This window comes from Streptomyces sp. CB02366 (assembly GCF_001905905.1).
Taxonomy (GTDB): Bacteria; Actinomycetota; Actinomycetes; order Streptomycetales; family Streptomycetaceae; genus Streptomyces.
In genome coordinates, this window is record NZ_LIVT01000002.1 from 343,502 (window position 1) to 458,844 (window position 115,343).

Annotated in this window: 78 protein-coding genes and 2 pseudogenes (2 of these 80 running past the window's edge); 35 read left to right on the plus strand and 45 right to left on the minus strand. The window is 74.2% G+C overall.

The annotated features are described in order from the left end of the window. The 4 genes from AMK24_RS07120 to AMK24_RS07135 form a co-directional block, all read left to right on the plus strand. On the plus strand, nucleotides 1–17,859 hold the 3' portion of the coding sequence (locus AMK24_RS07120) for a glycosyltransferase (RefSeq protein ID WP_073766191.1). The gene continues 1,383 nt to the left of window position 1, outside the view; the window shows 17,859 of its 19,242 coding nt (coding positions 1,384–19,242); the start codon falls outside the window, past its left edge; its stop codon occupies nucleotides 17,857–17,859. Nucleotides 17,860–17,933: 74 nt separating this feature from the next. Next, nucleotides 17,934–19,643: a hypothetical protein gene (locus AMK24_RS07125; protein ID WP_143203693.1), complete on the plus strand. Its 1,710-nt coding sequence runs from the start codon at nucleotides 17,934–17,936 to the stop codon at nucleotides 19,641–19,643. Nucleotides 19,644–20,124: 481 nt separating this feature from the next. Continuing rightward, complete coding sequence (locus tag AMK24_RS07130) at nucleotides 20,125–21,000, plus strand: peptidoglycan-binding protein (RefSeq protein ID WP_073766195.1); 876 nt, start codon at nucleotides 20,125–20,127, stop codon at nucleotides 20,998–21,000. 217 nt (nucleotides 21,001–21,217) lie between these two features. Then, nucleotides 21,218–21,799, plus strand: a complete 582-nt coding sequence (locus AMK24_RS07135; protein ID WP_073766197.1) for a GNAT family N-acetyltransferase — start codon at nucleotides 21,218–21,220, stop codon at nucleotides 21,797–21,799. 24 nt (nucleotides 21,800–21,823) lie between these two features. Here the strand turns inward: AMK24_RS07135 and AMK24_RS07140 are convergent, their stop codons facing one another. From AMK24_RS07140 to AMK24_RS07155, 4 genes are all read right to left on the minus strand, one after another. After that, complete coding sequence (locus tag AMK24_RS07140) at nucleotides 21,824–22,291, minus strand: anthrone oxygenase family protein (protein ID WP_073766701.1); 468 nt, start codon at nucleotides 22,289–22,291, stop codon at nucleotides 21,824–21,826. A gap of 192 nt (nucleotides 22,292–22,483) precedes the next feature. Beyond that, nucleotides 22,484–24,142: a vWA domain-containing protein gene (locus AMK24_RS07145; RefSeq protein WP_073766199.1), complete on the minus strand. Its 1,659-nt coding sequence runs from the start codon at nucleotides 24,140–24,142 to the stop codon at nucleotides 22,484–22,486. Nucleotides 24,143–24,311: 169 nt separating this feature from the next. Continuing rightward, nucleotides 24,312–25,217: an ABC transporter permease gene (locus AMK24_RS07150; RefSeq protein WP_073766201.1), complete on the minus strand. Its 906-nt coding sequence runs from the start codon at nucleotides 25,215–25,217 to the stop codon at nucleotides 24,312–24,314. Continuing rightward, the gene (locus tag AMK24_RS07155) at nucleotides 25,214–27,868 is read right to left on the minus strand and encodes an alpha/beta fold hydrolase (protein ID WP_079190451.1); all 2,655 of its coding nucleotides are present in this window, start codon (nucleotides 27,866–27,868) and stop codon (nucleotides 25,214–25,216) included. Before AMK24_RS07155 ends, AMK24_RS07150 begins: the two co-directional genes overlap by 4 nt. Before the next feature lie 147 nt (nucleotides 27,869–28,015). Here AMK24_RS07155 and AMK24_RS07160 point away from each other — a divergent pair, with 147 nt between their 5' ends. Beyond that, nucleotides 28,016–28,441 carry a GNAT family N-acetyltransferase gene (locus tag AMK24_RS07160; RefSeq protein ID WP_073766205.1) on the plus strand — a complete coding sequence of 142 codons (426 nt, stop codon included), beginning with the start codon at nucleotides 28,016–28,018 and terminating at the stop codon, nucleotides 28,439–28,441. Between the two features lie 249 nt (nucleotides 28,442–28,690). Here AMK24_RS07160 and AMK24_RS34615 read toward each other — a convergent pair whose 3' ends face one another. Then, nucleotides 28,691–28,999 carry a hypothetical protein gene (locus tag AMK24_RS34615; protein WP_242435064.1) on the minus strand — a complete coding sequence of 103 codons (309 nt, stop codon included), beginning with the start codon at nucleotides 28,997–28,999 and terminating at the stop codon, nucleotides 28,691–28,693. Here AMK24_RS34615 and AMK24_RS34620 point away from each other — a divergent pair. Beyond that, nucleotides 28,899–29,120, plus strand: a pseudogene (locus AMK24_RS34620) (phosphatase PAP2 family protein); the annotation flags it as partial. The gene AMK24_RS34615 and the pseudogene AMK24_RS34620 sit on opposite strands and share 101 nt — an antisense overlap. A gap of 93 nt (nucleotides 29,121–29,213) precedes the next feature. Here the strand turns inward: AMK24_RS34620 and AMK24_RS07170 are convergent. The 8 genes from AMK24_RS07170 to iolC all read right to left on the minus strand — a co-directional run bounded on the left by AMK24_RS07170 (nucleotide 29,214) and on the right by iolC (nucleotide 38,796). Further along, complete coding sequence (locus AMK24_RS07170) at nucleotides 29,214–29,864, minus strand: response regulator (RefSeq protein WP_242435060.1); 651 nt, start codon at nucleotides 29,862–29,864, stop codon at nucleotides 29,214–29,216. Between the two features lie 136 nt (nucleotides 29,865–30,000). Beyond that, the gene (locus AMK24_RS07175) at nucleotides 30,001–31,419 is read right to left on the minus strand and encodes a sensor histidine kinase (protein WP_073766207.1); all 1,419 of its coding nucleotides are present in this window, start codon (nucleotides 31,417–31,419) and stop codon (nucleotides 30,001–30,003) included. 133 nt (nucleotides 31,420–31,552) lie between these two features. Continuing rightward, nucleotides 31,553–32,200 carry a DUF4291 domain-containing protein gene (locus AMK24_RS07180; RefSeq protein ID WP_073766209.1) on the minus strand — a complete coding sequence of 216 codons (648 nt, stop codon included), beginning with the start codon at nucleotides 32,198–32,200 and terminating at the stop codon, nucleotides 31,553–31,555. Nucleotides 32,201–32,311: 111 nt separating this feature from the next. Further along, on the minus strand, nucleotides 32,312–33,814 hold the full coding sequence (gene mmsA, locus AMK24_RS07185) for a CoA-acylating methylmalonate-semialdehyde dehydrogenase (protein ID WP_073766211.1): 1,503 nt from the start codon (nucleotides 33,812–33,814) through the stop codon (nucleotides 32,312–32,314). A gap of 40 nt (nucleotides 33,815–33,854) precedes the next feature. Next, nucleotides 33,855–35,819 carry a 3D-(3,5/4)-trihydroxycyclohexane-1,2-dione acylhydrolase (decyclizing) gene (gene iolD, locus AMK24_RS07190; RefSeq protein WP_073766213.1) on the minus strand — a complete coding sequence of 655 codons (1,965 nt, stop codon included), beginning with the start codon at nucleotides 35,817–35,819 and terminating at the stop codon, nucleotides 33,855–33,857. Next, nucleotides 35,816–36,793 carry a 5-deoxy-glucuronate isomerase gene (gene iolB / locus AMK24_RS07195; RefSeq protein WP_242435024.1) on the minus strand — a complete coding sequence of 326 codons (978 nt, stop codon included), beginning with the start codon at nucleotides 36,791–36,793 and terminating at the stop codon, nucleotides 35,816–35,818. Before iolB ends, iolD begins: the two co-directional genes overlap by 4 nt. Nucleotides 36,794–36,802: 9 nt before the next feature. After that, nucleotides 36,803–37,711 carry a Cgl0159 family (beta/alpha)8-fold protein gene (locus AMK24_RS07200; protein ID WP_073766215.1) on the minus strand — a complete coding sequence of 303 codons (909 nt, stop codon included), beginning with the start codon at nucleotides 37,709–37,711 and terminating at the stop codon, nucleotides 36,803–36,805. Further along, complete coding sequence (gene iolC / locus AMK24_RS07205; protein ID WP_073766217.1) at nucleotides 37,708–38,796, minus strand: 5-dehydro-2-deoxygluconokinase; 1,089 nt, start codon at nucleotides 38,794–38,796, stop codon at nucleotides 37,708–37,710. Before iolC ends, AMK24_RS07200 begins: the two co-directional genes overlap by 4 nt. A gap of 133 nt (nucleotides 38,797–38,929) precedes the next feature. Here iolC and AMK24_RS07210 point away from each other — a divergent pair, with 133 nt between their 5' ends. Beyond that, on the plus strand, nucleotides 38,930–39,856 hold the full coding sequence (locus AMK24_RS07210; RefSeq protein ID WP_073766219.1) for a sugar phosphate isomerase/epimerase family protein: 927 nt from the start codon (nucleotides 38,930–38,932) through the stop codon (nucleotides 39,854–39,856). A 106-nt stretch (nucleotides 39,857–39,962) separates the two neighbouring features. On the opposite strand, the gene AMK24_RS07215 is transcribed toward AMK24_RS07210, so the two are convergent. Then, entirely contained in the window at nucleotides 39,963–40,490 is a 528-nt protein-coding gene (locus AMK24_RS07215) for a DinB family protein (RefSeq protein ID WP_199876387.1), read from the minus strand. A gap of 257 nt (nucleotides 40,491–40,747) precedes the next feature. On the opposite strand from AMK24_RS07215, the gene AMK24_RS07220 reads away from it, so the two are divergent. After that, a complete protein-coding gene (locus AMK24_RS07220) occupies nucleotides 40,748–40,939 on the plus strand; it encodes a helix-turn-helix transcriptional regulator (RefSeq protein ID WP_073766223.1) in 192 nt (63 codons plus the stop codon). An 80-nt stretch (nucleotides 40,940–41,019) separates the two neighbouring features. Here the strand turns inward: AMK24_RS07220 and AMK24_RS07225 are convergent, their stop codons facing one another. Together AMK24_RS07225 and AMK24_RS07230 are read right to left on the minus strand one after the other, a co-directional pair. Then, entirely contained in the window at nucleotides 41,020–41,778 is a 759-nt protein-coding gene (locus AMK24_RS07225; protein ID WP_073766225.1) for a class I SAM-dependent methyltransferase, read from the minus strand. 327 nt (nucleotides 41,779–42,105) lie between these two features. Beyond that, entirely contained in the window at nucleotides 42,106–44,403 is a 2,298-nt protein-coding gene (locus AMK24_RS07230) for an MMPL family transporter (RefSeq protein ID WP_073766227.1), read from the minus strand. A 158-nt stretch (nucleotides 44,404–44,561) separates the two neighbouring features. Between AMK24_RS07230 and AMK24_RS07235 the strand changes: the two genes are divergently transcribed. The 3 genes and pseudogenes from AMK24_RS07235 to AMK24_RS07245 all read left to right on the plus strand — a co-directional run bounded on the left by AMK24_RS07235 (nucleotide 44,562) and on the right by AMK24_RS07245 (nucleotide 47,908). Beyond that, nucleotides 44,562–45,317 (plus strand): TetR/AcrR family transcriptional regulator, encoded by a 756-nt coding sequence (locus tag AMK24_RS07235; protein ID WP_073766229.1) that lies wholly within the window; start codon nucleotides 44,562–44,564, stop codon nucleotides 45,315–45,317. 153 nt (nucleotides 45,318–45,470) lie between these two features. Then, the gene (locus AMK24_RS07240; RefSeq protein ID WP_073766231.1) at nucleotides 45,471–45,788 is read left to right on the plus strand and encodes a heavy-metal-associated domain-containing protein; all 318 of its coding nucleotides are present in this window, start codon (nucleotides 45,471–45,473) and stop codon (nucleotides 45,786–45,788) included. Nucleotides 45,789–45,897: 109 nt separating this feature from the next. Then, nucleotides 45,898–47,908 (plus strand): annotated as a pseudogene (locus tag AMK24_RS07245) (heavy metal translocating P-type ATPase). A 571-nt stretch (nucleotides 47,909–48,479) separates the two neighbouring features. Here the strand turns inward: AMK24_RS07245 and AMK24_RS07250 are convergent. The 4 genes from AMK24_RS07250 to AMK24_RS07265 form a co-directional block, all read right to left on the minus strand. Then, nucleotides 48,480–49,778, minus strand: coding sequence for a citrate synthase (locus AMK24_RS07250; protein WP_030121245.1), 1,299 nt, complete (start codon nucleotides 49,776–49,778; stop codon nucleotides 48,480–48,482). Between the two features lie 214 nt (nucleotides 49,779–49,992). Next, nucleotides 49,993–52,218 (minus strand): SF1B family DNA helicase RecD2, encoded by a 2,226-nt coding sequence (gene recD2 / locus AMK24_RS07255; protein ID WP_073766233.1) that lies wholly within the window; start codon nucleotides 52,216–52,218, stop codon nucleotides 49,993–49,995. Nucleotides 52,219–52,688: 470 nt separating this feature from the next. Beyond that, a complete protein-coding gene (locus AMK24_RS07260; RefSeq protein WP_073766235.1) occupies nucleotides 52,689–53,348 on the minus strand; it encodes a peptidoglycan recognition protein family protein in 660 nt (219 codons plus the stop codon). A 175-nt stretch (nucleotides 53,349–53,523) separates the two neighbouring features. After that, nucleotides 53,524–54,399, minus strand: a complete 876-nt coding sequence (locus AMK24_RS07265; protein ID WP_107427357.1) for a lysozyme — start codon at nucleotides 54,397–54,399, stop codon at nucleotides 53,524–53,526. A gap of 243 nt (nucleotides 54,400–54,642) precedes the next feature. Between AMK24_RS07265 and AMK24_RS07270 the strand changes: the two genes are divergently transcribed. Next, a complete protein-coding gene (locus AMK24_RS07270; protein WP_073766237.1) occupies nucleotides 54,643–55,350 on the plus strand; it encodes a bleomycin resistance protein in 708 nt (235 codons plus the stop codon). An 88-nt stretch (nucleotides 55,351–55,438) separates the two neighbouring features. Here the strand turns inward: AMK24_RS07270 and AMK24_RS07275 are convergent, their stop codons facing one another. Next, a complete protein-coding gene (locus AMK24_RS07275) occupies nucleotides 55,439–55,705 on the minus strand; it encodes a hypothetical protein (RefSeq protein WP_073766239.1) in 267 nt (88 codons plus the stop codon). A gap of 595 nt (nucleotides 55,706–56,300) precedes the next feature. Between AMK24_RS07275 and AMK24_RS07280 the strand changes: the two genes are divergently transcribed. Both AMK24_RS07280 and AMK24_RS07285 read left to right on the plus strand, forming a co-directional pair. Then, on the plus strand, nucleotides 56,301–56,660 hold the full coding sequence (locus tag AMK24_RS07280) for an RNHCP domain-containing protein (RefSeq protein WP_073766709.1): 360 nt from the start codon (nucleotides 56,301–56,303) through the stop codon (nucleotides 56,658–56,660). 76 nt (nucleotides 56,661–56,736) lie between these two features. Further along, nucleotides 56,737–57,156 (plus strand): RNHCP domain-containing protein, encoded by a 420-nt coding sequence (locus AMK24_RS07285; RefSeq protein ID WP_073766241.1) that lies wholly within the window; start codon nucleotides 56,737–56,739, stop codon nucleotides 57,154–57,156. Between the two features lie 284 nt (nucleotides 57,157–57,440). Here AMK24_RS07285 and AMK24_RS07290 read toward each other — a convergent pair whose 3' ends face one another. Genes AMK24_RS07290 through AMK24_RS07300 form a run of 3 tightly spaced genes read right to left on the minus strand, consistent with a single transcriptional unit; the run spans nucleotide 57,441 to nucleotide 60,623 of the window. After that, complete coding sequence (locus AMK24_RS07290) at nucleotides 57,441–58,274, minus strand: sugar phosphate isomerase/epimerase family protein (RefSeq protein WP_073766243.1); 834 nt, start codon at nucleotides 58,272–58,274, stop codon at nucleotides 57,441–57,443. Further along, complete coding sequence (locus AMK24_RS07295; protein WP_073766245.1) at nucleotides 58,271–59,428, minus strand: dihydrodipicolinate synthase family protein; 1,158 nt, start codon at nucleotides 59,426–59,428, stop codon at nucleotides 58,271–58,273. The genes AMK24_RS07290 and AMK24_RS07295 overlap by 4 nt, the downstream gene beginning before the upstream one ends. 43 nt (nucleotides 59,429–59,471) lie before the next feature. After that, entirely contained in the window at nucleotides 59,472–60,623 is a 1,152-nt protein-coding gene (locus AMK24_RS07300) for a Gfo/Idh/MocA family protein (RefSeq protein ID WP_073766247.1), read from the minus strand. Nucleotides 60,624–60,733: 110 nt separating this feature from the next. On the opposite strand from AMK24_RS07300, the gene AMK24_RS07305 reads away from it, so the two are divergent. The 6 genes from AMK24_RS07305 (at nucleotide 60,734) to AMK24_RS07330 (ending at nucleotide 72,596) form a co-directional block, all read left to right on the plus strand. Further along, nucleotides 60,734–61,825 (plus strand): LacI family DNA-binding transcriptional regulator, encoded by a 1,092-nt coding sequence (locus tag AMK24_RS07305; protein ID WP_073766249.1) that lies wholly within the window; start codon nucleotides 60,734–60,736, stop codon nucleotides 61,823–61,825. 309 nt (nucleotides 61,826–62,134) lie between these two features. Further along, nucleotides 62,135–63,226 (plus strand): hypothetical protein, encoded by a 1,092-nt coding sequence (locus AMK24_RS07310; RefSeq protein WP_143203694.1) that lies wholly within the window; start codon nucleotides 62,135–62,137, stop codon nucleotides 63,224–63,226. 469 nt (nucleotides 63,227–63,695) lie between these two features. Beyond that, a complete protein-coding gene (locus AMK24_RS07315; RefSeq protein WP_073766253.1) occupies nucleotides 63,696–66,908 on the plus strand; it encodes a type 2 lanthipeptide synthetase LanM family protein in 3,213 nt (1,070 codons plus the stop codon). Between the two features lie 118 nt (nucleotides 66,909–67,026). Then, entirely contained in the window at nucleotides 67,027–67,224 is a 198-nt protein-coding gene (locus AMK24_RS07320; protein WP_073766255.1) for a hypothetical protein, read from the plus strand. Between the two features lie 79 nt (nucleotides 67,225–67,303). Next, nucleotides 67,304–70,225: a helix-turn-helix transcriptional regulator gene (locus AMK24_RS07325; protein ID WP_073766257.1), complete on the plus strand. Its 2,922-nt coding sequence runs from the start codon at nucleotides 67,304–67,306 to the stop codon at nucleotides 70,223–70,225. 388 nt (nucleotides 70,226–70,613) lie between these two features. Then, on the plus strand, nucleotides 70,614–72,596 hold the full coding sequence (locus AMK24_RS07330) for an AfsR/SARP family transcriptional regulator (protein ID WP_073766259.1): 1,983 nt from the start codon (nucleotides 70,614–70,616) through the stop codon (nucleotides 72,594–72,596). Here AMK24_RS07330 and lanKC read toward each other — a convergent pair. The 4 genes from lanKC to AMK24_RS34180 all read right to left on the minus strand — a co-directional run bounded on the left by lanKC (nucleotide 72,583) and on the right by AMK24_RS34180 (nucleotide 77,495). Further along, entirely contained in the window at nucleotides 72,583–75,264 is a 2,682-nt protein-coding gene (gene lanKC, locus AMK24_RS07335) for a class III lanthionine synthetase LanKC (protein ID WP_073766261.1), read from the minus strand. The genes AMK24_RS07330 and lanKC overlap by 14 nt on opposite strands. Before the next feature lie 15 nt (nucleotides 75,265–75,279). Continuing rightward, nucleotides 75,280–76,644, minus strand: coding sequence for an MFS transporter (locus AMK24_RS07340; protein WP_073766263.1), 1,365 nt, complete (start codon nucleotides 76,642–76,644; stop codon nucleotides 75,280–75,282). A 373-nt stretch (nucleotides 76,645–77,017) separates the two neighbouring features. Further along, complete coding sequence (locus AMK24_RS34175) at nucleotides 77,018–77,167, minus strand: hypothetical protein (protein ID WP_199876399.1); 150 nt, start codon at nucleotides 77,165–77,167, stop codon at nucleotides 77,018–77,020. 166 nt (nucleotides 77,168–77,333) lie between these two features. Continuing rightward, nucleotides 77,334–77,495, minus strand: coding sequence for a hypothetical protein (locus AMK24_RS34180; RefSeq protein WP_199876400.1), 162 nt, complete (start codon nucleotides 77,493–77,495; stop codon nucleotides 77,334–77,336). Nucleotides 77,496–77,820: 325 nt separating this feature from the next. On the opposite strand from AMK24_RS34180, the gene AMK24_RS07345 reads away from it, so the two are divergent. From AMK24_RS07345 to AMK24_RS07385, 9 genes are all read left to right on the plus strand, one after another. After that, on the plus strand, nucleotides 77,821–78,957 hold the full coding sequence (locus AMK24_RS07345) for a radical SAM protein (protein ID WP_073766265.1): 1,137 nt from the start codon (nucleotides 77,821–77,823) through the stop codon (nucleotides 78,955–78,957). Beyond that, nucleotides 78,954–79,727 (plus strand): iron-containing redox enzyme family protein, encoded by a 774-nt coding sequence (locus tag AMK24_RS07350; RefSeq protein WP_073766267.1) that lies wholly within the window; start codon nucleotides 78,954–78,956, stop codon nucleotides 79,725–79,727. Before AMK24_RS07345 ends, AMK24_RS07350 begins: the two co-directional genes overlap by 4 nt. Next, nucleotides 79,724–79,942, plus strand: coding sequence for an aroma-sacti cluster domain-containing protein (locus AMK24_RS07355; RefSeq protein WP_073766269.1), 219 nt, complete (start codon nucleotides 79,724–79,726; stop codon nucleotides 79,940–79,942). The genes AMK24_RS07350 and AMK24_RS07355 overlap by 4 nt, the downstream gene beginning before the upstream one ends. A 206-nt stretch (nucleotides 79,943–80,148) precedes the next feature. After that, nucleotides 80,149–83,460, plus strand: coding sequence for an adenylate/guanylate cyclase domain-containing protein (locus tag AMK24_RS07360; RefSeq protein ID WP_073766271.1), 3,312 nt, complete (start codon nucleotides 80,149–80,151; stop codon nucleotides 83,458–83,460). After that, on the plus strand, nucleotides 83,457–84,413 hold the full coding sequence (locus AMK24_RS07365) for a S8 family peptidase (RefSeq protein ID WP_242435026.1): 957 nt from the start codon (nucleotides 83,457–83,459) through the stop codon (nucleotides 84,411–84,413). The genes AMK24_RS07360 and AMK24_RS07365 overlap by 4 nt, the downstream gene beginning before the upstream one ends. Next, nucleotides 84,397–85,020 (plus strand): GAF domain-containing protein, encoded by a 624-nt coding sequence (locus tag AMK24_RS07370; protein ID WP_073766273.1) that lies wholly within the window; start codon nucleotides 84,397–84,399, stop codon nucleotides 85,018–85,020. The genes AMK24_RS07365 and AMK24_RS07370 overlap by 17 nt, the downstream gene beginning before the upstream one ends. A 147-nt stretch (nucleotides 85,021–85,167) precedes the next feature. After that, entirely contained in the window at nucleotides 85,168–85,956 is a 789-nt protein-coding gene (locus AMK24_RS07375; RefSeq protein ID WP_073766275.1) for a sugar phosphate isomerase/epimerase family protein, read from the plus strand. Between the two features lie 249 nt (nucleotides 85,957–86,205). Further along, nucleotides 86,206–88,044: a glycoside hydrolase family 3 protein gene (locus AMK24_RS07380; RefSeq protein ID WP_073766277.1), complete on the plus strand. Its 1,839-nt coding sequence runs from the start codon at nucleotides 86,206–86,208 to the stop codon at nucleotides 88,042–88,044. Between the two features lie 126 nt (nucleotides 88,045–88,170). Next, complete coding sequence (locus AMK24_RS07385; RefSeq protein ID WP_242435027.1) at nucleotides 88,171–88,875, plus strand: hypothetical protein; 705 nt, start codon at nucleotides 88,171–88,173, stop codon at nucleotides 88,873–88,875. A 176-nt stretch (nucleotides 88,876–89,051) separates the two neighbouring features. On the opposite strand, the gene AMK24_RS07390 is transcribed toward AMK24_RS07385, so the two are convergent. The 5 genes from AMK24_RS07390 to speB all read right to left on the minus strand — a co-directional run bounded on the left by AMK24_RS07390 (nucleotide 89,052) and on the right by speB (nucleotide 98,034). Beyond that, nucleotides 89,052–90,536 carry a S28 family serine protease gene (locus AMK24_RS07390; RefSeq protein ID WP_073766279.1) on the minus strand — a complete coding sequence of 495 codons (1,485 nt, stop codon included), beginning with the start codon at nucleotides 90,534–90,536 and terminating at the stop codon, nucleotides 89,052–89,054. A gap of 148 nt (nucleotides 90,537–90,684) precedes the next feature. Continuing rightward, nucleotides 90,685–91,113: a hypothetical protein gene (locus AMK24_RS07395; protein ID WP_384579296.1), complete on the minus strand. Its 429-nt coding sequence runs from the start codon at nucleotides 91,111–91,113 to the stop codon at nucleotides 90,685–90,687. 275 nt (nucleotides 91,114–91,388) lie between these two features. After that, on the minus strand, nucleotides 91,389–95,165 hold the full coding sequence (locus tag AMK24_RS07400; protein ID WP_073766281.1) for an ABC transporter ATP-binding protein: 3,777 nt from the start codon (nucleotides 95,163–95,165) through the stop codon (nucleotides 91,389–91,391). A gap of 191 nt (nucleotides 95,166–95,356) precedes the next feature. Then, entirely contained in the window at nucleotides 95,357–97,039 is a 1,683-nt protein-coding gene (locus AMK24_RS07405; RefSeq protein ID WP_073766283.1) for a thiamine pyrophosphate-binding protein, read from the minus strand. Next, nucleotides 97,036–98,034: an agmatinase gene (gene speB, locus AMK24_RS07410; RefSeq protein ID WP_073766285.1), complete on the minus strand. Its 999-nt coding sequence runs from the start codon at nucleotides 98,032–98,034 to the stop codon at nucleotides 97,036–97,038. Before speB ends, AMK24_RS07405 begins: the two co-directional genes overlap by 4 nt. 191 nt (nucleotides 98,035–98,225) lie before the next feature. On the opposite strand from speB, the gene AMK24_RS07415 reads away from it, so the two are divergent. After that, nucleotides 98,226–99,800, plus strand: coding sequence for a PucR family transcriptional regulator (locus AMK24_RS07415; RefSeq protein ID WP_073766287.1), 1,575 nt, complete (start codon nucleotides 98,226–98,228; stop codon nucleotides 99,798–99,800). Between the two features lie 33 nt (nucleotides 99,801–99,833). Here the strand turns inward: AMK24_RS07415 and AMK24_RS07420 are convergent, their stop codons facing one another. From AMK24_RS07420 to AMK24_RS07455, 7 genes are all read right to left on the minus strand, one after another. Then, nucleotides 99,834–100,523, minus strand: a complete 690-nt coding sequence (locus tag AMK24_RS07420; RefSeq protein ID WP_073766289.1) for a contact-dependent growth inhibition system immunity protein — start codon at nucleotides 100,521–100,523, stop codon at nucleotides 99,834–99,836. A 12-nt stretch (nucleotides 100,524–100,535) separates the two neighbouring features. Beyond that, nucleotides 100,536–100,841 (minus strand): RNase A-like domain-containing protein, encoded by a 306-nt coding sequence (locus AMK24_RS07425; protein ID WP_073766291.1) that lies wholly within the window; start codon nucleotides 100,839–100,841, stop codon nucleotides 100,536–100,538. 30 nt (nucleotides 100,842–100,871) lie between these two features. After that, nucleotides 100,872–101,543: a hypothetical protein gene (locus AMK24_RS07430; RefSeq protein ID WP_073766293.1), complete on the minus strand. Its 672-nt coding sequence runs from the start codon at nucleotides 101,541–101,543 to the stop codon at nucleotides 100,872–100,874. Nucleotides 101,544–101,576: 33 nt separating this feature from the next. Then, the gene (locus AMK24_RS34625) at nucleotides 101,577–103,313 is read right to left on the minus strand and encodes an RNase A-like domain-containing protein (protein WP_242435028.1); all 1,737 of its coding nucleotides are present in this window, start codon (nucleotides 103,311–103,313) and stop codon (nucleotides 101,577–101,579) included. Beyond that, complete coding sequence (locus tag AMK24_RS07445; protein ID WP_073766295.1) at nucleotides 103,313–103,615, minus strand: WXG100 family type VII secretion target; 303 nt, start codon at nucleotides 103,613–103,615, stop codon at nucleotides 103,313–103,315. The genes AMK24_RS34625 and AMK24_RS07445 overlap by 1 nt, the downstream gene beginning before the upstream one ends. A gap of 15 nt (nucleotides 103,616–103,630) precedes the next feature. Next, nucleotides 103,631–104,032, minus strand: a complete 402-nt coding sequence (locus AMK24_RS07450) for a WXG100 family type VII secretion target (protein WP_073766297.1) — start codon at nucleotides 104,030–104,032, stop codon at nucleotides 103,631–103,633. Nucleotides 104,033–104,265: 233 nt separating this feature from the next. Beyond that, nucleotides 104,266–105,690: an FG-GAP and VCBS repeat-containing protein gene (locus AMK24_RS07455; protein WP_073766299.1), complete on the minus strand. Its 1,425-nt coding sequence runs from the start codon at nucleotides 105,688–105,690 to the stop codon at nucleotides 104,266–104,268. A gap of 218 nt (nucleotides 105,691–105,908) precedes the next feature. Between AMK24_RS07455 and AMK24_RS07460 the strand changes: the two genes are divergently transcribed. Next, entirely contained in the window at nucleotides 105,909–106,802 is an 894-nt protein-coding gene (locus tag AMK24_RS07460; protein ID WP_073766301.1) for a class I SAM-dependent methyltransferase, read from the plus strand. 58 nt (nucleotides 106,803–106,860) lie between these two features. Here the strand turns inward: AMK24_RS07460 and AMK24_RS07465 are convergent, their stop codons facing one another. The 4 genes from AMK24_RS07465 to AMK24_RS07480 all read right to left on the minus strand — a co-directional run bounded on the left by AMK24_RS07465 (nucleotide 106,861) and on the right by AMK24_RS07480 (nucleotide 110,944). Continuing rightward, nucleotides 106,861–107,448: a YciI family protein gene (locus AMK24_RS07465; protein WP_073766303.1), complete on the minus strand. Its 588-nt coding sequence runs from the start codon at nucleotides 107,446–107,448 to the stop codon at nucleotides 106,861–106,863. Between the two features lie 42 nt (nucleotides 107,449–107,490). Beyond that, a complete protein-coding gene (locus AMK24_RS07470) occupies nucleotides 107,491–109,878 on the minus strand; it encodes an ATP-binding cassette domain-containing protein (protein WP_073766305.1) in 2,388 nt (795 codons plus the stop codon). Between the two features lie 221 nt (nucleotides 109,879–110,099). Further along, nucleotides 110,100–110,513, minus strand: coding sequence for a VOC family protein (locus tag AMK24_RS07475; RefSeq protein WP_073766307.1), 414 nt, complete (start codon nucleotides 110,511–110,513; stop codon nucleotides 110,100–110,102). Between the two features lie 5 nt (nucleotides 110,514–110,518). Further along, nucleotides 110,519–110,944, minus strand: coding sequence for a helix-turn-helix transcriptional regulator (locus AMK24_RS07480; RefSeq protein ID WP_073766309.1), 426 nt, complete (start codon nucleotides 110,942–110,944; stop codon nucleotides 110,519–110,521). Nucleotides 110,945–111,251: 307 nt separating this feature from the next. Here AMK24_RS07480 and AMK24_RS07485 point away from each other — a divergent pair, with 307 nt between their 5' ends. The 4 genes from AMK24_RS07485 to AMK24_RS35390 are packed head-to-tail and all read left to right on the plus strand — an operon-like array spanning nucleotide 111,252 to nucleotide 114,600. Then, nucleotides 111,252–112,409, plus strand: coding sequence for an acyl-CoA dehydrogenase family protein (locus AMK24_RS07485; protein WP_030277503.1), 1,158 nt, complete (start codon nucleotides 111,252–111,254; stop codon nucleotides 112,407–112,409). 18 nt (nucleotides 112,410–112,427) lie between these two features. After that, on the plus strand, nucleotides 112,428–113,309 hold the full coding sequence (locus AMK24_RS07490; RefSeq protein WP_073766310.1) for an acyl-CoA thioesterase: 882 nt from the start codon (nucleotides 112,428–112,430) through the stop codon (nucleotides 113,307–113,309). A 41-nt stretch (nucleotides 113,310–113,350) separates the two neighbouring features. Continuing rightward, on the plus strand, nucleotides 113,351–114,334 hold the full coding sequence (locus AMK24_RS07495) for a cation diffusion facilitator family transporter (RefSeq protein WP_073766719.1): 984 nt from the start codon (nucleotides 113,351–113,353) through the stop codon (nucleotides 114,332–114,334). Continuing rightward, nucleotides 114,331–114,600 (plus strand): pentapeptide repeat-containing protein, encoded by a 270-nt coding sequence (locus AMK24_RS35390; RefSeq protein WP_384737913.1) that lies wholly within the window; start codon nucleotides 114,331–114,333, stop codon nucleotides 114,598–114,600. The genes AMK24_RS07495 and AMK24_RS35390 overlap by 4 nt, the downstream gene beginning before the upstream one ends. Here AMK24_RS35390 and AMK24_RS07505 read toward each other — a convergent pair. Next, on the minus strand, nucleotides 114,513–115,343 hold the 3' portion of the coding sequence (locus AMK24_RS07505) for a phosphatase (RefSeq protein ID WP_073766312.1). Its footprint extends 6 nt past the window's final position; only the last 831 of its 837 coding nucleotides appear in the window; its start codon lies beyond the right edge, outside the window; its stop codon occupies nucleotides 114,513–114,515. The genes AMK24_RS35390 and AMK24_RS07505 overlap by 88 nt on opposite strands.

A 115,343-nucleotide genomic window follows, 5' to 3' on the forward strand; every position in this document is an offset into this window, starting at 1 on the left:
AACTGGGCCGGCAAGGCCGACTGGCAGGGCCTCACCCACGCGCTGGACGACGCGCTGAAACCGTTCGTGAAAGACCTGGGCGAGAGCGGCGTGCGGGCGCTCTCCCACGACCTGCCCGGCTCGTTCGTCCGGACCGTCGGGGGAAACCTGGGATTCCACGTCGGCAACTTCGTCGGCGAGATAGCCGGTGATTCGGCCCACGCCGTGGTCACCGAGGGCATGTACAACCTGATCTTCGGGCCCGACCACACCTTCACGGTCAGCGGTTGGACGGCGGCGGCGGGCGCCGCCGGCGGCATCATGGGCCGAGGCGTGGCCCACGGCTTCCAGTCGATGCACAACCTGGTCCAGGGCCCCCCGGCCGCTCCGCCGCCGCGCCCTCCGGCCTTCTCGTCCGACGCCCCCGCCCCCTCGGCCCCCGCGCCCCGGCCCAGCACCGAGTCCGGGCCGACGGTGCGCGACGGCTCCACCACGCCGAAGGACGACGCCGACAACCGCACGCTCACGGACTCCGGCTCGGAGACCGAGAGCCTGTACTACCTGGACGTGGACGACCTCTCGGACAGCGGGACGCTGTACGCGAAGGACGACGACGGGAGCGGGGACGCCGCCCCGACCGGCCTGCCCACGGCCTCCGCCCCCTCCTTCGCCACCAGCTCCGACGGCGCGGACTTCACGAGCGGCGGCGACTCCACGTCCGGTCCGAACCGGAGCGACACGTCCCACGGGAACGACGCCCCCCACGGGAACGACAGCCCGAGCGGGAACGACGTCCCTGCCGGGGGCGACGGCCGGTACGGGAACGACGTCCCGGGCGGGAACGAGACCCCGAGCGGGAACGGCCGCCCCAACACCACCGACAACTCCGGGTCCGGCGGCGGCACCGACACCGCCCCCGGCGCCGGCCCGGGCGAGCCGTCCGGCCCCCGGTCCCCCGCGCCCGAGCCCTCCGTACCGCCGGGCACGGTGTCCGAGCTGGACCTCCTGCTGAACAGCCTGCCGGACGTACCCGACGCCCCGCCGACCTCCCAGCCCGACCCGGAGCCGGTCCCGGGCCGGGCACCGGAGGACGTGACGCAGGACCTCACGGACCCGGAGTCGGTACCGGCGGACCTCCCCGACGTACCCGACACCCCGCTGGGCCCGGTGCTGACGCCACAGGAGCAGCGGTTGCTGGCGGATCTTCCCCCCGTACCGCAGAACAGTCCCGCACAGCCGTCCGGCGACGGGCCGGGCGCGTCCTCGTCCGGCGGCCGGACCGGTGGCTCCGAGTCGGGGAACCGGACTCCGAACGACCCCGACCAGCTCCTCCGGGAGCGCCTGGACCGGCTCAAGAACCAGCAGGACACGGACCCGGACCCTTCGGGTGCGGATCTGGCAGCCCGGCTGGCGAAGCTCCGCGAGGGCGGGTCCGACGACCTCGGCAGGCCCGCGCGGGTGGACGAGCTCCGCGAGCAGTACCGCGCGGCCCTGGACGAGGAGGGCACGGACGGACCGGACCACGACGGGACCGCGCTCCCGTACAACGCCACGGGGGGCGCCGCGACCCCGCCGCGCCCCGTCCCGACCGTCTCGGCGACACCCAACTCCGGCAACGGCAGCGCCGGTTCACGCCCCCAGACCCCTACGGGGGCCGACCCGGGCGGGCTCGACGCGCCGTTGCCCGACGTCCCCCAGGGCCCCCCGGGCTCCCGGCCGGCCCCCGCGGACGGGACGGACCTCGTCCTGCCCGACGTACCCCGGCACGAACCCGGCGCACGGCCCGGGACGGGGCGGACCGAGAGCGAGGGGAACGGCACGGACACGGACGACCCGTCGAGCCCGCCCCGTACGGAGTCGGCGGACGAGCTGCCCTTCCCCGGCGGTTTCGACGACGGGGGCGACCTCGACGCCCTGCTGGCACGCCTCGACGGGACCGGCGTCCTCACGGACGACCCGGTGAGCCGACTGGCCGACCTGCCCGACGTACCCGACGCCCTGTCCTCCGCCGAGCAGCGCAGGCTGGCCGCGGACGTGAGGCGGGAGACCGACGCCCTGCTGGCGGACGCGCGGCGGGTGGGCGTCGACCGGGAGACACGGCAGCGGCTCGGCGAGCGCATCCAGGACGACGTCCGGGCGGGCCGGCACGCCGACGCCGCCGAGGGGCTGCGGGAACTGAGCGACCTCGTCGCCCTGCACGGCCTCGGCGAACGGCTCCAGCAGTTCCGCCGCCACACGGACGGCGGATACGAGGGGCGCGCCGCGCAGTTGGGCATGCGCCGTACGGAGTGGCTGCGCCATGCGCTCGGCATCGAGGAGGCGGCGCTCAACGGCGATCCGCGCCGTACGACCCGGCTGCTGGACGATTTCGAGCAGCGGCTCGGCGCCCTGGGGGCCGAGCTGAAGGACCGCGCCGACCACTCTCCCGAGGCGTTGGAGAAGCGGATCGCCGACAGCCGGCGGGCCGACGCCGAGGACGCGGGCATGGACCGCGAGCGCATCCGTGCGTGGGAGGACCGTCTGGAGCAGGCGGCGACGCCCGAGGAGCACCACCGGTTGCAGGTCGAGTACGCCGCGGAGAAGGAGGCGACGCGCCGACTCGCCGAACTGCGGGAGCTGGGGGCGTCCGAGGCGGAACTGGCCTCCTGGAAGAGCCGGTTCGAGGGGCCGGGGCGCGGACCCGACCTCGACGCCCAGTACGAACGCCGCACGGCCGCCCTCAGCCGTGAGGCCGATCTGGCCGCGCTCCAGGGGCGGTTGGACGCCCTGCGCGAGGGCGGGCCCCAGCAGGAGCCCGCGCAGCCGCCGCCCCCGGCGCAGGGCGGGACCGGTGACGCCTCCCCCGCCGGCGGCCGGTCGGACGACTCCGGCCCCGCCCCGGACACCGACGCGGCGAACGACCTGGCGGACCTGGACGCCCGGCTCGATCGTCTGTTCGGTGGCGAGGACCATGCCGGGTTGTCCCGTGAGGAACAGCGCCAGTGGGCGGACCGGCACGCGCGGGCCGAGGACGACGCGGCGCGGCAGGAGGTCGAGCGCGCCCACGCGGACCGCATGGCGCAGGTGGAGCGCGAACGGCGGCTGAGGACCGTCGCGGACGGCGGCCCCGAGGGGGCGCGGCGCGGTCCCGACCGCCAGGAGGCGTGGCAGAGCAGGCTCGACGAGGCGGCGGACGACCCGCAGGCCCTCGACCGGGTGCTCGACGACTACGACGCGGAGACGGAGCAGCTGCGGCGCGAGGGGAAGGAGCGCCTGGAGCAGGAGTTGCGCGCCCCGGACCGTCTGCGGGACCTCGACCGGCGCATCGACCGCTCGCTGGACCGGTTGCCCGAGGAGGTGCGAGCCCGAGCCGCCCGGGACGCCCGCACGCTGGTGGAACGGCTGCGGGACCTGGCCGCCGTCACCGAGGAGGCCCCCGCCCCGAAGGCCGACGACGTCGTACCGGAGAAGGACGCCGACGCCCGGGACACGCAGCTGCCCCGCCCGACGTCCGTGCCGGAACCGACGCCCGTGCCGCACCGGGCGCCCGACCCCGCCCCGGCGTCCGCGCCGTCCCCGGACGCGCTCTCGGACTTCCCCTCGTCCCCGGCGCCCTCTTCGGACTCGTCCCCGGCGCCGACCCGCTCCCCTTCCCCGTCTCCGTCCACGTCCTCTTCCCCGGCCTCTTCCTCGTCCTCGGCTTCGTCCTCGGCTTCGTCCTCCCGTACGAACGCCGGCGAAGGGGGCGGCGGCGGGGGAACCCCGCGCCCCGCCGGTTCCGAACGGAGCCGGCGCGGTTCGGTGTCCTCCGACGACCAGGTGATGGAGACCCCGCGGCAGCGGAACGACGCGAGGGCGTCCGAGGACCGGGACGACCTCAGCACCCACACCCGGGACCACGACGAACTGTCCGAGCGGGAGAACCGCCGCGTCCCCACGGAGACTGAGGACGACGCGCTGCCGCCCTCCACGTCCCAGCGGGACGGCGACGCCCCTCACCTCTCCGACGACGCCGAATCCACCGCCTCCGCGCCCAAGGACCCCGAGAACACCGAGGCCTCCGAGAGCGCCGCGGACTCCGGGCGTCCCGAGCACGCCGGGGGCCCGGAGAACACCGGGAACTCGAAGAACCCGGAGAACCCCGAGAGCCCGGAGAGCCCGGAGAGCACCGGCGGTCCCGCGCAGGGGAAGGGGGCGTCGCAGGACGGCGACGGGTCCCAGGACGCGCCTTCCGGGAACGACCACCGGCCGGGCGGCCCGTCCGAGGAGCGGCAGCCGGGGCTCTCGGCGCGCGACACGGCTCTCAACGCCCTCTCGGCGGACGAGTTCGAGCAGCGCGTCTACCGCGCGCGGCGCGACCGGCCCGACCTGACGAGCGACGAGGCCCTGCGCGACGAGGTGTACCGCCGGATCAACGACCCCGGCGTGAAGGTGGAGAAGGAGGTGTCCCTCGCCGCTCCGCTGCTGACCGAGGGGGTGGAGCCGCCGCCGTCCGGGCGGTCCGGCACGTTCGTGACGTTCGACGACCAGGCGATGCTGCCCGCCTCCCTGCGGGGCCACGGGCACGGGCACCTCACCCTGCGGGGCGTGGACCGGCTGGTCGACGCCCTCACGATGCGCTGGCGTCTGCACCCGGACGGGATCGCGCAGGTGAGGCTGGTGCTCACCCAGAGCCCGCACACGCTGCTCGGCCCCCGGACGTTCGTCCTGCCGACCCTGGACGGCGGCCACCGGGAGGTCAGCCTCTCCCTGGACAGCTACGGGGACTGGCGCCGCTTCGCCGAGCCGACCCCCCTGGCCGTCCCGGATGACGAGGCCCAGCCCGTGCCCGCGACGGGCGAGGACGGTTCCCCCACGGTCACCACCACGCCGAAGCCCTCCCCGGCGCCCGCTCCCGCGTCACCGGCGGAGGGGTCCGGCGCCGCGACCGCCCCGAAGACCGACGCCACCCCCACGCCCAAGACCGACACCACCACCACGCCCCGGACCGACACCTCCGCCACCACACCCAAGACCGTCGAGGTCACATCCGACGCCACCGCCCCCAAGACCGACGCCTCCGACTCCGACGCCGTCAAGGCCGCCGAGGACGAGACCGCCGCCGACGCCCCCGTCAAGGTCGAGACCGAACTCCGCACCCGCCCCGGCACCACCGAGACCAAGACGCTCGGCACTTCCCGCGCCTTCGGGCTGGCCGTCCCGATCAGCGCCACCGGGACGCCCTTCGGCGCGCTCGGGTCCGTCTCCCTCAGCGGACGGCGTATGGAGGCCTCTTACACCTACACGCAGGAGAACCGCGCCCAGACCAGCGTGACCACGGTCGGCAAGGACGGCAGCCACCTCCACGTGAGCGACCTGCACATCGTGGCCGAGTCCGTGCGCGTCTGGGACAAGAAGGGCCGTGAGCTGCCCGCCGACCGGCAGCAGCCCGGCACCGCCGGCCGGCAGCACTACCGCATCCGGGACGGGGTCGCCTGGCGCGTCCCCGACAGCGTCACCGACCCGGCGATCCCGGACCGGCTGCCCACCGCCTTCACCTTCGCCCCCGGCGCCCGGCCGCACCTGCTCGCGCCGCTGAGCGTCACCACCAGAACCCGGTTGCTGGACTGGGCGCTCAGGAACTTCCCCGAGGCGGTCCCCGGCAGCTTCCTCCGCCGCCAACTGGCCGACCTCTTCGGGGAAGAGAGCCTGCGCACCATGATCGCGCAGAGCTCCGGGGAGACCGTGGTCACCGCTCCCCTCTTCGCCGGCCTGGGCGGCCGGTCGCTGGGCTCCGTCGAACTGCGGCTGGTCCCGGTCGACGCCACGCTGCTCCAGGCGTCCGACAAGACCGAGGTCAAGAAGGCCGACGCGCAGCGCTCCACCGGCACCACGGAGAAGAAGAACACCCAGGGCATCGGGATCGGGCTCACCGCCGGCCCCCAGTTCGGGCTGATCCCGGGCTCCAACGCCCTGAACCTCCAGATCGCGGGGGCCGTCGGCCTGACGACCCAGCGGGCCGAGAGCAGTTACAGCGGCAACACCGCCGAGTCCGTGCGCACCCTCAACAGCCGGGGCCACTCAGGGCTCTACGGCGTCCGCTTCCGGCTGGAGGTGCGCCGCCAGGGCGGTACGTGGGAGTCGCCCGCCCCGAACCGGCGGGAAGACCCGGCCCAGGGAGGCGCCCCGGCCGAGGACGACACGTTCCTCACCGCCACCGTGCAGCTCCCCCGGGCCGACGCGCGCAGGCTGGCCGGCTGGGACGACGGCACCGCGCCCGTCCCGGACGCCGAGGCGCCGCCCGCGCCCGCGTACCTGACCCCGTCGAACCCGGCGACGTTCGGCCTGCACGCGGTCGTGGACCTCGCGCCGGTCGGCGACGCGCAGGCGCCCCCGCCCCACACGTCCCTCACGGACGCGCTGGTCGACCGCATCCAGGCCGGCCTGCACCGGGCCTACCCCGACCTCGTGCTGCCGCCCGGGACGAACACCGCGCCCGCCGACGCCCGCCCGGGGGGCGGCGACCGTACGTACAACAACGCGGTGCGCAACACCCATCTGCTGCGCCAGGCACTCGCCCGTACGGTGCTGGAGGGCTCCCTCGACCGTTTGACGAGCACCGGACTGCGCATCCAGCTCGAACAGCTCGGCACCCTCAACAAGCGGTACGTCGTCGTCACCGTGCGGGCGCAGGCCACGGACCGCCGGTTCCTGGGCACCCACCACGATCTGGGGCTGGCCAACAGCGTCCTCTCCACCCGCCGCGCGGACAGCGCGACCACCCGGACGCACGGCTGGTCCATCGGCTTCGACGCGGGACTGACCGGGCTCGACCGCTTCGGCGGCTCCGGGAGCATCGGCTACCGGTACGGCAAGCAGACCGCGTACGGCATGACGTACGGTCCGACGCTGACCCCGGACGGCGGCATCACCAGCGCCGGATCGCAGCACCTGTGGTCGTACCACCTGGACTTCACCGCGGAGGCCACCAGCTTCACCCGCCCGCGCCAGACCGCCCGGACGATGTCCGGCGAGCTGCTCGGCACCCGGTGGTTCGTGAAGCAGGACGCCGGAACCGTCGACCTGCTGCGTACCGGAGAGACCGGACAGACCGGGCAGACGGGCGCCACCGCCCGGCCCCCCGTCGCCGGGCGGGTCACCCTCGCCGTGCCCGCCTCGCTGTCCGTGCCGTCCGCGCTGACCGTCGACCCGCCGCGGACCGCACCGGCCGCCACGCCGATGACCCCGGCCATGGCCGAACTGCTCTCCTCCGGGAAGCCCGTCCCCACCGGCGCCTGGACGTCCCACCCGCTGCTGGAGGGGCTGCACTCCGTGCAGAGCGTCACCTCGCCGCAGCTCGTGCAGCAGCACCTCAGGGAGCTGCTCGCCACCGTCTCCGGCGGCTCCTGGGTCTACGGGAACGACGGGACCCCCGCGTCCGGGGCGCTCGCCGAAGCCTTCGCCGTCGGCCGCAACGAAGCGGACTTCAGCGACGCGGCGCAGACCGGCAAGCACGTCAGCGACCTGTTCGGGCGGACGGCCGTCACCGACATCACCGCCTCGGTCAGCGCCTGGCCGCAGCTGCGCAGGCCGCGCGTGGTCGCGGTCGTCGACTCCAGCGACCTGGCCCTCTCCGCCGTCGGGTCGGGGACCAGCGGGGCGGGGCACTCGGTCGCCGGGGTCGCCAGCCACACCGTCTCCCTCCTGGGGGCGTTCCGGGCCAAGCACACCGACACGTTCCAGACGGCGGGCCTCTACGGGGCGACCTGGACGCCGTACCAGCGCACCAGCACCACGACCGAGGCCGCGACCTTCTCCGCGAACCCGGCCCACACGGTCCAGTACACCGGGCCGATGGCCCTGGTCAGCGCCGACGTGGCGTGGCACCTCGCGGCCCGTTCCCAGCCCTCCGGCCTGCTCCAGGGGCCGATGGAGCTGGCCCGCGGACGGAAGCCGGCGGGACGGATCGTGGAGGTCCCCGACGGTGTGCTCGTCTGGGTGCCGCTGGCGGAGGCCCGGAAGGCCGGGCTGTTCGACGACGGCCTCACCCCGCCGCCGCCCACGCGGCTGTACGCCCCCACCGACGCGGCGGCGCACGGCACGCTCACGGTCGGCCGCATCGACATGGCCGCGGCCATCGAGGCGTTCACGGACCGGCTGCTCACGACCCTGCCCCAGCACAAGAGCTGGCTCGGCCCGAAGAGCCTGCTCGCCGACCAGCTCGGCGGACTGGCACGGCAGATGACCGCCCTGTCGCCGTCCGGTATGCGCGCCCTCCAGACGGGCATGGAGAACGGCGGAACCTCCCTGCGGCTGGCCCGGAACAAGATCGGCCCGTCCAAGGACGCCAGCCTCACGGTGACCCTGCGGCGCACCGGCTTCACCCCCGGCCCGCTGCGCCACGACGTGAAGCCGACGATCGCCCGGCCCACGTCCACGGCGGAGACCGCCACCCAGAAGCTGGCACGCGGGTACGAGGCCGGGTACCGGCTCTCCGAAGTGCCCGGCGTCCAGAACGACCCGGTGGTCCGCAACGGCGGCTTCACCCTCGACGACAAGGCGGGGTCCTCCCGTTCGGCCTCCCTGGCGCACGCGGTCACCGACGCCGTCAGCGCCCAGGTGGCCTTCGAGGGGCCCGTGGTGACCGGCCGCACGACGTTCGAGGCCACCTTCACCCTGGAACTGCCCGACGGGACGGTGGTGACGCACACGCAGAGCGTCGGCGACGCCGAGGTGGTGCTGCCCCTGAGCCTCGCGCGACCGGGGACGACGACCGCGCCCACGGCCACCGGAACCACCGCTGCCGGTGCCGCCCCCGCGACCACCGGCGCGAGCGCGACCACCACGGCCAGCGGAGCGGCCGGCGCCACCGCCACGACCGCCGCCACCCCTGCGACGGCGTCGGCCGGGACGTCCGCGTCGAGCGCCGTGCGGCAGGCCCCCCGCCCGATGCTGCTGCCCCCACGGCAGCCGGGGGCCACGGCGTCGCGCGACCTCGGTTCGGCGGGCAGGAAGCTGTTCGCCGCCGGCCCGGAGAGCGTCGTCGTGACCACGGTCGGCGGCATCACGGTCCTGCGGGACGCCGCCGCGTACGCCCTCGACACCGCGGTCAAGGGACGCGGTACCAAGAGCGGCGGCGCGACGCCCATGCCCACCGACGCCCACGGCCGCTACGTGCGGAAGACGGCGTTGACGCGGCCCGGCACCGCGGCCGGGGAAGCGCTCAAGGGAGGCATCAGCACCGACGTGCTGAGCGCCTACCTCCCGCAGATGATCCACGACCACCTGACCGTCACCCTGCACGACACCACGTCCACGGTCGGCGGGACGGACGCCGTCCTCACGCTCTCCGCCGACATCGACCTCTCGCAGGCCGAACTGCTGGCGGTGGACGCGCAGGCGGGGCTCGGCGGCAGCCGGCGGACCTCGGAGAACGACACCTACACGGGCGACACCACCGACAGTCACACGCCCGCGATGACCGTGGGTCCGGCCTACCAGTCGCAGCCCCTGGTCCAGAGCACGGCCGCCGTGCCGGGCTGGGCGGACTCCGACGCGGCGGGCAGCGCCGCCGACCGCCGGACCTCCGCGCTGACCACGCTGAAGCCGTTCGCCGGCGGCGCGGTGCTCGTCCAGGCCCCCCTGCACGTGGTCCAGACGGCGAAGGCGTCGCACCGGGTCGCGGACCTGCCGATCGTCCCGGCGCCGCTCAGGCCGGGCTCCCGGCCGCCGGTCACCGTCGAGCACACGGTGCCGGGCGGGGTGACGATGTGGGTGTCGTTCGACGTCGCGAAGAAGCACGGGCTGCTGCCTCCCGAGGTCGAGGCGGCGGCGGGCGTCGTCAAGGAGCAGACCGAGAAGTACGTCGAAGCGGCCAAGGAGGCGGGGACGGCCGAACGGCGCCTGCGCGCCCTCGACAGCGAGGTCGCCGCCCTCCGGTCCCGCCTCCGCGACCTGCTCAGGACGCAGCCGCTCCCCGGAACGGAGGTGGCCGCCGCGCGGGAACACCTCGCCGCGGCCCGCACCCGGTACGCCGAGGCCCAGCGGGACCTGGCCAACCACCGGCGCGATCTCGCCACCGCCGAACAGCACCTCGCCGAGGCGTCCGAAGCCGCGTGGCAGGCCGTCGAGCACTACACGCTCACCGGTCCCCGGCCCGCCGGCACGCCGCCGGCCCCCTGGACCGCCCCGGACACGACCGCGAGCACGACGACGGGTTCGGCCGCCACCTCCGGGGAACACCCCGCCACGGTCCCCGGCTACCCGCCTCTCTCCGAGCTCCTCGCCGACTCCACGCCCCACACGGGCCCATCCGGCGGCCCCACCGCCACGAGCGCCACCGCCACCCCGCAGGACGTCCACGCCCGTACGGAGTTCTGGCTCGGCGAGACCGGTCCGCTGCCGGGCGGGGAGGCCGTACGCCGGGAACAGGCCAAGGCGGCCGCCTGGGCGGAGCACCTGCGGGCGGCGGACGCGGCCTACCGGGCGTCGGTGGAGGCCGTGCGGGCCGCCCGGCAGGAGCTGGACGCCGCCCTGCTGCGGGAGGCCCGCAGCGGGAAGACGGCGGCTCGGGACGCCTCCCCGGAACGGTTCGACGCGCTCGGGGCCGACGTGCGCACCGCCCGCACCGCCTATGACAAGGCGGTGGAACGGCTGACCGCCCACTACCGCGAACTCGGCCTCGTCCGCGCCGGTTTCGACGCCGTGGACACGGCCGTGCGCCCCCTCCTCGCACCGCGCCCCGAGAACAGCGCCCCCCTCGTCGTCACCCCCTGGCACCCGGCCCCGGAGCCCGAGGGGTACGTCCGGCCGACCGACACGCCCGCCCCCGACCCGTACACCTCCCAGGGCGAGGACGCCGAGGGCCGCCCGGTCACCCTGACGGACCCGGAGGGCCGCGTCCTCCAGCTCCTGGAACCGCCCTCCACGGGACCGGCGCACCTCGACCGCGGCACGAGCTTCCACCGCTCCCTCCTCGACGCGGTCGAGCGCGCCCACCCGGGGCTCCTCGCCGGGCTGGGGCTCCACGCCGCGGGCCGGGACCTCTCCGCCGCCGACGTCCAGCACCTGAGGCAGCGCTTGGCCGACCGGCTGGCGGCCGACCGCGACGAACTCGGCCCGTTCCTCGCCATCGACCCCCAGGAGCGTTTCACCGCACAGGAGCTGGCCGACGCGGGCATCGTCCTCACCCCGGCGGAAGCCGCCGAGCACACCGCCTCCCGCCACCGCCTGCCGGACACGGTGGCCGCCCGGCTCACCCCCGGCCAGCGGCTGGAGCTGGCCCGCACCACCCTGCTGCGCCCCGGCGACCAGCAGATCGGCGACCGCAACGACGCGGGCTGGAACCACTCCGCCGGGGACCTGGCCGCCCTGCTCGCGGCCCGGGTGCTCGGGGTTCCGGTCACCGTGGTGCACGCGGACCTGAACCACCTGACGTTCATCCCGGCGGGGACGGGCACGGCCGGGTCCGCCCGGTCGGGCGTGGTGCTGCACCTCGCGGACGGCCTGTACCGGCCGGCCGTGCCGGACACGACGGACCCCCTGCTGCTCAACACCGCCCCGGAGATCACCGGGCAGCGGGACCCGGCCGAACCGGAGACCACCGAGCAGCCGGCCGGGGCGGCCCCCGCCGAAAGCGGCTCGACCGCGCCGCCGCGCTCCGAGGGCCCGACCTACTACATGGGCAGCGGATCCGGCCCGCTCTCGCCCGTGCCCAAGCAGATCAACTTCATCTGGCTGGGCGGCGAGTTGACCCCGGCCGCCCGCGCCAACATCGAGAGGTGGGGGGCCAAGGCCCGAGCCGCCCAGTGGAAGCTGACGATCTGGACGGACACCGCCGCCGCCCGGAACAACGAGGCGTTCCTGCAGGAGTCGGCGGAGACCGGAGTCGCCCAGCACGGCAAGGTCAAGTCCTTGTTCGCCAAGGACAAGGTCCCTCTGTGGCAGAAGAATCCGCTCTCCAAGGCGCAGACCCTCTACGAGGCGGCCCTCGACCTCCAGAGCTTCGCGATGGCCTCCGACGTCGCCCGGTACGCGCTCCTCCACAAGCACGGCGGGGTGTACCTCGACGTGGACCTGGGGCCGGGAGCCGTGAACCTGCGCCCCGAGGGCGTGATGATGCCGATGGGCGACGACACCCTGCCGATGTTCGGCCCCCTGCTCCAGGACCTCGGCAGCGTACAGAAGAAGCTCAAGCTCCCCGAGGGTTCCGTGCCCACCCCGGAGCAGATCCAGCAGGCCGCCGAAATGGCTTACGAGGACGGGGACTTCGGGAACCACTTCATCATCGCGCATCCCGGAAGCGCCTTCATGGAGCAGGTTCTGGGGAACCTCCCGGACTACAACGTCAAGGACAAGCTGACCAAGGGCTACCTCGTGGCGGCCATGAAGTCGAAGAACGTGGCCAGCAAGACCGGGCCCCTCTTCCTCGTACGGCAGTTCATGGAGCACGCCACCAAGTTCCCGGCCCCGGAGGCGGCCGCGGTGTCGGGCGACGCACCGGCCGCGGAGAGCGACCGGGCGGCGGGCAAGAAGAAGTTCGCCTCCGCCCCGCACAACCGGTACCGGATCCGGACGGAGGACTGGGCGGACTGGACCCGGTTGGAGTGGCTGACGCCGGAGAGCGAGCACCAGGAGACCCCCACCACCACGTCCGCGCCCGCCCGGCAGGGAACGCTGGCCAAGCGCCTCGGCGGCACCCTCAAGAAGCTCAAGGACGTGTCGACGTGGGGCGGCGGCCGGTCCGGTTCGAACCCGACGCTGCCGAACGACGGCACGGTGCTGACCGGCTTCGACCCCGTGCCGGACCAAATCGACCCGCACAGCGGGACGGCGAAGGACGAACTCGTCGGCAAGGACGGCCGGAAGGTCTCCTTCGAGCGGATGCGGCAGAGCCTCCGGACGATCAAGGACGCCTCGGGCGAGGTCATCGGGTACGCCTCGCACAGCGACAAGGACTGGGCCCCGCGCAAGGACTTCTACGCGAACTACCGCGCCGGACAGGACGCGTACCTGGCCTACCGGCCGAACGGAGACGGCACGTTCACCGCCGTGTCCGGGGATCCGGCGGCCCCCCGTACCGTCCCCTGGCGCACCACCGCCGGGGCCGCCGGCACCGACAGCGCCTCGGGGCAGGGGCAGAAGACCCCCGGCCCGGTCTTCTTCGACGCGCACGGCTCCCGGCACGGCGTCAAGCTCCACATCGACGGCGAGCTGCCGCTGGAGGTGGACGGCGCCCAGTTCGCCCGCTTCATGGAGACGCTGGCCGACCCCGACGGGCCGCCGGCCCCGGTGGTGCTCGTGGCGTGCGACACGGGGACCGTCCGCTCCTCGGACGGCAGCAGCGTCGTCAGGGACGCGGCGCGGGCGGTGCCCGGACGCCGCTGGTACGCCCCCGACGTCGCGGTCGGCCACGTGAGCAAGCCGTCCGGAGCGGTGGGCGAAGCCACCGGCGTACTGGCCCTGCTCCAGGACGGGGCCACCGGACGCCCGGGCCGGTGGGTGACCGCCGGTGAACCCGACGCGCTGGACGCCCTGCTCGGGCAGGAGGGCGGGGGCGGCGACACGGTCGTCGGCGGCGGGAAGAGGTCCGCACCCGGTACCGGCCCGGTGCGGAGTCCGGACGAGCTGCTGGTGAACGTGCCGGACACGGACACGGCCACGCGGCAGGGCGCCGAATCGTCCAGGACAGCGGACGACGGCGTCGCGCCGGAACAGAAAGAGGGCTTCCACCAGCAGAGCGCACAGCTGTGGGACCGGATCGAGGGGATCGAGCCGCTCGCCGAGGACACGGCGTTCCGTCAGGGCGTGGACGCCTGGCTGAAGACCGTCGAATCGGACCTGGAGATGGCGCTGGCCGGGCGCCCGGGCAGGAACGAAGTCAACGAGTCCGCCATCGCCGCGATCATGCGGGGTTTCCGGTCCGACAAGGTGATGGGCCACCAGGTGAGTTACCTGTGGTTCCTTCGGCAGCAGGAGACAGGGGGCTTCGAGGGCGTCCTGCCGACGCGCGCCGCGGCATCGGCCGAACACGGCCAGATCTGGTCGAAGTTGGGCCCGGCCGAAGCGATCAGCACGGCCAACGTCGGAACCGGCGTGGCCTTGGAATCATCGGTCCAGGGCTACATCTTCGACGGTCTCGGATTCGGACTCCCCCACTGGGACGACTCCCCGACCATGGCCGAACTGTGGCGCCAGTTGTCCCGCACCTACGCCCAGGGCCTCACCAGCCGGGTCACCGCCCACGTGCTGGACGGAATCCACGACAGCAGCGTCCTCACCACCACGGAGTGGCCCGAGGCCAAGAAGCGCATCGAGAGCGGCGAAATCGACGGCCTGGACGTCGTCGTCTACACAGCCGTTCCCGGCGAGGAGCGCCACGAGCTGAAATATGTGGAGACCGTCACGGTACGGACCCAGGAAGAATTCGACCGGCTTCCCCGCGTGCCCGACACCGAGGAATGGCGAGAAAGGCAGCGGCAGGTCGACCTGGAACAGAAGGACGTACTGAAGGAGATCTACCAACGCGAGCTCCAGGTCAACCTCTTCAGCTCCTACGCGAAGAAGGCCCTCGGTGCGCAGGGCGGCGAGGACAGAACCCGCCTGCGCCCCCCGCGCGCACGGAACAACAGCATGACCGACGACGGGGCGAACCCCGGGGACGGCCCCGACGTGCTGCGGGGCGCGGATTTGACGCTGAACACGCTGAACACGCTGAACACGCTGAACACCGAGTCCGCGCAGATCGCGTCCGCCGATCCTCCCCGGCTGGCGGTGGGCGGCTACCAGGGCGAAGCGACGTCGATCCCGAAGCGTCTGAACTTCATCTGGCTGGGCGGCGAGATGACGGCCGCCGCCCGTGAGAACCTCCGGAACTGGGCGGAGAAGGCCGAGAACTCCGCCTGGGACATGCGTGTCTGGACGGACGAGAAGGGACGCGCCGCCAACAGCGGCTTTCTGGCGGAACTCGCCGGGCACGGGGTGGCGAGCCCGTCGGTGGCCACCGTGTTCGGCCCGAAGCAATTCTTCCGGTACACGGACCCGGTGCTGTCGCGGGCCGGAAACCTGTACGAGAAGGGCCAGGAGCTCCGGAGCTTCGCGCTGGCCTCGGACGCCGCCCGCTACGCCATCCTCTACCAGCAGGGGGGCGTGTACCTGGACGTGGACGTGGCGCCCGGGAACTTCGTACTGCCGGCCGGCGGCGTGCAGATGCCTTCGGGCGACAACCTCCCCATGTTCGGGCCCCGGCTGCGCGACGCGGCCAGTGTCCTCGGCACGAATCCGCCGCCGGACGCGGCGATCACCCTCGATGCCGTCCGGGCCAAGGCCGTGGAGATGTACGACAGAGGTGAACTGGGCAACCAGTTGATCGCGGCCCACCCGAACAACCCCTTCCTCGGCTACCTGCTGACGGAACTCGTCAAACTGAGTTCCCTGTCGGGTCTTGAGCGGGGCATCAAGCTGGACGAGATCAAGCAGCGGCAGGTTGCGCACATCACGGGGCCGACGTTCATCGACGGTCGGCTCAACGACTACAACCGTGCGTGGATGAGGAGGAACGACACGGCGAGCTACGGAGAGACGAGAGGCGCCGCCCGGTTCAGGCCCACGGAAGCGGCGCGGAACGTCTGGATCGACCTGGCCTGGGTGACCCCGGAGAGCGAGAACCAGGAGACCGCCTCCCTGCATGGGACGGAGCAGCCGGCGGAGGGGACGCTCACGCGTTCGGGCACCATGCGGAAGAAGTTGAAGAAGTTCGGCGACAGCCTCACCGGCACGTTCCGGAGCAGCCACCGGGAGGGCGGCGACGACGCCGGCTCGTCCTCCGGAACCCGGAAGTTCTTCTCCAACAGCCGGACCGACTCATCGGCAGGAGAGGGCCCCCTCCTGCACTCGGCCGCCTCTCTGCTGACCTCTCCGCCCGCCGGGGCGACGCCGGACGCCGTGCTCACGGGCAAGGACGGGCGCCAGGTCTCCTACGGCCAGGTCTACGAGGGCCTCACGGTGATCCGCGGCGCCGACGGCCGGACCCTGGGCTACGCCTCCCACTCCGCGCAGGACTGGGCGCCCCGGCGGGACTTCTACGCCGCGTACCGTCCGGACGAGGCCCTGTTCGCGCACTACCGGACCACCGAGGACGGGGACTTCGTCCTCGACACCGACAGCACGACGGACTCCCCCGCCGGGGAGGTCCCCTGGCGCACCGGCGCGGCGGCGCGGGACGCGCAGGAGCCGGTCACCCCGTTGTTCTTCGACGCCCACGGCACGGAGGACGGCGTCGAGTTCCCTCTGGCGGGCGCACAGCCGCTGGTCGTCGACGGCGCGCAGTTGGCACGCTTCATCGAGACGCTCAGAGACCCGGCGCGGCCCCCGGCCCCCGTCGTCCTGGTCGCGTGCGAGACGGCGAAGATCCGCAGTGGCGACGGCAGCAGCGTGGCGCTGGACGCCGCCCGCGCCCTGCCCGGACGCCTCTGGTACGCGCCCGACACCGAAGTGGGCCACGCCACGCCGTCCAGCGGTTCCGGGGGCGCCTCGGGCGTGCTGGGCCTGCTCGCGGACCCGGTGGCCCGGCGGCGCGGCGCATGGGTCGCGGCGGGCGAGGGGATGGCGGCCGACGCCGTCACTCCCCCCGCCCCCCGGGCGGAGGCGGAGCGCCCTCCCCTCTCGCTCGCGGACATGATCTTCGAGACGCTCAACTCGGCCTCGCCCAGCAGCGCGGAGCAGGCGGACGCCGCCCCCCCGGCCCCGAGCGACGCGGAGACCGGGCAGACGGAGCCCGCGCCACCCGCGCAGGTCCAGGCGGCAGCCGTTCAGCCGGCCCTCGGTCGACCGCTGAACATCACCTTCAAGGAGGGCGAGGGAGACGGCGCGACCCTGCGGGAGCTGGGCGCCGACGACGAGCAGGGGGTGCGCGCCTACGTCATCACCTCGCACGTCAAGGGGGACTACGACGCGATGCGGCTCATGCTGCACCGGTTGGGGGCGTCGGCCCCTCCGCCGCCCTATCTGGAGGAGCTGCGGGCGCTCGCCGACGAGTTGATGACGTCCAGCGAGCCCGCTCCCCCCGTGCCGACGCAGCTGCACTTCATCTGGCTCGGCAAGGACCTTCCCGCGGACGCGCTGAAGAACATCACCGCGTGGACCGCCAGGGCCCGCAGGGCCGACTGGACGGTGAACCTGTGGACGGACTCCCGGACGAGGCTGAGCCCCACGACGCAGATGAGCATCAGGTTCACGAAGGGACTCACCCGGATGCAGCTCGATCCCGTCATCCATGAGGACTTCAAGAAAGTCTTCGCGATCGCCACCGACCCCACGGGCGGGACCCAGGCGTACGCGTTCGCCTCCGACCTGGCGCGGTACAGCGTCCTGAAGCAGTACGGCGGGGTGTACGCCGACGTGGACCTGGGCCCCGGAACGTTCGAGTTCTCGGCCGTGGAGGCCCCCCGGCTCCGGCAGAACGACGTGCCGGTGCTCGGCCCGCTCCTGCGTGACCTGCGCGGGCTGGACGGGATCCTCCAGGAGGTCGCGGCGCGGGAAGGCGTTCCCCATGTGCCGGTGGCCGGGCAGCCGACCAGGGAACAGGTCGGCCGCGCGGTCGGCTTCCTGCTCGACACCGGCGGTTACGGCAACCACTTCATCACCGCGCAGAAGAACGCGCCCTTCATCGACCGGCTCATCCAGAAGATCGCCGGAACACTCTCCATGTTCGAGGACGCCGAGGAGATGAAGCAGGCGGGTGCGGCGGCCACGGGGCCGTTCCTCCTGCTCCAGGTGCTCAATGAGCACCTGGAGCAGGAGTTCGGGGTGAAGGACCCGGCGCGCGGCGAGTTCGGCCACTTCCAGGGCCAGGGGAGGCACTTCCACGAGCACCTGGACTGGCTGACGCCCGAGAGCGAACACCAGGAGTCCGAGCACCCGTGACGGCACGTCATGTCGCTCGGCGCGGAGGGGAACCGAACCCGCCCGGCGGCAATCGAAGAGGGCGAAGAAGACCCATGGCAGGAAACGAGAGGCGACCTGTGAAGCAACAGCGGTCCAGCGAGGAGAGCGAGCCCGGCGACGTCCGGGAGGCGGCCTCGGGGGAAACGGCGCCGGACAGTGCGCAGGGCTCAGGTCCGGGGAGCATAGGGGCCCCGTCCGCACCGCCGTCCCGGACGGCGACGCAGGGCGGGGACGTCCCGGTCGCCGGCGACGGGGACGGCGGTGGCGCGCGGACGCCGACCTCGTCCACACCCGGCCCGGAGGAGGCCGGGGAGCGGGAGGCCGGGGCCCCGGCGGCGGCACACGCGGTCGGCGTCTCCATCGGCAGGACCACGTCCGGGCCCGAGGAGGAGCCGGGCGGCGGGGAGGCCGCGGTCGCCCGGGAGGAGGCGGAGCCGGCGGCCGGCGGGACCGCCGTGGCGGCCACCACCGCGACGACCGCCGCCGAGGGCGCGGCCGAGGAGAAGGCCGAGGCGGAGGCGGCGTCCCCCGAGGCCCCCGCGGCAGCCGTGGTCGCGGCCGGTGCGTCCGAGGCCGCGGCTGCCGCGGAGCCGGGTTCCCCGAAGACCGGGACGGCGTCCCGGGAGGCCGCCGGGACCACCGGCGCCGAGGCGGCCGCATCCGGCGCACCGGCGACCGCGACCGCCACCGCCACGGCCGCCGCCGCGAGCCCGCCCGACGGCCCCGCGGCGGAGGGCGGTGCTCCGGAGCGCCCCGGCCGGGTGTCGCGTCCCATGGTGGTGGCCGCCGCTTTCGCGGGTGCGCTGCTCCTCGGGGCCCCGTTCGTCGTGGCGGCCGCCCAGAAGGACGACGTCGAGCCCACCCGCCGGGCGGCGGCGGCCGCGTGGAAGCAGGCCGGCCAGGAGGGCGGGTACGTGCCGGGCACCGACCCCGCGGGCCCCGACGGCGTACGGGTTCCCGGCGCCCCTCGGGAGGGCGCTCCGCCGGTCCGGGGCGACAAGGGCCCCGCCAACCACGTGGGCGCGGACGCGGGCGACGGACCGCGGCGGGCGAACGGTTCCTCCGGGGCGAAGGCCGAGAAGGACGGCGACGGCAAGGGCGCCACGGGTACCGGGACGGCGAAGGGCTCCACGGACGCGGCCGGTTCGACGGAGAAGAGCGGTTCCGGGGCGAAGGCTCCGGCGGCCGGGGGCTCGGACGGCTCCGCCAAGACGCCCACGACGGACACCACGCCCCAGTCGCAGTCCAAGTCGACGTCCACCGTCGTGTACAGCGGGGTGTCCGGCCCCGAGTGCCCCACCCAGCGCTTCCAGCGGGACGGCTACTACAGCGACGGGAAGGAGGGCTGGGCCACCCACAGCGGCGGTTTCGGCGGTTACGGCTGTGCGGGCAAGTACCTCTCCATGCCCATGTCCGGCAGCTCCTCCAAGGACTCGGGCGGTTCGGCGACCTGGCTGTTCGACCTGCCCGACTCGGCCAGGAAGTGCAGCATCTCCGTCCATGTGCCCGGCAGTTCGGACGTCGTGCGGGTCGGCGGCGACCCGAGCTACTACACGGTGTACGACCGGTTCCTGCCCCGGAGCGGCAACCTGGTGGGCTCCTTCTACCTCAACCAGCAGGACCGCCGGGGCACCTGGTACAACGTGCCGGGCACGTTCCCCATCGAGGCCAAGAAGCTCTCCGTGCGCATCCACGACCGGGGCCGGGACAGCAACTACGAGCACCACGCGATATCGGCGATCAAGGCGACCTGCACGAGCTGAGCAGCAGGCGCGGACGGCGCGGAGCCACCGGTTCCGCGCCGCCCCCGGCCCCGCACGCGGCCCCTCCGGGCCGGGTGCGGGGCCGGGGCGCGTCCGGGGAGCGGGCCAGGGCGTGCACGGAAGCGTGGCGGGGGCGCGCGAGGAGCGCGGGGGACGGCGGCGCGGCGGCGGCCGATGCGCCCCGGCCGGGGGCGTCGCTTCTTTCCGGGGGCCAAACCTCGGGCAGGAGTTCGGACCCGCCCGTCCGGGAGGTCGGGAAAGGCGAAACCTTCCGCCCGACGGGACGTTCGGCAGAGCGTGGAAACGGGCAAATCGATCGGAGAGGCCGATGGCGGATTCCCCACCCGAGAGCGCTCCCGGCCGCCGTTCCGTCCGGCGCGGCGGTCGCGGCTCCCCGGCCGCCGCCCCTCCGCCGGTCCCGCCCGGACGCACGCCGAAGCGCCCGCGTGATCTACGCACCACCAGGGAAAGGAGCGCCGCCATGGCGACGCCGTTGTCCGCCGACAAGCTGCTCAAAGCCCTCCGCGACGAAGGACTCCACGTCGTCGAGCACCGGAGCTGGCGCACCAACAACCGCAACCACAAGGGGCCCTGGGGCCCGACGCACGGGGTGATGATCCACCACACCGTCTCCTCGGGCACCGCGTCCTCCGTCGAGCTCTGCTACAACGGCCACTCCGCCCTGCCCGGCCCGCTCTGCCACGGCGTCATCGCCAAGGACGGGACCGTCCACCTCGTGGGGAACGGGCGGGCCAACCACGCCGGGCTCGGCGACGACGACGTCCTGCGCGCCGTCGTCGCGGAGAAGGCGCTGCCCCCCGACAACGAGGCCAACACCGACGGCAACCGGCACTTCTACGGCTTCGAGTGCATCAACCTCGGTGACGGCAAGGACCCTTGGCCGGCGGCCCAGTTGCTGGCGATCGAGCGGGCCGCGGCCGCCGTCTGCCGGGCGCACGGCTGGTCGGAGCGGTCGGTGATCGGCCATCTGGAGTGGCAGCCGGGCAAGGTCGATCCGCGCGGGTTCACCATGAACGCGATGCGCAGCCGGGTCGCCAAGCGGCTGGGCGGTGCGCCGGACGGCCCCGCCGATCCGCCGCCGAGACCGAAGTGCGAGCCGTTCCCGGGGTCCGCGTTCTTCGCGGTCGGCCGCAGGAGCGCGATCGTCACGGCGATGGGCAAGCGGCTGGTGGCCGAAGGGTGCGGCCGGTACACGGTGGGCCCGGGGCCCGCCTGGTCCGAGGCCGACCGGAAGTCGTACGCCGCCTGGCAGCGCAAGCTGGGTTACACGGGCGGGGACGCGGACGGCATCCCCGGGAAGAGCAGTTGGGACCGGCTCAAGGTGCCCAACGTGTGAGCCCCCCCGGGCGGGGCCTGGCGGACGGCGGGAAGCGCTGTCCGCCAGGCCCCGTGGCGCGGGCGGCTGTCACGGAAAGGGGTGGGCGGTCGCGTGGCCACTCGCATACCGTCGGACGGGCGGTCGGCCCAAGTGTTGTGCCGACCACGGCGGTTCGCGTCGCGGACGGCGGCGCGACGCCGGGCCGGGGTCCGGGCGAAGGCGGAGGGGCGGGGCGATGGCGACAGAGGTGGAGACGGTGGGGTCCGGGGAGCTGCTCCGGTACGCCGAGGGTGTCCGCGACGTGTACGCGCGGGCCTTCGCGGGCCCGCCCTGGCACGAGGACCCGGCGGCGGCCGACGGGTACGTCCGGCGGTTGGAGCAGGACGTGCTGCGGCCCGGGTTCACGGCGGCGGTGTCGGTGTCCGGCGGGGCGGTCGCCGGTTTCGCCACGGCCTGGATCACCCCGGAGGTCTTCCCGGCCGGGCGTAGCTACGGGCAGGTCGCCGAAGCTCTCGGTCCCGAGCGGACGCGGGCGTGGCTGTGCGAGGCGCTGGAGGTGAACGAGCTCGCGGTCGCGCCGGAGGCGCACGGGACGGGGCTCGGTGCGGCCCTGCTGGAGGCGGTGACCGGACGCGCCCCGGGAGGCCGCTGCTGGCTGCTGACCTCCGTACGGGCCGAGGCGGCGCTGCGGTTGTACGGGCGGGCCGGCTGGCGGCGGGTGGACGTGCCCGTACCCGGGAAGGCCGCTCTCGTGGTGCTGCTCGGCCCCGGCCACCCGGGCGGGGCCGGGCTGGAGGCGGGGGCGGGCGGCCGGTAGCCCCGCCGCCCCTCCCCCGGAGCCCTACAGCGCGACGGCCAGCAGGGCGCACGCCACCAGCGAGAACGCGGTGCGCACCTGGTGCAGCGTGTTCCAGCGGGGTTCGAAGGCGGCGCGGGCCGCGCTGTCGTCGCCGCCCTCGGAGGCGGCGAGGGCGTTGTTGAGCGGGATGTTGCCGATCACGGTGATCAGGTGCCCGATGATCACGCAGATCAGGGCCGCCAGGACGGCGGGCCCGGTCACCTCGTCGTGCTCGCCGAGGCCGGTGAGGAAGGCGGCGGCGGGCAGGGCGACGACGCCGAGGAACAGGACCAGGAAGGCCGGCCCGGGGACCTTCTCGTTGAAACGGCGCATGGCGGCGGCGAACTGCTGGTCCGTCAGTTCCGCGAGGCCGGGCATGATCGCGATCAGGAAGGTCAGCATGAAGCCCGCGTAGAGGCCGTTGACGATCGTGGCGAGCACCAGGAAGAGAGAGGTCATGGCGGACATCATGGCCGGGAACTGCCGTTCGCAGGGCATTGTTTCGACCGACTGTGCGAACCGGCCGGGCCGCCCGGCCCCGGCGGACGGGGGCGGGCGGTCCGGCCCCGGCGGACGGGGGCGGGCGGTCCGGCCCCCGGACCCCGGCCCGGCCGGGCGGCCCGCTCCGGGGTCCGAGGGACCGGTGCGGGCGGACGGACCGCGTCAGCCGATCTCGCCCTCGTCCGGTTCCGGCCCGCCGTCCCGGCCGGCGCCGCCCCTGAGGCGGTCCGCCTGGCCGATGGCCGTGGCCAGCTTCCGCACCGAGCTGTCCTCGGTCGCCTCCGCCAGATCGGCCGCCCGGGAGGCGAGTTCGTCCAGGCCGGGCGCGCCCGGCAGGTCGCCGCCCCGCAGGCGGTCGGCGAAGTAGGCGGCCACGGCGGCCACTTGCAGCCGGTCGCCGGCCCCGCCCCACAACGGCTCCTCCAGCGCCCCGGTCCGTACGGTCCCCGTCTCCTCGCGCGCTTCGCGGGTCTCGGGGTCGAGCCACCGCACCGTCGCCTCGGCCACCCTGCCGGACGCGCCCTCGCGCAGCCGTACGGCGTACAGAGCGGTCACCGTGTGGCCGGGGCCGACCTCGCCGCCGTCCACGCCGTCGTCGCGGAAGTCCTCGTCCGCGACCTTGCGGTTCTCGTAGCCGATCAGCCGGAACCGCTTCACCGTCTTCCGGTCGAACGCCACCTGGGCCTTGGCGTCGCGGGCCCGGATCTCCAGGTGGGCGGGGAGCTGGTCGACGAAGACCTTGCGGGCCTGTTCCTCGTCCCCGACGTAGGTGGTGTTGCCGTCGCCCTTGTTGGTGAGCCGCTCCATGAACGCGTCGCCGTAGTCGCTGCCGACGCCGACGCCGAAGAGGGTGATGCCGTACTCGCGGCGGGCCGAGTCGATCTTCTCCAGGATGCTGTCGGCCTCGGTGTCGCCGGTGTTGGCGAGGGCGTCGGAGAGCAGCACCACCCGGTTGGTCGCGCCCTTGCGGTGGCCCTCGACCGACTCCTCGTAGCCGCGGGTGATCCCCGCCCCGGCGTTGGTGGACCGGGCCGGGCTCATCTCCTCCACCACGTCCTTGATCCGGTTCCGGTTGCCCTTGATCCGGGTCATCGGCAGCCGGGTCTCGGCCTCGTCGCTGAAGGTGACCAGGGCGAGGGAGTCGTCGTCGCGCAGTTCGTCCGTGAGGATGCCCAGGGACTTCCGGACCAGGTCGAGACGGCCGGGCTCGGCCATGGAGCCCGAGATGTCCACGACGAACGTGAGGGCGGCGGGCGGCCGTTCAGCGGCCTTCGGAGCGGCCTCGGTGGCCAGGCCGACGCGGAGCAGCGACCAGTCGGAGGCTCCGCCTGCGCCGCCCCCGCCCTTCGCGGAGCCCATGCGCGCCCCGTCGACGTTCACCGTGAAGCCGGAGCCCTTCGGCCGTTCGTAGCCCTGGCGGAAGCTGTTGACGAACTCCTCGGGGCGGATGTCCCCGGGCGCGGGCAGCCGGCCGTCGCCCAGGGTGCGGCGGGCGTAACCGTAGCTGGCGGTGTCCACGTCCAGGGCGAAGGTCGAGAGGTAGTCGGGCGTCTCGGGCTTCGCCTCGGCGGCGCCGTCGGTCCCTTCGCCCCCCGGCGCGGCCGACCGGCCCGTCCCGGGCGGCACGGCGCCCGGCGCGGGCTGTCCGCCGCCGGACGGCCCCTGCCCCTGGCGCTTGCCCGAGCTGACGTCCCGGGTGCCGTCCGAGCTGCTGCCCCCGGCGCTGCACGCGGTGAGCGCCACCGCCCCCGCCAGCAGGAGCGCCACGGCCCCCGCCCGCCTCGCGTCCCGCTTCCCGTGTCGTCGGTCGGTCTGGTGCATGCGTAACCCCCCACGTCGTCACGATGTCCTCGACATCTGTGAATGTGACGTACGGGGCCGCCCGCCGGAGTCGACGAAAGCGTTGCGGAAGCGTCTCGATGCGGCAACAGCGGGCGGCCGGGGGCGGCGCGGGACCGGCCGGCGGACGGCGAACCCCGGAGCATCGGGTTCAGGACACGATGTCCTTACGGCTGAACCCGCGGAAGGCCAGCGCGAACAGCACCAGGGCGTACGCCACCGAGACGGCCGCGCCCTTGATCATGCCGCCCCACTCCAGGTGCGGCTGGAGCGCGTCGGCCCAGGCGAACTGCCAGTGCGCGGGCAGGAATTCGCGCCAGGAGCCGAGCGCGGTCACCGCGTCGAGCACATTGCCGACGATGGTGAGGAAGACCGCCCCGCCGACCGCGCCGAGCGGCGCGTCCGTCCTGGTGGAGAGCCAGAACGCGAGCCCGGCGGTGACCAGTTGGGAGACGAAGATGAACGCCACGACGATCGCCAGGCGCGGCACGGTGTCCCCGGCGGCCAGCTCTCCGCCGGTGGGCAGTTTCAGCGGGCCCCACCCGTAGGCGGCCGTGCCCGCCGCCAGCGCGACGACGGGCAGCAGCACCATCGCGGCCAGGCTGAAGCCCAGCGCGACGACGAGCTTGGACCACAGCAGCCGGACGCGCGGCACCGGTGCGGCCAGGAGGTAGCGCAGCGAGGACCAGCTCGCCTCGGAGGCGACGGTGTCCCCGCAGAACAGGGCCACCGGGATCACCAGCAGGAACCCGGCCGAGACGAACAGCGAGACGGCCGCGAAGTTGGCGGCGGACTCGGTGGCCACGTCCATGAGGTTGATCCGGCCGCCGCCCCGGCCGCCGCCGTCCTCGCCGTCCGGCGTGCCGCCGATCGCGAAGGCGATGATCAGGATGAACGGCAGGGCGGCGAGCACCCCGCCCATGAGCAGGGTGCGCCGCCTGCGCAGTTGCCGCATGGCCTCGACCCGGAGCGGGAGCGTGCGCCCGGCGCGGTAGCCGGGCGCCTCGGGATGCTCGGCCGCCACCCGGGCCTCGGGGGGCTGGACGGGGGCGCTCATGCTGCTCCTTGGGAGATCAGGGTGAGGAAGGCGTCCTCCAGGCGGCGGTGCGGGCCGACGCCGGTGACCGGGACGTCGAGCCGCACCAGGCCGGCGACGAGACGCGCGGTGGTGGCCCCGTCCAGGCGGACGAGGAGCCCGCGCCCGTCCTCGGTGCGGACGGCGGAGCCGATGCCGGGCAGGGCGGCGACCTTCTCCGCCAGCGGCTCGGACACCTCCTCCGCCGTGGTCACCAGGATCATGTCGCCGGAGCCGGTGATCTCCGCGACCGGACCGGCCTGGACGAGCCGGCCCCGGTCCATGACGACCAGGTGCGTGCAGGACTGCTCCACCTCGGACAGGAGGTGGCTGGAGACGATCACGGTCCGGCCGCCGGCCGCGTACCGGATCATCACGTCCCGCATCTCGCGGATCTGCGGCGGGTCGAGCCCGTTGGTCGGCTCGTCGAGGATCAGCAGATCCGGCAGCCCCAGCATGGCCTGGGCGATGGCGAGCCGCTGCCGCATGCCCTGGGAGTACGTCCGCACCGCACGGGCCAGCGCGTCGCCGAGCCCGGCGATCTCCAGGGCCTCGTCGATGTGGGCGTCCTCGGCGGGACGGCCGGTGGCCTGCCAGTACAGGTCGAGGTTGGCGCGTCCGGAGAGGTGCGGCAGGAAGCCGGCGCCCTCCACGAACGCGCCGACCCGGGAGAGCACCGGGGCGCCGGGCCGGACGGCCTGCCCGAAGACGCGGATCTCGCCCTCGTCGGGGCTGATGAGCCCCATCAGCATCCGCAACGTGGTCGTCTTGCCCGCTCCGTTGGGGCCGAGGAGCCCGAGGACCTGGCCCCGCTCGACGCGGAAGGACAGCTCACGCACCGCGTACCGGTCCACGGACTTGGCGTACTTCTTGGAGAGCCCGGTGATCCGGAGCGGTACGTCGGTGAGTTCGGGGTCCGGCGCCGGGGCCGCGGTGCGGCGGCGCGCGGTGAGCAGGAGTGCGGCGGCGATGACGAGGGCGGCGGCCGGGAGGCCCCAGGTCCACCAGGGCAGAGCGGCCGCGGCGGTCGTCACGGCGGGCGCGGTGGGGACGGTCAGGGGCCCGTCGGCGGTGACGGTGTAGGTGGCGGGTTCGGCCGGGGAGGCGTAGCCGAGGTCGGTGGCGGAGAACACCAGCCGCATCCGGTGCCCGGCGTCGAACTCGTGGTCCACGGCGGGCAGCGCCAGCTCGATCGGCCTGCCCTGCCGGTCGGGGGTGATCCGGTGGGGGGCGACGAGCTGGTGGGGCAGCACCTGCTGCCCGCCGTCCGGCGCCACGTCGTACACCTTGCCGAAGAGCACCGCGTCCCGGCCGCCGTCCGCCGTGACGTTCACCTTCACGGTGGGCGTGCCGGTGACGCGTACGGCGGTGTCCAGCGGGGCGGACTCGAAGCGGGCGGACTGGCCGGGGAAGTCGAGCGAGAGCCCGACGCCGAGGGAGGAGAGCCGGCCGAGGCCGCCGCCGACGCCGGGCACGGCGGAGATGGCGGGCGGCGCGGCCCCGGCCGGGTTGCGGAAGGTCTTGGTTCCGCCGTCGACGGCGATGTCCCGGCCGCCCCCGCGCAGCCCCGGATAGGCGTCGCCGGAGGCCCCGCGCAGGAGGGCGGCCCCGTCGGTGGAGTCGACGCCTCCGGTGCGGCTGACGCGGAAGGCGGGTCCGGTGCCGGCGCCGGTGTCCTCCTTGAGATACCGGTCGAACCAGGCGTTGACCCGGCTCTGGATCCGCCCGGTCTCGTCGTCGCCGCCGTCGTGGCCGCCCGCGATCCAGTCGACGGAGACGGGAGCGCCGTTGGCGCTGATGGCCTTCTGCATGGCGTCGGCATGGCCGAGCGGGAAGAGGGAGTCGGACTGGCCCTGGAGGAGCAGCGAGGGGACCGTGATGCGGTCGGCGACGGCGGACGGGGAGCGCTCGGTGAGCAGCTTCACCGCCTCCGCGTCGGGCTTGCCGCTGACGGCGACCCGTTCGTACATCGCGCAGAGCCGCTTCTCGAACCGCTCGCAGCCGCCGCCCGTGGAGATGAAGATCCCGGCCCAGAGCTTCTTGAACACCCCGTCCGGGAAGAGGGCGTCGGCGAGGTTCCAGTAGGTGATGGCGGGCGCGACGGCGTCGACCCGCTCGTCGTGTCCGGCGGCGAGCAGGGAGACCGCCCCGCCGTAGGAGGCGCCGGTGAGGCCGACGCGGGGGTCGCCCTCCTCGTCGAGCTGGACCTCGGGGCGCTCCGCGAGCCAGTCGATGAGCCGGGAGACGTCCTTGACCTCGTGGTCGGGGTCGTTGAGGGAGATCTCCCCGCCGGACCCGCCGAAGCCGCGCGCCGACCAGGTCAGCACCGCGTACCCGTCCGCCGCCAGCTTCTCCGCCTGGGCCCGTACGTCGTTCTTGCTGCCGCCGAAGCCGTGCCCGATGAGCACGGCGGGCCGCTTGCCGGAACCCCCGGCGTGGAAGTACGAGGTGTCGATGGGCACCCCGTCCATGCGCAGCGTCCGGTCCTCGCGCCGCACGGTGGGCGATCCGTCGTCGGCGACGGCGGCCCAGGCGCCGCCGCCCACGAGCACGGCGAGCGCGGCGCCGGCCGCGGCCCACCGGCCAGGTGTACGGGGCGGCAGCCGCCACCGTCGAACAGTAGGGGTCTCCATCCCTCGACCCTAAACGGAGGACGCGAGCCGCCCGGGGGCCGCCGGGGTGAGGTGCGTGGCCTCCCTGAGAGGTACGGTGCGCCCCGCCGTACTGCGGACGCGGTACACCGCGTCCCCGCAGCCCTTGCCGCTCCCACGGAGGCCCCGATGGACATCCGCCGCGCCACCGCCGTCACGGAACTGCTGGCCGCCGGCCACCTCTTCGACGCCCCGCCCCGCGAGGAGTGGGCCGCCCGCTTCCTCGCCGCGGACGGTCACGCCCTGCTGATCGCGTACGTGGAGGACGTCCCGGCGGGCTTCGTCTCGGGCATCGAGATGCTGCACCCGGACAAGGGCACGGAGATGTGCCTGTACGAACTCGCCGTCGACGGCCCGTACCGCCGCCGGGGCATCGGCACGGCCCTGACCCGCGCGCTGGTGGAGCTCGCCCGGGAGCGGGGGTGCTACGACGTGTGGGTCGGCGTCGAACCGGACGACGAGGCGGCGCTCGCGACGTACCGGTCGGCGGGGGCGGGGGACGACGGGCGGTTCGCGATGCTGGTGTGGGAGTTCGGGGACGGCCCCCAGGAGTAGGGGTGCTCTGCGGAGTCAACCCCTACGTTCGTCGGGGGCCGCACCTGCCCTTCGGCTCCCGCGCCCGGCCGCGTCGTCTCCGTACGTTCGCCGCATGGCACAGCACACACATCACCACCACGGGCCGGCCCGGTTGTTCGGGTCGGCCGCACTCCTGGGGGCGGCGGCGGCCGGGATCGGACTGCTGTGGCCCGGCGGTCCGGGGCGGCCCGGTCCGGTCGAGGTCACGGAGGGCGCGTCCGTCTCCGCCTACCGCTCGCTGACGGAGGCCGTCGACGACGCGCCGGGGTGGCTGGGCCACCTCCTGGAGCTGTGTTCGGAGGCCACGCTGATCGTCCTGGGCCTGCTCCTGCTCGGGGTCTGCTGGGGGGCGCTGCGCCGCAGGGACGCGGGCGCGGCGGCGGCGTCCGTCCTCGTCGGCGTCGGGACGGTGGTGGCGTACGCGGTCAGCGAGGCGTTGAAGCTGGTCGCCGACGAGGAACGGCCGTGCCGGGCGGTGGAGGGGGCCGGGGCGATCGCCGCCTGCCCCGAGCCGGGCGACTGGTCGTTCCCCAGCAACCACGCCACCCTGGCCGCCGCCCTGGCGGTGGGGTTGGCGGTGCGGCGGCCCCGGCTGGCCGCCGTGACGCTGCCGGTCGCGGTAGCGGCGGCGCTGCTGCGCGTCCTGGTGGGGGTCCACTACCCGCACGACGTGGTCGCGGGCGCTCTGCTCGGCGGGGCGGTCGTCGCGTCGGTGCTCCTGGCGCTGGGCCGCCCCGCCGAGCTGCTGGTCTCAGCGCTGCTCGGGCGGTGGTGGGGGCAGGATGCCGGCCTCGTGGGCGACGACGGCGGCCGCGGCGCGGTTGTCGACGCCGAGGCGGGCGAGGACGGAGCTGACGTGCGCCTTGACCGTGCCCTCGACCAGGTGCAGCCGCCGGGCGATCTGCCCGTTGGACAGTCCTCCGCCGAGGTGCGACAGCACTTCGCGTTCCCGGGGCGTCAGCCCGGCGATCCGCTCGCGGGCGGCGTTCCGCCGGCCGGCCCGCTCCCCGGCCCCGGTGGAGGCGAGGTGCGCCACCACCCGGGCGGCGACCTTCGGTGAGAGGTAGGCGGCGCCCTCGGCCACGGCCCGTACCCCGGCGAGGAGTTCCCCGGGTTCACCGGACTTGATCAGGAATCCGGCGGCCCCCGCGCCGAGCGCCCGCAGGATGTAGTCGTCCTCGCCGAACGTGGTCAGCATGACGACGCCGGTGGCGGGCAGGGCGCGCCGGATCTCGGCGGCGGCGTCGATGCCGTCGGTCCTCGGCATCCGCACGTCGAGGACGGCCACGTGCGGGCGGTGGGCCCGGACCAGTTCGACGGCCTCGTGCCCGTCGGCCGCCTCGGCGACGACCTCGATGCCGGGGTCGGTGGAAAGGACGGCGCGGACACCGGCCCGGATCATGGGCTCGTCGTCGGCGACCAGCACCCGGATCGGGTGGGGGCGGGCGGGGGCGCCGGCTCCGGCCGGCGCGCGGTCGCCGGGGTTCGACGGCTGGAGCCGGTCGGCATCGGGCAGGTCGGCGCCGCTCATCGGGGGCTCACGGCGTCAGCGCGTCGCGGGAGACCAGTCTGCCGTCGCGGAAGCAGAGCCGGTACGCGTCCCCGGACCGGTCGTCGAAGCGGTCCGCCGTCATCGCGTAGAACTCGCACGTCACCCCTCGTTCCTCCGGCCCGGTCCCGGTCGGCCGTTCCGCGGCCTGCCGGTCCGGCAGCACCTTCCGTACCTCCGACCGATCCTGCCCCACCCGCAGGCGCGCGTAGTCGCGCGGGTCGAGGACGGACCGGGAGGCGGCCACCGTCTCCCACGTCCCCACCACGGCGAGCAGGGCCGCGCCCACGGTCAGCGGCACGGCGAGCGCGGTGAGCAGGGTGCGCCGGACGCGGGTCCGGGCCAGCCGGTACCCGGTGGGCGCGCGCCCTTCCCCGGTGTCGGCGGGAGGCGTCGGGGAGTACGGTCGCGGCCGGGTCGGGGCGTGGTGGGGCAGCCGGGCGGTGAGGGCGAAGCCGCCGTCCCGCGGGCCGTGGTCGAGGGTGCCGCCGACGAGGCGGATGCGTTCGTCCAGCCCGATGAGTCCCCGTCCGCCACGCCCGGGCAGCGGGCCGGAGGTGTAGGCGGAAGGCAGCCCGGTCCGCGCCCCTGCTCCGGCGGGGGCGGAGGCGGTCCCGTTGCGGACCGTCACCCGCGTCCCGGTCGCCGTGTGCGAGAGCTCGACGTTCACCGGCGAGCCCGGCGCGTGCTTGGCGGCGTTGGTCAGGCCCTCCTGGACGACCCGGTACGCGGCGCGCCCGACGGCGGGCGGCAGCGCCTCTCCGGGCTCGCCGTCCACGGACAGTCCGACGGAGAGCCCGGAGGCGGCCGCGTCCCCGACGAGCCGGGCGATGTCGGGGTCCCCCGGCCCCCGCGGCGGTCCCTCGCTCTCCTCACGGAGCACGCCGACCACCTCTCCCAGCCGCTCCACCGCCGCAGCGGCTCTGCCCCGGATGTCCTGGGCGGCCTGCCGGTGCCCTTCGTCCAGGCCGGGGGCCAGTTGCAGCGCGCCGGCCGACAGGGCGATCAGGCTCAGGTCGTGGCCCAGCACGTCGTGCATGTCCTGGGCGATCCGGGCCCGCTCCAGCAGTCTCGCCTGCTCGGCGACCAACCGCCGCTCCCGCTCCATCTGTTCGGCCCGTTCCCAGCCGGCCCGGACCAGCTCCCGGTACTGGCGGGAGAACCGCCCCACGAACCAGGGCACCAGCACGGCGAGGACGACGACCGCGACGAACTGCGTGGCGAGCGCGAGCAGGGACGGCACGACGACCATCGCCGCCGCCCCGGCGACGAACGCCCCGGCCAGGCACAGGACGAGGGTCCGGCCGCGCCCCGGGCCCCGCCCGGCGGCGAACGCGGCGATCGCGGTCGGCAGGCCCCACCACCACCCCACCAGGCTCAGCGCGCCGAACGCCGCCGTGGCGGGCACCAGGAGACCTCCCGGGTCCGCCCAGCGCGGCCCGGTCCCCCGGGGGGAAGCTCCGGAAATCCTGTCGGGAAGGAGAAGGCTGTTCACCGGGGAGAGGCTACGGAGGTCCCGGGCCCCCCGGCACTGCCGAAAGTCACATCTCCGCGGCCGAGGGGGCGGCTGCCGCCGGCCGGGGGGCGGGGAGGTCGAGGGGCGTCTCCACGGGCAGCAGGGCGGCGGCGCGCTCCCGCTCCCCGGCCCGGACCGCCGCGTGCACCTCGCGGGCGAGGGGTGTCACGTCGCGGATGGCCACCGTCCACTCGTCGGCGTACCGCCGGGCCGCCTCGCCGCTCAGCCCGAGCTGGAGCGAGCGGTACGGGAGCGGATTCAGGCCGAGGTCGCGTTCGGGATCCCACTGGACCCGGGCGGGCGCGGTCCGCAGGCCGCGCTTCCACGCCGCCCGGTCGGCGTGCACGCCGGGTACGTAGTGGGAGAGCTCGGCGTGGGCCAGGGCCCATGCCAGGCCGGCGCGGTCGATGTCGACGGCGAGGACGACCTCCTGGCCCTCCTTCGCGCCCCAGCCGCAGCGGTACATCATCCACAGGAAGCTGGGCTTGATCCAGGTCATCCGGTCCCGCTTCCACACCTGCGGAAACCGTCCGTCGCGCGCGGCGGGCAGTCCGATGGCGGGCCGGTACGCCTGGTACACGGTGACGGTCGAGGCGGTCTGCCGGGCGCGGATCTCGTAGCGGGGCGGGCGGTCCGGATGGTCCGGGCGGGTCGGCCGGGTCGGGTCGTTCATGCGTCACAGGATGCGGGAGGCGTTCGCGGCGGGGCACCTGCTTTTCGCCGGGGGCGCGGCCGCCGTCCCCCGCCCGCGGCGTACGCGGACGGGGGACGGGGCGGGGCGGGATCAGTGGTTGCGCGGGAAGCCCAGGTCCACGCCGGCGGGGGCGTCCGCCGGGTCGGGCCAGCGGGTGGTGACGACCTTGCCGCGGGTGTAGAAGTGCACGCCGTCGTTGCCGTAGACGTGGTGGTCGCCGAAGAGGGAGTCCTTCCAGCCGCCGAAGGAGTGGTAGCCCACCGGGACCGGGATCGGGACGTTGACGCCGACCATGCCGGCCTCGACCTCCAGCTGGAAGCGGCGGGCCGCGCCGCCGTCGCGGGTGAAGATCGCGGTGCCGTTGCCGAACGGGGAGGCGTTCATGAGGGCGACGCCCTCCTCGTAGCTGTCCACGCGGAGCACGCACAGCACCGGGCCGAAGATCTCGTCCTTGTACGCGTCGGAGTCGGTGGAGACCTTGTCCAGGAGGGAGAGGCCGATCCAGTGCCCGTCCTCGAAGCCCTCGACGGTGTACCCGGTGCCGTCGAGGACGACCTCCGCGCCCTGGGCGGCGGCGCCCGTGACGTAGGAGGCGACCTTGTCGCGGTGGGCGGCGGTGATCAGCGGGCCCATCTCGGAGGCCGGGTCGTCGCCGGGGCCGATGACGATCTTCTCGGCGCGTTCGCGGATCTTCGCGACCAGTTCGTCGCCGATCGCGCCGACCGCGACGACGGCGGAGATCGCCATGCAGCGCTCACCGGCGGAGCCGTACGCCGCCGAGACCGCCGCGTCGGCCGCCGCGTCCAGGTCGGCGTCCGGGAGGACCAGCATGTGGTTCTTCGCACCGCCGAGCGCCTGCACCCGCTTGCCGTTGGCGGAGGCCGTGGCGTGGATGTACCGGGCGATGGGGGTGGAGCCGACGAAGGAGACGGCGGCCACGTCGGGGTGGGCGAGGAGGGCGTCCACCGCGACCTTGTCGCCGTGGACGACGTTGAGCACGCCGTCCGGGAGGCCGGCCTCCGACGCCAGCTCGGCCAGCAGGTTGGCGGCCGAGGGGTCCTTCTCGCTGGGCTTGAGCACGAACGTGTTGCCGCACGCGATGGCCAGCGGGAACATCCACATCGGCACCATGGCCGGGAAGTTGAACGGGGTGATGCCCGCGACGACGCCGAGCGGTTGGCGGATCGAGGAGACGTCGACCCGGCTGGAGACCTGGGTGGACAGCTCGCCCTTGAGCTGGGTGGTGATCCCGCAGGCCAGCTCGACGATCTCCAGGCCGCGCGCGACCTCGCCGAGCGCGTCCGAGTGCACCTTGCCGTGCTCGGCGGTGATCAGCGCGGCGATGTCGTCGCGGCGGGCGTCCAGCAGCGCGCGGTAGCGGAAGAGGACGGCGGTGCGCTGGGCGAGCGAGGAGGCGCCCCAGCTCGCGTACGCGGCCCTCGCCGCCGCGACCGCGGCGTCGACCTCCTCCGCGGAGGCGAGCGCGACCCGGGTGGTGACCGCGCCGGTGGCCGGGTCCGTGACGGGACCGTACTGGCCCGACGCGCCCTCCGCCGTCTTCCCGCCGATCCAGTGGTTGACGGTCTTCGTCATGACGTGCTCCTTCAGGCTTCGGGCAGGCGCGGGGCGGGTCTCACAGGTGGCGGCGGCGGGCGGCGGCCTGCCGGTCGTACTCCTGCCGGGCGCGGACCGCCGCCGGCCGGCTCGCGGTCTCGGCTACCGGAACATCCCACCACGCCTGTGCCGGAGGGGGGCCCGACACTGTGTCGGGCGTTTCGGTCTCGACGTAGACACAAGTGGGGTCCTGGGCGTCGCGCGCCTCGGAGAGCGCCTTGCGCAGTTCGTCGACGGTCGTGGCGCGCAGGACGCGCATGCCGAGGGAGGCCGCGTTGGCGGCCAGGTCCACGGGGAGCGGCGGGCCGGTGAAGCCGCCGTCCGCGTCGCGGTGGCGGTAGGCGGTGCCGAAGCGTTCGGCGCCGACCGCCTCGGAGAGCCCGCCGATGGAGGCGTACCCGTGGTTCTGGAGGATCAGCAGCTTCAGCGGCAGCCCCTCCTGGACGGCGGTGACGATCTCGGTGGGGTTCATCAGGTACGTGCCGTCGCCGACGAGGGCCCAGACCGGGCGGTGCGGGGCGTGGGCCCTGGTGGCGAGCAGGACGCCGATCGCCGCCGGGATCTCGTAGCCCATGCAGGAGTAGCCGTACTCCACGTGGTACTGGTCGCGGGAGCGGGTCCGCCAGAGTTTGTGGAGGTCGCCGGGGAGGGAGCCGGCGGCGTTGATGAGGATGTCGTCCTCGGTGACGAGGGTGTCCAGGAGGCCGAGGACCTGGGCCTGGGTGGGGCGCGCGGTGGGGGCGGGGGCGGCGAAGGACGCCTCGACCCGCTCCTCCCACGCCTCCTTCGCGCCGGTGTACTCCGTCTCGTACGCCGGATCGACCCGGTAGCCGCGTCCGGCGAGCGCCGCCGTCAGCGCCTCCAGGCCCGTGCGGGCGTCGGCCACCAGGGGGAGGGCGGCCAGCTTGTGGGCGTCGAAGGCGGCGATGTTGAGGTGGAGGAAGCGGACGGCGGGGTGGGCGAAGAGGGTGCCGGAGGCGGTGGTGAAGTCGGAGAAGCGGGTGCCGACGCCGATCACCAGGTCGGCGGTGCGGGCCAGTTCGTCGGCGGTGGCGGTGCCGGTGTGGCCGATGCCGCCGACGTCGGCCGGGTGGTCGTGGCGGAGCGCGCCCTTGCCTGCCTGGGTGGAGGCGACGGGGATGCGGGTCGCGGCGGTGAACGCGGCGAGCGTCTCCTCGGCGGCGCTGTGCCGGATGCCGCCGCCCGCGACGATCAGGGGGCGGCGGGCGGAGCGGACCGCCCGGACGGCCGCCTCCAGTTCGGCGGTGTCGGGGGCGGGCCTGCGGACGTGCCAGTCGCGCTCGGCGAAGAACTCCTCCGGCCAGTCGTACGCCTCCGCCTGTACGTCCTGGGGCAGGGCGAGCGTGACGGCCCCGGTCTCGACGGGGTCGGCGAGGACACGCATGGCCTGCAACGCGGCCGGGATCAGCGCCTCCGGCCGGGTGATCCGGTCGAAGTAGCGCGAGACGGGGCGCAGGCAGTCGTTGACCGACACGTCGCCCGCGCAGGGCACTTCGAGCTGTTGCAGCACGGGCTCGGCGGGCCGGGTCGCGAAGGTGTCGCCGGGCAGGAGGAGGACGGGCAGCCGGTTGACGGTGGCGAGGGCGGCCCCGGTGACGAGGTTGGTGGCCCCCGGGCCGATGGACGTGGTCACGGCGTGCGCGGAGAGCCGGCCCGACTGGCGGGCGTACCCCACGGCCGCGTGCACCATGGCCTGTTCGTTGCGGCCCTGGAGGAACGGCATGCGGTGACCGGGGCCGGGGCCCGCACCGCGCGAAGGCCCCGCCTCCAGGAGCGCCTGGCCGAGGCCGGCGACGTTGCCGTGGCCGAAGATGCCCCACGTGGCGCTGATGAGCCGCTGCCTGCGGCCGTCGCGCTCGGTGTACTGCCGGGCCAGGAAGGCGACCAGGGCCTGAGCGGTGGTCAGCCTGCGGGTCGGTCCGCGGGAGTCGGCGGGGCGGTGCGCGGGACGCGTCGGGCTCAAGGCATTACCTCCGGGCCGGGCGACGGATGCGCCGTGTGGAGGGGGAGTCTGCCGTCGATCGGCTCGCCCGGCCAGGTGTCGCGGATCCAGCGGTGGTCGGGATGGTCGCGGATCAGCCAGGCGCGCTCCTCCCCCGGCCCGGCCATCACGTTCAGGTAGTACAGCGTGCGGCCGGGCGGGGCGATGGAGGGACCGTGCCAGCCGTCGGGGATGAGGACGACGTCCCCGTCGCGCACTTCGGCGAGGACGTCCGTACCGCCCTCGCGCGACGGGGAGACCCGGTGGTAGCCGACCCCGCCGTCCGCCACCTCGAAGTAGTAGATCTCCTCCAGCTCGCACTCCTCGCCCGGCACGTCCTCGTCGTGTTTGTGGGGCGGGTAGGAGGACCAGTTGCCGCCGGGGGTGAGGACTTCCACGGCGATCAGCCGGTCGCAGGCGAAGGTGTCGGCGGCGGCGAAGTTGTTCACCTGGCGCGAGCAGGTTCCGGCGCCGCGCAGCTCGACGGGTACCTCCGGCGCGGGGCCGTAGCGAGCGGGGAGTCGTCGCTCGCACTTCGCTCCTGCCAGGGCGAAGCGGCCTCCCGCGCCGGAGGCGATCTGTGCCCGGGCGTCGCGCGGTACGTAGGCGAAGTCGGTGACCCCGCTGAACACGCTTTCCCTGCCCAGCAGTTCAAAGGCGTCACCTGCCGTACGCACCGTACAGCCACCGGCCAACGGCAGGACGATCCATTCACTACCGCCGGTGTCGAACGTGTGAACACCGCCCGCCTCCAGCTCCACCACGCGCAGAGCCGAACGCTCCCAGCCGGCCCGCCCCGGGTCGATGTCGACGGCGTACGCCCCGCGCGCGGCACTGCCGGAGGGCAGGTGGTGGCGGCCGGCTGAGCGGGAGCCGCCGGTCTCGCGCCCGGCCCGGCGCCCGTGCCCGGTCGGGTGTCCGTGGGGGTGTCCGTGCTCATGGTCGTGGGTGTCCATGTCCCCTGCCTACCCTTCCTCTCCCCGCGCCAGCAGCGACACGGCGGTGTCCACCGCGTGCGCCACGTCCCCGTCGGCCGGGTAGAGCAAGGAGCGCCCGGCCACGAGCCCCCGCACGGTGGGCAGCCGCAGCGCGTCGCGCCACCTCCCGTACGCGGCGTCCTGGTCGTCGCCGACCTCGCCGCCGAGCAGGACGGCGGGCAGCGTGGACGCCTCCATCACCCGGGCCATCGCCTCGGGTTCGTCGGTGACGGGGACCTTCAGCCAGGTGTAGGCGGACGTCCCGGCGAGACCCGAGGCGATGGCGATGGAGGTCACCACGGCAGCGGGGGCCAGGTCGTTGCGGAGGCGGCCGTCGACGCGGCGGCAGAGGAACGGTTCGACGAAGACGGGCAGCCGGTGCGCGGCCATCGCGTCGATGGTCCGGGCGGCGGCGTGCAGGGTGTCCAGCGATCCGGGGTCGTCGTGGTCGATGCGGAGCAGCAGCTTCCCCGCGTCGAACCCGTGGCGGACCAGGTCGTCGGGGCGGTGGCCGGTGAACCGGTCGTCGAGCTCGAACGCGGCGCCGGCCAGCCCGCCCCGGTTCATCGAGCCCATCACGACCTTGTCCTCCAGCGCGCCGAGGAGGAGCAGGTCGTCCAGGACGTCGGCGGAGGCGAGCACGCCGTCGACCCCGGGGCGGGAGAGGGCGAGGCGGAGCCGCTCCAGCAGTTCGAAGCGGTTGGCCATGGCGAAGGACCGGTCCCCCACGGCGAGCGCCCCGCGCGCGGGATGATCGGCCGCGACGATCATCAGCCGGTCTCCCGGACGCCGGACCAGCCGCCGCCGCTTCCGTCGCGCGGCGGCCTCGGCCACGGCTTCGGGCCGTTCGGCGCGCAGCTTGACGAGGGCGGAGAGGGAGGACGCGATCGGCGTCATGAACCCGCTCCGGGGCGGGCCGGGCCGGCGGGAGGAGCCGGCCGGTCGGCGGGGGCCGCCCGGCCGGTCGCGGCGGGTGGGCGGGCCGGGTCGGCGGGGTCCGGGGCGACGGCGCCCGCCGCGAGCGCCTTCTCCACCTCGTTGGGGAACGGCATCGCGGAGGAGCAGGCGAGCCGGGAGGCGACGATGGCGCCGGCCGCGTTCGCGTACCGCACGAGACGGTCGAGGGGCCACCCGGCGAGCAGCCCGTGGCAGAGGGCTCCCCCGAACGCGTCTCCCGCGCCGAGGCCGTTGACCACCTCGACCGGCAGCGGCGGGCAGTCGGCGGCGGTGCCGTCGCGGTGGACGGCGAGCACGCCCCGCGGGCCCTGTTTGACGACGGCGAGCTCCACCCCGGCGGCCAGCAGGGCGCGGGCCGCGGCGTACGGTTCGCGTTCGCCGGTCGCGACGGCGCACTCCTCGACGTTGCCGACGGCGACCGTGGCGTGGGCCAGCGCCTCGCGGTACCGCGCGGGCGCCTCGCCGCCGTCGTCGCCCTCCTCCCAGAACACGGGCCGCCAGTCGAGGTCGAAGACCGTCGCCGTACGCCCCGGGCCCGCCGGGCGGCCGGACCGCGCGGCGAGGGCGGCGAGCGTGGCGGTACGGCTCGGCTCGGCGGAGAGCCCGGTGCCCGTCATCCAGAAGATCCTGGCGTCGCGCACCGCGACCAGGTCCAGGTCCGGGGTGTGGATCTCCAGGTCGGGAGCCTTGGGCCGCCGGTAGAAGTGGAGGGGGAAGTCGTCCGGCGGGAAGATCTCGCAGAAGGTGACCGGCGTCGGGTACTCCGCCACCGCCGTCGCCCACCGGGGGTCCACGCCGAACCGTTCCAGTTCCTGGCGGAGGTAGGCGCCGAAGGCGTCCTCGCCGGTCCGGGTGATGACGGCCGTGCGCCGCCCCAGCCGGGAGGCCGCGACCGCGACGTTCGTCGGGGAACCGCCGAGGAACTTGCCGAACGTCTCGACCCGGGCGAGCGGCACCCCGACCTCCAGCGGGTAGAGGTCCACCCCGATCCGCCCCATGGTGATCACGTCGTACGGCTCAGGCATGCGCATCCCTTCGACCCGCCGACGGCCGGCTGGTCCCAGGTCTAGCCCCCTCCCGGGAGCCCTGTCAATATGTTGTCCGGACATAAGGACGTGCTCTTGACACCCTTCCGCGCGGGCCGTGAGGCTGGGCGTTATGACCCCCTCCGTCCAGCCCTCGGCCCGTATCCGCATCGGCTCGGCCCCCGACTCCTGGGGAGTGTGGTTCCCCGACGACCCGCGGCAGGTGCCCTGGCACCGCTTCCTCGACGAGGTCGCGGAGGCCGGATACGCCTGGATCGAGCTGGGCCCGTACGGCTATCTGCCCACCGACCCGGCCCGGTTGACGGACGAGACCCGCAGCCGGGGGCTCGCGGTCTCCGCCGGGACCGTTTTCACCGGGTTGCACCACGGCCCGGAGGTCTGGGACCGCACATGGGCGCATGTCGCGGACATCGCCCGGCTGACGCAGGCCATGGGCGCCGAGCACCTGGTCGTCATCCCGTCCTTCTGGCGCGACGACAAGACGGGCGAGGTGCTGGAGGACCGCACCCTCACCCCCGCGCAGTGGCGTGACCTGACCACGCAGACGGAACGGCTGGCACGGGAGGTGCGGGAACGGTTCGGGCTGCGCGTCGTCGTCCACCCGCACGCCGACACCCACATCGACACCGAGGAGAACGTCCACCGCTTCCTCGACGCCACCGACCCGGACCTCGTCTCGCTCTGCCTGGACACCGGGCACTACGCCTACTGCGGCGGCGACGCCGTCCGGCTCATCGAGACGTACGGGGAGCGCATCGGCTACCTCCACCTCAAGCAGGTCGACCCAGAGGTCCTGGCGGAGGTGGTGGCGGACGGGGTGCCCTTCGGTCCGGCGGTGGCGCGGGGCGTGATGTGCGAGCCGCCCGGCGGGATCCCCGCACTGGAGCCGGTCCTGGACGCGGCCCGCGCCCTGGACGTCGACCTGTTCGCGATCGTGGAGCAGGACATGTACCCGTGCCCCCCGGACCGGCCGCTTCCCATCGCCCGCCGGACCCGGGCGTTCCTCCGCTCCTGCGGACGCCCCGGCTCACCCCTCTGATCCGGGAGCCGCGGGCGCGGGAGCGGGCCGGGCCCCCCTCGCACCGGCGGCCCCCGGCCCCGTACGGGTCCTCAGCCCCACGTACGGTCCTCAGCCCGTGCGGCCGTCAGACCCCCGTACGGCCGTCGATCCGTTCGCGGATCAGGTCGGCGTGGCCGCAGTGCCGGGCGTACTCGCCGATCATGTGGGTGTAGATCCAGCGCAGCGTGACCCGCGCGCCGCCCATGAACGGGCTGGTGTCGTCGAGCGCCCGCGCCGCGCAGTTCTCCCGGGCCGCGGCCACCTCCGCCTCCCAGCGCGCCAGCGCCTGCTCGTAGGTGGCGTCCTCGGCGACCTCCCAGCCCCCTTCGCGCCCCTGGTCCGCGCCCCCGCCGCCGGCCGGGGGCGGGAAGAACGACGGGACGTCCTCCTGCGCGAGCACCCGGCGGAACCAGTTCCGCTCGACCTCCGCCAGGTGCTGGAGCAACCCGAGGAGGGTGATCGGCGAGGGGGCGGCGGGCGTCTCGCGCAACCCCTCCTCGGACAGGTCCGCGCATTTCTGCGCGAGGGTGGCGCGGTAGAAGTCGAGCCAGCCCGCCAGGGTGGCGCGCTCGTCGGCGTCCAGCGGGGGCATGGGGCGTTCGGCATTGCTCATGCCCTCCATCGTGACGCCCGGGTCTGACACGCCCGTGCCCCGCCCACTCCGCCCAGGACCGCGCCTCGCAACACCGGTCCCCGTTCACCCTTTCTGTCACAGGAGTAACCGTTTGGACACAGATATCTCCGTTACGCGGGCTTTCCGTCACGGCTGATCGACAGCCCCGCCCCACCCGCCGCGCGGGGACCCCGGCCCGGTCGGGGACTGAGTGATCATCAGCCATCAGCACGACGAGGCGCAGAGAGGTGTCACTGATGACGGACAGAACGCTGTGGTCCTACAAGGACATTGCCGCGCACATCCAGGTACAGCCGGACACCGTCCGCTCCTACCGCAAGCACGGGCTCCTGCCTCCGCCCGACGAGGTGCGCAACGGCAGACCGTACTGGTACGGGGACACCGTTCGCGCCTGGGTCGCCTCCCGCCCCCGCAACCGGGGCCGCTGAGGCCCGGGGCCGCGCCGACCGGCCCGTCACCCGCGGGCGGTCCGCACGGCCCCCGGCCGCGGGTGGACCGCACAAGTCCCTTACCCCTGGGCGGCCTTGCGGAAGAGGCCCGCCCAGAGGAACGGCTCGCCGAAGAGCGGGGACTCGGGGTCCTCGTCGTTCATCCGGCGCAGGTCGATCTCGGTCAGGTCCGAGAAGATGCCGCGCAACGCCTCGGCGGAGTAGGCGAGTCCGCCCTGGAGACCGCCCGTCCGGTACAGCTCGGCGTCCGGCAGTTCCGACCCCATGCCGCCCTCCCCGGCGGCGAAGCAGGTGAGGACGAAGTGGCCGCCGGGCGCGAGGCAGCGCTCCACCAGGGCGAGGTAGCTGATGCGCCGGTGGGGCGGCAGGTGGTGGAAGCAGCCGGAGTCGTTGATCAGGTCGTAGGGTCCGTCGAGGGCGGCCCCGGGCGCGGTCAGCACGAACGCGTCGCCGCGGTGAAACCGGACCTCGCCGGCCCCGGCGGGCGCTTTGGCGGCCCGTTCACGGGCCCAGCCGATCGCGGCCGGGGAGAGGTCGACCGCGTCGACGTCGAAGCCGAGCGCCGCCAGGTGCAGTGCGTTGCGGCCGGGCCCGCAACCGAGGTCGAGTGCGCGCCCCGGGGCGATCGGACCCCGCCGGACATACGCGTCGAGGCTCTCGTCGGGCTTCTCCACGAAGAACGGAACAGTCCTGGTCCGGTCGGCGTAGAAGCCGTCCCACCAGGCCGCCCCGCCCTCCGTCCAGCGGTCCGCCTCCGGTGCGAACAGCCCGTCCATCAGCGCCAGCACATTGTCGGTCGTGCGTACGTTCCGGTCCATCCGGCCCCCCTTTTCCGATGGGGCGATTCTACGGAGACGGACCATGAAATCCCAGGTCAGAGCCCTTTCAGCGAAGTCACTGGCACCCCTCTGCCGCCCTGGGGACCGAGGGACGGCCACGCCCCCTCCGACCCACCCGTTCCGTGGCGCACGCCCCTTCCAGCGCCCTCCACGGGCCCTTTCCCGGCCTCCCCCAGCACTGTTTCCGAACGGGTTTCCCCGCCTCTCCACCCGCTCCGCACTGCTCCCGGGCCGGGCTCCCGGGGCCGCCTCCCGGGCCGGTCCCGGCGTCCGTGCCCCCCGTGCCGGGCCCGGCACGACTGCCGGTCAGCGCCCCGCCGGGGCGGCGAACTCCGGGTCCGTGTCGGATTCGGCCGCACGCCGCCCGCCGCCGGAGGCCCCCCGCCCGACCGGGTCCTCTTCGGCCGCCGAGGGCCCCGCGGCGTCCGGGGAGTTCACCGCGGCCGGCGCCGGCTCCCCTTCGCTGAGGCCGAACGCCCGGTGGAAGGTCCGCAGGGGCGCGGGAGCCCACCAGGTGGAGCGGCCCATCAGCTTCATCACCGCGGGGACCAGCAGCCCGCGCACCACCATGGCGTCCATCAGGACGGCGAGGGCGATACCGAGCCCCAGCATCTTGGTGTTGGTGACCCGTGAGGTGCCGATGGCCACCATCACGACCGCGAGGATCACGGCGGCCGCGGTGATCAGCCCGCCCGTGTGCCGGAGCCCGAAGGTGACGGAGTGCTCGTGGTCGCCGGTGCGGTCGTACTCCTCCTTCATCCGGGATATGAGGAAGACGCCGTAGTCCATGGAGAGCCCGAAGGCGACGCAGAACATCAGGACCGGCAGCGTCGTCTCGATGTCGCCCGTACTGGTGAAGGCGAGCAGCCCGGAGAGGTTGCCGTCCTGGAAGACCCAGACCACCGCTCCGAACATCGCGGTCAGGCTGAGGGCGTTGAGCACGACCGCCTGGAGCGGAATGAGCAGACTGCCGGTGAGCAGGAAGACCAGGAGCAGGGTCACGAGGACGACGATCGCCAGCGCCCAGAGCAGCCGGTCGGCTATGGCGTCCTTGGAGTCGACGAGGACCGCCGCCGTGCCCGTCACCGAGGTGTCGAGGGCGGGGGCGGAGGGCAGGGCCCTCAGATCCCGTACGAGCTGCTGGGCCGCCTCGCCGACGGCTTCGCCCTCGGGCTGCACGTGGTAGTAGGCGGTGGCGCCCTCGGCGACCGGGCCCTCCACCCGCAGGACGCCGGGAACCCCTTCGATCCGGTCCTTCAGGTCCGCGTACTCGGCGGGGGTCCCCCTCCCCTCGGCCAGCACCTCCAGGCCGCCGCCGGGGCTGCCGGGGAAGCCGTCCCGGATGTGCTCCTGGACGACCCGGGACTGCGCGTCGGCCGGCAGCTGGCGGTCGTCCGCCGTACCGAAGGTGACGCCCAGGAAAGGCAGTCCGAGCAGCAGCAGCCCGGCGGTGGTGACGATGGCGAACAGCGGCGCGCGGCGCATCACCAACGCGGCCAGTCGCTCCCAGCCCCGGCCGGGCGCGCCCTTCTCGCGGCGGCGGAACAGCCGGCGCAGGTCCAGGGAGTCGACCCGGTGGCCGAGCAGCACGAGGGCGGCGGGCAGCAGGACCAACGCGGCAGCGGCGGCGAGGAGGACCACCGCGATCCCGGCGTAGGCGAAGGAGCGCAGGAAGTACTGGGGGAAGACGAGCATGGCCGACAGGGACACCGCCACGGTCAGCGCCGAGAACAGCACCGTGCGCCCGGCGGTCCGCAGGGTCGTGCCCACGGCGGTCCGGGGGTCCGCCCCGCCGGCCAGTTCCTCGCGGAAGCGGCGGACGATGAACAGGGCGTAGTCGATGGCGAGTCCGAGGCCAAGGGCCGTGGTGAGGTTCATCGCGAAGACCGAGACGTCCGTCAGCTCCGTCAGCCCCCGCAGGACGGCGTTGGTACCGAGGATGGCGACGATGCCGACGGCGAGCGGCAGCATCGCGGCGACGGCGCTGCCGAAGACCATGACCAGCAGGACGAGCGTCACCGGCAGGGCGATCAACTCGGCGCGCAGCAGGTCCTCCTGAATGATGGTCTGCATCTCGTGCTGCACGGCGAGGGGCCCGCCGACCGAGACCGTCACCGGCCCCCGCTCCCCCGCGAGCGCCGGGGCCACCCGGTCGAGGGTCTCCCCGGCGGTCTTCTCGTCGCCCCCGATCCGGGCGGCGATGATCGCCTCGCGCCCGTCCTCGGAGCGCAGGGCGGGCGATCCGGTCGCCCAGTAGGACCCGACGCCCGTGACCCCCGGTTCGGCGTCCAGCCGCTTCGCGAGGCGGGCCGCCTCGGCGGCCACTTCGGGATCGTCGACGGACGCGGGGCCGCTGTCCACCAGCAGCAGCAGGTTGGGGCGGGACTCGGGGAACTCCCGCGCCAGCACGTCGCTCGCGTAGGTCGACTCGGCGTCGGGGGCTTGCCAGCCGCCGCTGCCCATGCGGTCCGCCACCCCACTTCCGGCGAACACGGCGAGCGCGGTGATCACCAGGGCGGCCAGCAGCGCGAGCCGCGGCCGGGCGGTGACGAACCGGGTCCAGCCGCCGACCGGGGGCGGCACGGAGCGGTTGACTTCGGGCATGGTGCGGTGTCCCCTTCACCGAGACCCGGGCAGCACAGGGCAGCATGGGTCGGCCGTTGCCGTTTATCGTGGCAAACACGAGTAGTCGCTCGCGTTCCTCCAGAATGCGAGCGGGCACTCGTGTTTGTCAATCGCGTCATGAGAGCTGGGGATCGACCGTGCCGGAGGCCAGAGCCGACAAGAGCGCCGCGACGGGCGGAGCGGGCGGCGCACCCACCCCGGAAGCCGCCGCGGAGGCCGTCGGGGGAACCGCCGGGGCCGCGGGCGGACCCGCGGGCTCCGCCCGCCCCCGCCGCCGCCAGGCCCGGGGCGAGGCCCGCATCGCCCAACTGCTCCGGGCCGCCGCCAGCGTCTTCTGCGCCAACGGCTACACCGCGTCCAGCACCAACGCCATCGCCCGCGAGGCCGGAGTGTCGCCGGGCACGCTCTACCAGTTCTTCCCCAACAAGGAGGCCATCGCCGTCGAGCTGGGCGACCGGCTCCTCGCCCGCTGGCGGGAGACCTACGGGGCGGCCTTCGACCAGAGCCGGATCGAGCAGCCCCTCGACCGCATGCTGGACGCCGTCCTCGATCCGCTGATCGCCTTCAACTGCGAGAACCCGGCGTTCTCGGTCCTGATGCACGGCTCGGAGATCCCGGGGCGGATCACCGAGGAGCACGACACGCTGCACGCCACGATGCTGACGCGGGTGGAGTCGGTGCTCGCGGCCCACCTCCCGGACACGCCGGCCGCCCAGGTCCACCGCGTCGCCGACATGATCTTCATGATCTTCAAGGCCGGACTGGACCTGATCATGGCCCACGAGGGCGAGGAGCGCGCGGCCTACGTCCGGGAGCTGAAGGCCGCACTGTTCCGCTACCTGGCCCCCCTGGTCGGGGACGACTCACCGAGCCCCGCCCCGCAGGAGCCGTAGCGCCTCCCGCGCCGCCGCACGCACACGGCCCCACCCTGCCGCATTCATACCCCCTAGGGGTATAGTATCGAGCAGACGGGACGCCCCAGGGACCTGTGCGGCCCCCGCGTCCCGCCATGCCGCCGAAACGTGTTCGCGAAGAGGAGAAACGCCATGAACGCCGAGACCGAGACCCCCCAGTCCACCGGTTCCTGCTGCTCGCCCACCGGCTCCTGCCACGACGGCGCGACCGACGCGCAGAGCGGCCGGGCCGACGCCGTCACCACGGTGTACCAGGTCAAGGGGATGACCTGCGGCCACTGCGAGGGCGCCGTGTCGGAGGAGATCTCCGAGATCGCCGGCGTCACCTCGGTCACCGCCGTCGCCTCCACCGGCCTCGTCACCGTCACGTCCAAGGCCCCCCTGGCCGAGGACGCCGTGCGTGCCGCCGTGGACGAGGCCGGGTACGAGCTGATCGGCCCGGCCGCCTGAGACGGTCCGCGGCTCACGACCGCACCGCCCCGCCCGTCGTCGGGCCTTGCCCCACCAGCCGATACCGGTGGGGCAAGGCCCGATCCGCGTTGTTTCAGGAGTTCCGGTCATGGCCAGCACAGCAGAAGCCGACTTCCCGGCCGCCGACCCCTCCGAGGCCGAGCTGATCATCGGCGGGATGACCTGCGCCTCGTGCGCGGCCCGCGTCGAGAAGAAGCTCAACCGGATGGACGGCGTCACCGCCACGGTGAACTACGCGACGGAGAAGGCCCGCGTCACCTTCGGGGCGGGGCCGGCGATCGGGGACCTCGTCGCCACGGTCGAGAAGACCGGTTACACGGCCCGCCCGGCCCCGGACGCGTACACCGACAGCCGCGCCGGCGCCGGCGCCGGCGGTCAGGCGAAAACGGTCCCGGACGCCGTCGGCGAACCCGCGCCCGTCGCGGAGGAGGCGGAAGCCGGACAGGACGCCTCCCTCGCCGCGCTCCGGCAGCGGCTCGTCGTCTCGACCGTGCTGGCCGTCCCCGTCGTCCTGCTCGCCATGGTCCCGGCGTTCCAGTTCGACTTCTGGCAGTGGCTGAGCCTCACTCTCGCCGCGCCCGTCGTCGTCTGGGGCGGGCTGCCCTTCCACCGGGCCGCCTGGACCAACGCGAAGCACGGTGCGGCCACCATGGACACGCTGGTCTCGCTCGGCACGCTCGCCGCGTTCGGCTGGTCGCTGTGGGCCCTGTTCCTGGGCGACGCGGGCATGCCCGGCATGCGCCACGGGTTCGACCCGACCGTCCCGCGCGCCGACGCCGGCTCGACGATCTACCTGGAGGTGGCGGCCGGGGTCGTGACGTTCATCCTGCTCGGCCGCTACCTGGAGGCCCGCGCCAAGCGGAGGTCCGGGGCCGCGCTGCGGGCGCTGATGGGCCTGGGCGCCAAGGACGTCACCGTCCTCAGGGACGGCAGGGAGGTCCGCGTCCCGGCGAGCACGCTCGTCGTCGGCGATCGCTTCGCCGTCCGTCCCGGGGAGAAGATCGCGACGGACGGGACGGTGGTGGAGGGCTCGTCCGCCGTGGACGCCTCGATGCTCACCGGCGAATCCGTCCCCGTCGAGGTCACCACCGGCGACCCCGTCACCGGAGCCACCCTCAACGCCGAAGGACGCCTCGTCGTCGAAGCCACCCGCGTCGGCGCCGACACCCAACTCGCCCGCATGGCCCAACTCGTCGAAGACGCCCAGAACGGCAAAGCCTCCGCACAACGCCTCGCCGACCGCATCTCCGCCGTCTTCGTCCCCGTCGTCATCGCCCTCGCCCTCGCCACCCTCGGCTACTGGCTCGGCAACGGCGCCGGACTCACCGCCGCCTTCACCGCAGCCGTCGCCGTCCTCATCATCGCCTGCCCCTGCGCCCTCGGCCTCGCCACCCCCACCGCCCTCATGGTCGGCACCGGACGCGGCGCCCAACTCGGCATCCTCATCAAAGGCCCCGAAGTCCTCGAAACCACCCGCCGCGCCGAGGCGAAGCAGGCGGCCGAGGCCGCCGGGCGCACCGCGATCACGGTGGCCTGGGACGGAGAGGCGCGCGGTGCTCGAAGTCGCCGACGCGGTCAAGGACACCAGCACCGAAGCCGTGGCCGAACTGCGCGCCCTGGGTCTGCGGCCCGTGCTGCTGACCGGCGACAGCCGGGCGGTGGCGGATGCCGTGGCCCGCGAGGTCGGCATCGACGAGGTACACGCGGAGGTGCTTCCCGAGGGGAAGGTGGAGGTCGTACGGCGCCTTCAGGCCGAGGGCCGGGTCGTCGCGATGGTCGGGGACGGGGTCAACGACGCCGCCGCCCTCGCCACGGCGGATCTGGGGCTGGCGATGGGTACCGGGACGGATGTGGCGATCGAGGCGAGCGACCTCACACTGGTTCGTGGAGATCTCAAGGTGACGGCTGACGCGATTCGGCTGTCCCGGCGTACCCTTGCCACCATCAGGGGCAACCTCTTCTGGGCCTTCGGGTGCAACGTCGCGGCCTTGCCCCTGGCTGCAAGTGGCCTGCTCAACCCTATGATCGCGGGAGCCGCCATGGCGTTTTCGTCCGTGTTCGTCGTCACGAACAGCCTCCGGTTGCGTGCCTTCACGTAACTTCCACAAAGAGACTTAGATCACACTGGTTTCAGGGTAACCATCCAGCGGGTTCGCGAGTCTTAGAGTGCGACTGCCAAGGATGTCTTGGGGGACGTCCGACGGAGTGTCTTGGGGGACGCTCCCGATGGCATGCATGCGTTGGCCGGGGCACGTGCACCGGGGAGCTTTGAGCGGCCCTCCCGTGCGTACGTTCCCCGGCAGATCGCGGCACAACAGAACAACGGGGGCTTCGGCTCCCGGCAGACGCCCGGCCGGATCCCGTGGGGGGAATCCGCTCCGGGATATGGGAAGCGCCCCGTCCGTCGACCCGTGGGGGGATCGACGGCGGGGCGCTTCTCGCTTCTTCCGGCCCGGTGCGAGCCCTTCCCGCCCGGTACGAGCGCGGGGGCGGGGCGGGGCCCCGGCCCCGGGCGGAGCGCCCGCCCGTCCCCCGGAACGCCGAATCGCCCCGGACACCACTCTCTGTGCGAAGAGCGGTACGCGGGGCGAAGGCGGCCGGCCGAAGAGGCCGGGCGCTACGGGCGGCGAGGGATCCGGCGGTGCCGGCTCCCGCGGTACGGGGTCCGGGTCAGCGGCCCTCGACGGGGACGAAGTCGCGCAGGACCTCGCCGGTGTAGATCTGGCGCGGGCGGCCGATGCGGGAACCCGGCTCCTTGATCATCTCGTGCCACTGGGCGATCCAGCCGGGAAGGCGGCCGAGCGCGAAGAGCACGGTGAACATCTCGGTCGGGAAGCCCATGGCCCGGTAGATCAGACCGGTGTAGAAGTCCACGTTGGGGTAGAGGTTGCGCGAGACGAAGTAGTCGTCGGAGAGCGCGTGCTCCTCCAGCTTGAGCGCGATGTCGAGCAGCTCGTCGGACTTGCCGAGCGCGGACAGCACGTCGTGCGCGGCAGCCTTGATGATCTTGGCGCGCGGGTCGAAGGACTTGTACACCCGGTGGCCGAAGCCCATCAGGCGGACGCCGTCCTCCTTGTTCTTCACCTTGCGGATGAAGGAGTCGACGTCGCCGCCGTTGGCCTGGATGCCTTCCAGCATCTCCAGCACCGACTGGTTGGCGCCGCCGTGCAGCGGGCCCCACAGGGCGGAGATGCCGGCGGAGATCGAGGCGAACATGTTCGCCTGCGAGGAGCCGACCAGGCGCACGGTGGAGGTCGAACAGTTCTGCTCGTGGTCCGCGTGCAGGATGAGCAGCTTGTCCAGCGCCGAGACGACGACCGGGTCCAGCTCGTACTCCTGGGCGGGGACCGAGAAGGTCATGCGCAGGAAGTTCTCGACGTACCCGAGGTCGTTGCGCGGGTAGACGAAGGGGTGGCCGATCGACTTCTTGTAGGCGTACGCGGCGATCGTCGGGAGCTTCGCCAGGAGGCGGATCGTCGACAGGTGGCGCTGCTGCTCGTCGAACGGGTTGTGGCTGTCCTGGTAGAACGTGGACAGCGCGCTGACGACCGAGGACAGCATGGCCATCGGGTGGGCGTCGCGCGGGAAGCCGTCGAAGAACCGCTTGACGTCCTCGTGCAGCAGCGTGTGCTGGGTGATCTCGTTCTTGAAGGCGGCCAGCTCGTCGACCTTCGGCAGATCGCCGTTGATCAGGGTGTACGCGACCTCGAGGAACGACGAGCGCTCAGCGAGCTGCTCGATCGGGTAGCCGCGGTAGCGCAGGATGCCCTGCTCACCGTCGAGGTACGTGATGGCGGATTTATAGGCGGCGGTGTTGCCGTATCCGCTGTCCAGCGTCACCAGGCCGGTATTGGCCCGGAGCTTCCCGATGTCGAAGCCCTTGTCGCCGACGGTGCTGTCGATCACCGGGTAGGTGTACTCGTCATCGCCGTACCGCAGTACTACAGCGTTGTTGGTCTGCTCGCTCACGTCATCCCTCACCGACGTAGTGCCTCTTCTTCGAGGTGCCCTGACTGTCTCCACCCTCCCCCATTCGGCTCAGGAGAGTGCACTCGGGGTCGTCCATTGGACCTACTGGCGGCACTGAGTGCCGCCAACTTACTCATCCTGCCCCCTCGCCTGCGGTTCCGGAAGACCTCCGTGATGTTTCCCACCGTTTTGATCGATCATTTTCGCCCAGGGGTCACGCGAAGTCTTCTCCCGAGCCGCCCCGGAGCCGGAAATCCAGCGCCGTACAGCGCCTGCCTGCGGAAACCGTGCGGACCGCCTGGCCGATCGCCTTACGCGACCCGACGAGGACGACGAGCTTCTTGGCGCGCGTCACGGCCGTGTAGAGCAGGTTCCGCTGGAGCATCATCCAGGCGCCGGTGGTGACGGGGACGACGACGGCCGGGTACTCGCTGCCCTGGGACCGGTGGATGGTCATCGCGTACGCGTGGGCCAGTTCGTCCAGCTCGTCGAAGTCGTAGCCGATCTCCTCGTCCTCGTCGGTGTGGACGGTGAGCTTCTGTTCGTCCAGGTCGAGGCCGGTGACGACGCCGACGGTGCCGTTGAAGACGCCGTTCTCGCCCTTGTCGTAGTTGTTGCGGATCTGGGTGACCTTGTCGCCGACCCGGAAGACCCGCCCGCCGAACCGTTTCTCGGGGAGGTCGGGGCGGCCCGGGGTGACGGCCTGCTGGAGCAGTTCGTTCAGTCGGCCCGCCCCGGCCGGGCCCCGGTGCATCGGGGCGAGGACCTGCACGTCACGGCGGGCGTCGAGGCCGAACTTGGCCGGAATGCGGCGGGCCGCCACGTCGACGGCGAGTTTGCCCGCCTCCTCCGTCTCGTCCTCCACGAAGAGGAAGAAGTCGCTCAGCCCGTCGGTGAGCGGCGGCTTCCCCTCGTTGATCCGGTGTGCGTTCGTCACGACGCCGGACTGCTGGGCCTGGCGGAAGATCCGGGTGAGCCGGACGGCGGGGACGGGCCCGCCCTCCGCGAGCAGGTCCCTCAGCACCTCCCCCGCGCCCACCGAGGGCAGTTGGTCGACATCGCCCACGAGCAGCAGGTGGGCACCGGGTGCCACCGCCTTCACCAGCTTGTTGGCGAGGAGCAGGTCGAGCATCGACGCCTCGTCGACGACGACCAGATCGGCGTCGAGCGGGCGGTCCCGGTCGTACGCCGCGTCCCCGCCCGGCTTCAGCTCCAGCAGCCGGTGCACGGTGGACGCCTCGGCCCCGGTCAGCTCGGCGAGCCGCTTGGCGGCCCGCCCGGTGGGCGCGGCGAGCACCACCTTGGCCTTCTTCGCCCGGGCCAGCTCGACGATCGACCGGACGGTGAACGACTTCCCGCAGCCGGGTCCGCCGGTCAGGACGGCCACCTTCCGGCTGAGCGCGAGGCGTACGGCCTCCTCCTGCTCGGGCGCCAGCGAGGCCCCCGTACGCGTCGCGAGCCAGGCCAGCGCCTTGGTCCAGTCCACGTCCTGGAAGGCCGGCATCCGGTCTTCCTCCGTCCGCAGCAGCCGTCGCACCTGCCCGGCAAGGGACAGTTCGGCCCGGTGGAACGGGACGAGATAGACCGCCGTGACCGGCTCGCCGCCCTCGGGGGACGGCACCTTCTCCCGTACGACGCCCTCGGGGTCGGCGGCCAGCTCGGCCAGGCACTCGATGACCAGCCCGGTGTCGACCTGGAGCAGCTTGACGCCGTCCGCGATCAGCCGTTCCTCCGGGAGGTAGCAGTGCCCCTGGTCGGAGGACTGGGACAGGGCGTACTGGAGCCCGGCCCTGACCCGCTCGGGGCTGTCGTGCGGGATGCCGACGGCCTGGGCGATCCTGTCGGCGGTGAGGAAGCCGATGCCCCAGACGTCGGCGGCCAGCCGGTAGGGCTGGTTCCTCACGACGGAGATCGAGGCGTCCGCGTACTTCTTGTAGATGCGGACGGCGATGGAGGTGGAGACGCCGACGCCCTGGAGGAAGACCATGACCTCCTTGATCGCCTTCTGCTCCTCCCAGGCGGCGGCGATCATCTTCGTCCGCTTGGGGCCGAGGCCGGGGACCTCGACGAGCCGCTTCGGCTCGTTCTCGATGATGTCGAGGGTCTCGACGCCGAAGTGGGTGGTGATCCGGTCGGCCATCACCGGCCCGATGCCCTTGATGAGCCCGGAGCCGAGGTAGCGCCGGATGCCCTGGACGGTGGCGGGCAGCACGGTGGTGTAGTTCTCCACGGTGAACTGCTTGCCGTACTGGGAGTGCGAGCTCCACCGGCCCTCCATCCGCAGCGACTCGCCCACCTGGGCGCCGAGCAGCGCGCCGACCACGGTGAGGAGGTCGCCGGCTCCGCGTCCGGTGTCGACGCGCGCGACCGTGTACCCGTTCTCCTCGTTGGCGTAGGTGATCCGCTCCAGGACCCCTTCGAGGACGGCCATGTTGGACATGACCCGACGCTACCGGGTGGCGCCGACAGCGGGGGCCGGGCCGGGACGGCCGGGCTCGCCCCGGCCGTCTCCGGGGAGACGGAGGCGGCGGGACAGGTGCGGGCGGGCGTCGGACGACAGGGAGGGGCGGTCCGCCGTTTCCGTACTCGTTCGCCAACAGCGTGTCCACGGTGGCGCGCAGGGTGCCGAGGAAGTCCTCGAAGGGGTCCCGGAGCGGATCACCTACGCCAACGAGGAGTACGGGCCGAAGAACGCGACGGCCTTCGACCGGTTGCCGGGGCTGTTGCGCAGGGCCACCACCCGGCGGTCGGAGCTCTCGCGGGTACGGACGGTGCGCCCCGCCTGTCCGAGGTACTTCTCGTCCGGCCCGGCTCCCCCGCCCGCCCCGGTCCGGTTCGGTCCGGCAGGAGGGCTTCGGGGCTCGCCCCGCGGCTCTCCGCGACGCGCACGACCCGGCGCGGGGCCTCCGCTCAGCCCATGCTCGCGGCGACCTCGCTGCGCAGTTGCGGCAGCTTGTCGTGCAGCACCCCCGGGCAGAGCGTGTCGCCGAAGTCCTTGTGGCCGTAGATGCGGGCCGGGGCGATGCCGTACTGGTGGCAGGCGTACGCGCACAGCGCCACCAGGACCTCCCACTGGGCCCTCGGCGGCTGTGCGCCGTCGTGGTACGCGCCCTCGTTGGCGATCCCGAGGCCCACGCCGTTCTGGCCCGAGGTGTGCGCGCCCATGACGAAGTCCCGTCCGCCCCGCAGCGTGCCGAGGCTCTGGTGGCGGCCCTCGGTGATCCAGCCGCCCCGGCTGACGAGGAAGTGGTAACCGGTGTCGCTCCACCCGTTCTTGTCCATGTGCAGGTCCTGCACCCAGTGGGCGTGGCGGTGGGCCTGGGCGCGGGAGAGGTCCGAGGTGTTGGCGCTGACCGTGTGGTGCACGACGATCATCGTCGGCCGTTTCCCCACCAGCGCGATCGGGCCCTGCGGCGCACGGGCCCTCCACTGGGCCGTGCCGTCGATGTCCGGTTCGACGACGTCCCGGGAGCGGCCGAGGGCGTGGGCCGTGCCGGGGAGGGCGGCGGCGGCCAGACCGCCGGCCCCGGCGAGGAGGAGGCGGCGACGGGACGGCGGGGAAGGGTTCACGACTGTCTCCTGGCGTGGGGGCGACGGACTCGCCGGGGCGTTCGGGGCGGGACGGTGCTCGACGGGGGCGCGGTGCCGGCCGGGCGAGCCGGAGGGGGCGGCTCACCCGGCCGCCGCGCGAAGGCGCCCCAGGTGCATTGATCACGAGCGTGGCCAACGCCGCGGCTCGATACGGCTAGGCCGTGTTGTTGGCGAGGGCCTGGAGCCGGGTCATGCTGCCGTTGAACTTGTTGCGGTCCACGTCGCCGGAGACTCCGGAGACCCGCCCGGTGGCCGTGTACTGCCAGATCGTCCACGTGGGGAACCCGCTGGGGATGTTCGGGCTGGTGGTGCCCCAATGCGCCACCCAGAGCGGCGACTTGGTCGCCATACCGGTCCAGTTGCCGGTACAGGTGTTCCACCAGGAGGCCGTCGTGTAGATGACGACGTCCCGGGTGGTGCGGGCCTTGTACGTGTTGTAGAAGTCGTTGATCCAGGTGCGCATCTGCGTCGTGGAGAGCCCGTAGCACATGGCCCCGTACGGGTTGTGCTCGATGTCCAGCACACCGGGGAGGGTCTTGCCGTCCCTGGACCAGCCGCCGCCGTTGCTCGCGAAGTAGCCCGCCTGCGTCGCCCCGTTGGAGATGTCGGGGCGGGCGAAGTGGTACGCCCCCCGGATCAGGCCGGCGTTGTAGGAGCCGGTGTAGTTCGCGTTGAAGCTGCTGTCCTTGAAGCCGGTGCCCTCGGTGGCCTTCATGTAGGCGAAGTCGATGCCCGCCGCCTTCACCGAGCCCCAGTTGATCGTCCCCTGCCAGTGGGAGACGTCGATGCCCTGGACACCGCTGGTGTCCATCGGCGTCACGCCCGCCGCCGCGGATGCGGGGCCCTGCTCGATACGGGTGCCCGCGCCCATCCAGGCGTGCCCCTGCCGGACCGGCTGGTCGGGGGCGGGCGGCGCGGCGGAGGCCGGGCCCGCGCCGGTCAGGATCAGCGCGACGGCGCCGCCGAGTGCGGCGGCGGCCGACAGGGCCCTGGTGGATCTCTTGAGTCGTCGGGACGGAGCACGGGACATGGCGACCTCCGGGCACGGGGACGGGAGAGACCCATGGCCACCCGATGGGCAGGTGGCCATGAACATGTCATGAGTAAGGCATGGGCGGGGGAGGGCGTAAAGGGGTCATTCGGTCTAGACCTGTGCCGCCGCTCCTCACCTGGGAAAACGTCTCGCGACGGCGGGAATTTTCATTCCTGAAGGCGGCCCGCAGCCACCATCTCTCCATTGACCACAGTATTCAAACTTGACTAGAGTGCGAGCATGGCCGATACGACCATCCCGATGCTTCCCTGCCGGTCCTCCCTGATCGAGTCCGTGGTCGGCTTCTACACCGCCCTGGGTTTCCGGACGACGTACCTGCAGAAGAGCCCGTACGCGTACGCCGTGGTCGAACGGGGTTCGGTCGAGCTCCAGCTCTACGGCATGAAGGACTACGAGCCCGCCTCCTCCCACTCCGGGTGCTATGTCCTCACCGATGACGTGGACGGTCTGCACGCGGCGTTCCGGGCCGGGCTCAAGGCGGCCTGCGGGCGGGTTCCGACGCGGGGGCTGCCGCGCATCGGGCCGCTGAAGGACATGTCGTACGGCGTGCGGCAGTTCCTGATGACCGACCCGACCGGGAACACGCTCCGGATCGGACAGCCGATCGGCGGGGAACACGGCCACCGGCCCGCTCCGAAGGAGACGTTCGCCCGCGCCCTGCACCTCGCGGACCTCTTCGCGGACTCCAAGCAGGACCTGCCGGGCGCCGCGAAGATCATCGACCGGGTGCTGGGACTCACGGACGTGTCCCCCACCCCCGTGCAGAGGCTGCGGCTGCTCGTCCTGCGCGGGGACATCGCCCAGCGGATGGGCGAGGTGGAGCGAGCGGCAGGGCTGCTGGAAGCGGCGGCGCGGGTCGAACTCGACGCGGAGGAGCGGACCACGGCGGACGACGCGCTGAGGCGGCTTGCGGAGCTGGGGGGCTGAGGCGGCGGCCAGGGGGAAGTCGCCCGGTCCGGCGAGGGGGCCGGTACAGGGGCCGGAGCCGGTCCCGGCCGGCCGCCGGCGCGGAGCCTCAGACCGACGGCGTCAGCTTCTTCGCCGTACTGCAGTGCTCGGTCCGCTCGTGCCGCCGCAACTGCACGGCCGTCAGGGCGAACAGCGCCGTGAACGCCAGCAGGAAGACCCCCGCGATCTCGGCCTGCCGACCGCCCGCGTCCCGGTCCGCCTGGAGGACGAGAACCAGCAGGGAGATGAGCATCCCGCCGAGGTAGACCGGCCGGATCCGCCGCAACTGCCGTACGGCACGGGGTGCGAGAGCTACACGCTTCGAGGTGGCCATGGGCGCCGGGTACCCCGGAGGCGGCAGACCACTCACTCCGGACGGGGGCCGCACGGGAGGCCGTCCGCCCCGCCCCGGGGCCGCCGTGCTCACCGGCCGCCCCGGCACCCCGTTCCCGGTCTCCTGGACGCCCCGGGCCTCCGGACGGCCCCGGCCCCCCGGCCGCCCCGGCCCTCCAGCCCTCCAGCCCTCCGGTCGCCCCGGCCGTCGCCCGGCCCCTCCGCCCCACGCGTAATTCGGTGGCCGGTCGCGCGGGGACCTTGTTACGGTGCTCGCTCCTCGACCGCGGATCCGACCGCGGGTGACCTGTGGGCGTGAGCCCTGGAAAGCAGTTGATGTATGCCCCGGCCAGTGATTCCGAGCCTCCCTCGTCGCGCCTGTGGCGCCGGGGCGACCGGGCCTGACCGTCCGCGGCCGCCGTACGCGACCGACTGCTGACACCTCACGACCGGCTGGCATCGCACAGCCGTCCGGCTCCGCTCCACGCGCACACACCTCCGACGCGAGGGTGCTCGGTACTTCCCTGCTGCTTCGTTCCTCACCTTCGGCAAGGAGTATCCGGGTGTCACACGACAACCCCCAGCACCGCTCAGCCATGCCCTCCCCCTCTCCGATGTCCTCCCTGTCCACCTTCACCTGCGTCCGCTGCGGACTCACCGTCGCCGCGTACGCGCCCGACGGCAGCCGGCGCAACCACTGCCCCAGCTGCCTGCACTCCCAGCACCTCGTCGACCATGTCGAGGGCGGCCGTTCCGACTGCGAGGGCCGGATGGCCCCGATCTCGATCGCGGTGCTGCGGACCGGCGACTGGATGGTCGTCCACCGCTGCACCCGGTGCGACGAGCTGACCTCGAACCCGGTCTGCGGGGACGACAACCAGCTGATCCTGATGCGGATGGCCGTACGTCCGCTGGCCCAGCCGCCGTTTCCGCTCGAAGCCTTCGGTGACCTGTGAACCGGGCGGGCGGAGCCGGGGCCGGTCCCCTCGGCGTCACGGGCGCCGGCGGACGCGCTCCGGGCGGGAGGCTCCGATGACGCGACGCAGACCCCGGCGGTCCTCGGAGCGCCGTCCGCAGCGGCCCAAGGACGTGCTGCACGGCCCCGCCGGGGCGCGCGGCGACGCGTTCCGGTGCGTCGGGTGCCGACTCGACGTGCCCCTCGCGGCCCCGGGCACCGCGCACCGTAATCACTGCCCGTCCTGCCTGGTCAGCCTGCACGTGGACGGCCGGGTGCCGGGCGACCGGGCGGCGGGGTGCCGGGGGCGGATGGCGGCGCTGAGCCTGTCCGTGCGACAGGACGGCGAGTGGATGCTCATCCACCACTGCCTCGCGTGCGGGCGGCTCAGCGCCAACCGCATCGCGGGCGACGACAACGCGCTGGCGCTCATCCGGCTGGCCCTGCGCCCCCTCGCGGACGCGGGCGTCCCCACGCGGGCGATGCTCGCGCTGTGACCCCGGGCCGCCCGGTGCCCGCCGGGCGGCCCCGGGCGGGAACACCGTGCCTGCCGGGCGGCCCGGCCTCCGGGCCGCCCGGCGGCTCTCCGGCGGATGCGGGGGCGGAAAGCGGAATGGGGCCCGGCCTCGCGGCCGGACCCCCCTCGCTTTCCCCTCCCGTCGGGCCTTCCCGTTCCCCCCGGACCCCTCCCCGGAAGTCCCGACGCCCTGTGTGACCCGGGAAGGTACCCAAAGGTTGCAGCCCTTTGCGATCTCTTTACCCCCGGCCCGGCGCAGGGCTCTCAGCAGGCATGTCGCAGATAGCGGTCCGCCACTTCCGCGAGGACTTCCGCCCCGTCGCGGGCCCACAGCGCCTCGTTGAAGATCTCCACCTCGATCGGGCCGTCGAAGCCCGCGGCTTCCACCGCGCGCCGGAACGCACGGAAGTCCACGCTTCCGTCGCCCAGTTGGCCGCGGCCCAGCAGGACGCCCGCCGGGAGCGGGGTGATCCAGTCGGCCAACTGGAAGGAGTGGATGCGCCCGCCCGCCCCCGCCCGGGCGATCTCGGCCGGGGCCCGGTCGTCCCACCACAGGTGGTAGGTGTCGACGACCACGCCGACCCGCTCGGCCGGGAAGCGCTCCGCCAGCTCCAGCGCCTGGCCGAGGGTGGAGACCACGCAGCGGTCGGACGCGTACATCGGGTGCAGGGGCTCGATCGCCAGGCGCACACCGCGCTCGGCGGCGTACGGGGCCAGCTCCCCCAGGGCGTCCGCCACCCGCTCGCGGGCCCCGTGCAGATCGCGGCTGCCGGGCGGGAGGCCGCCGGAGACCAGGACCAGGGTGTCGGTGGACAGGGCCGCCGCCTCGTCGATCGCCGCCCGGTTGTCGTCCAGCGCGCGGGCGCGTTCGGCGGGGTCGAGGGCGGTGAGGAAACCGCCCCGGCAGAGGCTGGTGACGGTGAGCCCGGCAGCCGACAGGAGCCGCGCCGCGCGCTCGACGCCGTACGCCTGCACCGGGGCGCGCCACAGGCCCACCGCGCCGATGCCCGCCTTGGCGCACCCCTCGGCCAGCTCCTCCAACGACCACTGCTTGACGGTCTCCTGATTGATACTCAGGCGAGAGAGGTGGTGGTTCACCGGGTGCCTCCGTGGACGGCGAGCAGGGCCCGCACGCGGTGCGCCGCCAGCTCCGGGTCGGGGAACAGGCCGAGTCCGTCGGCCAGTTCGTACGCCTTCGTCAGGTGCGGCAGCGAGCGGGCCGACTGGAGTCCGCCCACCATCGTGAAGTGGTCCTGGTGACCGGCGAGCCAGGCCAGGAACACCACGCCCGTCTTGTAGAAGCGGGTGGGGGGCTGGAAGAGGTGGCGGGACAGTTCGACCGTGGGGTCCAGCAGGGCCCGGAAGCCCTCGGAGTCCCCCGTGTCCAGCACCCGCACCGCATGCGCGGCCAGCGGGCCCAGCGGGTCGAAGATGCCCAGCAGGGCATGGCTGAAGCCGCGTTCGTCGCCCGCGATCAGCTCGGGGTAGTGGAAGTCGTCGCCCGTGTAGCAGCGCACTCCGCCCGGCAGGCGGCGGCGGACGTCGATCTCGCGGGCCGCGTCCAGGAGGGAGATCTTGATGCCGTCGACCTTGTCCGGGTGTTCGGCGATCACCCCGAGGAAGGTGTCGGTGGCCTCGTCGAGGTCGGCGCTTCCCCAGTAGCCCTCCAGGGCCGGGTCGAACATCGGGCCCAGCCAGTGCAGGATCACCGGTTCGGACGCCTGGCGCAGGAGGTGGGCGTACGTCGCGAGGTAGTCCTCCGGGCCCTGCGCGGCGCGGGCCAGGGCGCGCGAGGCCATGAGGATGGGTTGGACGCCGTGCTCCTCGGCCAGCGCCAACTGCTCCTCGTACGCGGCGGTGACCTCCGCGAGGGTGGGCGCGGCGCCCTCGGGCAGCTGGTCGGCGCCGACGCCGCAGGCGATCCGGCCGCCCACCGCCTTCGCCTCGGTGGCGGAGCGGCGGATCAGTTCGGCCGCGCCCGCCCAGTCCAGGCCCATGCCGCGCTGGGCGGTGTCCATGGCCTCCGCGACGCCCAGGCCGTGGGCCCACAGGTGGCGGCGGAAGGCGAGCGTGGACTCCCAGTCGACGGCCGCGGGGTCGCCCGGCGCGATGTCCGCGCAAGGGTCGGCGACCACGTGCGCGGCCGAGAAGACGGTACGGGAGGTGGGCGCGACCGCCCCCGGGGCCAGGTCGAGCGGGGTGGCGCGGGGCGTGTAGGGGCCCTGCGGGAGGTGGAGCGTGGTCGTCGTCACGGCAGCGGCTCCCCGTCGGGGCGCCGCGCGGTCGGGCGGTACGTCACAGGGTCAGCTCCGGGAGGTCGAAGCGGCGGCCCTCGGCGGAGGACTTCAGCCCCAGTTCGGCCAGTTGGACGCCCCGGGCGCCGGCCAGCAGGTCCCAGGTGTACGGCTCGTCCAGGACCACGTGGCGCAGGAACAGCTCCCACTGCGCCTTGAAGCCGTTGTCGAACTCCTGGTTGTCCGGGACCTCCTGCCACTGGTCGCGGAAGGACTCGGTGACCGGGAGGTCCGGGTTCCAGACGGGCTTGGGGGTCGCCGAGCGGTGCTGGACACGGCAGTTGCGCAGTCCGGCGACCGCCGAGCCGTGGACGCCGTCGACCTGGAACTCGACCAGCTCGTCGCGGTTGACCCGTACCGTCCAGGAGGAGTTGATCTGGGCGACGGCCCCGCTCGCCAGCTGGAAGATGCCGTACGCGGCGTCGTCGGCGGTCGCCTCGTACGGCTCGCCCCGCTCGTCCCACCGCCGCGGAACGTGCGTCCGCACGTGGGCGGTGACGGAGGCGACCGGGCCGAACAGCTCGTGCAGCACGTACTCCCAGTGCGGGAACATGTCCACGACGATGCCGCCGCCGTCCTCCGCGCGGTAGTTCCACGAGGGGCGCTGGGCCTCCTGCCAGTCGCCCTCGAAGACCCAGTAGCCGAACTCCCCGCGCACGGACAGGATCTCGCCGAAGAAGCCGCCGTCGATGAGGCGCTTGAGCTTGCGCAGGCCCGGCAGGAAGATCTTGTCCTGGACCACGCCGTTCTTGACGCCGGCGTCCCGGGCGAGCCGGGCCAGGTCGAGGGCGCCCTCCAGGTCCGTGGCGGTCGGCTTCTCGGTGTAGACGTGCTTGCCCGCCGCGATCGCCTTCCTGATCGCCTCCACCCGGGCCGACGTGACCTGGGCGTCGAAGTAGACCTCGACCGTGTCGTCCGCCAGGACGGCGTCCAGGTCGGTGGACCACTCGGTCAGGCCGTGGCGCTCGGCGAGTTCCTCCAGGGCGTGGGCCCTGCGGCCGACGAGCACGGGCTCGGGCCACACCACATCGCCGCCGCCGAGATCGAGACCGCCCTGTTCGCGGATGGCGAGGATCGAGCGCACCAGGTGCTGCCGGTATCCCATGCGTCCCGTGACGCCGTTCATGGCGATGCGCACTGTCCTGCGTGTCACGAAAGTCCCTCCATACAGCGGTAGCAAGCGCTTTCTATCGGGGATGACGCTAGCCTGCCGCAAGCGGCCGGACAAGAGGGGGCCGCACGGCATCTCCACGGAGGACAGCGATGACAGTCACCCTGGCGGATGTGGCGGCGCGCGCCCGGGTGTCGCCCGCCACCGTCTCCCGCGTGCTGAACGGCAACTACCCGGTGGCGGCCTCGACGCGGGAGCGGGTCCTGCGTGCGGTGGACGACCTCGACTACGTGCTCAACGGGCCCGCCAGCTCCCTCGCGGCGGCCACGTCGGACCTGGTCGGCATCCTGGTCAACGACATCGCCGACCCGTTCTTCGGGATCATGGCGGGGGCGGCGCAGACGCAGATCGGCGGCCCCGGGGACGGTTCGGGGCGGGCGGGCGGCGAGAAGCTGGCCGTCATCTGCAACACCGGGGGCTCCCCGGAGCGCGAACTCACCTATCTCACACTCCTCCAGCGCCAGCGCGCCGCCGCCGTCGTCCTCACGGGGGGCGCGGTCGAGCTCCCGGCGCACCGGGCGGCGATCGCCGCGAAACTGGCGAAGCTCGCGGACGCGGGCACCCGGATCGTCTTCTGCGGGCGGCCCCCGCTGCCCGAGGGGGACGCGCTCGTCGCCGCGCTCGCCTTCGACAACCGGGGCGGGGGCCGGCGGCTCACCGAGCACCTGCTCTCGCTCGGCCACCGCAGGATCGGCTACGTCGCCGGGCCCCCGGAACGGACCACCACCCGGCACCGCCTGGAGGGGCACCGGGAGGCGCTGCGCACGGCCGGAATCACACCCGACCCGACGGGCTCCGGGGACGTCGGGGAGGAGGACCGGCTCACCGTGCACGGCCCCTACGACCGGCGCTCCGGCTACGAAGCCACCCTCGAACTCCTGCGCAGGGCACCGGACGTGACCGCGATCGTGGCCGCCAACGACACCGTGGCGCTGGGCGCGTGCGCCGCCGTACGGGATCAGGGGATGCGCATCCCCCAGGACATCTCGGTCGCGGGCTTCGACGATCTGCCGTTCTCGGTGGACGCGGTCCCGGCCCTGACGACGGTCCGGCTGCCGCTCTTCGAGGCGGGGGCCCGGGCCGGGCGGCTCGCGATGGGCAAGGAGAACCCCCCGCCGGGCGGCATCGCGACCATCGCGGCCGAACTGATGATCCGGGGCTCCACGGCGGCGCCGAGGGGGTGAGCCGGTCCGGGACCGGCGCCCGGGGACGGACGGCTCCACGGGTACGGACCCTCTCGCCGATCGGGCCGGCCGCCCCTGGTGCGCGCCGCCGCATCAGCCGGCGCGGGGCGGCCACCGGCGCCCGGCCACGGCGCACCGCGCCCTGACGGCCCGCCCGCTCACCTGACTGCCTGACTGCCTGGCTGCCTGGCTGCCTGGCTGGCTGGCTGCCCGCCCGTCTGGCTGGCTGACTGACTGCGGAGAGAGGGCGCCCCCTCTGACCTCGGCTATGACCTGGGAGGTAATCGACCCCGGCCCCGGCGACCGGGCATGTTGGTCGCACGGGCGGCGACGGGCCGCATCGGGCGGGACGAGACGAGGTACGGGATGTTCGCGCGTCGGCGTGGTGTGGTGGGAGCCGTGGTGGTGGCGGTCGTCGCAGGGGTGGCGACCTCTGCGGCGGCGCTACCGGGCGGAGAGAGGGCCGCCGCTCACGGCGACTGCCCGGACGTGCGGGCCGGGGTCGAGCGGCTGGAGGGCCGGATCACTCCGAACGCCTGCGCGTTCATGCGGCGCCAGATCGCCTTCGGTGAAATGCCGACCGCCGCTCCTCCGGCTGTCGGGGACCTGGACCATCCCCGCGTGAGGGCCTACCTCGACATCTTCGACGAGGACGCCACCCTCTGGGAGGCGGGCAGCGCCCCGCAGCGCGGCCGCACCGTGATCGGCACCTCGATCACCGGCTCCTTGAGACTGGTACCCGACCTGCGGTACCGGGGCACGGACGTGGTGGCCGACGGGGCTGCCGTGATGTTCGGCCAGTGGAACGAGGCCACGGTGAAAGGCCGCGAGGTGGCCTACCCCCAGATCGCGCGCAACGTCCTCGGGGACGACGGCAAGTCCCTCCAGGCCCGCCGCTACTACGACCGCCACGTGCTGTTCCGGGACACGGTCCCGGAGCTGGCGCCCCGGGGGCTGTTCGACGGTGTCGCGGACTCCGGCCCGGCTCCCTCCCGGGGCCCGGCGCCCGAGCGCTTCAGGGCCGAGGAGATCCCGGGCCGCCTCGCGGCGTGGAACGGGGAGGACGCGGACACCCTGCTCGCCCGCCTGGGCGACGCCCGGCTGTCCGGGCCGGGGCTGGACGCTCCGCTGAGGACGGAAGCCGGCAAGCGGGCCTACCTCCAGCGGTTCTTCGGAACGGCGGACGTCCGCTTCAAGGCCGGTCAGGCCGCCTTCGGCAGGACCACGGCCTACGTGGAGTGGCACGGCACGGCTTCCGGAGCGAAGGGCGAGGACATCCCGTTCGGGATCGTGGAGCGCTTCGGCCCGGACGGTGAGTGGGAGCTGACCTTCGACACCCTCCCGCTGGTCGCCGACCGGGGGGAGATCGACGCGCTCTTCCAGAAGCTGGCCCGGCCCTGAGGCCTCTCGTCGAGCTGCCGCCGTCGCCCGGCAGGCGGCGGCTCGACTCCGGGGCGCGGAGGTCTCGGCATCGGCGGCTCCTGCTGGGGCTGCCCGGCCGGAGCGTTCGGTGAGGTGAGGCCGGCGGTGGTGGTGGCGGGGCCGGCGGCCCGGCCGGTCGGCCGGACGGCGGCTCGGGTCTCTGTCGCCCGGAACGGTCCGTTGCGGTCTTACAGCCCCCCGTACGCTCTCGCCCTCGTCCCGCACGCGCGGGAGCCCCGTCGAGCAGCAACCCGAGGGCGCACGGCAGGTGGGAAACGGCCTTTCCTCGAATCCCCCGGCGGGTGGCCGGCATCCGCGGCCGGGGCGCCGCCGCGGGCCGGGGGGCGAAAGATGGGGGCGACGCCCCCATGCGCCCGTACCCTCTCCCCCGCCACGATGGACGCGGGCCGCCCGACCGGGGCGACCGGGAACGGGGAGGTGCTGAGCGGTGACGGAGAAGGACCTGATCGACAGAGGCACAAGCCGTCGCCCCGCCGCCGCGTCCCCCGCGGCCCCGCCCGCCCGGCCCTCTCTCCCCGCCCTCTCCCCCTTCGCGGACCGGGCCGGAGCACCCTGGTGGCTGCCCGGCCTCGTGGGGGGCCGGTCCTCCGGCGAGCCCGCCTGGGCGGCCTTCACCCGCGAGGCCGTGGCCGCCGCTCCGCGCGACGTGGTGGTCGCCGCCCGCCCCTACCCCGGCCTGAGCGGTTTCGGACCGATCGTCGCACCGTTCGTCGAGGCGGCGGCCGAGCGGCTTCGGGCCGCGTTCACGGCCTCCGGTCCCATGAGGGCCGACGCCGTGACGGGCGGCCCCGTGACGACCGGCTCCGTGACGGCCGGGGTGTCGGCGGGCGGGGCACCGGCACACGGGGCTTCCTCGGACGGGGCGGCTGGGGACGGCGGGCGCGCCACCCCCGGGGCCGCCCGGGGCGGACTTCCCGCGACCGGCTCCGCGGTGGACGCGTCCTCGCTCGTACTCGCCGACTTCCGGCGGCAGTTGACGCGCCGCCTCTCCCGGATCGCGGCGCGCACGCTCGTCACCGAACTGCACGGGGCACGACAGCAGGGTCGGTTGAGCGGCGAGGGGCCCGAGGAGCGCTTCCGCGACTTCGTCCGGCTGACCGCCCGCCGCGACGGCCTCGGCCCGCTCGTCACCGCCTACCCCGTACTGGCCCGCCTCCTGGCCACGACCTGCCTCAACACCAAGGACGCCTTCGCGGAGATGGCCGCCCGGCTCGCCGCCGACCGCCATCTCCTCGGTCCGGCAGGGGTGTTCGGAGACCGCGACGGCTCTCCTGACGGCGCACTCGGCACGGACGCCGGGCCCGGGGCGCTCATCGGCGTCGAGGCGGGGGCGGGCGACAGCCACCGCGGGGGCCGGTCGGTGATGCTGCTGCGGTTCGCCGGGGGCGGCCGGCTGGTCTACAAGCCGCGTCCGCTCGCGGCGCACCGGCACTTCAACACCGTGGCCGACTGGTTCGGTTCGCTGGACGGCGCCCCCGACCTGCGGGTGCCGCGCGTGCTGGACCGGGGGGAGTACGGCTGGGCCGAGTTCGTCGAGGAGCGGCCCTGCGCCACGGCGGCGGAGACCCGGCGGTTCTACTGGCGCCAGGGCGCCCTGCTGGCCCTGCTGCACGCGCTGGACGGTACGGATCTGCACCACGAGAACCTGATCGCCTGCGGCCCGCACCCGGTCCTGGTCGATGTGGAGACCCTGTTCCACCCGCCGCTGGGGCCCGCGCGCTCCTCCGACCCGGCCGCCCGCGCCCTGCACGACTCGGTCCACCGGGTGGGCCTGCTGCCGCAGTTGCTGGTCGGGGACACGACCGCGCTCGACATGTCCGCCATCGGCGGGGGCCGCGCCGCCTCGTCGCCCGTCGCGACCGCCGACTGGGCCGACGCCGGGACCGACCGGATGCGGCTGGTGCGGCGGGCGGGCCGCTTCGCGGAGTCCGCCAACCGGCCCCGGCGGGGCGGCGTCGCCGCCGACCCGTCCGCGTACACCGACGCGCTGTGCGGCGGCTTCAGCGCCGGGTACACCGCGATCGGCGAGCACCGCGACGAACTCCTCGGCGCGGACGGGCTGCTGAGCCTGTTCGCCCGGGACGAGGTGCGGGTCGTCCCCCGGCCGACCTGGACGTACACGACGCTGCTGGACGAGTCGACCCACCCCGACCTGATGCGGGACGCGGCCGAACGGCACCAGGTGCTGTCGCTGCTGCGCACCCCTCTCCTGGGCGCGCCCGCCCTGCCCGGCGTGGAGGACGAGGAGATCGCGGAGCTGTGGAGCGGTGACGTACCGGTGTTCGCCACCCGGCCGGGCGGTACGGAACTGTGGAGCGGCACCGGCCGTACGGTTTCGCCCCCCGCCGGTTTTGACGGCTCCTCCGGGCTCGCGCGGGTCGAGGCGAAGGTGCGCGCGATGGACACCGTGGACCGGCAGGACCAGGAGCGGATCATCCGGGCCGCCATGGTCAGCACCTCGCCCGAGCCCGCGCACCGGGCGGGGGCGGGCAGCCGGAAGCGGAGCGCGGAGCGGGCGCCGGAGCCCGAGCAGCTGCTGTCCGCCGCACGGTCGGTGGGCGACCAGCTGGTCTCCCTCGCCTACCGGCACGGGAGCCGCACCAACTGGATCGGGCTGGAACTGCTCGGGGAGCGCTACTGGCGGCTCACGCCGATGGCGGCGGACCTGGCGGCCGGTTACACCGGCCCCGCGCTCTTCCTGGCCCAACTCGCCGCGCTCACGGGCGTGTCCCGGTACGCGGAGACCGCCCGTGAGGCCCTGGACCCGGTCCCGGGACTGCTGGACGCCCTCCACGGGCGGGACGACGAACTCGGCCCCCTGGGGTCCGGCGCCTTCGCGGGCCTCGGCGGCATCGCGTACGCGCTGACCGAGGTGGGCACGCTGCTGGGCGACCGGGAGGTGCTGGACCTGGTCGGCCCCGCCGTCCGGCTGTGCTGTGCGGCGAGCGCGGCGGAGAGCGGGTACGGGGTGCGCGGCGGTGCGGCGGGCGGGCTGGCCTCGATGCTGGCGGTGCATCGCGCGACCGGCCGCCCGGAGGCCTGGCGGGGCGCCGTGCGGTGCGCCGACCGGCTCGTCGCCGCCCCGCTCCCGGGGACGGGGGGCTTCGCGGAAGGGGCGGCGGGCATCGGCTGGGCGCTGCTGCGTTTCGCCGGGGCCGGCGGTGAGGCCCGCTTCCGGGCGGCCGGGCTGCGGGCCCTGCGCCGGGCGACCGTTTCGGCGACCGCCGAGCCGGTCCGGGGGCCCGCCTGGTGCGACGGGGCGGCCGGGGTCGCGCTGGCGATCGCGGACAGCCCGCCCGCCCTCACGGACCCCGCCCTGTCCGGCTGGCTGGCGGACCACGCCCACGCGTCGGCGGACCTCGACCCGCTCGCCGACGACAGCCTGTGCCACGGGGAGTCGGGTCTGCTCGAACTCCTCGGCCACCGGGCCGCGCCCACCGCGCGATCCGCGTGGATGCGCCGGGCCGGGGCGCTGCTGGCCTCGGCGGACCGGACGGGCCCGCAGTGCGGGACGCCCGGCCGCGTACCGCACCCGGGGCTGCTCACCGGGCTCTCGGGCATCGGCCACGGGCTGCTGCGGGCCGGGTTCCCCGAACGGATCGGCTCCGCCCTGCTTCTGCGCCCCTCCCGCGCCCCCTGAACCGCGGCCCCGCCCACCGGGGCTCCCGGCGTACGGCGGTTCCGCACGCCGCCGTCCCACCGAAGCAGACCACGCTCCAGCGTCCGACGACCACCCACCACCAGAGGATGAGGCAGAGATGAAGCACTTCGGCGAAGCGGCCCTGCAGGCGTCCGGCGAGATCGCGCACGAGGGCTCCCCCGAGCACCCGGCCGGCCAGATCTCCTTGGGCGCCACCGGGGGCCTCGGTGCGCGCAGCAGACTCCTCAGCGCTTCGGAGGGCGAGAGCGGCTACAGCCACGACCTGCCCTGGACCACCATGACGGCCCCCTGGTGAACGAATCCGGCCAACTCGACGGTAATTGAGCCGAATCGGCCCGCTGCCCTGGGAGTTGTCGCTCCAGTAATCTGCGGCCATGCGAGCCACTTCGCCGGTCATCGTCGGGCGGGACGAGGAGATCGGACTCCTGAGCAGCGCCCTGGACGCCGTGCGACGGCGTTCGGGGCGCGCGCTGTTCCTCCTCGGGGACGCCGGGATCGGCAAGTCCCGGCTGGTGGGCGAGTGCGCCTACCGGGCCTACGGGCTCGGGATGCCGGTGCTGCGCGGCCGGGCCACCTCCACCGGTCTCGTCGTCCCCTTCCGCCCGCTGGCCGAGGCGCTGGCGTCCCGGTTCCGGGCGGCCGGCACCCCGACCGATCCCGAGCTGGCGCCGTACCATCCGGCGCTGGCGAGGCTGGTCCCGGAGTGGCGGCGGGGCGGCGCCCCCGGCTATCCGGAGACGGTCGTGGAGCTGGCCGAGGCGCTGCTGCGGCTGCTGTCCGTACTGGGCCGGGAGGCGGGCTGCGCGATCCTGCTGGAGGACCTGCACGACTGCGACACGGAGACCATCGCGGTCGTCGAGTACGTCATCGACAACCTGGCGGACCTGCCGATCCTGCTCCTGGGCACCCTCCGTCCCGAACCGGGCGCCGCCCTGGACCTCGTACGCTCCGCCGAGCGCCGACAGGTCGCGGCCGTACGGGAGATGGGACCGCTCCGGGACGCGCAGGTGCGGGCGCTGACCGGCGCGTGCCTGGAGGCGCGACCCGAGGAGATCCCCGAGCCGGTCCACCGCAGACTGGCCGAACGCGCCGCGGGCAACCCGTACTTGCTGGAGGTGCTGATCGCGGACCTGCTCGACACCGGCCGGCTCCGGCGGACCGGCGACGGGTGGGCGGCGGTGGAGCAGGAGGGCGGTCCGGTCCCCTCGGACATCGTGCGCAGCTGGGCCCGCAGGCTGGAGCGGCTGGACGACCCGGTGCGGGACCTCTTACTGGCGTCGGCCACGCTGGGCAGCCAGTTCTCGGTGTCCGTGCTCCAGACCGTCACCGGGTTCGAGGACCGGGCCCTGTTCACGCATCTGCGGTCGGCGGTGGAGGCCGGGGTCATCGCCCCCGACGGCGCGGCCCCCGACCGCTACACCTTCCGGCACTCGCTCACCGCCGAGGCCCTGATCTCCTCGCTCGCCCCGGCCGAGCGCGCGTCCCTGGCCCGTCGCGCCGCCGAAGCCGTCGAGCACTCCGGGCAGCCACTGGACGAGGACGGGCGGCAGCTCGTCGCCGCGCTGCAACTGGCGGCCGGCAACCGGGCGGGGGCGGCCCGCCAGTTCGCGGAGGCGGGGAGACGGATGCTCGCTTCGGGGGCGCACGGCTCGGCCGTGGTGCTGCTGGAGCGGGCGCACCCGCTGGCCGCCGAGACCGATCGGGCCGCCGTCGCCGAGTCGCTGGCGGTCGCCCGCGCCGAGGGCGGCGACCTGGACGGCGCGCTGGCGCTGGCGGACGCGCTGCCGCCGGTCCTGGCACGTTCCGAGGCCGCCGCCCGGCGCGGCCGGATCCATATCGAGCTGGCCTGGGCGGCGGTCATGGCCGAGCGCACCGCCGACGCCGCGCGCCAGGCCGGGACCGCCCGCGATCTGCTCGGCCCCTCCCCCCTGCCCGGCCCGCGGGCGGCGCTCGCCGTGGTCGACGGGCACCTGGCGCTGCTGCCCGGGCACGGGCGGCCGGACCGAGGCCCGGCGGAGACCGGACGGGCCGTCCAGCGGGCCGCGGAGACCGCCGAGGCCGAAGGGCTGCCCCAGGTCGCCTGCCAGGGCTGGCAGTTGCTGGCGCTCCTGCGGCGCGAGGAGGGGTTCGACGCCGCCGACGCCGCGCTGGAGCGGATGCTGTCGATCTCCACCGAACACGCCCTGCCGGTCTGGCGGGTGGAGGCGCTGGTGCGGTTGGGGGCGAACGCCTTCATGCGGACCGGGGACGCCTCCCGCCTGCTGTCCGCGCGGGCGGCGGCCACCGATCTGGGTGCGCTGCGGCTGACCCGCACGGTCGACGGGCTGCTCGCGATGAACGCGGTGATGTGCGCGCGGTGGGAGGAGGCGCAGGAGATCATCGACCGTTCGACGGAGGCCAGCGCCCGGGTCGGCGATCTGTCCACCCACCGCTATCTGCTGCTGGCCGGGGCGACGATGGCCGCGCACCGGGGACGGCGGCGGGAGATGGACCGGGCGCTGGCCGCGTTCCGGCGGGCCGGGGGCGAGCAGTCGCTGCTGGTGCCGCTCCGGTCGGGGCTGTGCCGGGGGTTCGGGGCGCTCCTGGAGGAGGACCGGGAGCGGGCCGCGGCGAGCCTGGACGAGGCGCTGGCCTGGGAGGCGGACCACCCGAGCTACTACTACCTGAGCGGGCGGTACGGGCTGCGCCCGCTGCTGCGGGTGCTGGCGGGCGCGGCGGACCGGGCGGAGCTGGAGGAGGCGCGGTCGGCCCCGGGGGGCTGCCTCGCCTGGAACCGGCAGTTCCTGGAGCTGGCCGACGCGGTGCTGCTGGGCCGGGAGGGCGACGCGGAGGGGGCGGCCCGGCTGATGGCGGCCTTCGACGCGCTCTCCGCGCCCTTCCCGGTCGCCCGCCATCTGGGCCTGCGGCTGGCGGCGGACCCGGCGCGCGCGGACGGGTGGGGCGAGCCGGTGGCGTGGCTGCGGGTGGCCGAGGAGTTCTTCTACGGGGCCGGGGTGCAGCCGGTCGCCTCCGCGTGCCGGGCCGCGCTGCGGCAGGCCGGGGCGAGCGTGGGCCAGCACCGGGGCGGCTGGGACCGGATCCCCTCCCCGCTGCGGACCAACGGGGTGACGCCGCGCGAGTACGAGGTGTTCGTGCTGCTGCCCGAGCGGCCGGGGAACCAGCAGATCGCCCGGCGGCTGTCCATCTCGCCCCGCACGGTGGAGAAGCACATGGCCAGCCTGCTGAGCAAGACGGGGCGGGCGGACCGGGCGGCGCTGTGCGAGTTCGCCGCCGAGTGCGCGGTCGAACCGGCCTGAGCGGCGGCGGGGCCGGACGCGGGGGCGTGCGGGGCCCGAGGACCGTCGGCCGGGCTGGAGAGCGTGCCGCCTCCGGACGCGGGGCGCCAGAGCCGGAGCGGGGCCCGCAGGCGGCCGGAGCCGAGGGGCGGTGCGGGCGGCCGGTGCGAGCGGCTGGTGCAGGCGGCCGGTCCCGGGGGCTGACGCGGGGGGCGCAGGGGGCCGCTGCGAGCGGCCGGTGTGTGCGGGGGGGGCGGGTCGGCGGTATGGGGGCGCCGGGCGGTTTCGGTCGGGTGTGCGGACGGAAAATGCGGGTGGCGCCCCGATGTGCGGGGGCCGGGCCCCACCGCACGATCGGGGCGTGCGTACGGCCCAGACCGCCGCCCGTCCCCCCTCCGGAGGCCCGCCGATGTCCCGACCTCCCGTCCCCACCGCTCCCGCCGGTGCGGTGTACTTCTCCCTCCTCGGCCCGCTCACCGCTCGGCTCGACGGCCGTGAGCTGCCGCTCGGCCCGCGCAAGCAGCGGCTCGTCCTCGCCACGCTGCTGTCCCGCCCCAACACTCCCGTACCGGTGGACGTGTTGACCGACGCCGTGTGGCCGGACGACCCGCCCCGCACCGCCCGGAAGAACCTCCAGGTGTACGTCAGCGCCGCCCGCGCCCTCCTCGGCCCGGCCGGGGACGGGGGCCGGGAGCGGGTGGTGCACGGGTGCGGGGGCTACCTCCTGCGCATCGCGGAGGGCGAGTTGGACACCCTGCGCTTCGGGTCGCTGGCCCGTGCGGGGCGGGCGGCGGCCGAGCGGGGCGATCTGCCGGGGGCGGCCCGGCTGCTGCGGGAGGCCCTCGATCTGTGGGAGGGCCCGCCGCTCAACGATCTGCGGGACTCGGCCGGGGTGGCCGAGGAGGCGGACCGACTGGAGGCCCGCTGTCTGACGGTGTACGAGGACTGGGCGGAGGCCGAGATCGAGCTGGGCCGGGCGGCCGTCGCGGTGGACGGGTTGCGGGACCTCGTGGAGCGCCACCCGCTGCGGGAGCGGCTGCGGGCCGCCTGGATGAACTCCCTGCACCAGTCGGGCCGGCAGGCCGAGGCGCTGGCGGTGTTCGACGACTACCGGCAGTTGATGGCCCGGGAGTTGGGCCTGGAGCCGAGTCCGGCGATGGCGGCGCTCTACCGCTCGATGCTCGGCCGGGGACGGGAGGCCCGGCGGCCCTCCGCCCCCCGGGGGCAGGCCGGCCCGGTGGCGCTGCCCGCCGGGACCGGGGCGTTCACGGGCCGCCGCGACGAACTGCGCGACCTGCTGGGCGTCCTGGGCGGCGGCGAGGGGCGGGTGGTGGTCGTCTCGGGCCCCGCCGGGGCGGGCAAGTCGGCGCTGGCGGTCCGGGCGGCGCACCTGCTGGCCGACCGCTTCCCGGACGGCCGGGTCCAGGTCCGGGTGCGCCGGGAGGACGGTACGGCGCGGAGCCGGGCGGAGGTCCTGGCGGAGCTGGGGCGGCTGTGCGGGGCGGCGGGGGCGGCCCCGGGGGCGGGGCAGCCGTCCGGGCCCGCCGCCGCTGACGCGCTCGCGGACGCCTGGCAGACGTGGCTGGCCCGCCGCCGCGCGCTGGTCGTCCTGGACGACGTCCCCGAGGAGGCGTCGGTACGGGACCTGCTGCCCCGGTCCGGGGCGAGTTCGGTCCTGGTCACCGCCCGGGGGCAGCTGCCCGGCCTCGCCCCGGTCCACCGGATCGCGCTGCCCGCGCTGGCGGACGGGGAGGCGCTGGAGCTGCTGGGGAAGCTGATCGGGGCCGGCCGGCTGCGTACGGACCCGGGGGCGGCGCTGCGGATCGTGCGGGCCGGCGGGGGGCTTCCGCTGGCGGTCGAGGTGAGCGGGATGCGGTTGGCGGTGCTGCGCCACCTGCCGTTGGCGGAGTACGCGGACCGGCTCGACGACCCCTCGGGCGCGCTGGACGAACTGGTCGCCGGGGACGTCTCCGTACGGCGGCGGATCGCGTCCGGGTGGCAGGACCTGGCGGACGGCGACCGGCGGGTGCTGGCGCGGCTGGCGGGGCTCGCGGCGGACGGGGGCTTCACCCTGGACCGGGCCACGGCGGCGCTGGGCTGCGGCGAGCGGGCGGCGATCCGGGCCGTCGAGTCGCTGATCGACGCCGGGGCGGTGACCTCCCCCGCCGGAGAGGTCACCGCCCATGCCGCCCTCTACGAAGTACCGCGCCTGCTGGGCCTGTTCGCCCGCGAGCAGGAGGACCGGGAGAGGCCGCGCGAGCAGGAGGGCCGGGAGGGGCCGGAGGCGGAGGGGCCGGAGGCGGCGGCCTCCGGCGCGCCGGAGGCCGCCGCCGTGGCGGGGCGCGTCCCGGGTCGCGCCCCGGCCCTGGGGGCGGCCCTCACCCCAGGGTGAGCAGCGTCAGCAGATCGCCCGGCCGGCGGCCGGAGCCCCCCGGGGCGACGGCCGCTCCGGCCTCCGTGCCGGTCTCCGCGTCCGCGCCTCCGCCGCGGCCCGGTCCCCCGTCCGGCCCGCCGTCCGCGGCGGCGTCGGCGTCCGCCAGGAAGTGCAGGGCCAGGAGCAGTCCCGCCGCCCCCGTGGCCAGGTCGGCGGAGCAGCGGCGCAGGCGGGCTCCCGGGACCAGGAGGCGGTCCCCGTCCGCGACCAGGTGCCAGGACAGATTGCGTACCGAGGCGCGCACTTCGGGCCCGGCGGGCCGACCGGGCTCCTCCAACTGCCGTGCGGTGGCGACGAGTCCGGCCCTCCCGGTGAACAGGCCCGGCTCGCGCACGAATTCGTTGCCGCAGCCCTTGCGCACCCCGGGCAGCAGGGAGGCGAGGGCGGGCGCCTCCTCCCGGGCCAGGTAGGCGCGCGCGACGAGGGCGAGGCCGCCGCTGCCCTGGTCGAGGTAGAGGAGGTGGCGGCGGCCGTCCTTGACCTGGACGGTGCCGTCGTCCATCGTCACGCAGTGCCCGGAGTCCCGGTACAGGGCGGTGCGGGCGGCGCGCAGCAGCCACTCCTCGCCGGTGAGCGCGTACAGGTCGAGGTGGAGCAGGGCGACGCCGCTGAGTCCGCGCAGCAGTCCGGCGGACGGCGGGACGGCCGGTCCGCCCGGCACGGTCTCGCCGCGCACCAGGCAGTCGAGCTGCCAGGCGGTGCGCAGGGCGGTGTCCACCAGCTCCTGGTCCGGCGCCCCGGGCCCGGCCGTGGCCAGGCGGAGGGCGGCCAGGGCGGTGCCCGCGCGCCCGGTCAGCAGGTCGGCCGAGGGCGAGGGGCGGCCGGCTTCGGCGGCCCGCGCGAACAGTTCGCGCCCCTCGTCGGGGCGGCCGAGCAGGGCCAGCGTCACGGCCGCGCCGGGCAGACCGTCGTACAGGCCGCCCGGGGAGGCGGGGTCGCGGCGGCGGGCGGCGTCGGCCAGCCAGTCGGTCCACCCCGCCGGGACGGGCGCCCCGACGCGGTGGAGGGCGTACAGGACTCCGGCGGCCCCGTGCGCGAGGTCGCAGCCGCCGGTGGCGAAGGCGTTCGGGTCGCCGGGGAAGAGCCGGTCGCGGCGCTCCGGTGTGGCGCCCGCGTGGATGCCCGCGATCAGCCGGGTCCGCAGTTCGGCCCAGTCCGGGGCGGGCCCGCCGAGGAGGGCCGCGATCTCGCCCTCCCGGTCGGCGGAGCGCCCGGCGGCCCGCAGCAGGGCGGGCCGGGCCGGGCCGGCGTCGGGTGCGAGGCCGTACCGCTCCCGGGCCCAGGACTCCAGCGACACGGCCTTGGCCCGGTCGTGGGAGGCCATCTCCGTCATCGGCATCAGCATGGTGAGCCAGGTCGCCCACAGGGCGTAGGCGTCGGCCTCGGCGCCCGGGGTGCCGGGCGGCGCCTGGAGACCGGGCGCTCCCGCCAACGGGGTGCGGTCGTCGTCGAGTCCGGTGGCGTACTCGAAGTCGACGAGTGCGAGGCGCCCGTCGGGCCGCAGGATGACGTTGGAGGGGTGCAGATCGCCGAAGCGCATCCCCCGGCCGTGGATCTCCCGCAAAGCGTCCGTGAGTTGGGCGGTGACGTGGTCCACCCAGGCGACGTATGGGGCGAGTTCGTCCGCAGTACGCGCTCCGCGCACCAGGGCGAAACGGGCCACGATCTCTTCGAGCAGCGTGGCGCCCTCCACGTACTCGGTCGTCAGGAACCGGTGCTCCCACACGGTCCGTACGCCGTACACCTCCGGTACGCAGTCGAGCCCGGCGAGCGCCGTCAGCGCCCGGTGCTCGCGCTCCAGCCGGGTCACCGCGTCGTCGCCCACGGCGTCGAGTCCGCAGTGCGGGCGGGCCTCGCGCAGCACCACCCGGTGGCCGGTCTCCCGGTGGCGGGCGAGGTAGATGCCGCCCGCGTTGGAGAACTGGAGGGCCTCGGTGACGGTGTACGGGAAGGAGTCGTCGCGGGCGGCGGCGCGGGCGGCGAGGTGGGGCCGCAGCAGCTCGGGAACCCGCACCCAGGCGGGCGTACGGAACACCACCCCGCGCTCGTCGGGCACGAGTTCGCCGGAGGGGTGGCGCAGGGCGGGCACGCGCTCGCCCCGGGCGTCCCGGCACCAGCGGTCGACGAAGGAGCCGTACCGTACGTAGACGGGGGCGTCGCCGATGCGCAGGTCGCTCAGGATGTACGGTCCCCGGCGGCCGGCCAGGACCCCGGTCAGCTCGTCGAGCAGGCGGGCCAGGGCCGCCTCGTCCGGCGGGTAGAGAGTGAGGAACTTCCCCGCGCTGCCCCGGGACATGTACTTCCCCGACATCAGCAGGAGCGCCTGCTCGCTGCGGAGGAACTTGAACGGCACCCGGTGCCGGAGGCAGATCCGCGCGGTGTCGCGGAGGGTGGCCGCCGCCTCGTCGGGGACGGTGGAGACGTGGATCTTCCAGCCCTGTTCGGCCGGTTCGCCGTCCTCGGGCAGCAGGGACGTCCACAGCCCGCCGGCCACCCGCCGCCATCCGGGGGGAGGTTCGGCCGTGTCGAGGGGGTAGCGGGTGTCCTGGTCGGGGAGGCGGGCCGGGGTGTCGTAGTAGCGGCGGTCGGCGAGGCAGTAGAGCTGGGTCTCCTGGATACCGGGCACGGCGTTCCTCCTCAGTCAGGATGCGACGCCGGGACCGGCGGCTTCGTGGGCGGGTCGGACCTCGTGGGCGGTGCGGGCCCCGGGGGCGGCGCCGGCCTCGTGGGGGGCGGGGGCCTCGTGGGTCGGAGGAGTCCCGGCGCCCTCGGTGCCCTCGGGGGACTCCGGCGTCGCGGGCGGCGGGACCGCGCCCTTGCGGACGGACGGGGCGAGCGTCATGACCGCCGCCGAGACGGCCAGCACCGCGCCGACCAGGCCGAAGGCGTTGCGCGGGCCGAGCGCGGTCAGCAGCGAGCCGCCCGCCAGCGGGCCGAACGGCTGGACGATCGAGGACAGGAAGGAGGCCGCGCTCTGCACCCGGCCGACCCGGTCCTCGGGGGTGACGACGAGCAGGGTCGACAGGAAGCCGATGCTGGCGACCGTCGACAGGCACATGCACACCGCGCACAGCAGCCCCGCCATCAGCGGGCTGCTGAGCCAGGCCAGTGCTCCGGCCGTCACCACGCAGCTCCAGCAGGTGACGACCAGCAGGGTCCGGATGTGGCGGTCCGGGGAGAGCCGGGGCGCGAGGAGCGCCCCGGCGAGCGCCCCGGCGGAGACGCAGGTGATGACGAAGCCGCCGCCGAGCCCCGACCGGCCGCCCTCGGAGAAGACGGCGAGCGCCGTGAAGGTGAGGGCGCCGAAGGCGAAGTTCATGCCGAGGCCGAAGACCAGCAGAACCGTCCGCAGGTAGGGGAGTCGCCAGAGGAAGCCGAGCCCTGCGGTGAGTTCGGCGCGGCTGAGGACCGAGCCGGCCTTCTTGCGGGCGGAGGAGCGGGTGCGGACGAGGGCCACGCAGACGGTCGACAGGAACAGTCCGAGGAACTGGGCGGCGAAGGGCAGCACGTCGTGGATTCCGAAGAGCGCGCCGCCGACGAGCGGGCCGACCAGCCGGACGGTGGCGGTACGCGCCTGGAGCCGGGCGGTCGCCGTGCCCATCTGGTCCGGCGGCACGACCGCGCGCAGCAGCCCGAAGGCCGCGGGGGCGTAGACGCTGTTGAGGACGGCCCCGGCGGTGGCGACCAGCAGGACGAGCGCCATGGGGGCGTGGCCGTTCCACACCGCGACGGTCAGCGCGGTGACCGCGAGCAGGCTCCCCACGTCGCACAGCCGCATCAGCCGCCGGCGTTCGACCCGGTCGGCCATGACCCCGCCGGGCAGCATCGTGATCAGCACGGCGCAGATGGACACGGTCCCCACCGTGCCGGCCTGCACGGGGGAGCCGGTCTCCTTGAGGATGAGCAGCGGCAGCGCGAGGGCCCCCATCTGGCTGCCCAGAACGGCGAACAGGCCGCTCATCCAGAGCAGCCGGAAGTCCCGGTTGGAGCGGAGAGGCGTGGCCATCGGCAGGCTCCCTGAGGTGCGCGGGCGGGTGGGCGGGCGGCATGACGTGCGGCGTGTGGAGCGGGGGTCGGGCGGTACGGAGGGGGCGCCGAAGCGCGGCGGGGCCGGGCGGTTCGGCGGCGGGGCGGGCGCGGCGGGGTCCGCGCGCGATGGGACGGCAGGGGCCGCGGAAGCCCGGCGGGGGCCGGACGGTGCACGGAAGCGCGGCGGGAAGGACGGTGCGCAGAAGCGCGGCGGGGGCCGGACGATGCACGGAAGCGCGGCGGGGCGGCTCCCGCCGGTCGCGGAGCCGCCCCGTACCGCCTGGCCGCCGGCCGGGCGCCGCGGGAGCGAGGTGTCGGCCTCGCCCGGCCGTGGCGCCCGGCCCGGGGGATCAGCGCTGCGCTTCGACGACGCTCAGCACGCTGATGCAGTTGCCGTCGGTCTGCTCGCCGCCCTGCACGGACGTCTCCTGGAGGTCCAGGACGGAGTGCGCCTCGACCTCGGGGGTCTCGTCGCCGGTGGGCTGGGTGTTCTCGGACATGGTGGTCTCCATCCACTCGTCACTGCGGGAAGGCCGGAAACCGGCCGGCGTCGCGGGAGGACCGCAGGCTCGTCGCCCTCCGCGGAGGAACCGGGACCGGAGCCCCGGGGAACACGGCCCCGGGTCCGGTGTGCGAGGCCCGTCGCGGGGGACGGGCCGGGGGAGATCAGTTCTCGACGACGCTCAGCACGCTGATGCAGTTGCCGGGGGGCGCGATGATGTCGCGGTCGCCGTGGACGGACGTCTCCTGGAGGTCCAGGACGGAGTGCGCCTCGACCTCGGGGGTCTCGTTGGTCTCGTCGCCGGCCGGCTTCGTGTTCTCGGACATGGTGGTCTCCATCCACTCGTCACTGCGGGACCCGGGACCGCGGGGGGCGGAGCCCTCCGGTGCCCGGTGCGGCGGGCCTGGTGCCTGCCGTTGCCGAGAACGTTAGGAAGCCGGGCCTGGCGATCGCTTCGCCGCCGGTATGGCAGCGGTATCGGGCCAGCTCGCGAGGGCGGGAGCACGCCGAGCAGGACCGGCCGGGACCTCGGAAGTCCGCTGTGACCTGGGCCCATACCGCTGCCGAAGCGCCGTCGGACCGTCCTCGAACCGGCGCGGCCCAGCCTGGGTACGCGCCCCACGCGCCCCGGCCCCGAAGGAGGCGGCCCGCATGGAACTCGCCGAACTCGTCGCACGGCGGCCCTTCCCGGCCGGCGGTCTGCTGATCGGCCTCACCCGGCGCTGCCCGCTGAGCTGCGCACACTGCTCGACCGGGTCCGGCCCGCTCACCCGCCAGGAGCCGGACCCCGCCCGACTGGAGCGGTTCGTCGCGTCGTTCACCGAGGAGGACCGGCCGGACGTGGTCATGCTCACGGGCGGCGAGCCGCTGCTCCTGCCCGCCGCGGTGGAGCGGTTGAGCACGCTGGCGCGGGACGCCGGTTCCCGTACGGCCCTGCTCAGCGGCATGTTCTTCGCCCGGGGCGGCCTCCGCGGGCGGAAGGCGGCGATCGCGCCCGCGATCCTGCGCGCGATCCGCTCCGTCGACCACTTCTCCGCCTCCCTCGACGTCCACCACGAACGCGAGGTGTCGCGCGCCGAGGTCTTCCGCGCCCTGCACCTCGTCCGGGAGGAGGGGGTGGCCGTGAGCCTCCACCTCACCGGCACGGGCGGCTCGGACCCGTACCTCGCCGGCCTCACCCGCGCCGTGCGGGAGGAGTTCGGGGGCGCGGTGCCGTGCCTGGTCAACGAGGTGCGGCCGTTCGGCCGGGCCGCCTCCTGGGCGCGGGCGGCCCGCACCGGCCCGGACCCCGCCGAGGCGTCCCCGTGCTCGATGGCGGCCTGGCCGGTGGTCGCCTTCGACGGCCGGGTGCTCGCCTGCTGCAACCAGGACACCGTCGACCGCAGGCCCGTACCGGCCCATCTGGACCTCGGCCATATCGCGGAGGACGACTGGGGAACGGTACGCCGCCGGGCCCTGGAGTCCCCGATGCTGCGCATGCTCCGCACGGTCGGGCCCGCGCATCTGGCCGCCCGGTACGGCTCCGGCCCCCGGCCGGGCTCCTACTGCGACGGCTGCCGGGCGCTCGGCGGCGACGGGGCGGCGGCGGCCGGAGCCCGGGCGGTGGCGAGCGGGGCGGCCGGGGCCCTGCTGGACCTGACGGCGGCGCTGCGCGGCTCCCGGGAGGGGGCGCGGGGCGTGGTCCGCCGCCACGGCTGCGCGGAGTACGCGCCCCTGGTCGTCGCGGGTCCCCCGGGACCGCCGGGCGCGGACGCCCCGGACGGCACGGGCACGGAGGACGTCCGATGAGCGCCCCGGCCCGCAGCGGTGCGAGGACCACCGGCCCGCGCTCCGCCGCCCCGGGCGCCTCCGCCCGGCTGCGGACCAAACTCCTGCTGCTGGAACCGGAGTTCCGGGGGGCGACGGCCCACATGTGGCGCGCCGAGGACCTGGTGGCGCGCTACCGGGCGTACCTGTGCGCCATGCACGCCGTCATCCGCGCCTCCGTCCCGCTGATGGGGCTGGCACTCGACCGCGCCCGGGACCGGGCCGCCGCGGGTGATCCGCTCGGGGGGCCGCTCGCCGCGTATCTGGAGGGGCACATCCGGGAGGAGGAGGGGCACGACGCCTGGCTGCTGGAAGACCTGCGGGCGGCGGGCGGCGCCCCCGAGGCGGCCCTCGGCCCGCTGCCCTCCCCGCTGATCGCCTCGCTCGTCGGCTCCCAGTACTACTGGATCGAGCACCACCACCCGGTCGCGCTCCTCGGCTACATCGCGGTGCTGGAGGGGTACGCCCCCGCCCCGGACCTGGCCGCCCGGGTCGCCCGGGTCACCGGGCTGCCCGCCGCCGCCCTGCGGACGGTGCGGGAGCACGCGGTGCTCGACTCGGAGCACCTGGACGACCTGTACGCGCTGCTGGACCGGCTGCCGCTCGGCCGGGACCGGGAAGCGGCCGTGGCCGTCAGCGCCCTGCACTCCCTCGACGCGCTCACCCGGCTTTTCGTCCGGCTCGGGCGCTCCGCGCCGACGCCGTCGCCGCGGGGAGCCGGACCCGTCCCACCGATGGGAGTCACACCATGACCGGACCACCCCCGAGCGGCGGACCTCCGCCGCTGCCCGAGGCGCTGTACGAGGCCGGGTTCCCCGTGGACCTGCTGACCGAGGAGCAGCGCGAGGTGCTGAGCGAGCTGACGCCGGAGGAGCTGGCGTTGCTGCTGGACGTGAAGAGGAGGCTGGACGCCGTGGGACCGGAGGTCCAGGCGCACGGCGAGATCGCCGGCGGCGCCCTGTTCTGACCGGTCTGGCCGGTCAGGCCGGTCAGGCCGGTCAGGCCGGGGAAGGACGGCCGTGGCCGGCGACCGGCCACCGGTTCGGCGGTACGGGTCCGGCGCGGGGCGACCCCCCGGCCCGTACCGCCGCCACCCGCCCAGCCGCGACGCGCGCCTCCGTGAGCCGCCCGCCACCCCCGACCGCACGGCCCCCCGGGAGAGAAGGACCCGTCATGAACTGCCCCTCGTGCCAGCAGGACCTGCCGCCCACGGCCCGGTTCTGCTCGTCCTGCGGGACACCGTGCGCACCCGGCGGGGCCGCGGCGCCGACCGGGCCCGCCGCCGGGCCGGCCCCCGCCGGGCCTCCGCCCGGGGACGAACGCAAGCCGGTGACCGTGCTCTTCTGCGACCTCGTCGGCTCCACCGCCCTGTCCGGGGTGCTCGACCCGGAGACGCTGCGCGCCGTGACCCTGCGGTACTTCGAGGCGATGAGCGCGGAGATCACGGCGCGCGGTGGCACCCCGGAGAAGTTCATCGGGGACGCGGTGATGGCCGTGTTCGGCGTCCCGGTGGTCCGGGACGACGACGCCCGCCGGGCGCTGGCCGCGGCGCTCGGGATGCGGCGGGCGCTGGCCCGGCTGAACGAGGAGCTGGACGCCACCCTCGGCATCGAGCTGGCCACCCGGATCGGCGTCAACACCGGCCAGGTGGTGGCGGGTTCGGACCGGACCGCGCGGCAGGCCCTGGTCTCGGGGGAGACCGTCAACATCGCCGCCCGGCTGGAGCAGAACGCCGGCCGGGGCGAGATCCTGATCGGCCCGGAGACCCTGCTCGCCGCCGGCCCGACGGTGAGCGCCGAGCCCACCGGGCCGCTGCGGCTGAAGGGCAAGCGGGACAGCGTGGAGGCGTACCGGCTGCTCGCGCTGGGCGCGGACGACCCCGAGCTGCTGCGCCGCTTCGACGTCCCCTTCGTGGGACGCGCGGTCGAGCGGCGGGCCCTGGACGCGGCGCTGGAGGCGGCCGTGCGCGGGGGCGCGGCCGAGCTGCTGCGGGTCACCGGCGAGGCGGGGATCGGCAAGACCCGGCTGGTGCGGGAGTGGCTGGCGGAGCGGTCGGCGTCCGGCACGGCGGTGTACGGCGCGGGACGGTGCCGCAGCTACGGGGACCACGGCACCCTCGCCCCGCTGGCCGACGCGGTGCGTTCGCTGATGGCGGCGACCGGCGCCGAACCCGGCTCCGCCCCCTCCGGCGCCGCTCCGGCCGACACGGTGCGGGACACGGCGGCCGAGACCGCGGAGGGGCTGGCGGTGGACGACGCGATGGCCCTGCTGTCCGGGGGCCTGCTGCGCGACGGCACGCCGAACGCGCCCTTCGAGGACATGTGCGCGGCCCTGGCCACGGTCCTGGGCCGGGCGGCCCGCCACCGCCCGGTCGTGCTGGTGCTGGACGACTGGCACGCGGCGGCCCCGCTGCTGGTCCGCACGGTGCGCCGGTTGACGGACGGCTCGGGGTGCGCCGGGGTGCTGGTGCTCTGCGCCGGACGCCCGGACGGGCCGGACGGGGGCGACGGGCTCCCGGCCGGTGCGCGGCAGCTCCAGCTCACCGGGCTGGCGCACGAGGAGGCGGCCCGGCTCGCCGCCGCTCTCGCCGGTCCGCACGGCGGTCCGGACCCGCTGGACGGCCTGCCCCGGGGGCGGGCCGGGGACCGTTCGCCGTACGGCGAACGGCTCCTGGCGCGGGCCGGGGGCAACCCGCTCTATCTGGAACAGCTCCTGGTCGGCGACCGTACGGACCGGGCGGGCGGGGCGGGCGAGGAGGACCTGCCGCCCACGCTCCAGGCGCTCCTGGGCGCGCGTATCGGGGCGCTGGCCCGGCCCGAGCGGGAAGTGGTGGACCTGGCGGCGGTGATCGGGCGGGAGTTCACCGCGCGGGAACTGGCCCGGCTGGAGCAGTCCGTACGGACCGGGGAGGGCGGTGCGGCCGGGCCCGCCGGTGCGGCCGAAGCCGCCGACCGGCGCCGGAGCGTGGAGCGGGCGCTGGAGGTGCTGGGCAGCCGCAGGCTGGTCGAGTCGGGCCGCCCCGCAGAAGGGGCGGAGGCCGCGTACCGGTTCAGCAGCGGACTGGTGCACGAGGTCGCGTACGCCTCGCTCTCCAAACGGGCCAAGGCCGAACGCCACGCGTGGGCGGCCGAGTTGCCGAGCGTGCTGCGCAGCGGCGACGGTGCGGTCGGCGGCCATCTGGAACGCGCCTACCGCTACCGCGCCGAGCTGGGGCTGCTGGACGACCGGGCGCGCGGACTGCGCGACCGGGCCGCCGCCGCGCTGGGCCGGGCCGGGGCGCAGGCCGCCGCCCGGTCCGACCTGCACTGGGCGCACGGCCTGTTGGAGCGGGCGGTGGACCTGTGCCCGGGGGATCCGGCGGCGACGCGGCGGCTGGGCGAGGTGCGGGTGGCGCTCGGCCGGGCCGCCGAAGGGGCCGAACTGCTGCGGGCCGTACGGGACTCGGGGACGGACGAGGTGGAGGCCGCGCACGCCCGGCTGGCGCTGGCGGTGCTGGATCCGGGCGGCGCCGGGCCGGGGCCCGCCGCCGTGGCCCGTACCGTGCTCCCGGTGTTCGAGGCGGCCGGCGACTCGGCGGGCCGGGCGCGGGCGCACCTGCGGCTCGCCCAGCAGTTCCAGCGGTCCGGGCGGCACGAGGAGGCGGAGCGGGACCAGGCGCGGGCCCTGGAGCACGCGGTGCTGGCCGGAGCGGAACCGGAGCGCGCCGGGGCGCTCGGCGCGATCGGCGTCTCCCTGTGGCGCGGCCCGGTCCCGGTGCCCCTCGCGGTGGCCCGCTGCCGGACGCTGCTGGCGGCGCACGGGGCGGGCCGGCCCACGGTCCGGGTCACGCTCAACTGCCCGCTGGCGGTGCTGTACGCCCTCCAGGACCGGGCCGATGACGCCTACGGCTGCCTGGCGGAGGCGGAACGGCTGGCGGGGAAGCTGGGGTTCGCGGAGGCGGAGGTCTTCCTCCCGGTGTTCCGGGCCACGGTGGAGGCGCTGCGCGGCGGCCACGCCGCCGCGCTGGAGCTGCTCGACCGGGCGGACGCGGCGGCCCGACGCACCGGGGCCGCCGGGATGCGGACGGCGGTGGCCCTGGAGGCGGCCCGCCTGGAACTGGACGAGGGCCGGGAGGACCGGGCGGCGGAACGGCTGGCGGGCGTCGGGGAGATGCCGGGGCTGAGCCGGGCGGACGCGGTGGACCTGGCGGGCCTGCGGGCCCGGCTGGCCGTGCGGGAGAGGCCCGAGGAGGCGGTCCGCCACGCGGAGCGGGCGGTACGGACCTCGCTGCTCACCGATTCCCCGCTGGTGCAGGCGGCGGCCGAGTTGGACCGGGCGCACACGCTCGCCGCCCTGGGGCGGTCGCCGGAGGCCGAGGCGTCCGCGCGGGCGGCCGAGGCGCACTACACCGGCAAGGGGCATCTGCCGGGGGTGCGCCGGGCCGCCGGGTTCCTCGCGCGCCCGGCCGGGCCGATGGCCACGACGAGGAGAGGAGCCGGCCGATGACGACCACGGAACCGGATCGGACACCGGTGGGAGCGGGTTCGGCGCGGACGGGCCCGGAGGGGACTTCCGCCGCTCCGGGCGCGGCCCGTACCGCGCCGGGGCGGGGGCTGACCTGGAGCCTGCGCGGGCGGGGACCCCAGGACGTACCGGTACTGGCGGACCCCGGGCCGCCGCTCGGCCGCCCCACCGGCCCCGCCACCGGACGCGGCGTCCGCGTCTGCGTCGTGGACTCGGGCGTGGAGCGGGACCACCCGCTGGTCGGCCCCTTGGCCGGGTCGTGGGTGGTCGTCAAGGACGGGGAGAGCGGTGCGATCACCGTCGAGCCGACCACCACCGGGGACACCTGCGGCCACGGCACCGCGTGCGCGGGCATCGTCCGGCGGACCGCCCCGGAGTGCGAGATCCACAGTGTGCGGGTGCTCGGGGAGCGGTTCTCCGGCACCGGCGACGTCCTGATGGCCGGGCTGCGGTGGGCGGTGGAGCAGCGCTTCGACGTCGTCAACCTCAGCCTGTCCACCACCCGCACCCGCTTCGCCCAGGAGCTGCACGACCTGGCCGACAGCGCCTACTTCGCCCGTACGGTGATCGTCGCCTCCGCCCACAACACCCCGGTGGAGAGCTTCCCGTGGCGGTTCGCCTCGGTGATCTCGGTGGGCAGCCACCAGGAGGACGACCCCGGCCTGCACCTGTACAACCCCGAGCCGCCGGTGGAGTTCTTCGGGCCGGGCCAGAACGTGTCCGTGCCCTGGCTCGGCGGCCGGACGATCCGCACCACGGGGAACAGCTTCGCCACGCCGTACGTCGCCGGGCTGTGCGCCCGCTTCCTGTCCGCGCATCCGCGGATGACGGTCTTCCAGCTCAAGAACGCCCTCTATCTCTCCGCGGCCAACGTGCGCCACGCGCCGCGCCCCACCTCTGCGGCAGGAGATGTCCGTGATGACTCCGAGAACTGAATCCGCCCCGTCCGCCTCCCTCTCCCCCACCGCCCCGGTCGCGGACGCCCCGCGCAACGAGCTGCTCCAGTCGGTCGTCGACGTGGCCCGCGCCATCTTCGGGGCCGAGGCCAGTTCCGTCTTCCTGCTCGACGAGGAGGCGGACGAGCTGGTCTTCCAGGCCGTCTCCGGGCAGGGCGAGGAGTTCCTGGTGGGCCGCCGGTTCCCGGCGGGGCGCGGGATCGCCGGCTGGGTGGCGACCTCCGGCGAGCCGATGGTGGTGGACGACCTGAGCGACGACCCGTCCTTCGACCGCTCGCTGGCGGAGTCGACCGCGTACGTCCCGAACTCCCTGATGGCGGCCCCGCTCATCAGCGACGCCCGCGTCCTGGGCGTCCTGGAGGTGCTGGACCCCTCCCCGCAGGCCCGGTCGGGGGTGCGGGAACTGGACCTGCTCGCGATGTTCGCCCGGCAGGCAGCCGCCGCGCTGCGGGTGCTCACCCCGGAGCGGGTGCGGGAGGCCGAGGAGCGCGCGGCGCCGGGCGGACCCGCCCTGGAGGGAGCGCGGCGCGAGGACGCGCTGCGGCTGCTGGGTAGCCTGGAGCGGCTGCTGCGCGGTGTCGGCTGAGACGGCCCGCGTACGACGTCGCGCGGACCGGGCCGCGCACGGAAGCCGCCGCCGCTCGCGCGCCGGGCCGCGTCGCCCGCGCCCGGGAGTAGCCACCGGACCGGCGGGGCAGGAGCGGGGCGTCGGCACAAGGGAAGGACACGCACGATGAAGCTCGCTTTCTCCACGCTCGGGGTGCCGGGTACGCCGGTCGCCGAGGTCGCCCGGCTCGCCGCCGGGAGCGGCTACCAGGGGGTGGAGTTGCGCGTCCACCCCGAGGAGCCGGTCCACCTCGGGCTCTCTCCGCTGGAGCGGGCCGACGTGGTGGAGACGTTCAAGGCCGCCGGGGTGGAGATCGTGGCCCTCGCCGGGTACGTCCAGGTGGCCGCCGAGGGGGACGACGAACCGGTCCTCGCGGAGCTGTCCGCCCTGCTGAAGCTCGCGCGGGACCTGGGCGCCTCCTCCGTCCGGGTCTTCCCCGGCGGCGGCGACCAGGATCAGGAGGAGGCCGACGCCACGGCCGCCCGGCGGCTCGGCGCGGCCGCCCCGGCCGCCGCCGACATGGGCGTGAGCATCCTGCTGGAGACCCACGACACGCACCGCGCGGGCCTGGACGTCGCCCGGGTCGTCGCCACGGTGGGGCACCCCCGGGTCGGCGCGATCTGGGACGTGCTGCACACCTGGCTGGCCGGGGAGGAGCCGACCGCCAGCCACGCGGTGCTCGCCCCGCACCTGGGATACGTCCAGGTGAAGGACGTGGCGTCGGCGGACGATCTCACACCGCTGCCGCTCGGCGCCGGGGTGCTGCCGCTGACGGAGTGCCTGGACGGGCTGGACCCGCAGACGTGGGTGTGCTGGGAGTACGAGAAGCGCTGGCACCCCGGCGCCGCGGAGCTGCCGGGCCTGCTGGGCGCGGGACGGGAGCACCTGCTGCGGATCGGGGCGCCGAAGCAGTAGCGGCCGCCGGGTGCACGGGGAACACGGGGAAGGGCGCGACGGTCCGGGACGGAGGGGTGCGGCGGTTCGAGGAAGGGGAGGGGTGCGGGGAGGGCGAGCGCCGCGCGGGGCCTCGGGCCCCGGGCCCCGGAGCCGCCCACTCTTTCGGCCGCCCGCCGCTTCGGTGTCGGCCCGCCCTCTTGACCGGAAGTTACTTTCCAGATAAGCGTACTTCTTTGGAAGTTTCTTTCACCCCGGGAAGGAGCTCACGTGCCCCACCGCACCTCAAGACGCACCCTCCTCACCGCCACCGCCGCCGTCACGGCCGCCGCGGCCACCGGCGGCCTCGCCGCCCCCGCCTCCGCCTTCGCCTCCGCGCACTCCGCCAACGCCTCCACCGACCGCCGGCTGCGACGGATCATCGCCGGGATGAGCCTGGAGGAGAAGGTCGGCCAGTTGTTCGTGATGCGGGTCTACGGGCACTCCGCCACCGAGCCCGACCAGGCCGACATCGACGCGAACCTCAAAGAGATCGGGGTCCGCACGGCCGCCGAACTGATCTCCACGTACCACGTCGGCGGCATCATCTACTTCACCTGGGCCCACAACACCCGCGACCCGCACCAGATCGCGGAGCTCTCCAACGGCCTCCAGCGCGCCGCGCTCGCCGGACGCTCCCGCATCCCGCTGCTCGTCTCCACCGACCAGGAGCACGGCATCGTCTGCCGGGTCGGCGAACCCGCCACCCTGCTGCCGGGCGCGATGGCCCTCGGCGCGGGCGGCTCGCGCTCCGACACCCGCCGGGCGGCCTGGATCGCGGGCGCGGAACTGGCCGCGCTCGGCATCAACCAGAACTACGCGCCGGACGCCGACGTCAACGTCAACCCGGCCAACCCGGTCATCGGCGTACGGTCCTTCGGCTCCGACCCCGCCGCGGTGGCCGACCTGGTCGCGGCACAGGTGAAGGGCTATCAGGGCGCGGGCGTCGCGGCGACCGCCAAGCACTTCCCCGGCCACGGCGACACCAGCACCGACAGCCACACCGGGCTGCCCGTCATCAACCACACCCGCGCCCAGTGGGAGGAGCTGGACGCCCCGCCGTTCCGCGCCGCGATCCGGGCCCGGATCGACTCGATCATGACCGCGCACATCGTGGTCCCCGCCCTCGACCCGTCCGGCGACCCGGCCACGCTCTCCCGGCCGATCCTCACCGGCATCCTCCGCGAGGAGCTGGGCTACGACGGGGTGGTGGTCACCGACTCCCTCGGCATGGAAGGGGTGCGCACGAAGTACGGCGACGACCGGGTGCCGGTCCTCGCGCTGCTGGCGGGCGTGGACCAGCTGCTGAACCCGCCGAAGCTCTCCGTCGCCTGGAACGCGGTGCTGGAGGCGGTCCGGAGCGGCGAGATCAGCGAGGCCCGGATCGATGAATCGATCCTGCGCATCCTGCGGCTCAAGAGCGGACTGGGCCTGTTCGGCGATCCGTTCGTCAGCCGCCGGGGAGTCGACCGCACGGTCGGCAGCCGCACCCACCGGGCCGCCGCCGACCGGATCGCCGAGCGCACGACGACCCTGCTCGACGACCCCGGCTCGCTGCTGCCGCTCTCCCGGCGCACCCACCGCGACCTGCTGGTGGTGGGGGCCGACCCGGCCTCCCCCTCCGGCACGACCGGTCCGCCGACCGGCACCCTGGCCAAGGCGTTCGGCGAACTCGGCTTCATCGCAAGGGCGCTGTCCACCGGCACGGCTCCCAGCCAGGCGAAGATCGACGAAGCGGTGGCCGCCGCCCGGGGCCGGGACGCGGTGATCGTGGCCACGTACAACGTCACGGCGGCGAGTTCGCAGCGCCGGCTGGTGGCCGCGCTCGTGGCGACCGGCGTCCCGGTGGTCGTGGTCGCCGTCCGCAATCCGTACGACGCCGCGCACCTCGACGGCAGCGGAGTCGCGGCGATCCTCGCCACGTACTCCTGGACCGACGTCGAACTGCGCGCCGCGGCCCGGGTGATCGCGGGCGGCGCCGAGCCGGAGGGCGCCCTCCCGGTTCCGGTGCAACGCGCGGACGACCCGACGCAGGTGCTGTATCCGGTGGGCCACGGCCTGTCGTACTAGCCCTACGGCGAGGGGACGACCCCGGCGCCCGGCGGGCGGCGCAAAGCACCCCGAGCACCTGGCGTGGCCCCGCTCCGGCGGGCCGCGCCAGGTGTACGTCTTGGGGGACGTATCGGGGGTCACTTCATGGACGATCACGTTTCCCCGGGGTTCCGGAGCCCGTCGCCGCCGGCCCTCCCGCAGGCCCGCCCGCCGGTCCTTCCGCGGCCTGCCCCGCCGGCTCTCCCCCGGCTCCTCCTGCTGCCGGTCCTGCTGGCGGCCGTCCTGCTCCTGACGGCCTGCCAGGGGGCGGACGGCACGGTCGTGGACGACCGGGGCCGGCCCTCCCCCGGCCCGCCCGGCCCCTCCCCGTACGGGGTGGTGTTCCTCGGGCCGGGCGACTGCAGCTCGCGCGGCCCGGAGATCCGGGAGGTGTTCTGCCGCAGCGAGAAGGCCGTGGCCACCGTGCTCGCCCGGCACCTCGGAGCCCCGTCGTCGGGGCCGCCCTGTCCGGACGCCACCGACTTCGTGCTGCACGTGTCCGAGACGGGGGCCGGGGCCCGTTCCCGGCTCACCACCGGTTACGCCTGCATGCGCCATCTGGAGCCGCCGCATCCGGGCGACCCGGGGCAGGGCGGGGGCCCGCTCACCGTGGTCGGGGACTGCGTCACGGCCTCCGGCGGGGGCGAGGTCACGGAGACCGCCTGCGCGGACGTGGGCGGACGCGCCCCGCGCTACCGGGTGGAGTCGGCGGTGGAGCGGCGGGCGCGGTGCCCGGACGGAACCGACCTGTACGTCTCCCTGCGCGGGCCGAAACCGGTGGGATGCGCCCGCCGCTCCACCGGATGGTGACGGCGGGCCGGCGGGCCCGGGCCGGGCGGTGCGGTGCGGTGCGGGGCGCACGGGCCGGCCCCGGCGGGCGGCCCGCCGGGGCCGGCCGCCGGGGCCGTCGTCCGTGCCCGTCCGAGGGGACGGGCACGGATGCCGCGGACGCCCGCAGAAGCGCCCGGACGCCATGGACGCTGACGCTACGGACGCAGCATGGCCTCGTCGCGCTCGACCTCGCCGTTGCGCCGGTCCAGCCTGGTGTCGAACTTCGCCAGCGGCTTCGCCTTCGCCGGGTCCGCCTCGACGGCCGCCGGGGCGACGCCCGCCCACCGCAGGATCGCCGCGGTGGCCTTCGCCTTCTGGGCCTCGGGGAGACCGGAGACCTTCGCGCCGTGGTTGCCGCCGGGGACGGTGTAGACCGCGCTGTCCCGCGCGCCGCGGCCGAGGCGGAACGGCTCCGCGCTCCACGGGTCGTTCTCGCCGTTGACGTACATCATCTGCCGGGCGTTGTGCTTGACCCAGCGGTCGATGTCCCGCATCGCGCCCCGGTCGAACGTCATCGGGATGGAGCGGGGCACGAAGTTGCGCGGCGGCTGGTAGCCGTAGCGGCTGAGCTTGGCGAGCCACGGCTGCTTGATGTCCGGCGACCCGAGCTGCGTACCCGCCTGGTAGTAGTACGGGGTGTACCTCTCCAGGCCCTGGTCGGCGTAGGCGGAGAAGCCGGAGATGGCGTCGACGGTGTTCCAGATGTCGTCGTCCGTGGCCTTCTTCGCGTCGGCCGGGATGTCGGCGCAGTCGGCGAGCAGGCTGTACTGCCAGAACGCCCACCCGTAGTCCATGACCGTGGCCTCGTAGGCGCGGTCGAGGGAACCGATGGTGTTGAAGGTCCAGCCCTGCTCGGCGACCAGCTCCTTGTACTTCTTCTGGAGCGGGGCCCGGCGGATCAGCGCCTCGCGCTGCACTCCGGCCAGCTTGTCGCGGCACTCTTCGGTGCCGACGTTGCGGAAGAACCGGTCGTACGCCGAGTCCTCGTTGTCGACGACGTCGTTGGGCGCGACGTAGGCGACGACGCCGTCCATGTCCTTCGGGTAGAAGCGCTCGAAGTACGTGGCGGTCATGCCGCCCTTGGACCCGCCGGTGGCCAGCCACTTCTTGTCGTAGATCTTCTTCAGCGCCGTGAACACCCGGTGCTGGTCGCTGGCGGCCTGCCAGATGTCCAGCTTGGACCAGTCGGCCGGGGCCGGACGCGACGGGGTGAAGAAGCGGTACTCCAGGGAGACCTGGTTGCCGTCGACGATCTGCGTCGGCTCGCTGCGGCTGGGGTTGGTGGAGACGTGGTATCCGCTGGTGAAGAAGACCGTCGGGCGGCTCACGTCCTTGTGGAGCAGGGTCAGGCGCTGCTGGAACGTGCCCTTGGACGGGCGCCGGTGGTCGACCGGCTGGGTGTACTCGAGGACGAAGTAGCGGTAGCCCGCGTAGGGCTTCTCCTCGATCAGGCTCATGCCCGGGATCGCCAGGATGCGGTCCTTGATGTCCTCGTTGCTCGCTTCGCTGCCGGCGACAGCGCCGCTGCTCAGCTTCGCGGCCGGTTCCGCGGCGGTGGCCGCACCGGCCGAGGCCCCCGCGGCTCCGACCGTGCCTATGAGCACGGCGAGCGAGAGAACCCCTGTGAGCGACTTGCGCATGCACCCTCCCCTTGGTTCACGACATTCGCGGTGAACTTATCGGGGCGACACACGCCACGCCAGACCCGGTTGCCCGTGTCAGTGGAGAAGATCGGCCGAGTGGCGGACGAATGGGGCGGATTCGGCCGGTCCGGCCGGTCCGGCCGGTTCAGCAGAGGATCCATCCGGTGGAGGCGGACTTCTTGCCGATCGCACCGGAGGCCCGGACGCAGCGGTTGAGCGCGTTGACCGTGACGGGTCCGGCCATCTTCGTGTACGAGCCCTTGTCGGTGACGGCGTGTCCGCCGCGCGCCTGGAGGGTGACGCTCATCGTCCGCCGCTTGCCGGGCTTCTTGGCGACGGTCACCGCGCACGCCAGGCCACGGCTCTTGTAGACGCGCAGCTCTCCGGTGGAGAACTCGACGGTCTTCGCCGGGCGGCCGGAGCAGCCGGTGGCGGCGTGCGCGGCGCCGGGGGCGGCGAGGAGGGGGACGAGCCCGGCGAGGAGGGGGAGGACGAGGAGGCGGACGACCAGCCGCCGCTTCCGGAACGCGGCGGCCGACCGCCCGGCGGCCCCGCCCGGGCCGGCGGCCGTCACCGTCCCGGCGACCTGACCTGACCCGGCGACCTGGCCCGACCCGGTGGCCCTGCCCGGACCGGCGGCCGTTCCCGGTCCGTCCGGTCCGGTCACGGCCGTTCCCGGTCCGCTCCGCGGCGCCGGCCCCGACGGTCCCGCAGCCCTGTCGAACACCTCTGCCCCCACCTGACGTCTGTACGCACCCGTGCGTCTCTGGCTACGACGCAGGAGACCGGCGAGAGGTTGCACGACCGCCCCCAACCGGGTCGGAGCGGGCCCGGACGACCCGGCCCTCCTCAGACGACGGCCGCCGGCTCGTCCTCCCCTATGAAGGTGCGCCACAGCCGGGCGTACCGTCCGCCCCGGGCCAGCAGCTCCTCGTGCGTGCCGTCCTCCGCGACACGGCCGCGGTCCATGACCACGACGCGGTCGGCGCGGGCCGCGGTGGTCAGCCGGTGGGCGACGACCAGCGTGGTGCGGCGGCCCGCGAGCCGGTCGGTGGCCTGGTTGACCAGGGCCTCGGTGGCGAGGTCCAGGGCGGCGGTGGCCTCGTCCAGGAGCAGGATGTCCGGGTCGACGAGTTCGGCGCGGGCCAGCGCGACGAGCTGGCGCTGACCGGCGGAGAGGTTGCGGCCGCGCTCGGCGACCTCGTGGAGGTAACCGCCCTCCAGCGTGGCGATCATCTCGTGCGCGCCGACCGCCCGGGCCGCGGCCTCGACCTGGGCGTCGGTGGCGTCGGGCCGGCCGTAGGCGATGGCGTCGCGCACCGTGCCGGCGAAGAGGTACGCCTCCTGCGGGACGACCCCGAGGCGGTGCCGGTAGGCGGTCGTGTCGAGGGTGCGCAGATCGGCCCCGTCCACGGTGACCCGCCCGCTGGTGGGGTCGTAGTACCGGGCCACCAGCTTGACCAGGGTCGACTTCCCGGCGCCCGTCTCCCCCACGAACGCCACCGTCTGACCGGCCGGGATGCGCAGGTCCACGCCGGTCAGGGCCTCCTCGTCGGAGCCGTACGCGAAGGACACGCCCTCGAACGCGATCTCACCGCGCAGGGAAGGCACCTCGCGCGGCTCGTCCGGGTCGGCGGTCGAGGTGGGTTCGCGCAGCAGCTCCTGGATGCGGCCGAGCGAGACGGTGGCCTGCTGGTAGCCGTCGAAGACCTGGGAGAGCTGCTGGACGGGGGCGAAGAACAGGTCGATGTAGAGGAGGTAGGCGACCAGCGCGCCCGTGGTCAGCGTGCCCGCCTCGATGCGGCCCGCCCCGACGATCATGACGGCCGCCGCGGCGACGGAGGCCAGGAGCTGGACGAAGGGGAAGTAGACGGAGATCAGCCACTGACCGCGGACCCGGGCCTGGCGGTAGCTGTCGCTGTGCTCGGTGAAGCGGGCGGCCCCGTCGTGCTCGCGGCCGAACGCCTGGACGATACGGAGACCGGCGACGGACTCCTGGAGGTCGGCGTTGACGGCGCTGATGCGGGTCCGGGCCAGCTCGTACGCCTGGACGCTGCTGCGCCGGAAGAAGACCGTGCCGATGATCAGCACCGGCAGGGTGGCGAAGACGACCAGGGCGAGCTGCACGTCCAGGACGAGCAGGGCGACCATGATCCCGAAGAAGGTGACCACGGAGACGAACGCGGTGACGAGGCCGGTCTGGAGGAACGTGGAGAGCGCGTCCACGTCCGTCGTCATCCGGGTCATGATCCGGCCGGTCAGCTCGCGCTCGTAGTAGTCGAGGCCGAGCCGCTGGAGCTGGGCGAAGATCTTGAGCCGGAGCGCGTAGAGCATGCGCTCGCCGGTCCGGCCGGTCATCCTGATCTCGCCGGTCTGGGCCGCCCACTGGACGAGCACGACGACGAGCGCGATCGCGGAGGCCGCCCACACCGCGCCGAGCGAGAGCTGGGTGACGCCCTCGTCGATGCCGTGCCGGATGAGGACCGGCAGCAGCAGGCCCATGCCCGCGTCCACGGCGACCAGTCCGAAGCTGAGGAGCAGGGCCGCCCCGAAGCCGTGCAGCAGCCGGCGCAGCCCGTACGACTCCTCCGGACGCACGGCGGCGGCCTCGTCGACCTCGGGGGCGTCGGTGGCCGGGGGCAGCGCCTCGACCTGGGCGAGGAGTTCGGGCGTCGCGGGCATCCCGGCGACGGTGGCGTCCCGCTTCTCCTCCTCGCGGATCCACAGCTCGGGGGTGATGCCGCGCTCCGCGTCGAACTCCGCGTCCAGCTCCTCCTGGAGGGCCCGGTCGTCGTCGGGGTCCGTCGCGGTGGTGTGCGGCGGCCGGTGGCCGGGCGAGGCGCCGCCCAGTTCGTCGGGGTCGGTGAGCAGCCGGCGGTAGAGCGGTGAGGTGCGCTCCAGCTCCTCGTGGGTGCCGAGCGCGGCGAGCTTCCCGCCGTCCAGGACGGCGATGCGGTCCGCGAGCTGGAGGGTGGAGCGGCGGTGGGCGATGAGCAGGGTGGTGCGCCCCGCCATCACCTGCCTGAGGGCCTCGTGGATCTCGTGCTCGACGCGGGCGTCGACGGCGGAGGTCGCGTCGTCGAGGAGGAGGAGCCGGGGGTCGGTGAGGATGGCGCGGGCGAGGGCGACGCGCTGGCGCTGGCCGCCGGAGAGGGTGAGGCCGTGCTCGCCGACGGTGGTGTCGTACCCGGCGGGCAGGTCGGAGATGAACCCGTGGGCCTGGGCGGCGCGGGCGGCCTGCTCGATCTGCCCCTGGGTGGCGTCGGGGACGCCGTAGGCGATGTTGGCGCGGACGGTGTCGGAGAACAGGAAGCTGTCCTCGGGGACGAGCCCGATCGCGGAGCGCAGGGACGCCTGGGTCAGCTCGCGGACGTCGTGGCCGCCGACGAGGACGGCGCCGTGGGAGACGTCGTAGAAGCGGGGCACCAGGAGGGAGAGCGTGGACTTGCCGCTGCCGGACGCGCCGACGACGGCGACGGTCTCGCCGGGTTCGACGGTGAGCGAGAACCCGTCGAGGACGGGGCGTTCGAAGGCTTCGCTTCCGCGGGCCGCATCAGCAGCGGCGGCGTCGGAGCGGGGCGAGGCGTAGCCGAAGCGGACGTCGTCGAACTCGATGCCGGCCGGGGCGTCGGCGGGCAGCTCCTTCGTGCCGTCCGCCATGGAGGGCTCGGTGTCGATCAGCTCCAGGACGCGTTCCACGCCGGCGCGGGCCTGCTGGCCGACGGTGAGGACCATGGCGAGCATCCGGACCGGGCCGACCAGCTGGGCGAGGTAGGTGGAGAAGGCGACGAACGTGCCGAGGGTGATCTCGCCCCGGGTGGCCAGCCAGCCGCCGAGGGCGAGCATGGCGACCTGGCCGAGCGCGGGCACGGCCTGGAGGGCGGGCGTGTAGCGGGAGTTCAGCCGGATGGTGCGCAGCCGCCCGGCGAAGAGGCGGCGGCCCACCTCACGGAGCTTGCCGGTCTCCTGGTCCTCCTGGCCGAAGCCCTTGACGACCCGGACCCCGGAGACGGCCCCGTCGACGACTCCGGCGACGGCGGCGGCCTGGCTCTGGGCGTACCAGGTGGCGGGGAAGAGGCGGGTACGGGAGCGGCGGGCGATGTACCAGAGGGCGGGGGCGACGGCGAGGGCGACGAGGGTCAGCGGGAGGGAGAGCCACGCCATGATCACCAGGGAGATCAGGAAGAGCAGCACGTTCCCGATGGTCATCGGGAGCATGAACAGCAGGCCCTGGATCAGCTGGAGGTCGCTGGTGGCGCGTCCGACGACCTGCCCGGTGGACAGCTCGTCCTGGCGCTTCCCGTCGAGCCGGGTGATCGTCGCGTACATGTCCGTACGCAGATCGTGCTGGACGTCCAGGGCGAGCCGGCCGCCGTAGTACCGGCGGATGTAGGTGGCGGCGTAGACGAGGACGGCCGCCCCGACGAGCAGTCCGGTCCAGACCGCGAGGGAGCGGGTGCGGTCGGTGACCACGTCGTCGATGATCACCTTGGTGATGAGCGGGACGAGGGCCATGACGGCCATGCCGGCGAGCGAGGAGCCGAGGGCGAGCACGACGTTGCGCCGGTACCGCCACGCGTACCCGGTCAGCCGCCGGCCCCACCCCTGTTGATCTGCGCCCGTCACGCGTTGCCTCCTGTTCGGCCTGCTCCGCGGCCTGTCCGCTGGTCCGGCCGGCCGGGTGGACCCACCCGGCCTGCCGGAAGGCACCAACACCCCCCGCTCGGGATTTCATCCCGCCGCAACAAACGGGGCGGTTCAGGGGGCCGGAGACCGGTGGCGGGCGCGGGGGCCCGGACCCGCCCGCCCAGCCCCGCCTACAGGTGCGTCGGCTCGAACATCCGCAGCAGCGCCGGCAGCACGACGACGGACGGCCCCGGGGCCGCCAGAGCCCCGCGGAGGTCGGCAGCGAGCGAGCCGGGGGTGGCCCGGACGGCCGGGACGCCGAAGGACTCGGCGAGCGCGACGAAGTCCGGGCGGACCAGCTCGGTGCCGGTGGTCTCGCCGAAGGCGTCCGTCATGTACTCGCGCAGGATGCCGTAGCCGCCGTCGTCGACGATCAGCCAGGTCAGCGGCAGGTCGTACTGGCGGGCGGTGGCCAGTTCCGCGAGGGAGTACATCGCGCCGCCGTCGCCGGAGACCGCGAGCACGGGCTGCGTCGGGTCGGCGACCGCGGCTCCCACGGCCGCCGGGAAGGCGTAGCCGAGGCCCCCCGCCCCCTGGGCGGAGTGCATGGTGTTGGGGCGGCGGGCGTCGAACGCGGACCAGGCCCAGTACGCCAGGATCGTCATGTCCCAGAAGCTGGGCGCGGTGTCGGGCAGCGCCTCGCGGACGGCGGCGAGGACCTGCTGCTCCAGGGCGAGGTCCTGCGCGTCGATCCGGGCCCGTACCTTCTCCAGCACCGTACGCACCCGCTCGGCGGCCTCCGGGTCCTCGCGCCGCTCGACGGCGTCCAGGAGGTCGGCCAGCGCCTCGCGGGCGTCGGAGTGGATGCCGAGGGCGGGGTGGTTGGACTCCAGCTTCCCGGCGTCCGCCTCGATCTGGATCACCCGGCCGCGGGGGCGGAAGGTGTGGTAGTTCGAGGAGAGTTCGCCCAGGCCCGACCCGACGACGAGCAGGACGTCCGCGTCCTCCAGGAAGTCGGTGGTGTGCCGGTCCTCCAGCCAGGAGCGCAGCGACAGCGGGTGCTCCCAGGGGAAGGCGCCCTTGCCGCCGAAGGTGGTGACGACGGGGGCGTCGATCTTCTCGGCCAGGGCGCGCAGTTTGCCCGCGGCGTCGGAGCGGACGACGCCGCCGCCCGCGATGACCACCGGGCGTTCGGCGTTCGACAGCAGGTGCGCGGCGGCGATCGTCAGCTCGGGGCGCGGGTAGAGCTCGCGCGGGGTGGCGTCCATGGCGCTGACGACCGGCAGGGCCGTCCCGGCCAGCAGCACGTCCTGCGGGATCTCCACCCAGACCGGCCCGGGCGGGGCGGTCAGGGCGGACTCCCAGGCGGCGGCGATCGCGGACGGGATCTGCGAGGCGGTCCGCACGGGGTGGACCGACTTCACGATGTCGCGGACGGACGCCTGCTGGTCGCGCAGTTCGTGGAGGTAGCCGTGCCGCCCGCCGCCGAGTCCGGCCGCCGGGATCTGGCTGGAGAGGACGAGCACGGGGGCGGAGGCGGCGGCGGCCTCCTGGAGCGCGGCGAGCGAGGTGAGCGCCCCGGGGCCGGTGGAGAGCAGGAGCGGGGCGACCTCGCCGGTGATCCGGCCGTACGCGTCGGCGGCGAAGCCCGCGTTGTTCTCGACGCGGAGCCCGACGTACCGCAGGGAGGAGCGGCGCACCGCGTCGAACACGCCGAGCGCGTGCTGCCCGGGCAGCCCGAAGACGGTGGTCGCGCCGAGCCCCTGGAGGGTCTCGACGACGAGGTCGCCGCCGTTGCGTCCCTCCGGCGGACTCAGCACGGCGGCGGCCTGGGCGGCGGTGAGCCGGGGCCGGTCCTCGTGGTCGTGGCTCACTTGCCGTCCTTCGCCGTCTCCGCCGTCTCCGCCGTCTTCTCCGCGGCGATCTGGCGGGACATGATCGTCGTCAGCTCGTACGCGGTGTGCGAGGCGGCCACGGAGGTGATCTCGGCGTGGTCGTACGCGGGGGCGACCTCGACCAGGTCGGCGGAGACCAGGCGGCAGGAGGCGAGCCCGCGCAGGATCTCCAGCAGCTCGCGGGAGGTGAGGCCGCCGGCCTCGGGGGTGCCGGTGCCGGGGGCGTGCGCCGGGTCGAGGACGTCGATGTCGATGGAGATGTACAGCGGGCGGTCCCCGATGCGCTGCCGGAGCTGGTCGGCGATCTCGTCGACGCCGCGCCGCATGACGTCGGCGGAGGTGACGATGCCGAAGCCCATCTTCTCGTCGTCGGTCAGGTCCTGCTTGCCGTAGAGCGGTCCGCGGGTGCCGACGTGGGAGAGGGCGGAGGTGTCGAGGATGCCCTCCTCGACGGCCCGGCGGAACGGGGTTCCGTGGGTGTACTCGGCGCCGAAGTAGGTGTCCCAGGTGTCCAGGTGCGCGTCGAAGTGGAGCAGGGCGACGGGCCCGTGCTTCTTGGCGACGGAGCGCAGGAGCGGCAGGGCGATGGTGTGGTCGCCGCCGAGGGTCATCAGCCGTGCGCCGGTGGACAGCAGGTCGTCGGCCGCGCCCTCGACGGTCTCGACGGCCTCGTTGATGTTGAACGGGTTCGCCGCGATGTCCCCGGCGTCGGCGACCTGGGCGAGGGCGAACGGGGAGGCGTCCTGGGCCGGGTTGTACGGGCGCAGCAGCCGGGACGCCTCGCGGATCGCGTTGCCGCCGAAGCGGGCGCCGGGCCGGTAGGAGACGCCGCTGTCGAAGGGCACGCCGACCACGGCGACGTCGGTGCGGCCGACCTCGTCGAGCCGGGGCAGCCGGGCGAACGTCGCGGGCCCGGCGTACCGCGGGACGCGGGAGGAGTCGATGGGGCCGCGCGGCGACTCGGTGCTGCTCATGGGGTGTGCCCTTCCTTCTGTTGCGTACGGGGGCGGGTGTGCGGGTGGTCCGCGGCGGTGTGCCGCGGGGCGGGGCGCCGGGGCCGTCCGGGCGGACGGACGGAGGCGCGAGGAAGACGGTAGGCCGCCGAGAGCCGGCACTGAAGTGTACGTTTGCTCCACTCGCCTCGCCCTGAACGGATGAACCGTCCATGCCGTACACGCCGCCCCCGGCCACGGACGCCGCCGCGCCGACCGCCCCTTTGACCCCGCCCGTCCCCCTGGCGGAACTCCTGGCCCGCGAGGACCTGGGCCTGCGCCGGATCGCGGGCCCGGCCGAGGCCGAGCTGCTCTGGGTGCACACCTCGGAGATGGCCGACCCGTACCCGTACCTCCTCGGCGGGGAGCTGCTGCTGACGGCGGGGGTACTGCTCGCCGACCCGGACCGCTACGTCTCCCGGCTGGTGGAGGCGGGGGCGGCGGCGCTGGGCTTCGGGGTGCGGCCGGTGCACGAGGCGGTGCCCCGGGGGCTGGCCGAGGCGTGCGACCGCTACGGGCTGCCCTTGCTGGAGGTGCCGCCGGAAACCCCCTTCACCGCGATCGCGCGGGCGGTGTGGCGGCTGATGGCCGAGGCGCGCCACCGGGAGCTGCGCCGGGTGGCCCGCGCCCAGCAGGCGCTGGCGGCCGCGGCGGCCCGCCCCGGCCCCGTACCGGCGGTGCTCCGGCAACTCGCCTGGCACCTCGACGGCCGGGCCGTCCTGGTGACGGCGCGGGGCGAGGAGGTGCACGCGGCGGGACGCGACGTGGGCCCGGAGGCGGAGGCCGCCCTGACCCGCCTGGCCCGCGTGGTGGCCGGCGACCGCCCCGGCGCTCCCGCCTCGGCCACGGACATCTACGGCGACACCCGCCTGTCCGCCTACGCGCTGGGCGGCGGCGAGGGCCTGGCCCTGACGCTGGCCGCCCGGCAGCGGGGTCCGGGCGACCACACGGTGGCGGGCATCGCGGTGGTCCTGCTGTCGCTGCTGGCGGCGCCCCACCAGGGGGCGGACGCGGCGGTCCGTTCGGCGGCCCTGGTACGGATGCTGCTGGGCGCCACCCCCTCCGAGGTGGCCCCGCTCCTCGACGGCAGCGGCTCCGGCTCCGGCTCCGGCTCCGGCGCCGGCTCCGGTTCCGGTTCCGGTTCCGGCCTCTGGAGGGTGGTCCACGCCCGGCGGACGGACGGCGCCCCGGCGGACGCCCTGACGGCCGGGGCCCTGGGCGCGTCGCTGGGCACGGCCCTGATCGACACGGGAGGCGGAAGAGGCGCGGGAGACGCAGCAGGCGGAAGAGGCACGGGAGGCGGGGCCGACGTCCCGGTCCGCCTGCTGCTGCCGGAGGGGGACGGGCTCGCCCCGCGGCCCGGCTGGACCCTCGGCGCGTCCGCGCCCACCCCCGTCACCGCTCTCGACGCCGCCGACTCCCTGGCCGCCCGCGCCCTGGCCCACGCGCGGGCGACCCGGGCGCCGCTGACGGTGGACGCCCCCGCGAGCGGCCTGGCCGCCCTGGTCCCGCCCGAGCAGGCTGCCGCCCACGCCCGCGCCCTGCTCGCCCCGCTCACCGCGCCGCTGGCCGACACCCTGCGCTGCTGGCTCTCCCTGCACGGCAACTGGGACCGTACGGCGGTGGCCCTCGCCGTCCACCGCAACACCGTCCGCCAACGCATCGGGCGGTGCGGCGAGTTGCTGGGGAAGGACCTGGACGACATGGACGTACGGGCGGAGCTGTGGTTCGCGCTGCGGCAGGGGTGAGGCCGAGGAGGCGAGCGTGCCGGGCCCGCGCAGTCAGTCGGCGGCCGGACCGGGTCCGTAGCCCGCCCTGAATCCGCCCAGAACGCCCGCGAGGTGGGCCAGCCAGCCGCTCGGGGAGTAGGGCCGGGGAGGGTCCACCTCCATCCCGAGCTCCGCTGAGGCGAGGGCGTAGTCGGACTCCTCGAGGTCGAGGGCGAGCAGCTCGCGGAGCTCACCCGCCAGCCGGGCGACCAGTTGCGGGTCCGTGGTGGCGGTGTAGTCGCGTACGGCCGCGTCGTGGTCCGGGAACTCGTCCGGCATGTCCTGCGAGAACCAGCCGCCGAGGAATTGGCCGAGCTCGGGGAATCGGGCGTGCCACTCCCAGTGGGTGCGGGGTACCGCCGGGGGAGGCGCCTCGCCTTCCTCGATCGAACGCCTCAGGTGGTCCGCGACGATGAACAGCCAGTCCTGGATCTCCGACCGGGGCAGCCCGACGTCCGGCACGGGGTAGAACTCCCCCAGACCCAGCCGCAGGCGGCCCGGCGGGTTGCGGGCGTACTCGCGAATCTGGCGTTCGGCGGTGGCCACGGCCCCGGGGCGGGTGTGCCAGGTGTGGCGGAGGTACGCCTGCAGGGCCTCGCTCGGCCGGTCCGGACCGTCATCGGCGGACATGCCGGTGTAGGCCCTCATCACCTGGTCCAACTCGCCGTAGCGGCGGTCGAATTCCAGCGGCTTCATGGACACGGCGTGGGACCTCTACAAGTAGATCGGGACGGTGGTGAGTACGACGAAGCCGTGCGGGCCGGCCGGCTCGCGCTTGAGGACGACCCGGGCCGCGCGCACCTCGACGGGCTCACGCCCGGCGAGCATCATCGCCTGCAGCAGGACGCGGCCGACAGGTTCCTCACGGGAAGGCCAGGCGGCCTCGATGACGAGACGGGCGCGGGTGCCCTGCGCGAGCCAGCGGTGGATCTTCTGCTCGTTGGCGGTCACCACCTGCTGGGTGGCCCAGTGGGCGGTTTCCCGGTCGGGGTAGGTGGCCGAGCGGGTCCTTACGGTCATGCGGAGAACCCCCTGTGGGCTGTACGTGGTTCAGGAATCCGCATGCTCGGTCCGCATATGGTCGTCGATCGTCCGGATGACCTCGCGCAGCGCATCGTGCGAGACCCAGGGGATCCACCGCGTCACGTTGGCGGACAGCGCCGCGGGCTGCGGAAACATCACGAGTACCGATTGGGCGTCGGCTGCCAGCCGGGAGAACGCCTCGCCGCAGAACGGATGCTCCGCTTCGGCGAAAGCCGCCACCGCCTCGGACGGCGACGGATACTCGCCGTCGTAGATCCAGTTGGCGCCGAGCCCGAGAAGCTCCGGAAAGCGCGCTGTCGCCTCCCAGTCCGCCAGGGGCAGATCGGCGAACCCCGCTTCCGGCTCCTGGTCGGCCGTCCGGAGCAGACCGGCCAGCGTACGCAGGTAGTCGTCTCCCGGAACACCGGCCCGCGCCTCGTCCAGCCGTTCGGTGAACGTGCGGGGGAAGAATGCGCGGTCCTCGGAGCGCCACAGGTCGGCCGTGTGATCGAGCAGGGCGGCGACGGAGGTGACGGGAGACAGCCAGCGCGAGGTGTCGGCAGCGGACAGGGTGCGGACGAAGCGCCTGAACTCGTCGTCCAGGGCGAGGGCGCCCCCCGACCGCCGCACGCGCAGCGCCGTCTCGACCACGCGTCGGACCGGCCCGTCGTTGAAGAGGCTGCCGGTGTGCGAGATCACGTCGCGATCATCTCCAGGAAAGTTCCGAGGGTCTCAGGGGGCCACGGGGTACGACGTGATCACCACGAAAGGAGGGTCCATGCCCTTCTGGTACTTCAGGGCGACCTGCGCGGAACGCACCTCGCTCGCAGTCGCTCCCATACCGTGCGCATCATAGTCGGCGCGCTCGACGGTGCGGCCGGTGGCGTCCGGGAAGGTGAGGGTCAGCGGCGGGGAGATCTTGGAGTTGTTCGGATCCCACGCGGGGTTGTTCCTCTCCCGCCGCTGCACTCCCTCGATCCACCGCTCGATCCGGTCCGCGTTGTCCACGTCGTCGAGTGCGGCCTGGGTGTACCGCTGGGCGGACGCGAGATCCTTGTAGGCCGAAGCGGACGGCGCGTTGTTCTGGTCGCGCAGCCGCTGGGTGAGCTGCTCGTCGGTGAGGCCGATGTGCTTGTCCACCCCATGGCTGTTCCCGATCCCTTCCTGGCTCGCGAGATCGAGCGGGAAGAAGTGGTCCTTCGGGTCCTCGCCCGGGACCAGGTACTGGTGTTCGTTCTTGAATTCGTGCAGCGCCCTCGCACCGAACGACTCCGCCCGCGCCTCCTCCGCGTGGAAGGAGGGTGCGCTCCGGTACGCCTCGTCCAGGGGCGCCATCAGCGCGTCCATCTTCGGAACCAGGGCGTTGACGCGCGAGTTGTACTCGGCGACGATCGCGTTCAGCTTCGCGGTGTCGATGTTGAGGACGATGCCGGCGCCGAGCTGGGCGGCACCCTTGACGACCCCTTTCGCCACGCCCGTGATGAACCCCTTGACGTCGTCCATGCCGACGCCGTCCTTCAGGTTCACCTCGACCTTGGGCACGGCCTCCTTGACGGCGTCCCAGTACACGTCCCAGACCTCGCCGTTGATGTACACGGCCGCCTCGGCGAACTGGTACAGCAGATCGCCGACCTTCTGGGCGGTGTCGAACAACACCGTCATCACCGGATGCGTAGCGGTGGGCGACGAGGCCGAATCGTGCTTCCACTGGTAACCCGACGTGGTCGTGCCCCACGCCGTCGTTCCCCACAGCGAGCTGCAGAACTGGCGCATGGCGTTGTGCCATTCGCTGTTGCTCTGCTGGGTGATGCTGCTGACATTGCCCGTCAAGGCGCTCTCGGTCATGGAGAGCGTCATGGTCATCGCCATCCACGCCTTGGAGAGCGAGTTGAGGTAATGCTGCTGCGGGTACGGGTAGACCTCAGCGACCTTGCCCATCCGGAACGCGTGCTTCACGATCGGCCTCAGCACCTCGCGGACCGGACCCGGCACCCATTCGAGCAGCGAGCGGATCCAGTCGTCGCCGCCGTCGTCGTCCCCCCACTTCAGGTTCGGCACGGAGCCGTATTGGGGCGCCTTCTCGATGACGTTCGGGAGCGGTTGGGTGACCGCCTTCGTCCGGCCGGTGGCGTCGTTGGCCGCTTCGGCCCTGGCGTAGTTGTTGGCCGTGGAGGTGAAGCCGACCGCCGCGCCGCCGATGCTGACGATGCTCTTCGCCCACACTTCGAGAAAGCGGTTGCCCACTTTCACGTAGGAGGCGGCGAACGCCTGGGGTGCCGTGCCGTAGCCCCCGGCGTCCGGGTGCTCCCTCAGTTTGCTCAGGAGGTCCTTGGCGCCTCGGTCCATCGGGGTCTGCTGCATCGCCACACCGCTCGAAACCCGGAACAGGTCCGCCGGTTTGACGTCGATGGTGCCGTTCTGGCCGGGCCCCTGCGTCCCCGGCTGCGGGCCGGTTCCCGGTCCCGCCATCAGCCGGCGCCCCAGCCCCGCAACACCGCCTGGTGTGCCGCGACGTAGTTGACGTGTCCCTTGGTGACGACCTCGTGCAGCCACTTCTGCGCCGCCCGCAGGTCCTGGGCGGAGCGGTCCCACTTGTCGAGTTCGTCGACGAATGCCTCACGGGCCTCGCCCTCCCAGGTGAGAACGACCTTCTCCACCCGGCCGTACAAGAGGTCCAGCTGTTCGTTGAGCTTCTTGAGCATGTCCTCGAGCTCACCGGTGAGACTCCGCAGCGTCGCGAAGTCGACCGTTATGTGGTCATCGTCCGTCATCCTTCTCCCCCTCGCTCACAGGTCGTCGAGGCTGCTCCGCGGCGTGGCGGCAGCCGGGCCGGGCGTCGAGAGTTCGGCGGCCTCGGCCTTCACGTCCGTCTCGACCTGGATCTGCCGCAGCCGCTCCATGATGTCGAGCTCCTGCTCCGTGAACCCGTCCCTGCTCAGTCTCACGCCCTGCTCCAGGCGCTGGAGGACCATGCGGATGCGCACGGCGTCCTCGGCGGCGCCGCGGTGCAGGGCCCGGTACGCCTTGGCCGCCGGTCCGCGCCAGCCCGCCTCGATGCTGTCGACCACGGCGTCCATGCGCTTGACCTGCTCGTCCAGGTGGGTCTGCATCGCGTCGAGGTCGTCGGCGAGCGCGGTCAGCCGGTCGCTTGTGACCCGCAGCCTGCTCTGTCCGTCTTCACCGCTCATGGACGCCCCCGGGGTTCTGGCGGTCAACAGCCCTGCATCGGACGCCACTTCCGTTGCACGCGCCACCTTATCAACGCTTCTTTCGGCCACAGCGGCAGCAGATCCCGGTCAGGCGGTGCGCTCTCTTCCGGGGCGGCCTTCCGTACCCGCCGATCAGGAGGCCGCTCGACGGCGGACACGCGGGGGGCCCCGGAGTCGCGAGCGCGTCTCCGGGGCCCCCGCCGCCCTTCTCGTCAGCCCAGCCAGTTGCCGAAGCGGACCGGCGACGGCGTCACGCCCAGGCTCGACTCGCCGAAGGAGACGCTGCCCTGCGTGACCGGGCCGGTGCTGCTGCCCTTGAAGAGCCAGACGCCGCCCTGGTTGGTGTTCTCGCCGGGGGCGCCGACCGCCAGCGTGGCCGGTACGCCCTTGGCTCCGGCCACCACGTGGACCTCGCCGCCGAACGCGTCGCCGCTCTCGTCGGCCCCGGGGACGTTCGCCGTGGACTGGCCGATCACCTTCGTGTCCGCGCCCGTGATGCCCGAGGCGCGGCCCTTGAAGACCAGCACCCCGCCCGCGTCCTTCGCCGTGCCCACGTCCTCGCCCGGCACGCCCACGACGACCTCGCCGTAGCCGTCGCCGTCCAGGTCGCCCACGGCCGCGCTCGCGCCCATGGCGTCGCCCGCCTCGTCCGCGCCCGGCACCCCGGCGGTGGCCTGGGTGATCCACTTCGGCTTCAGCGCGGTGTTCTGGCCCTTCGGCCCGCCGTACACGACCGCCACCGCGCCGCCCTTGCTCGGGAAGTCCAGGTCACTGTCCATGCCGGTCGGCTGACGCGTGAAGACCAGGTCCGGGTACGCGTCACCGTTGACCGAACCGACCGTCACCGAGGAGTGGGACAGGTACGTCCCCGCCGCGGCGACGAGCGGGGCGTGGGTGAAGCCGGTGCCCGTCGACAGGTACACATTCGTGCTGTCGCAGTCCGGTTCGTCACTGCAACCGGTGCGGACCAGCAGGTCGTCCTTGCCGTCGTTGTTGAGGTCCACCGCCTGCACGCCTTCGAGGACACGGACGCCGTCGTCCACGGTGAGCGCCGTGCGCGTGGAGGCGACCGAGCCGTCCGCGCCGATGCCCTCGTGCAGGACGACCTTGCCGCTCCAGTCGCCCGACTCGATCCCGGCCGCGTCCGTGCGGCCGTCCCCGTCGAAGTCGCCCAGCGCGTGCCCCTTGCCCTGGAACTCGACGGACCGGGCGCCGAGGCCCTGCTTGCCGCCGAACAGGATGATCCCCTGGCCCGTGCCGGTCGTGGCCAGCAGGTCCGTGTAGCCGTCGCGGTCGATATCGGCCGTCGTCCCCCCGCCGAAGCGGGCGTTCGCGGCGGCCGTGCCGGGAACCCCGGCCGTGTTCTGGTTGATCACCTGGTGCCGGGCCGGGCTGATGCCCTTCGCGTCGCCCGCGTACACCACCAGGTATCCGGCCTTCTTCAGCCCGGACACCGTCCCGTCGGGCACCGAGGCGTACATGTCCTGGTACCCGTCCCCGTTGAAGTCCACGTGCTGGCGCGCGACCGCGGCAGGTCCGGCCGCCATCGCCGTACCGGTCGAAGCCGGTACGGCGACCGCCGTCGCCGCGAGCGCGACGATCACCGCCGAAGCGGTACGGACACGAGAAGCGTTCACTGTTCATCCCCCTGAAGGCCAGATCAAGTCGGTCGGCGGGTCATCTGTCCCCCCTCCCAGAAAGACCATCCGTACGGCGAATGGTTGTGCGCCCGCGCCGCGCTGTTGATCACCTCGGCGTCGCCCCTCTTGCGTACGGGGTCGGACCCGGCCCCACCTTCTTGCGTTTTCGGCAACCCCGTATGCAGATGACGCAACCTCTCCGTACGCTCGGCCTCATGGCTCACGCACACCAGCAGCACCAGCACCCACTCCCTCACACGCATACGCATGAGGGTTCTGCCCACACCCATGACTCCGGCGCGACTCCCGACGGCCTCCCCGAGATCCTCGACCTCGACGCCGCTCTCTTCGCACCCCACCTGACCGCGCTCACCGGTCGTATCGCCTGTCTGGCCGGTGACGACGTCCGGCACGTCGTCGACCTCGGCGCCGGCACCGGCACCGGCGCCTTCGCCCTGCTGGAACAGTTCCCCACCGCCCGGGTGACCGCCGTCGACAACTCCCCCGCCATGCTGGAGCGAATCGTCGCGAGGGCGCGGGAGCGGGGACTCGGCGACCGCGTGCGGACGCTGGAGGCCGACGCCGGGGCGGGACTGCCCGGGATCGCCGACGCCGACCTCGTCTGGGCCTCGGCGTCCCTGCACCACCTGGACGACCCCGCCACCGCCCTCGCGGGCATCCGCTCCGCCCTGCGCCCCGGCGGACTGCTGGCCGTCGCGGAGGTCGACGGGATGCCGACCTTCCTGCCGGAGGACGGTGAGGCCGGTGCGCTGGAGGCCCGCTGCCGTGCGGCGCTCGCCGGGTTGCACGCCGAGCGGCTGCCGCACCGGGGGGCCGACTGGGGCGCCCTGCTCACCGCCGCCGGGTTCTCCGTCGAGCAGGAGCGCGCCGAGCGGTGGGAGCTGCGCGCCCCGCTGCCGGAGGGGGCCGGCCGGTACGCGTTCCTGGTCTTCGAACGCGTCCGCGGTTCCCTCGGAGGGCGGGTCGGCGCCGAGGACCTGGCCGCGCTCGACCGGCTCGTCGGCGGCGGGCCCGAGGACGTACGCCACCGCGACGACCTCGTCGTACGGTCCACCCGCGAGACGTGGACGGCCCGCCGCCCCGCCTGAGGCGGCCGGAGGGAATCGTGGGCGGCGTCGGGAGCGCGCGGTTCACGGGCTCCCCGCGTCAGTTCCGTCCGCCGCGCTCCCAGCGCCGCACCGTGAGCGACGCGGGCCGCCCGCCCGCCAGGCGGTCCGCGAACGGCTGGACCAGGTCCCGCGCCTCGTCCGGAAGCGCCCGCACGGCCGCGACCACTCCCGTCGTACCGGTCCCCCCGTCGTCGACCAGAGCGGCCACGAACACCAGCCGGTCGTCCGGCTCCGCGCCCAGCGGGCCCTGCCGCCCGGCGTCGCCGGAAACGGCTCCGCCCGTAGTGCGGGGCGACAGGGGCCACTGAGCGGTGACGAGTGTGTACGGGACGTCCGCCGCCGGTTCACGGCGCAGCAGCACCTCGGCCGCGACCACGGTGAGGTCCCGGTAGAGGCCCGCCTTCCAGAACGGCTCCTCCCGCGCGAACCGCTCCGCCTCCGCCCGGCCGGCGAGGTCGACGACGTGGACGCTCCCGGTGTGCTCCTCCCCGTCGTCGGACACGGTGGGCCCCCGGAGTATCAGCCGGTCGTCGAACCGGTCCGTGTAGGACCAGTGCTCCTCGCACAACTCCATCAGCTGGTCCGCGACTTCGGGCTGGTCCTGGGCGTACACGTAGAACGGCATGCCGCGACCGTACCGGAGGCGCCGGCGCGTGCCCGGCCCGCCTCACTGCCCCACGTACTCCGCCAGGTGCTCGCCCGTCAGCGTCGAGCGGGCCGCGACCAGGTCGGCCGGGGTGCCCTCGAAGACGATCCTGCCGCCGTCGTGGCCCGCGCCGGGGCCGAGGTCGATGATCCAGTCGGCGTGGGCCATGACCGCCTGGTGGTGCTCGATGACGATCACCGACTTCCCGGAGTCGACCAGGCGGTCCAGCAGGCAAAGGAGCTGTTCCACGTCCGCGAGGTGCAGACCGGTGGTCGGCTCGTCGAGGACGTAGATCCCGCCCTTGTCGGCCATGTGCGTGGCCAGCTTGAGGCGTTGGCGTTCGCCGCCGGACAGGGTGGTCAGGGGCTGGCCGAGGCTCAGGTAGCCGAGGCCGACGTCCACGAGCCGGGCGAGGATCCTGTGCGCGGCCGGGAGGGCCGCGTCGCCGGAGCCGAAGAACTCCTCGGCCTCGGTGACCGACATCGCCAGGACCTCGCTGATGTCCCGGCCGCCCAGGTGGTAGTCGAGCACGGACGGCTGGAACCGCTTGCCCTCGCAGTCCTCGCACGGGCTGGAGACACCGGCCATGACGCCGAGGTCGGTGAAGATGACGCCCGCGCCGTTGCACGTGGGGCAGGCGCCCTCGGAGTTGGCGCTGAAGAGGGCGGGCTTCACGCCGTTGGCCTTGGCGAACGCCTTGCGGATCGGCTCCAGCAGGCCGGTGTACGTCGCCGGGTTGCTGCGGCGGGAGCCCTTGATGGGGCTCTGGTCGACCGAGACGACGTTCTCGCCCGCCGGGATCGAGCCGTGGACCAGGGAGCTCTTCCCGGAGCCGGCGACGCCCGTGATGACGGTGAGGACGCCGAGCGGGATGTCGACGTCCACGTCCTGGAGGTTGTGGGAGGCGGCCCCCCGGATCTCCAGCGCGCCCGTGGGCTTGCGGACCTCCTCCTTGAGGGCGGCCCGGTCGTCGAGGTGGCGGCCGGTGACGGTGCCGGAGGCGCGCAGGCCGTCCAGGGTGCCTTCGAAGCAGACGGTGCCGCCCGCCGTACCGGCGCCGGGGCCGAGGTCGACGATGTGGTCCGCGATGGCGATGGCCTCGGGCTTGTGCTCCACGACCAGGACCGTGTTGCCCTTGTCGCGCAGGCGCAGCAGCAGGTCGTTCATCCGCTGGATGTCGTGCGGGTGGAGGCCGATGGTCGGCTCGTCGAAGACGTAGGTGACGTCGGTGAGCGAGGAGCCGAGGTGGCGGATCATCTTGACGCGCTGGGCCTCGCCGCCGGACAGGGTGCCGGAGGGGCGGTCCAGGGCGAGGTAGCCGAGGCCGATCTCCACGAACGAGTCCAGTGTCTGCTGGAGCGCTTCGAGGAGCGGGGCGACCGAGGGCTCGTCCAGGTTCCGGACCCACTCCGCGAGGTCCCGGATCTCCATGGCGCAGGCGTCGGCGATGGAGATCCCGCCGATCTTCGAGGAGCGGGCGGCCTCGGTGAGCCGGGTTCCCTCGCACTCGGGGCAGGTGGCGAAGGTGACCGCGCGGTCGACGAACTCCCGGATGTGGGGCTGCATCGACTCGCGGTCCTTGGACAGGAACGACTTCTGGATCTTGGGGACCAGGCCCTCGAAGGTGAGGGTGGAGCCCTCCACCTTCACCTTGGTCGGCTCCCGGTAGAGGAAGTCCCGCATCTCCTTCTCGGTGAAGTCGGCGATCGGCTTGTTCGGGTCGAGGAACCCGGACTCGGCGTAGATCCGCACGGTCCACCAGCTGTCCGACTTCCAGCCGGGGATGGTGAACGCGCCCTCGGAGATCGACTTGGAGTCGTCGTAGAGCTGGCTGAGGTCGATGTCGGAGACGGTGCCGCGCCCCTCGCAGCGCTGGCACATGCCGCCGGTACGGCTGAACGTCGCCTTGACGGCCTTCTTGTCGCCGCGCTCGACGGTGATCGCGCCGCTCGCGGTGACCGAGGGGACGTTGAAGGCGAACGCGCCGGGCGGGCCGATGTGCGGGGCGCCGAGCCGGCTGAAGAGGATGCGGAGCATGGCGTTGGCGTCGGTGGCGGTGCCGACCGTGGAGCGGGGGTCGCTGCCCATGCGCTGCTGGTCGACGATGATCGCCGTCGTCAGACCGTCGAGGACATCGACGTCGGGCCGCGGCTGGGAGGGCATGAACCCCTGGACGAACGCGCTGTACGTCTCGTTGATCAGCCGCTGGGACTCGGCGGCGATGGTGCTGAAGACCAGCGAGCTCTTGCCCGAACCGGAGACCCCGGTGAACACCGTCAGCCGGCGCTTCGGCAGCTCGATGCTGACGTCCTTCAGGTTGTTCTCGCGCGCGCCGTGCACACGGATCAGGTCGTGGCTGTCGGCTGCGTGCGGGGCCGTCGGCTGTTCGGTCTTCGTTCTCGGAGCCATGCTCGTCGTCTCTCCATCGACTGGTGCGCCAGAGCTCGCCGGGTGGGTAAGTCCGGCTGCGTGTACGGCTGTTGCGGCTGGTTGTACGGCTGTGGCGGGCGTCCGCGCCCGTACGCGGAGCCTACGGGCCCTGCGGGAGGGACGAGGCCGGACGCCGGGGCCCGGACGACGGGCCCCGGCCCTGCGGGCGGGTGTGCGGGGTGTGCGGTCGGCGGGCGGTGCTACTTCTTCGCCTGGGTGATGCGCAGCATGTTCCCGGAAGGGTCCCTGAAGGCGCAGTCGCGGGCGCCGTACGGCTGGTCGATCGGTTCCTGGAGCACTTCGCCGCCCGCGGCGCGGACCTGCTCGAAGGCCGCGTCCACGTCGTCGGAGGCGAGGATGACGCCCCGCAGCATGCCCTTGGCGAGGAGCTCGGCCATGGTCCGCCGGTCGGCGGCCGGGGCGTTCGGGTCCGCGAGCGGGGGCTCCAGGACGATCTCGACGTCCGGCTGCGCGGGAGACCCGACGGTCACCCAGCGCATGCCTTCGAACCCGACGTCGTTGCGCACCTCCATACCCAGGGCGTCGCGGTAGAAGGCGAGCGCCTTGTCGTGGTCGTCGACGGCGATGAAGCACTGTGAAAGCTTGATGTCCATGGGTTTCACGCTACGGGCGGGGGCGGGCGATCCGCTTCTCCGTTTCTGACCGGTCGTGTGAGCATCTTGGCGACGCACGCGGGGACGGCCCCGCCGGCGTCGTGGGGGCGGGCCCGGTAGGCGCTCGGGCTCTCCCCGACCAGCTCCGTGAACCGGGTGCTGAACGAGCCCAGCGACGTACAGCCGACGGCGAAGCAGACGTCCGTGACGGACAGGTCGCCCCGCCGCAGCAGCGCCTTGGCCCGCTCGATGCGGCGGGTCATGAGATAGCTGTACGGGGTCTCGCCGAAGGCGGCCCGGAAGCTGCGGGAGAAGTGGCCCGCCGACATGAGGGCGTCGCGCGCCAGCGAGGGGACGTCGAGCGGTTCGGCGTACGCGCGGTCCATCCGGTCGCGGGCCCGCCGCAGCCGGGCCAGGTCCTCCAGCCTCACTCCCCCGCCTCCCCGCGGCCGCCGGCCCTTGGCCCCTCGGTCTCCCGCCCGTTCACGATTCCCACGTCGGCCCCCGATGCGTTCCGTTGCTTTCCGTTGCGTTCCGTACGCGGCCCGCGCCCGTGGCCGCGGCCGTCGCCCTCCGGTCCCGATCCTCCCCCACCCCACTGACAACCGGACTTCCGGCGATCGGGCCGGGTGCCGAGCATCACCCTGGACAGCGGCCACAACCGGCGGGTAACTTCGGAGGAGGACTGAGCAAGCGCTTAGCCGAGGACGACGCGACCGCCGACCAAGGAGGCACCCCGTGCGCCGTACGGTATTCAACGAGGACCACGAGGCGTTCCGGGAGACCATCCGCGCCTTCATCGCGGCCGAGGTCGTGCCGGTCTACGACGAGTGGTTCGCCGCGGGCCAGGCCCCGCGCGACTTCTACCTCAAGCTGGGCGAGCTGGGCATCTTCGGCATCGAGGTCGACGAGGAGTACGGCGGCGCGGGCATCGACTCGCACAAGTACGAGGCCGTCATCTACGAGGAGACCGCCCGCGCGGGCGTCTCCTTCGGCGGCTCCGGCGTGCACACGCTGCTCGGCCTGCCGTACATCAAGATGCTGGCCACCGACGACCAGAAGAAGCGCTGGCTGCCGAAGTTCGCCTCCGGCGAGGAGATGTGGGCCCTCGCGATGACCGAGCCGGGCACCGGCTCCGACGTCGCGGGCATGAAGACCACCGCCAAGCTCTCCGAGGACGGCACCCACTACGTCCTCAACGGCGCGAAGACCTTCATCACCGGCGGCGTCCACGCCGACCGCGTGATCGTCTGCGCCCGCACCGCCGCCCCCCGCGAGGACGACCGCCGCTTCGGCATCTCCCTCTTCGCCGTGGACACGAAGTCCGAGGGCTACTCGGTCGGCCGCAAGCTCGACAAGCTGGGTCTGCGGGTCTCCGACACCGCCGAGCTGGCGTTCGTCGACGTCAAGGTCCCCGTCGAGGACCTGATGGGCGAGGAGAACAAGGGCTTCGGCTACCTCGGCACCAACCTGGCCTCCGAGCGCTGGGGCATCGCCTTCGGCGCGTACGCCCAGGCCGCGGCGGCCGTCCGGTTCGCCAAGGAATACGTGCAGGACCGCACGGTCTTCGGCAAGACCGTCGCCTCGTTCCAGAACACCAAGTTCGAACTGGCCGCCTGCCAGGCCGAGGTGGACGCGGCCCAGGCCGTCGCCGACCGCGCGCTGGAGGCGCTGGACGCCGGCGAGCTGACGGCGGCCGAAGCGGCCTCCGCGAAGCTGTTCTGCACCGAGGTCGCGCACCGCGTCATCGACCGCTGCCTCCAGCTCCACGGCGGCTACGGCTTCATGAACGAGTACCCGATCGCCCGCCTCTACGCGGACAACCGGGTCAACCGCATCTACGGCGGCACCAGCGAGGTCATGAAGTCGATCATCGCCAAGTCCATGGGTCTGTAGAGGGGTTGCCTTCCCTCCATGACCGAGCGTCCTGATCCCCTGCTCGATCTGCTCCAGTTGCTCGACCTGGAGCGGATCGAGCGGGACATCTTCCGGGGTACGAGCCGCAGTTCGCTCGTGCCCCGGGTCTTCGGCGGCCAGGTGGCGGCCCAGGCGCTCGTCGCCGCGGGCCGCACCGTCCCCGCCGACCGCGCCGCCCACTCCCTGCACGCGTACTTCCTGCGGGCGGGCGACCCCGGCGCGCCCATCGTCTACACCGTGGACCGCATCCGCGACGGGCGCTCCTTCACCACCCGCCGCGTCGTCGCCGTCCAGCACGGGCAGCCGGTCTTCCACCTCTCCGCGTCCTTCCAGGCGCACGAGGAGGGCATGGAGCACCAGGTGCCCATGCCCTCCGCGCCCGACCCCGAGACGCTGCCGACCGCCGCCGAGATGCTGCCCCGGTACGCGGACCGCTTCAGCTCCCCGGGCGTGGTGGACCGGCTGATCGAGGCACGCGCGGCCGTGGACCTGCGCTACGTGGACACGCCGCCGTTCGCCACCGTGGGCGAGGCGCGCGAACCCCGTTCGCAGGTGTGGTTCCGGACCAACGGCAAGCTGGCCGACGACCCGCTGCTGCACGTCTGCCTGGCCACCTACGTCTCCGACATGACCCTGCTCGACTCGGTGCTGCTGGCCCACGGGCGGGGCGGCTGGGCGGTCGGGGACGTGGTCGGGGCGAGCCTGGACCACGCGATGTGGTTCCACCGGCCGTTCCGGGCGGACGAGTGGCTGCTGTACGACCAGGAGTCGCCCTCGGCCTCCGGCGGGCGCGGGCTCGGGCAGGCCCGCATCCACACCGCCGACGGACGCCTCGCGATCACCGTCATCCAGGAAGGCGTCGTCCGCGTTCCCCGGTGATGAGCCGCATCCGCAGCAGCATTTCGGACATACTCCCCACCATGAGTGACGTCGAAGCGAACGGAACGGACAGCACGGACGGCACGGACAGCGGCGGGGAATCCACGTTCACCGTGATCGTGGCGGCCGCCGCCAACCTCGGCATCGCCGTGGCCAAGGCCGCCGCCGGGTTGATCAGCGGCTCCAGTGCGATGCTCTCCGAGGCGGCCCACTCGGTCGCCGACACCGTCACCGAGGTCATGCTCCTCGCCGCGCTCAAGCGGAGCGGAAAGCCCGCCGACGAGGAACACCCCCTCGGCTACGGCCCGGAGCGCTACATCTGGGCGATGCTCGCCTCCATCGCCACCTTCGTCGGCGGGGCCGTCTTCTCGATCTACGACGGGGTGCACACCCTGGTCGCGGGCGAGGAGCCGGGCGACCCGCTCGTCTCGTACATCGTGCTGGCCGTCGCCTTCCTCCTGGAGGGCTACTCCCTGCGCACCGGGGTCAAACAGGTGCGGCGCGAGGCGTCACGGCTGCGGGTGCCGGACGCGTACTACCTGCGCCACACCCCCGACACGGCGGTGAAGGCCGTCGTGATGGAGGACTCGGCGGCCCTGGCCGGGCTGCTGCTGGCGGCGGGCGGCCTGCTGGGCGGCCAGCTCACCGGCTCGGGCGTCTGGGACGGGATCGCGTCCTGCCTGATCGGGCTGCTGCTGGTGTACGTGGCGTGGGTGCTGGGCCGCTCCAACGCGCAGCTCCTCATCGGCCGGCCGCTGCCCGCCGCGGTGCGCCGGGGCGTGCGCGAGGAACTGCTGTCGGTGCCGCACATCGTGGACGTCCTGGAGCTGACCACGCTGATCCAGGGGCCGACCGAGATGCTGATCGCCGCGAAGGTCGACTTCCGGGACACGGCCACCGCGGCCGAGGTCGAGGGGGCCTGCGAGGAGGCGGAGGCCCGGCTGCGCGAGCGGTTCCCGTCGATCCGGCGCGTGTACCTGGACCCGACGCCGGGACGGGCCCGGCGGGCGGGCCGCGGGTCCTGACCCGGGGCGCACGGTTCCGGGGCGCACGGTTCCGGGGCGTACGGTTCCGGGGCGTACGGTTCCGGGGCGTACGGTTCCGGGGCGCATGGTTCCGCGGGGCTCGGGCGCCCCGCCGGTGCCGCGCGCGGCGGCCCCTGACGCGTACGGGGCCGCCGCGCGGTTCACCCGCCGGAACCGGTCACGCGACCGGCCGACCGGCCTCTTCGGAGCCCGCGGCGTCCTCCGCGGGCTCCTCCTCCAGCAGCCCCGCCGCGTGCAGCAGGTAGTCCGTCATCGGGTCGTAGAAGCGCGGGTCGGTGACGTGGTCGTCGAGCGGGACCGTGACCTGGAGGGAGCCCTCCGCCTCGCCGAGGAAGAGCGCCGGGTCGTTGCAGTCCGCGTAACCGATCGCGTCCAGTCCGCGCTGTCCGGCGCACCCCGCCCAGCCGTGGTCCGCTACGACCAGATCGGGCAGCGGGCGGCCCAGGTGCGCCATGGCGTCCAGGACGGCGGCCATGGGGGCCGGGGAGTGGGTGTGCCACAGGGTGGCTCCGCGCTCCAGCATCGCGACGTCGGCGAACTGGAAGACCATGCCCTCGTCCGCCATCAGACCGGACGGGATGCGGACGATCTCGCAGCCGGCGCGGCGCAGCGCGTCCGCGGTCCGCCGGTGCACGTCCAGCAGGCCGCCGGGGTGGCCGGTGGCGAAGAGGACCCGCTCGCGGCCGTCGGCGGCCTTGCGCAGGCGGGCCGCCATCCGCTCCAGGGCGTCGACCGTCAGCTCGGGGTCGATGGTGTCCTGGCCCTGCCGGTGCGCGGGGTCGTCGTTGACGCCGCACCGCTCGGCCATCACCGCGAGCACGTCCTGCTCGTCGGTCCAGCGGTCGCCGAGTTCCAGACCCAGCCAGTAGTGGCGGTCGCCGTTGGCGAGCTTGCGGTAGTGGGAGAGGTTGTTGTCGCGCGGTGTGGCGACGTTCCCGGCGATACGCGTGCGGACGAGGTGGTCGACGAGGGCGGCGCGGCTGGGTAT

Excerpts from the sequence above, each read along its gene's own strand:
- AMK24_RS07160 (WP_073766205.1), top strand. The coding sequence starts at position 28,016 with ATGGACATCCGCCGCGCCACCGCCGTCACGGAACTGCTGGCCGCCGGC.
- AMK24_RS07490 (WP_073766310.1), top strand. The coding sequence starts at position 112,428 with ATGACCGAGCGTCCTGATCCCCTGCTCGATCTGCTCCAGTTGCTCGAC.
- iolB (WP_242435024.1), bottom strand. The coding sequence starts at position 36,793 with ATGGACACCCACGACCATGAGCACGGACACCCCCACGGACACCCGACC.
- AMK24_RS07450 (WP_073766297.1), bottom strand. The coding sequence starts at position 104,032 with ATGAGCGGTGAAGACGGACAGAGCAGGCTGCGGGTCACAAGCGACCGG.
- AMK24_RS07180 (WP_073766209.1), bottom strand. The coding sequence starts at position 32,200 with ATGAACGACCCGACCCGGCCGACCCGCCCGGACCATCCGGACCGCCCG.
- AMK24_RS07285 (WP_073766241.1), top strand. The coding sequence starts at position 56,737 with ATGACGCGACGCAGACCCCGGCGGTCCTCGGAGCGCCGTCCGCAGCGG.
- AMK24_RS07465 (WP_073766303.1), bottom strand. The coding sequence starts at position 107,448 with ATGCCGTTCTACGTGTACGCCCAGGACCAGCCCGAAGTCGCGGACCAG.
- AMK24_RS07150 (WP_073766201.1), bottom strand. The coding sequence starts at position 25,217 with ATGAGCGCCCCCGTCCAGCCCCCCGAGGCCCGGGTGGCGGCCGAGCAT.
- AMK24_RS07370 (WP_073766273.1), top strand. The coding sequence starts at position 84,397 with ATGACTCCGAGAACTGAATCCGCCCCGTCCGCCTCCCTCTCCCCCACC.
- AMK24_RS07125 (WP_143203693.1), top strand. The coding sequence starts at position 17,934 with ATGGCAGGAAACGAGAGGCGACCTGTGAAGCAACAGCGGTCCAGCGAG.
- AMK24_RS07140 (WP_073766701.1), bottom strand. The coding sequence starts at position 22,291 with ATGATGTCCGCCATGACCTCTCTCTTCCTGGTGCTCGCCACGATCGTC.
- AMK24_RS34175 (WP_199876399.1), bottom strand. The coding sequence starts at position 77,167 with ATGTCCGAGAACACCCAGCCCACCGGCGACGAGACCCCCGAGGTCGAG.
- AMK24_RS07385 (WP_242435027.1), top strand. The coding sequence starts at position 88,171 with ATGGACGATCACGTTTCCCCGGGGTTCCGGAGCCCGTCGCCGCCGGCC.
- AMK24_RS07210 (WP_073766219.1), top strand. The coding sequence starts at position 38,930 with ATGACCCCCTCCGTCCAGCCCTCGGCCCGTATCCGCATCGGCTCGGCC.
- AMK24_RS07200 (WP_073766215.1), bottom strand. The coding sequence starts at position 37,711 with ATGACGCCGATCGCGTCCTCCCTCTCCGCCCTCGTCAAGCTGCGCGCC.
- AMK24_RS07425 (WP_073766291.1), bottom strand. The coding sequence starts at position 100,841 with ATGACCGTAAGGACCCGCTCGGCCACCTACCCCGACCGGGAAACCGCC.
- AMK24_RS07445 (WP_073766295.1), bottom strand. The coding sequence starts at position 103,615 with ATGACGGACGATGACCACATAACGGTCGACTTCGCGACGCTGCGGAGT.
- AMK24_RS07240 (WP_073766231.1), top strand. The coding sequence starts at position 45,471 with ATGAACGCCGAGACCGAGACCCCCCAGTCCACCGGTTCCTGCTGCTCG.
- AMK24_RS07220 (WP_073766223.1), top strand. The coding sequence starts at position 40,748 with ATGACGGACAGAACGCTGTGGTCCTACAAGGACATTGCCGCGCACATC.
- AMK24_RS07170 (WP_242435060.1), bottom strand. The coding sequence starts at position 29,864 with ATGATCCGGGCCGGTGTCCGCGCCGTCCTTTCCACCGACCCCGGCATC.
- AMK24_RS07475 (WP_073766307.1), bottom strand. The coding sequence starts at position 110,513 with ATGGACATCAAGCTTTCACAGTGCTTCATCGCCGTCGACGACCACGAC.
- AMK24_RS07375 (WP_073766275.1), top strand. The coding sequence starts at position 85,168 with ATGAAGCTCGCTTTCTCCACGCTCGGGGTGCCGGGTACGCCGGTCGCC.
- AMK24_RS07145 (WP_073766199.1), bottom strand. The coding sequence starts at position 24,142 with ATGCACCAGACCGACCGACGACACGGGAAGCGGGACGCGAGGCGGGCG.
- iolC (WP_073766217.1), bottom strand. The coding sequence starts at position 38,796 with ATGCCTGAGCCGTACGACGTGATCACCATGGGGCGGATCGGGGTGGAC.
- AMK24_RS07345 (WP_073766265.1), top strand. The coding sequence starts at position 77,821 with ATGGAACTCGCCGAACTCGTCGCACGGCGGCCCTTCCCGGCCGGCGGT.
- AMK24_RS07270 (WP_073766237.1), top strand. The coding sequence starts at position 54,643 with ATGGCCGATACGACCATCCCGATGCTTCCCTGCCGGTCCTCCCTGATC.
- AMK24_RS07230 (WP_073766227.1), bottom strand. The coding sequence starts at position 44,403 with ATGCCCGAAGTCAACCGCTCCGTGCCGCCCCCGGTCGGCGGCTGGACC.
- AMK24_RS34180 (WP_199876400.1), bottom strand. The coding sequence starts at position 77,495 with ATGTCCGAGAACACGAAGCCGGCCGGCGACGAGACCAACGAGACCCCC.
- AMK24_RS07265 (WP_107427357.1), bottom strand. The coding sequence starts at position 54,399 with ATGTCCCGTGCTCCGTCCCGACGACTCAAGAGATCCACCAGGGCCCTG.
- mmsA (WP_073766211.1), bottom strand. The coding sequence starts at position 33,814 with ATGACGAAGACCGTCAACCACTGGATCGGCGGGAAGACGGCGGAGGGC.
- AMK24_RS07225 (WP_073766225.1), bottom strand. The coding sequence starts at position 41,778 with ATGGACCGGAACGTACGCACGACCGACAATGTGCTGGCGCTGATGGAC.
- AMK24_RS07310 (WP_143203694.1), top strand. The coding sequence starts at position 62,135 with ATGTTGGTCGCACGGGCGGCGACGGGCCGCATCGGGCGGGACGAGACG.
- AMK24_RS07275 (WP_073766239.1), bottom strand. The coding sequence starts at position 55,705 with ATGGCCACCTCGAAGCGTGTAGCTCTCGCACCCCGTGCCGTACGGCAG.
- AMK24_RS07130 (WP_073766195.1), top strand. The coding sequence starts at position 20,125 with ATGGCGACGCCGTTGTCCGCCGACAAGCTGCTCAAAGCCCTCCGCGAC.
- AMK24_RS07495 (WP_073766719.1), top strand. The coding sequence starts at position 113,351 with ATGAGTGACGTCGAAGCGAACGGAACGGACAGCACGGACGGCACGGAC.
- AMK24_RS07305 (WP_073766249.1), top strand. The coding sequence starts at position 60,734 with ATGACAGTCACCCTGGCGGATGTGGCGGCGCGCGCCCGGGTGTCGCCC.
- AMK24_RS07365 (WP_242435026.1), top strand. The coding sequence starts at position 83,457 with ATGACGACCACGGAACCGGATCGGACACCGGTGGGAGCGGGTTCGGCG.
- speB (WP_073766285.1), bottom strand. The coding sequence starts at position 98,034 with ATGAGCAGCACCGAGTCGCCGCGCGGCCCCATCGACTCCTCCCGCGTC.
- AMK24_RS07135 (WP_073766197.1), top strand. The coding sequence starts at position 21,218 with ATGGCGACAGAGGTGGAGACGGTGGGGTCCGGGGAGCTGCTCCGGTAC.
- AMK24_RS07340 (WP_073766263.1), bottom strand. The coding sequence starts at position 76,644 with ATGGCCACGCCTCTCCGCTCCAACCGGGACTTCCGGCTGCTCTGGATG.
- AMK24_RS34625 (WP_242435028.1), bottom strand. The coding sequence starts at position 103,313 with ATGGCGGGACCGGGAACCGGCCCGCAGCCGGGGACGCAGGGGCCCGGC.
- AMK24_RS07215 (WP_199876387.1), bottom strand. The coding sequence starts at position 40,490 with ATGAGCAATGCCGAACGCCCCATGCCCCCGCTGGACGCCGACGAGCGC.
- AMK24_RS07360 (WP_073766271.1), top strand. The coding sequence starts at position 80,149 with ATGAACTGCCCCTCGTGCCAGCAGGACCTGCCGCCCACGGCCCGGTTC.
- AMK24_RS07355 (WP_073766269.1), top strand. The coding sequence starts at position 79,724 with ATGACCGGACCACCCCCGAGCGGCGGACCTCCGCCGCTGCCCGAGGCG.
- AMK24_RS07415 (WP_073766287.1), top strand. The coding sequence starts at position 98,226 with ATGCCGTACACGCCGCCCCCGGCCACGGACGCCGCCGCGCCGACCGCC.
- recD2 (WP_073766233.1), bottom strand. The coding sequence starts at position 52,218 with ATGTCCAACATGGCCGTCCTCGAAGGGGTCCTGGAGCGGATCACCTAC.
- AMK24_RS07155 (WP_079190451.1), bottom strand. The coding sequence starts at position 27,868 with ATGGAGACCCCTACTGTTCGACGGTGGCGGCTGCCGCCCCGTACACCT.
- AMK24_RS07390 (WP_073766279.1), bottom strand. The coding sequence starts at position 90,536 with ATGCGCAAGTCGCTCACAGGGGTTCTCTCGCTCGCCGTGCTCATAGGC.
- AMK24_RS07470 (WP_073766305.1), bottom strand. The coding sequence starts at position 109,878 with ATGGCTCCGAGAACGAAGACCGAACAGCCGACGGCCCCGCACGCAGCC.
- AMK24_RS07330 (WP_073766259.1), top strand. The coding sequence starts at position 70,614 with ATGTCCCGACCTCCCGTCCCCACCGCTCCCGCCGGTGCGGTGTACTTC.
- AMK24_RS07280 (WP_073766709.1), top strand. The coding sequence starts at position 56,301 with ATGCCCTCCCCCTCTCCGATGTCCTCCCTGTCCACCTTCACCTGCGTC.
- AMK24_RS07460 (WP_073766301.1), top strand. The coding sequence starts at position 105,909 with ATGGCTCACGCACACCAGCAGCACCAGCACCCACTCCCTCACACGCAT.
- AMK24_RS07350 (WP_073766267.1), top strand. The coding sequence starts at position 78,954 with ATGAGCGCCCCGGCCCGCAGCGGTGCGAGGACCACCGGCCCGCGCTCC.
- AMK24_RS07320 (WP_073766255.1), top strand. The coding sequence starts at position 67,027 with ATGAAGCACTTCGGCGAAGCGGCCCTGCAGGCGTCCGGCGAGATCGCG.
- AMK24_RS07325 (WP_073766257.1), top strand. The coding sequence starts at position 67,304 with ATGCGAGCCACTTCGCCGGTCATCGTCGGGCGGGACGAGGAGATCGGA.